121 protein-coding genes, 2 tRNA genes, 1 pseudogene and 1 other annotated feature (2 of these 125 running past the window's edge) are annotated in these 115,343 nt (G+C 41.1%); of the genes and pseudogenes, 29 read left to right on the forward strand and 95 right to left on the reverse strand.

Going from position 1 to position 115,343, the window contains the following annotated elements; genetic code table 11:
• From IGI96_RS04850 to IGI96_RS04890, 9 genes are all read right to left on the reverse strand, one after another.
• Nucleotides 1-183: the start of an MBL fold metallo-hydrolase gene (locus IGI96_RS04850; protein WP_086337850.1), read on the reverse strand. The gene continues 1,110 nt to the left of window position 1, outside the view; only the first 183 of its 1,293 coding nucleotides appear in the window; its start codon is at nucleotides 181-183; its stop codon lies beyond the left edge, outside the window.
• Entirely contained in the window at nucleotides 167-985 is an 819-nt protein-coding gene (locus tag IGI96_RS04855) for a carbohydrate ABC transporter permease (protein WP_438784902.1), read from the reverse strand. The genes IGI96_RS04850 and IGI96_RS04855 overlap by 17 nt, the downstream gene beginning before the upstream one ends.
• A gap of 4 nt (nucleotides 986-989) precedes the next feature.
• Entirely contained in the window at nucleotides 990-1,871 is an 882-nt protein-coding gene (locus IGI96_RS04860) for a carbohydrate ABC transporter permease (protein WP_005228014.1), read from the reverse strand.
• A complete protein-coding gene (locus IGI96_RS04865) occupies nucleotides 1,871-2,944 on the reverse strand; it encodes an ABC transporter ATP-binding protein (RefSeq protein WP_005228012.1) in 1,074 nt (357 codons plus the stop codon). Before IGI96_RS04865 ends, IGI96_RS04860 begins: the two co-directional genes overlap by 1 nt.
• A gap of 474 nt (nucleotides 2,945-3,418) precedes the next feature.
• Nucleotides 3,419-4,912 carry a ribosomal protection-like ABC-F family protein gene (abc-f, locus tag IGI96_RS04870; protein ID WP_086337849.1) on the reverse strand — a complete coding sequence of 498 codons (1,494 nt, stop codon included), beginning with the start codon at nucleotides 4,910-4,912 and terminating at the stop codon, nucleotides 3,419-3,421.
• Nucleotides 4,913-5,407: 495 nt separating this feature from the next.
• Nucleotides 5,408-5,836 carry a hypothetical protein gene (locus tag IGI96_RS04875; protein ID WP_005228008.1) on the reverse strand — a complete coding sequence of 143 codons (429 nt, stop codon included), beginning with the start codon at nucleotides 5,834-5,836 and terminating at the stop codon, nucleotides 5,408-5,410.
• A 170-nt stretch (nucleotides 5,837-6,006) separates the two neighbouring features.
• A complete protein-coding gene (locus tag IGI96_RS04880; protein WP_005228006.1) occupies nucleotides 6,007-8,685 on the reverse strand; it encodes a cation-translocating P-type ATPase in 2,679 nt (892 codons plus the stop codon).
• Nucleotides 8,686-8,947: 262 nt separating this feature from the next.
• Nucleotides 8,948-10,954 carry a methionine--tRNA ligase gene (metG, locus tag IGI96_RS04885; RefSeq protein ID WP_005228005.1) on the reverse strand — a complete coding sequence of 669 codons (2,007 nt, stop codon included), beginning with the start codon at nucleotides 10,952-10,954 and terminating at the stop codon, nucleotides 8,948-8,950.
• Between the two features lie 328 nt (nucleotides 10,955-11,282).
• Entirely contained in the window at nucleotides 11,283-11,771 is a 489-nt protein-coding gene (locus IGI96_RS04890; RefSeq protein WP_086337848.1) for an immunoglobulin-like domain-containing protein, read from the reverse strand.
• Nucleotides 11,772-11,978: 207 nt separating this feature from the next.
• Between IGI96_RS04890 and IGI96_RS04895 the strand changes: the two genes are divergently transcribed.
• Both IGI96_RS04895 and IGI96_RS04900 read left to right on the forward strand, forming a co-directional pair.
• Nucleotides 11,979-12,254: a hypothetical protein gene (locus IGI96_RS04895; RefSeq protein ID WP_005228003.1), complete on the forward strand. Its 276-nt coding sequence runs from the start codon at nucleotides 11,979-11,981 to the stop codon at nucleotides 12,252-12,254.
• A gap of 50 nt (nucleotides 12,255-12,304) precedes the next feature.
• A complete protein-coding gene (locus IGI96_RS04900) occupies nucleotides 12,305-13,135 on the forward strand; it encodes an NUDIX domain-containing protein (RefSeq protein ID WP_005228002.1) in 831 nt (276 codons plus the stop codon).
• 145 nt (nucleotides 13,136-13,280) lie between these two features.
• Here the strand turns inward: IGI96_RS04900 and IGI96_RS04905 are convergent, their stop codons facing one another.
• From IGI96_RS04905 to opp3b, 5 genes are read right to left on the reverse strand one after another with little or no spacing between them, the layout of a single operon-like run.
• Nucleotides 13,281-14,279 carry an RNA-guided endonuclease TnpB family protein gene (locus IGI96_RS04905; protein WP_015510419.1) on the reverse strand — a complete coding sequence of 333 codons (999 nt, stop codon included), beginning with the start codon at nucleotides 14,277-14,279 and terminating at the stop codon, nucleotides 13,281-13,283.
• A gap of 30 nt (nucleotides 14,280-14,309) precedes the next feature.
• On the reverse strand, nucleotides 14,310-15,248 hold the full coding sequence (locus tag IGI96_RS04910; protein WP_005227998.1) for an ABC transporter ATP-binding protein: 939 nt from the start codon (nucleotides 15,246-15,248) through the stop codon (nucleotides 14,310-14,312).
• A 14-nt stretch (nucleotides 15,249-15,262) separates the two neighbouring features.
• Nucleotides 15,263-16,315, reverse strand: a complete 1,053-nt coding sequence (locus IGI96_RS04915; RefSeq protein ID WP_216593164.1) for an ABC transporter ATP-binding protein — start codon at nucleotides 16,313-16,315, stop codon at nucleotides 15,263-15,265.
• Nucleotides 16,315-17,358 carry an ABC transporter permease gene (locus tag IGI96_RS04920; RefSeq protein ID WP_005227994.1) on the reverse strand — a complete coding sequence of 348 codons (1,044 nt, stop codon included), beginning with the start codon at nucleotides 17,356-17,358 and terminating at the stop codon, nucleotides 16,315-16,317. Before IGI96_RS04920 ends, IGI96_RS04915 begins: the two co-directional genes overlap by 1 nt.
• On the reverse strand, nucleotides 17,358-18,299 hold the full coding sequence (gene opp3b / locus IGI96_RS04925) for an oligopeptide ABC transporter permease (RefSeq protein WP_005227991.1): 942 nt from the start codon (nucleotides 18,297-18,299) through the stop codon (nucleotides 17,358-17,360). The genes IGI96_RS04920 and opp3b overlap by 1 nt, the downstream gene beginning before the upstream one ends.
• A gap of 84 nt (nucleotides 18,300-18,383) precedes the next feature.
• On the opposite strand from opp3b, the gene IGI96_RS04930 reads away from it, so the two are divergent.
• Nucleotides 18,384-18,719 carry a DUF3899 domain-containing protein gene (locus IGI96_RS04930; RefSeq protein ID WP_005227990.1) on the forward strand — a complete coding sequence of 112 codons (336 nt, stop codon included), beginning with the start codon at nucleotides 18,384-18,386 and terminating at the stop codon, nucleotides 18,717-18,719.
• A 100-nt stretch (nucleotides 18,720-18,819) separates the two neighbouring features.
• Here the strand turns inward: IGI96_RS04930 and IGI96_RS04935 are convergent, their stop codons facing one another.
• The 12 genes from IGI96_RS04935 to IGI96_RS04990 form a co-directional block, all read right to left on the reverse strand.
• Entirely contained in the window at nucleotides 18,820-20,481 is a 1,662-nt protein-coding gene (locus IGI96_RS04935) for a peptide ABC transporter substrate-binding protein (protein ID WP_005227982.1), read from the reverse strand.
• Between the two features lie 442 nt (nucleotides 20,482-20,923).
• The gene (pcp, locus tag IGI96_RS04940) at nucleotides 20,924-21,571 is read right to left on the reverse strand and encodes a pyroglutamyl-peptidase I (protein ID WP_005227979.1); all 648 of its coding nucleotides are present in this window, start codon (nucleotides 21,569-21,571) and stop codon (nucleotides 20,924-20,926) included.
• A 30-nt stretch (nucleotides 21,572-21,601) separates the two neighbouring features.
• Nucleotides 21,602-22,522, reverse strand: coding sequence for a DUF979 domain-containing protein (locus IGI96_RS04945; protein WP_438784903.1), 921 nt, complete (start codon nucleotides 22,520-22,522; stop codon nucleotides 21,602-21,604).
• Nucleotides 22,523-23,206 (reverse strand): DUF969 domain-containing protein, encoded by a 684-nt coding sequence (locus IGI96_RS04950; RefSeq protein ID WP_010749105.1) that lies wholly within the window; start codon nucleotides 23,204-23,206, stop codon nucleotides 22,523-22,525.
• A gap of 195 nt (nucleotides 23,207-23,401) precedes the next feature.
• The gene (gene rlmN / locus IGI96_RS04955; RefSeq protein WP_015510422.1) at nucleotides 23,402-24,469 is read right to left on the reverse strand and encodes a 23S rRNA (adenine(2503)-C(2))-methyltransferase RlmN; all 1,068 of its coding nucleotides are present in this window, start codon (nucleotides 24,467-24,469) and stop codon (nucleotides 23,402-23,404) included.
• Between the two features lie 300 nt (nucleotides 24,470-24,769).
• Nucleotides 24,770-25,066, reverse strand: a complete 297-nt coding sequence (locus IGI96_RS04960) for a hypothetical protein (RefSeq protein ID WP_074934078.1) — start codon at nucleotides 25,064-25,066, stop codon at nucleotides 24,770-24,772.
• Between the two features lie 8 nt (nucleotides 25,067-25,074).
• A complete protein-coding gene (locus IGI96_RS04965; RefSeq protein ID WP_005227961.1) occupies nucleotides 25,075-25,446 on the reverse strand; it encodes a type II toxin-antitoxin system PemK/MazF family toxin in 372 nt (123 codons plus the stop codon).
• Between the two features lie 9 nt (nucleotides 25,447-25,455).
• The gene (gene alr, locus IGI96_RS04970) at nucleotides 25,456-26,577 is read right to left on the reverse strand and encodes an alanine racemase (RefSeq protein WP_086337846.1); all 1,122 of its coding nucleotides are present in this window, start codon (nucleotides 26,575-26,577) and stop codon (nucleotides 25,456-25,458) included.
• Between the two features lie 122 nt (nucleotides 26,578-26,699).
• Nucleotides 26,700-27,065, reverse strand: coding sequence for a holo-ACP synthase (acpS, locus tag IGI96_RS04975; protein WP_015510424.1), 366 nt, complete (start codon nucleotides 27,063-27,065; stop codon nucleotides 26,700-26,702).
• Between the two features lie 203 nt (nucleotides 27,066-27,268).
• Nucleotides 27,269-28,792, reverse strand: a complete 1,524-nt coding sequence (gene cshA, locus IGI96_RS04980) for a degradosome RNA helicase CshA (RefSeq protein ID WP_074934076.1) — start codon at nucleotides 28,790-28,792, stop codon at nucleotides 27,269-27,271.
• Between the two features lie 290 nt (nucleotides 28,793-29,082).
• Nucleotides 29,083-30,432, reverse strand: coding sequence for a UDP-N-acetylmuramoyl-tripeptide--D-alanyl-D-alanine ligase (locus IGI96_RS04985; RefSeq protein WP_074934075.1), 1,350 nt, complete (start codon nucleotides 30,430-30,432; stop codon nucleotides 29,083-29,085).
• Nucleotides 30,433-30,518: 86 nt separating this feature from the next.
• A complete protein-coding gene (locus tag IGI96_RS04990; protein ID WP_015510426.1) occupies nucleotides 30,519-31,607 on the reverse strand; it encodes a D-alanine--D-alanine ligase in 1,089 nt (362 codons plus the stop codon).
• Between the two features lie 182 nt (nucleotides 31,608-31,789).
• Here IGI96_RS04990 and IGI96_RS04995 point away from each other — a divergent pair, with 182 nt between their 5' ends.
• The gene (locus IGI96_RS04995; protein WP_086337800.1) at nucleotides 31,790-33,532 is read left to right on the forward strand and encodes an ABC1 kinase family protein; all 1,743 of its coding nucleotides are present in this window, start codon (nucleotides 31,790-31,792) and stop codon (nucleotides 33,530-33,532) included.
• A 52-nt stretch (nucleotides 33,533-33,584) separates the two neighbouring features.
• Here the strand turns inward: IGI96_RS04995 and IGI96_RS05000 are convergent, their stop codons facing one another.
• From IGI96_RS05000 to IGI96_RS05025, 6 genes are all read right to left on the reverse strand, one after another.
• Complete coding sequence (locus tag IGI96_RS05000; RefSeq protein WP_015510428.1) at nucleotides 33,585-34,037, reverse strand: YaiI/YqxD family protein; 453 nt, start codon at nucleotides 34,035-34,037, stop codon at nucleotides 33,585-33,587.
• 167 nt (nucleotides 34,038-34,204) lie between these two features.
• Entirely contained in the window at nucleotides 34,205-34,870 is a 666-nt protein-coding gene (locus IGI96_RS05005; protein WP_086337799.1) for an ABC transporter ATP-binding protein, read from the reverse strand.
• A gap of 10 nt (nucleotides 34,871-34,880) precedes the next feature.
• Entirely contained in the window at nucleotides 34,881-36,365 is a 1,485-nt protein-coding gene (locus tag IGI96_RS05010) for an ABC transporter permease (RefSeq protein WP_086337798.1), read from the reverse strand.
• 170 nt (nucleotides 36,366-36,535) lie between these two features.
• Nucleotides 36,536-38,392 (reverse strand): carbohydrate-binding domain-containing protein, encoded by a 1,857-nt coding sequence (locus tag IGI96_RS05015; RefSeq protein ID WP_016621916.1) that lies wholly within the window; start codon nucleotides 38,390-38,392, stop codon nucleotides 36,536-36,538.
• Between the two features lie 15 nt (nucleotides 38,393-38,407).
• Entirely contained in the window at nucleotides 38,408-39,082 is a 675-nt protein-coding gene (locus IGI96_RS05020; protein ID WP_438784904.1) for a DUF4956 domain-containing protein, read from the reverse strand.
• A complete protein-coding gene (locus IGI96_RS05025) occupies nucleotides 39,072-39,794 on the reverse strand; it encodes a polyphosphate polymerase domain-containing protein (protein WP_015510432.1) in 723 nt (240 codons plus the stop codon). Before IGI96_RS05025 ends, IGI96_RS05020 begins: the two co-directional genes overlap by 11 nt.
• Nucleotides 39,795-39,926: 132 nt before the next feature.
• Here IGI96_RS05025 and IGI96_RS05030 point away from each other — a divergent pair, with 132 nt between their 5' ends.
• From IGI96_RS05030 to IGI96_RS05040, 3 genes are read left to right on the forward strand one after another with little or no spacing between them, the layout of a single operon-like run.
• Nucleotides 39,927-40,601, forward strand: coding sequence for a response regulator transcription factor (locus tag IGI96_RS05030; protein WP_005227933.1), 675 nt, complete (start codon nucleotides 39,927-39,929; stop codon nucleotides 40,599-40,601).
• A 3-nt stretch (nucleotides 40,602-40,604) separates the two neighbouring features.
• Entirely contained in the window at nucleotides 40,605-41,921 is a 1,317-nt protein-coding gene (locus IGI96_RS05035) for a sensor histidine kinase (RefSeq protein ID WP_005227932.1), read from the forward strand.
• A gap of 13 nt (nucleotides 41,922-41,934) precedes the next feature.
• Nucleotides 41,935-42,408: a GNAT family N-acetyltransferase gene (locus tag IGI96_RS05040; RefSeq protein WP_005227930.1), complete on the forward strand. Its 474-nt coding sequence runs from the start codon at nucleotides 41,935-41,937 to the stop codon at nucleotides 42,406-42,408.
• Nucleotides 42,409-42,756: 348 nt separating this feature from the next.
• On the opposite strand, the gene udk is transcribed toward IGI96_RS05040, so the two are convergent.
• The 3 genes from udk to IGI96_RS05055 all read right to left on the reverse strand — a co-directional run bounded on the left by udk (nucleotide 42,757) and on the right by IGI96_RS05055 (nucleotide 44,878).
• Nucleotides 42,757-43,380 (reverse strand): uridine kinase, encoded by a 624-nt coding sequence (gene udk / locus IGI96_RS05045; protein WP_005227927.1) that lies wholly within the window; start codon nucleotides 43,378-43,380, stop codon nucleotides 42,757-42,759.
• 83 nt (nucleotides 43,381-43,463) lie between these two features.
• Nucleotides 43,464-44,147, reverse strand: a complete 684-nt coding sequence (locus tag IGI96_RS05050; RefSeq protein WP_016609901.1) for a YjjG family noncanonical pyrimidine nucleotidase — start codon at nucleotides 44,145-44,147, stop codon at nucleotides 43,464-43,466.
• Nucleotides 44,148-44,161: 14 nt separating this feature from the next.
• Nucleotides 44,162-44,878 (reverse strand): 16S rRNA pseudouridine(516) synthase, encoded by a 717-nt coding sequence (locus IGI96_RS05055; protein WP_005227924.1) that lies wholly within the window; start codon nucleotides 44,876-44,878, stop codon nucleotides 44,162-44,164.
• 300 nt (nucleotides 44,879-45,178) lie between these two features.
• On the opposite strand from IGI96_RS05055, the gene IGI96_RS05060 reads away from it, so the two are divergent.
• From IGI96_RS05060 to IGI96_RS05070, 3 genes are all read left to right on the forward strand, one after another.
• Nucleotides 45,179-45,793, forward strand: coding sequence for a 50S ribosomal protein L25/general stress protein Ctc (locus IGI96_RS05060; RefSeq protein ID WP_005227923.1), 615 nt, complete (start codon nucleotides 45,179-45,181; stop codon nucleotides 45,791-45,793).
• Between the two features lie 316 nt (nucleotides 45,794-46,109).
• Nucleotides 46,110-46,427 (forward strand): DUF960 domain-containing protein, encoded by a 318-nt coding sequence (locus IGI96_RS05065; protein WP_086337796.1) that lies wholly within the window; start codon nucleotides 46,110-46,112, stop codon nucleotides 46,425-46,427.
• A 248-nt stretch (nucleotides 46,428-46,675) separates the two neighbouring features.
• Nucleotides 46,676-47,737 carry a helix-turn-helix domain-containing protein gene (locus IGI96_RS05070; protein ID WP_438784905.1) on the forward strand — a complete coding sequence of 354 codons (1,062 nt, stop codon included), beginning with the start codon at nucleotides 46,676-46,678 and terminating at the stop codon, nucleotides 47,735-47,737.
• 22 nt (nucleotides 47,738-47,759) lie between these two features.
• On the opposite strand, the gene IGI96_RS05075 is transcribed toward IGI96_RS05070, so the two are convergent.
• The 6 genes from IGI96_RS05075 to IGI96_RS05100 form a co-directional block, all read right to left on the reverse strand.
• Nucleotides 47,760-48,614, reverse strand: coding sequence for a MetQ/NlpA family ABC transporter substrate-binding protein (locus IGI96_RS05075; RefSeq protein WP_086337795.1), 855 nt, complete (start codon nucleotides 48,612-48,614; stop codon nucleotides 47,760-47,762).
• A gap of 44 nt (nucleotides 48,615-48,658) precedes the next feature.
• Nucleotides 48,659-49,345: a methionine ABC transporter permease gene (locus tag IGI96_RS05080; protein WP_005227919.1), complete on the reverse strand. Its 687-nt coding sequence runs from the start codon at nucleotides 49,343-49,345 to the stop codon at nucleotides 48,659-48,661.
• Nucleotides 49,338-50,372 (reverse strand): methionine ABC transporter ATP-binding protein, encoded by a 1,035-nt coding sequence (locus IGI96_RS05085; protein ID WP_005227918.1) that lies wholly within the window; start codon nucleotides 50,370-50,372, stop codon nucleotides 49,338-49,340. Before IGI96_RS05085 ends, IGI96_RS05080 begins: the two co-directional genes overlap by 8 nt.
• Nucleotides 50,373-50,443: 71 nt before the next feature.
• Nucleotides 50,444-50,693 (reverse strand) — a binding site (T-box leader).
• Nucleotides 50,694-50,770: 77 nt separating this feature from the next.
• Nucleotides 50,771-51,109: a glycine cleavage system protein H gene (locus IGI96_RS05090; RefSeq protein ID WP_010749086.1), complete on the reverse strand. Its 339-nt coding sequence runs from the start codon at nucleotides 51,107-51,109 to the stop codon at nucleotides 50,771-50,773.
• Nucleotides 51,091-51,468, reverse strand: coding sequence for an arsenate reductase family protein (locus tag IGI96_RS05095; RefSeq protein WP_010749085.1), 378 nt, complete (start codon nucleotides 51,466-51,468; stop codon nucleotides 51,091-51,093). Before IGI96_RS05095 ends, IGI96_RS05090 begins: the two co-directional genes overlap by 19 nt.
• 9 nt (nucleotides 51,469-51,477) lie before the next feature.
• Nucleotides 51,478-52,662 carry an FtsW/RodA/SpoVE family cell cycle protein gene (locus IGI96_RS05100; protein ID WP_086337794.1) on the reverse strand — a complete coding sequence of 395 codons (1,185 nt, stop codon included), beginning with the start codon at nucleotides 52,660-52,662 and terminating at the stop codon, nucleotides 51,478-51,480.
• Nucleotides 52,663-53,115: 453 nt separating this feature from the next.
• Between IGI96_RS05100 and IGI96_RS05105 the strand changes: the two genes are divergently transcribed.
• From IGI96_RS05105 to IGI96_RS05140, 8 genes are all read left to right on the forward strand, one after another.
• Entirely contained in the window at nucleotides 53,116-55,059 is a 1,944-nt protein-coding gene (locus IGI96_RS05105; protein WP_086337793.1) for a BglG family transcription antiterminator, read from the forward strand.
• A 2-nt stretch (nucleotides 55,060-55,061) separates the two neighbouring features.
• Nucleotides 55,062-55,517: a PTS sugar transporter subunit IIA gene (locus tag IGI96_RS05110; protein ID WP_086337792.1), complete on the forward strand. Its 456-nt coding sequence runs from the start codon at nucleotides 55,062-55,064 to the stop codon at nucleotides 55,515-55,517.
• Between the two features lie 15 nt (nucleotides 55,518-55,532).
• Complete coding sequence (locus IGI96_RS05115) at nucleotides 55,533-56,870, forward strand: PTS galactitol transporter subunit IIC (RefSeq protein WP_438784907.1); 1,338 nt, start codon at nucleotides 55,533-55,535, stop codon at nucleotides 56,868-56,870.
• 15 nt (nucleotides 56,871-56,885) lie between these two features.
• Nucleotides 56,886-57,170 (forward strand): PTS sugar transporter subunit IIB, encoded by a 285-nt coding sequence (locus IGI96_RS05120; protein ID WP_015510443.1) that lies wholly within the window; start codon nucleotides 56,886-56,888, stop codon nucleotides 57,168-57,170.
• Nucleotides 57,171-57,182: 12 nt separating this feature from the next.
• Nucleotides 57,183-58,031, forward strand: a complete 849-nt coding sequence (locus tag IGI96_RS05125) for a class II fructose-bisphosphate aldolase (RefSeq protein WP_005227902.1) — start codon at nucleotides 57,183-57,185, stop codon at nucleotides 58,029-58,031.
• Nucleotides 58,031-58,723 carry a triose-phosphate isomerase gene (locus tag IGI96_RS05130; RefSeq protein WP_015510444.1) on the forward strand — a complete coding sequence of 231 codons (693 nt, stop codon included), beginning with the start codon at nucleotides 58,031-58,033 and terminating at the stop codon, nucleotides 58,721-58,723. Before IGI96_RS05125 ends, IGI96_RS05130 begins: the two co-directional genes overlap by 1 nt.
• Nucleotides 58,724-58,727: 4 nt before the next feature.
• The gene (locus tag IGI96_RS05135) at nucleotides 58,728-59,243 is read left to right on the forward strand and encodes a YjbQ family protein (protein WP_005227898.1); all 516 of its coding nucleotides are present in this window, start codon (nucleotides 58,728-58,730) and stop codon (nucleotides 59,241-59,243) included.
• A 332-nt stretch (nucleotides 59,244-59,575) separates the two neighbouring features.
• On the forward strand, nucleotides 59,576-59,956 hold the full coding sequence (locus IGI96_RS05140) for a PH domain-containing protein (RefSeq protein ID WP_438784908.1): 381 nt from the start codon (nucleotides 59,576-59,578) through the stop codon (nucleotides 59,954-59,956).
• 95 nt (nucleotides 59,957-60,051) lie between these two features.
• Here the strand turns inward: IGI96_RS05140 and IGI96_RS05145 are convergent.
• The 43 genes and pseudogenes from IGI96_RS05145 to IGI96_RS05355 form a co-directional block, all read right to left on the reverse strand.
• Nucleotides 60,052-60,125: transfer RNA gene (locus IGI96_RS05145), tRNA-Ile, on the reverse strand.
• A gap of 251 nt (nucleotides 60,126-60,376) precedes the next feature.
• On the reverse strand, nucleotides 60,377-60,781 hold the full coding sequence (locus tag IGI96_RS05150; protein ID WP_438784909.1) for a hypothetical protein: 405 nt from the start codon (nucleotides 60,779-60,781) through the stop codon (nucleotides 60,377-60,379).
• 13 nt (nucleotides 60,782-60,794) lie between these two features.
• Nucleotides 60,795-61,292, reverse strand: a complete 498-nt coding sequence (locus tag IGI96_RS05155) for a toxin-antitoxin system HicB family antitoxin (RefSeq protein WP_438784910.1) — start codon at nucleotides 61,290-61,292, stop codon at nucleotides 60,795-60,797.
• A gap of 713 nt (nucleotides 61,293-62,005) precedes the next feature.
• Entirely contained in the window at nucleotides 62,006-63,034 is a 1,029-nt protein-coding gene (locus IGI96_RS05160) for an N-acetylmuramoyl-L-alanine amidase (protein ID WP_438784911.1), read from the reverse strand.
• Between the two features lie 67 nt (nucleotides 63,035-63,101).
• Nucleotides 63,102-63,398: a phage holin gene (locus IGI96_RS05165; RefSeq protein ID WP_438784912.1), complete on the reverse strand. Its 297-nt coding sequence runs from the start codon at nucleotides 63,396-63,398 to the stop codon at nucleotides 63,102-63,104.
• Nucleotides 63,385-63,633, reverse strand: a complete 249-nt coding sequence (locus IGI96_RS05170) for a hypothetical protein (RefSeq protein ID WP_438784913.1) — start codon at nucleotides 63,631-63,633, stop codon at nucleotides 63,385-63,387. Before IGI96_RS05170 ends, IGI96_RS05165 begins: the two co-directional genes overlap by 14 nt.
• 29 nt (nucleotides 63,634-63,662) lie before the next feature.
• Nucleotides 63,663-63,896, reverse strand: a complete 234-nt coding sequence (locus tag IGI96_RS05175; protein ID WP_077452176.1) for a hypothetical protein — start codon at nucleotides 63,894-63,896, stop codon at nucleotides 63,663-63,665.
• Nucleotides 63,886-64,218 carry a hypothetical protein gene (locus IGI96_RS05180; RefSeq protein WP_438784914.1) on the reverse strand — a complete coding sequence of 111 codons (333 nt, stop codon included), beginning with the start codon at nucleotides 64,216-64,218 and terminating at the stop codon, nucleotides 63,886-63,888. The genes IGI96_RS05175 and IGI96_RS05180 overlap by 11 nt, the downstream gene beginning before the upstream one ends.
• 14 nt (nucleotides 64,219-64,232) lie before the next feature.
• Nucleotides 64,233-67,526, reverse strand: coding sequence for a phage tail spike protein (locus IGI96_RS05185; protein ID WP_438784915.1), 3,294 nt, complete (start codon nucleotides 67,524-67,526; stop codon nucleotides 64,233-64,235).
• Nucleotides 67,523-68,239 carry a hypothetical protein gene (locus IGI96_RS05190; RefSeq protein WP_438784916.1) on the reverse strand — a complete coding sequence of 239 codons (717 nt, stop codon included), beginning with the start codon at nucleotides 68,237-68,239 and terminating at the stop codon, nucleotides 67,523-67,525. Before IGI96_RS05190 ends, IGI96_RS05185 begins: the two co-directional genes overlap by 4 nt.
• Before the next feature lies 1 nt (nucleotide 68,240).
• Nucleotides 68,241-72,311: a phage tail tape measure protein gene (locus IGI96_RS05195; protein ID WP_438784917.1), complete on the reverse strand. Its 4,071-nt coding sequence runs from the start codon at nucleotides 72,309-72,311 to the stop codon at nucleotides 68,241-68,243.
• A complete protein-coding gene (locus tag IGI96_RS05200) occupies nucleotides 72,311-72,541 on the reverse strand; it encodes a hypothetical protein (RefSeq protein ID WP_438784918.1) in 231 nt (76 codons plus the stop codon). Before IGI96_RS05200 ends, IGI96_RS05195 begins: the two co-directional genes overlap by 1 nt.
• Nucleotides 72,542-72,621: 80 nt before the next feature.
• On the reverse strand, nucleotides 72,622-72,909 hold the full coding sequence (locus IGI96_RS05205; RefSeq protein ID WP_438784919.1) for a hypothetical protein: 288 nt from the start codon (nucleotides 72,907-72,909) through the stop codon (nucleotides 72,622-72,624).
• A gap of 85 nt (nucleotides 72,910-72,994) precedes the next feature.
• Nucleotides 72,995-73,576 (reverse strand): hypothetical protein, encoded by a 582-nt coding sequence (locus tag IGI96_RS05210; RefSeq protein ID WP_438784920.1) that lies wholly within the window; start codon nucleotides 73,574-73,576, stop codon nucleotides 72,995-72,997.
• Nucleotides 73,577-73,948 carry a hypothetical protein gene (locus tag IGI96_RS05215; RefSeq protein WP_438784922.1) on the reverse strand — a complete coding sequence of 124 codons (372 nt, stop codon included), beginning with the start codon at nucleotides 73,946-73,948 and terminating at the stop codon, nucleotides 73,577-73,579.
• Nucleotides 73,949-74,359, reverse strand: a complete 411-nt coding sequence (locus IGI96_RS05220) for a hypothetical protein (RefSeq protein ID WP_438784923.1) — start codon at nucleotides 74,357-74,359, stop codon at nucleotides 73,949-73,951.
• Nucleotides 74,352-74,678: a hypothetical protein gene (locus IGI96_RS05225; protein WP_438784924.1), complete on the reverse strand. Its 327-nt coding sequence runs from the start codon at nucleotides 74,676-74,678 to the stop codon at nucleotides 74,352-74,354. The genes IGI96_RS05220 and IGI96_RS05225 overlap by 8 nt, the downstream gene beginning before the upstream one ends.
• On the reverse strand, nucleotides 74,665-75,018 hold the full coding sequence (locus IGI96_RS05230; RefSeq protein ID WP_438784925.1) for a phage head-tail connector protein: 354 nt from the start codon (nucleotides 75,016-75,018) through the stop codon (nucleotides 74,665-74,667). Before IGI96_RS05230 ends, IGI96_RS05225 begins: the two co-directional genes overlap by 14 nt.
• A 4-nt stretch (nucleotides 75,019-75,022) precedes the next feature.
• Nucleotides 75,023-75,499 (reverse strand): hypothetical protein, encoded by a 477-nt coding sequence (locus IGI96_RS05235; protein WP_438784926.1) that lies wholly within the window; start codon nucleotides 75,497-75,499, stop codon nucleotides 75,023-75,025.
• A 16-nt stretch (nucleotides 75,500-75,515) separates the two neighbouring features.
• Nucleotides 75,516-76,328 (reverse strand): SGNH/GDSL hydrolase family protein, encoded by an 813-nt coding sequence (locus IGI96_RS05240; protein WP_438784927.1) that lies wholly within the window; start codon nucleotides 76,326-76,328, stop codon nucleotides 75,516-75,518.
• A 12-nt stretch (nucleotides 76,329-76,340) separates the two neighbouring features.
• Nucleotides 76,341-77,303 carry a capsid protein gene (locus tag IGI96_RS05245; protein WP_438784928.1) on the reverse strand — a complete coding sequence of 321 codons (963 nt, stop codon included), beginning with the start codon at nucleotides 77,301-77,303 and terminating at the stop codon, nucleotides 76,341-76,343.
• Between the two features lies 1 nt (nucleotide 77,304).
• The gene (locus IGI96_RS05250; protein ID WP_438784929.1) at nucleotides 77,305-77,892 is read right to left on the reverse strand and encodes a capsid assembly scaffolding protein Gp46 family protein; all 588 of its coding nucleotides are present in this window, start codon (nucleotides 77,890-77,892) and stop codon (nucleotides 77,305-77,307) included.
• A gap of 93 nt (nucleotides 77,893-77,985) precedes the next feature.
• A complete protein-coding gene (locus IGI96_RS05255; RefSeq protein ID WP_438784930.1) occupies nucleotides 77,986-78,819 on the reverse strand; it encodes a minor capsid protein in 834 nt (277 codons plus the stop codon).
• A complete protein-coding gene (locus tag IGI96_RS05260) occupies nucleotides 78,758-80,146 on the reverse strand; it encodes a phage portal protein (RefSeq protein WP_438784931.1) in 1,389 nt (462 codons plus the stop codon). The genes IGI96_RS05255 and IGI96_RS05260 overlap by 62 nt, the downstream gene beginning before the upstream one ends.
• A gap of 12 nt (nucleotides 80,147-80,158) precedes the next feature.
• On the reverse strand, nucleotides 80,159-81,610 hold the full coding sequence (gene terL, locus IGI96_RS05265; protein ID WP_438784932.1) for a phage terminase large subunit: 1,452 nt from the start codon (nucleotides 81,608-81,610) through the stop codon (nucleotides 80,159-80,161).
• Nucleotides 81,597-82,055, reverse strand: coding sequence for a terminase small subunit (locus IGI96_RS05270; protein ID WP_349701936.1), 459 nt, complete (start codon nucleotides 82,053-82,055; stop codon nucleotides 81,597-81,599). Before IGI96_RS05270 ends, terL begins: the two co-directional genes overlap by 14 nt.
• Before the next feature lie 45 nt (nucleotides 82,056-82,100).
• Nucleotides 82,101-82,961, reverse strand: coding sequence for a hypothetical protein (locus IGI96_RS05275; RefSeq protein ID WP_438784933.1), 861 nt, complete (start codon nucleotides 82,959-82,961; stop codon nucleotides 82,101-82,103).
• A 202-nt stretch (nucleotides 82,962-83,163) separates the two neighbouring features.
• Nucleotides 83,164-83,538, reverse strand: coding sequence for a hypothetical protein (locus IGI96_RS05280; RefSeq protein WP_438784934.1), 375 nt, complete (start codon nucleotides 83,536-83,538; stop codon nucleotides 83,164-83,166).
• 106 nt (nucleotides 83,539-83,644) lie between these two features.
• Nucleotides 83,645-83,824 (reverse strand): hypothetical protein, encoded by a 180-nt coding sequence (locus tag IGI96_RS05285; RefSeq protein ID WP_438784935.1) that lies wholly within the window; start codon nucleotides 83,822-83,824, stop codon nucleotides 83,645-83,647.
• 64 nt (nucleotides 83,825-83,888) lie between these two features.
• Nucleotides 83,889-84,233: a sigma-70 family RNA polymerase sigma factor gene (locus IGI96_RS05290; protein ID WP_438784936.1), complete on the reverse strand. Its 345-nt coding sequence runs from the start codon at nucleotides 84,231-84,233 to the stop codon at nucleotides 83,889-83,891.
• Between the two features lie 388 nt (nucleotides 84,234-84,621).
• Nucleotides 84,622-86,475, reverse strand: coding sequence for a DNA primase family protein (locus IGI96_RS05295; RefSeq protein ID WP_438784937.1), 1,854 nt, complete (start codon nucleotides 86,473-86,475; stop codon nucleotides 84,622-84,624).
• A 28-nt stretch (nucleotides 86,476-86,503) separates the two neighbouring features.
• Nucleotides 86,504-88,072, reverse strand: coding sequence for a hypothetical protein (locus IGI96_RS05300; protein ID WP_438784938.1), 1,569 nt, complete (start codon nucleotides 88,070-88,072; stop codon nucleotides 86,504-86,506).
• A gap of 19 nt (nucleotides 88,073-88,091) precedes the next feature.
• Nucleotides 88,092-88,616 (reverse strand): hypothetical protein, encoded by a 525-nt coding sequence (locus IGI96_RS05305; protein WP_144771868.1) that lies wholly within the window; start codon nucleotides 88,614-88,616, stop codon nucleotides 88,092-88,094.
• 26 nt (nucleotides 88,617-88,642) lie between these two features.
• Complete coding sequence (locus IGI96_RS05310) at nucleotides 88,643-89,560, reverse strand: AAA family ATPase (RefSeq protein ID WP_438784939.1); 918 nt, start codon at nucleotides 89,558-89,560, stop codon at nucleotides 88,643-88,645.
• Nucleotides 89,557-89,775: a hypothetical protein gene (locus tag IGI96_RS05315; RefSeq protein ID WP_438784940.1), complete on the reverse strand. Its 219-nt coding sequence runs from the start codon at nucleotides 89,773-89,775 to the stop codon at nucleotides 89,557-89,559. The genes IGI96_RS05310 and IGI96_RS05315 overlap by 4 nt, the downstream gene beginning before the upstream one ends.
• A pseudogene (locus IGI96_RS05320) lies at nucleotides 89,772-90,682 on the reverse strand (YqaJ viral recombinase family protein). Before IGI96_RS05320 ends, IGI96_RS05315 begins: the two are co-directional and overlap by 4 nt.
• On the reverse strand, nucleotides 90,660-91,877 hold the full coding sequence (locus IGI96_RS05325) for an SNF2-related protein (protein ID WP_438785129.1): 1,218 nt from the start codon (nucleotides 91,875-91,877) through the stop codon (nucleotides 90,660-90,662). Before IGI96_RS05325 ends, IGI96_RS05320 begins: the two are co-directional and overlap by 23 nt.
• Nucleotides 91,867-92,160 carry a VRR-NUC domain-containing protein gene (locus tag IGI96_RS05330; RefSeq protein ID WP_144771875.1) on the reverse strand — a complete coding sequence of 98 codons (294 nt, stop codon included), beginning with the start codon at nucleotides 92,158-92,160 and terminating at the stop codon, nucleotides 91,867-91,869. The genes IGI96_RS05325 and IGI96_RS05330 overlap by 11 nt, the downstream gene beginning before the upstream one ends.
• 24 nt (nucleotides 92,161-92,184) lie before the next feature.
• Nucleotides 92,185-93,009, reverse strand: coding sequence for a helix-turn-helix domain containing protein (locus IGI96_RS05335; protein ID WP_438784941.1), 825 nt, complete (start codon nucleotides 93,007-93,009; stop codon nucleotides 92,185-92,187).
• Nucleotides 93,010-93,234: 225 nt separating this feature from the next.
• Nucleotides 93,235-93,378 (reverse strand): hypothetical protein, encoded by a 144-nt coding sequence (locus IGI96_RS05340; RefSeq protein WP_438784942.1) that lies wholly within the window; start codon nucleotides 93,376-93,378, stop codon nucleotides 93,235-93,237.
• Entirely contained in the window at nucleotides 93,375-93,707 is a 333-nt protein-coding gene (locus IGI96_RS05345; RefSeq protein ID WP_438784943.1) for a DUF771 domain-containing protein, read from the reverse strand. The genes IGI96_RS05340 and IGI96_RS05345 overlap by 4 nt, the downstream gene beginning before the upstream one ends.
• A 20-nt stretch (nucleotides 93,708-93,727) precedes the next feature.
• Entirely contained in the window at nucleotides 93,728-94,489 is a 762-nt protein-coding gene (locus IGI96_RS05350; protein WP_438784944.1) for an antA/AntB antirepressor family protein, read from the reverse strand.
• Between the two features lie 11 nt (nucleotides 94,490-94,500).
• Complete coding sequence (locus IGI96_RS05355) at nucleotides 94,501-94,692, reverse strand: hypothetical protein (protein WP_438784945.1); 192 nt, start codon at nucleotides 94,690-94,692, stop codon at nucleotides 94,501-94,503.
• 293 nt (nucleotides 94,693-94,985) lie between these two features.
• On the opposite strand from IGI96_RS05355, the gene IGI96_RS05360 reads away from it, so the two are divergent.
• The 3 genes from IGI96_RS05360 to IGI96_RS05370 all read left to right on the forward strand — a co-directional run bounded on the left by IGI96_RS05360 (nucleotide 94,986) and on the right by IGI96_RS05370 (nucleotide 97,784).
• A complete protein-coding gene (locus IGI96_RS05360; RefSeq protein WP_438784946.1) occupies nucleotides 94,986-95,399 on the forward strand; it encodes a helix-turn-helix domain-containing protein in 414 nt (137 codons plus the stop codon).
• Complete coding sequence (locus tag IGI96_RS05365; RefSeq protein WP_438784948.1) at nucleotides 95,380-96,543, forward strand: ImmA/IrrE family metallo-endopeptidase; 1,164 nt, start codon at nucleotides 95,380-95,382, stop codon at nucleotides 96,541-96,543. The genes IGI96_RS05360 and IGI96_RS05365 overlap by 20 nt, the downstream gene beginning before the upstream one ends.
• A gap of 104 nt (nucleotides 96,544-96,647) precedes the next feature.
• Entirely contained in the window at nucleotides 96,648-97,784 is a 1,137-nt protein-coding gene (locus IGI96_RS05370; protein ID WP_438784949.1) for a tyrosine-type recombinase/integrase, read from the forward strand.
• A 74-nt stretch (nucleotides 97,785-97,858) separates the two neighbouring features.
• Here IGI96_RS05370 and IGI96_RS05375 read toward each other — a convergent pair.
• Nucleotides 97,859-97,931: transfer RNA gene (locus IGI96_RS05375), tRNA-Thr, on the reverse strand.
• Between the two features lie 126 nt (nucleotides 97,932-98,057).
• Here IGI96_RS05375 and IGI96_RS05380 point away from each other — a divergent pair.
• Nucleotides 98,058-98,294: a hypothetical protein gene (locus IGI96_RS05380; protein WP_005227896.1), complete on the forward strand. Its 237-nt coding sequence runs from the start codon at nucleotides 98,058-98,060 to the stop codon at nucleotides 98,292-98,294.
• Between the two features lie 174 nt (nucleotides 98,295-98,468).
• Here IGI96_RS05380 and upp read toward each other — a convergent pair whose 3' ends face one another.
• The 9 genes from upp to IGI96_RS05425 all read right to left on the reverse strand — a co-directional run bounded on the left by upp (nucleotide 98,469) and on the right by IGI96_RS05425 (nucleotide 106,119).
• On the reverse strand, nucleotides 98,469-99,098 hold the full coding sequence (gene upp / locus IGI96_RS05385; protein ID WP_005227894.1) for a uracil phosphoribosyltransferase: 630 nt from the start codon (nucleotides 99,096-99,098) through the stop codon (nucleotides 98,469-98,471).
• 248 nt (nucleotides 99,099-99,346) lie between these two features.
• Nucleotides 99,347-100,591, reverse strand: coding sequence for a serine hydroxymethyltransferase (gene glyA, locus IGI96_RS05390; protein ID WP_005227890.1), 1,245 nt, complete (start codon nucleotides 100,589-100,591; stop codon nucleotides 99,347-99,349).
• An 81-nt stretch (nucleotides 100,592-100,672) separates the two neighbouring features.
• Nucleotides 100,673-101,701 (reverse strand): L-threonylcarbamoyladenylate synthase, encoded by a 1,029-nt coding sequence (locus tag IGI96_RS05395; protein WP_086337790.1) that lies wholly within the window; start codon nucleotides 101,699-101,701, stop codon nucleotides 100,673-100,675.
• Between the two features lie 176 nt (nucleotides 101,702-101,877).
• Nucleotides 101,878-102,735 (reverse strand): peptide chain release factor N(5)-glutamine methyltransferase, encoded by an 858-nt coding sequence (gene prmC, locus IGI96_RS05400; protein WP_086337789.1) that lies wholly within the window; start codon nucleotides 102,733-102,735, stop codon nucleotides 101,878-101,880.
• Nucleotides 102,728-103,801: a peptide chain release factor 1 gene (gene prfA / locus IGI96_RS05405; protein ID WP_005227884.1), complete on the reverse strand. Its 1,074-nt coding sequence runs from the start codon at nucleotides 103,799-103,801 to the stop codon at nucleotides 102,728-102,730. Before prfA ends, prmC begins: the two co-directional genes overlap by 8 nt.
• Nucleotides 103,802-103,804: 3 nt before the next feature.
• A complete protein-coding gene (locus IGI96_RS05410; RefSeq protein WP_005227882.1) occupies nucleotides 103,805-104,389 on the reverse strand; it encodes a thymidine kinase in 585 nt (194 codons plus the stop codon).
• A 135-nt stretch (nucleotides 104,390-104,524) separates the two neighbouring features.
• Nucleotides 104,525-105,106, reverse strand: a complete 582-nt coding sequence (locus tag IGI96_RS05415; protein WP_074934063.1) for a GNAT family N-acetyltransferase — start codon at nucleotides 105,104-105,106, stop codon at nucleotides 104,525-104,527.
• Nucleotides 105,107-105,206: 100 nt separating this feature from the next.
• Nucleotides 105,207-105,596, reverse strand: a complete 390-nt coding sequence (locus IGI96_RS05420; RefSeq protein ID WP_254907807.1) for a GNAT family N-acetyltransferase — start codon at nucleotides 105,594-105,596, stop codon at nucleotides 105,207-105,209.
• A gap of 91 nt (nucleotides 105,597-105,687) precedes the next feature.
• Entirely contained in the window at nucleotides 105,688-106,119 is a 432-nt protein-coding gene (locus IGI96_RS05425) for an AAA family ATPase (protein ID WP_254907806.1), read from the reverse strand.
• Nucleotides 106,120-106,211: 92 nt separating this feature from the next.
• Between IGI96_RS05425 and msrA the strand changes: the two genes are divergently transcribed.
• Together msrA and IGI96_RS05435 are read left to right on the forward strand one after the other, a co-directional pair.
• Nucleotides 106,212-106,730: a peptide-methionine (S)-S-oxide reductase MsrA gene (msrA, locus tag IGI96_RS05430; protein ID WP_016609916.1), complete on the forward strand. Its 519-nt coding sequence runs from the start codon at nucleotides 106,212-106,214 to the stop codon at nucleotides 106,728-106,730.
• A 162-nt stretch (nucleotides 106,731-106,892) separates the two neighbouring features.
• Nucleotides 106,893-107,957, forward strand: coding sequence for an iron-containing alcohol dehydrogenase family protein (locus IGI96_RS05435; protein ID WP_086337788.1), 1,065 nt, complete (start codon nucleotides 106,893-106,895; stop codon nucleotides 107,955-107,957).
• 150 nt (nucleotides 107,958-108,107) lie between these two features.
• Here the strand turns inward: IGI96_RS05435 and IGI96_RS05440 are convergent, their stop codons facing one another.
• On the reverse strand, nucleotides 108,108-108,902 hold the full coding sequence (locus IGI96_RS05440; RefSeq protein WP_333493769.1) for an HAD family hydrolase: 795 nt from the start codon (nucleotides 108,900-108,902) through the stop codon (nucleotides 108,108-108,110).
• Nucleotides 108,903-109,210: 308 nt separating this feature from the next.
• On the opposite strand from IGI96_RS05440, the gene IGI96_RS05445 reads away from it, so the two are divergent.
• From IGI96_RS05445 to IGI96_RS05465, 5 genes are all read left to right on the forward strand, one after another.
• Nucleotides 109,211-110,674: a TrkH family potassium uptake protein gene (locus IGI96_RS05445; protein ID WP_428211599.1), complete on the forward strand. Its 1,464-nt coding sequence runs from the start codon at nucleotides 109,211-109,213 to the stop codon at nucleotides 110,672-110,674.
• Nucleotides 110,675-110,872: 198 nt separating this feature from the next.
• The gene (locus IGI96_RS05450) at nucleotides 110,873-112,222 is read left to right on the forward strand and encodes a Mur ligase family protein (protein WP_005227862.1); all 1,350 of its coding nucleotides are present in this window, start codon (nucleotides 110,873-110,875) and stop codon (nucleotides 112,220-112,222) included.
• Nucleotides 112,215-112,886: a type 1 glutamine amidotransferase gene (locus IGI96_RS05455; RefSeq protein ID WP_005227859.1), complete on the forward strand. Its 672-nt coding sequence runs from the start codon at nucleotides 112,215-112,217 to the stop codon at nucleotides 112,884-112,886. Before IGI96_RS05450 ends, IGI96_RS05455 begins: the two co-directional genes overlap by 8 nt.
• 187 nt (nucleotides 112,887-113,073) lie before the next feature.
• Complete coding sequence (locus IGI96_RS05460) at nucleotides 113,074-114,666, forward strand: alpha-glucoside-specific PTS transporter subunit IIBC (protein ID WP_016609922.1); 1,593 nt, start codon at nucleotides 113,074-113,076, stop codon at nucleotides 114,664-114,666.
• A gap of 13 nt (nucleotides 114,667-114,679) precedes the next feature.
• Nucleotides 114,680-115,343 carry the 5' portion of a 6-phospho-alpha-glucosidase gene (locus tag IGI96_RS05465; protein ID WP_008379332.1) on the forward strand. Its footprint extends 668 nt past the window's final position, so 664 of the gene's 1,332 nt are visible here — the first part of the coding sequence; its start codon is at nucleotides 114,680-114,682; the stop codon falls past the right edge of the window.

Here is a 115,343-nt window from a genome sequence, read left to right on the forward strand (position 1 = left end):
TGGTATCCAGCGATGCGCAACTAACGTTTGTAATTCTTCATCTGGTAAGGGTGTTTCTGGATGATACTCCGAACCGAAGTCAAAAAAGATATGGGCATCTTTGTACGCAACTTCGATGACGGTCCCTCCAATCGTTAAGATCCCGCTATGAAAGGTAATCGTCGTTTTATCCTTTGATGCCATCTTTAGCCACTCCTTTGATAATTTCTTTTCTAAAGATCAAGTAAATGATCAGAATTGGAATGACGGTCAAGGTCGCTGCCGCCATTTGTAAATGAACGTCACTGCCGCTTTCTGTGGTAAAGGCAGCCAATCCATTATTTAAGAGACGGTATTTTTTCTCATTCGTCACTAACAACGGCCATAAGAAGGAATTCCAGCTAGAGATGAAAGTCAAGATCCCGACTGTCACCAAGGCTGGTTTTGACATGGGGATCAAAATCCGCCGAATGTAAGCCAAATCGCTAGCACCGTCGATTTTGGCCGCTTTGTAAAAGGTATTGGAAATACTTTGCAAATAACCGTTTAAATAATAGATGTAAAAAATACTGGTCAGAAAGGGAATGATCAACGCACTATACGTATTCAATAAGCCCATTCGCGCAATCGTATTGTAATTGGTAAAGATGATGGATTCATATGGAACCATCAGTAAGGAGATCATCAAACCAATCACGAGACGCTTGTATTTGAATTCAAGACTCGTTAATGCAAAAGCAGCTAAAATTGCCGTGATCAGCGTCGCTATGGTAGTGACCGCTGAAACAAAGACCGTATTGAAGAAGTAGCGTAAAAACGGTGCTCGGGTAAAGACTTCCCCGTAGTTGCTCCATTGGAAAGACTCTGACATGATCGTCGGTGGAATACTGGTTGCTTCACTGTAGGTCATTAGACCAGCTAAAATCATATAGACAAAGGGAAACAGCGTGATCACTGCTAAAATTGCTAAAAACAGCATCGAAACAATCGTGACAATTTTTTTCATTCGTTTATTCGCCCACTTTCTTCAAAAGTTTATTTTGGATAAAGGTGACGAGCAAAATAATGATAAACAAGATCACGGTTGCCGCCATTGCAATCCCCGGACGTCCGGCGATATGGAATTTGTCATAAATATAAAAGACTGCCGTGGTTGCACTGCGGGCGATCCCTGGCTGTCCGCCAAACAAGGCATATACTTGAGTATAGACTTTAAAGGCACTGATCAGATTGACCGTTAACAAGAAGGCAAAAGTCGGGATCAACTGCGGAAAGGTGATTTTCCGAAAAATCTCGCCATCGGTGGCGCCAAACATTTTTGCGATTTTGTAGTGTTCTTTGTCGATGTTGCGCATTCCTGCCAACAAGATAATAATGTTGAAGGCGAGGCTCGTCCAAACGCCAAAGATGATCAAGGTCGTCATACTCATATTGACATTATCCAGCCAGTTGACTGGTGGAATGCCGACAAGACTCAACAAATAGTTGATGATCCCGTAAGAGCCATTGAAAAAGTAGCGAAACACGATCCCGATGGCAATCGTACTCGTGACATAAGGCATAAAAAAGATCGTTTCAAAAAAACTTTTGTATTTGACTTTTTCAAAAATGATCCACGCAATCGCTAAAGAAAGGATCAACGCGATCGGTACGACCGCAAAAGCAAAGAGCGCCGTATTTTGCAGTGCTCGAAAGAAGACTGGGTCCGTTAAAACCCTTTGATAGTTCTCAAGCCCAGCATACTGTTGGTTAATCAAGGTTCCTTTTTGGAAACTCATGATGAAGGAACGAAACAGCGGATATACACTGAATAAGAAAATAATGACCAATGAAGGCAGTAAAAACAGCCATGCTTTCGGTTGGTTCTCAGGGTTATAATTTTTTTTGAACATTAGTAGACCCGCTCTCCTTTTTCATCAAAGATAAAGGCTTTTTTGTAATGAAAATCAAATGACACTTGCGCGCCTTCTTCAATGATTTCTTCAATACTAACGATCGATTTCATATGTTTGTCAGCCAGATCAAAGTTCAAGATTCGTTCTCGTCCGATCAGCTCCACACTCTTGACTTCCGTTTGGAACAAACCTGCTTGCAAGGTGGTCAGCACATCTTCTGGACGAATGCCTAACGTGTATTGGCCGTCTGTTAATGGTTTCTTGAAGCGAAGGTCAGTAAAACGGTCAACTGGTACAGTGAAGGCAGGATGGATCATTTGGCCATCTTTGACTTCTACTGGCAAGATGTTGATGATTGGATTACCGATGAATTTCGCTACAAAAAGATTGTTTGGTTCTAAGTAAAGGTTTTGCGGATCATCATTTTGTTGAATGATCCCCTCGTTCATCAAGATGATCTTATCACTGATAGAAAGAGCTTCTTCTTGGTCATGGGTCACGAAGATCGTGGTGATGCCCACTTCTTTGACTAACCGACGGATCTCTTCACGGATCTTCAAGCGCAAACGGGCATCTAAGTTACTTAATGGTTCATCCAGTAGTAAGACTTCTGGACTTTGCACCAAGGCACGCGTGATCGCTACCCGTTGCTGCTGTCCGCCCGAAAGGGTTCCTGGTTTTTTCTGACTTAACTCTTCAATATTGGTCAGTTTCATGAACTTTTCAGCAATTTTCTGCGCTTCGTTTTTCTTGATCTTTTTCTCTCCGACTGTCAGTGGAAACATGACATTTTCTAAAACAGTCATATGGGGATAAAGGGCATAATTCTGAAAAACAAACCCGATATTGCGGTCTTTTGGCTCGGTCTTAACAACGGAAGAACCATTAAAGCGGATATCGCCATCGGTGGGACTCAACAACCCCGCGATCAAATTCAATATCGTCGATTTCCCACAACCACTTGGTCCCAACAAACAAACCAAATCGCCTTTTTCTATTGTAAAATCTACTGCTTTCAAGGCTTCAAACTTATTATCGAAAACCTTCTTCAACCCGACTACTTCTATCAAAACTGCCCCTCCATTTTCTCTTTTTCCTCCGAATAGTTGACTGGCATTTCAAGTCACAAAAAAAACGAACTCTTGATGTTTCGGTCAAACGCTCAAAGAAATTCGGTTTTAATCATAACAAACGAATGTTTTTATTCGATACCATTATTGTAAATGTTTTGTAAAAATCATTGGGAATTATGAAAGAATTTTTAATTAATTTACCTTTTAATGAGAAAACAATGAGCCAAACAACGCAGTTTCTAGCCAGTAAACACGAACATTTTAACGTTTTTAGAAAATTTTCATGAAAAACGGGTAAAAATTATCAATCCTTTAGTATCCATTGATGTTAACACTATTTTTACGCGACTTTTTGTCCAAAAGCACCTTTAGTAATTGTTTACTAAGACCATCAGTATTTCTTCTTTTAAAATAACAAAAAAAGGATGATTATTAAAAAAACAATCATCCTTTTTCATTCTATCCTTCGCCTCAGTCACCCGTCAGCGTCAGCAATTTCGTTGAAACTTGCTCAAGAAAATAACGGTCGTGTTCAATGATTAGCATAGAAGGCTCCACCAAATGGATCACTTCCTCTAATTGCTTCTGATTGAAGACGTCCAAATAATTTAGCGGTTCATCCCAGATAAACAATTCTGCTGGTGTCGCTAATGATTTGGCTAGTTCCACGCGTTTACGCTGCCCCATGCTCATTTGCTGGATCGGCGTTTGAAAGACAGCTCTTTCCAAGCCAAGCTTTTTTAAGTTATTTAGCAGATCTTGATAATTCAAGCCATGCTCTTGGGCAAATTCTGTCAGCATCCCACAGTTGTCCTCGTAGTTTTGTCGGACATAACTGATGGTGATTCCATGGGCTGTTTTGATCGTCCCTGTCTGCTGTCCATCGAAAGTACCTAAAATACTCGCAATCAAACTGGACTTGCCAGATCCGTTGGCCCCTTGAATCCCCAAGCGCTCTTTTTGACGGATCGCAAACGTCAGCGGTTTAAACAAAGGCTTCTCATAGCCGAGCTGAAAATGCTCTGCTTCCAGCAACACATCATGATGGCTAACAAGCGGAGTCATTTTCAGAGGATCAATCCACTCAATGTCTTTTAACAACGCAGACTTGTCTTGAATTTGATCTTCCATCCGTTTAACGATCGCTTTCGAGCGCTTCATGGTCCGTGCCGCTCGGGCACCGATCGCCCCCGTATCATAGATTGCCCCGCTGCCTTTTTTGGTCGGCGACCCTAATTTGTCCCGTTCGCGTCCTCGGGACCACTCCGCTTTCTCGGCTGCCGTCTGCTTCAAACGACCGATTTCTTTTTTCAACTTGCTGTTTTGTTCTTGCTCATACGCATCTTTTTGCTGCTTTTGCAGCTCATAGACTGAATAATTCCCTTTGTACAACACCAAGCGGCTTTTTTCGATCGCCAATACATGATCGACGACTTCATCGACAAACTGTCGATCATGGCTCACAACAATAAACCCGGTTTTTTGCTGCAAATAGCGGGCAACATGTTCGCGAGCAGTCACATCCAAATGGTTGGTTGGTTCATCGATCAAAGGAAAATTCTCTTCATCAACGAACAACCGCGCCAACAGGACTTTCGTTTGCTCTCCGCCAGATAAAGTGGCAAAGGGCCGCCAAAGAACTTCTGGATCAAGCTGCAGCAGGTTCAATTCCCGTTCCAAACGCCACTGCTCAAATTCGCCAGATTCCTGTAAAACAAAAAGCGTCAGTTGCTTATCGTCAGCGACAGGTAAGGGAAAATAAACGAATTGCTGCTCATGGGTGATCGAGCCGCTATAAGGCAATTCATTGAGCAGCAGACGCAGCAAGGTCGTTTTGCCGCGACCATTTCTGCCAATCAACCCTAATTTCCATTGTGTATCAAGGTTCAAGTTGGCATCCTCAAAAAGCAACCGTTCTTGGCTGTCAAAGCCAAAAGTTAAATGATTAATACTGATATTCGACATAAATATACCTCGTCTCTATTCACGGAATAGAGTAGACCTAAAGCTATTTTCAGAATCAGTTTTTAGAGGTACACAAAAAGATCCCCCATCGAAAAAGTCAACCAATCCTGAAAATCTGCAGACTATCCCCTTGGAGGAACAGTTTCATGCAGCTTTCAACAAATTGGTTAATTTTTCAATGGAGGATCCCTCATTTCGTTTAATAGTGCCCTAAGTATAGCATTGATCGGCAAAAAAGCGCAAGTTCAGTACCCCCTGTTGCTTTTCCTTTATATTTTATTCACAAACTAAACCCGTTATCGCTGGAAACGTTTCATTAAAAAACACTTGAAACACAAAAAAACCATCAGGTTGGTTAGTCCTGATGGCAAAAGGAGTAAAATGAAAAATAAAAAGGTTGTTGGTTGTGAATTCATTATACCTCCGATAAAAAAACTTTACATGTGAAAAACATAACAGTTAAATTAAATAACTCTTGTTTAACTTGAATGTTTATCATTTTTTTAACAATAAAGCCGTCATCCGTTGAATGGCAAAAGAAATTTCGTCGGTTGCTTCATCTTGCTTGGCTTCTGCCGCATCAAAGGCTTCTTGGTCGATTTTGTTATCGAGACTCAAAATCATCTCATCACAGCCAGCAACATATTTCATATACGCCCGCTCGAATTTTTTATGGATCCCCATCACATTCGCTGGGGGACGTAATTTGCTGATTTTTTCCAGCATCAAACGGTATTTGTCCGTGCCTTCTTTAAAAATTCTAGTAATCTCTGCTAGCCGCTCAGGTGTTACCTCGGCTTCTTTCTTCTCGTCGATCGCTTTGCGGATCTCTTCATAATTGGGATTCATTTTCTCCCCGATCGCTTCTGTTTCTTTGACAAGATCGTTGATTGTTTGTACATAAAAACCTAAGTTTGGTCGCACAGTGGGTCCCCTACTTTCTTTGTTATTATCTCCTATTTTACCGTTTCTTACTGCAAATGAAAAGGTCAAGTAACAGCCGCAGGGTTTATCGAAAATAAGCCAGCAAAAAAGGCCTGCTGCCCAGGGAGAAGGACAGCAGACCATTGATTGTTTTTCCGTTTATTTTTGGCTTATTTGCGTCCCATTGCTCGTTGGATCGCTTTGACGATCTCAACGACTGGAATGATCGCAAAGGAGGCGCCTAAAACGATGCCCCATTGATACAAGTCAAGGTGTGCAACACGGAAGATATCATTTAATCCTGGCACGATGAAGATCACCAGCATCAACGCAAAGGACAACAGGATCGCCCAGTTGAAGGCTTTGTTTCTAAATGCCCCTACTTTAAAGAGCGACTGATGGATCGATTTGACGTTGAAGGCATGGAACAACTGCATCAATCCTAACGTGGCAAAGGCCATCGTTAAGGCATCGGCATGGATCGCATCGTACGTATTGTGAACGGGCCATTGGATCGCTGACCAATAAACGAACAGCACGGTTGCCGCTTCTAAGATCCCTTGGTAGATGATACTGCTCATCACACCACCAGAGAAGAAGTTGGAACTGCGTCCCCGCGGTGCATGTTTCATTAGATCTTTTTCAGCAGGCTCCATTCCTAAAGCAATTGCTGGGAATGTATCCGTTACTAGGTTGATCCAAAGCAAGTGGATCGGCAATAGCGAGTCCCAACCCCACAAGGTTGCTAAGAACAAGGTCAAAACTTCTCCTAGGTTAGCGGCTAGCAAGTATTGAATCGCTTTTTGAATATTGGAGAAGACTTTTCGTCCTTCTTCCACTGCTACGACGATCGTAGCAAAGTTGTCATCTGCTAGGACCATATCGGAAGCACCTTTAGAAACTTCGGTACCTGTGATCCCCATGCCGACACCAATATCGGCTTGCTTCAGTGATGGTGCATCGTTGACCCCGTCACCAGTCATGGCAACGACTTTGCCTTCTTGTTGCCAAGCTTTGACGATGCGAACTTTATGTTCAGGTGATACCCGTGCATAGACTGAGTAGTTCGCTACCTTTTGGGCAAACTCTTCTTCGCTCATTTTATTGAGTTCAGCGCCAGTCAAGACGGCATCATCATCGCCCGGTTTGATGATCCCTAAACGTCCCGCAATGGCTTCAGCTGTATCGCGGTGGTCTCCGGTGATCATGATTGGACGAATCCCAGCTTCTTTGGCTAAACGTACCGCATCGGCTGCTTCTGCCCGTTCTGGGTCGATCATTCCGACTAAGCCAGCAAAGACCAAATCATTTTCGACGATTTCTGATTCTAAGTTTTCTGGTACTTGGTCTACATATTTGTAGGCCATCCCCAATACCCGCAGTGCTTGTTTTGCCATATCGGTATTGTTGAATAAGATTTTTTCTTTTTCTTCATTGGTCATCGGCAGCTCTTGGCCGTCCAATAGTACTTTTGAGGTTCTGCCTAGCAAGACATCTGGTGCGCCTTTGACAGCAACTAAATAGCGGCCGTCTTCTTGTTGGTGGATCGTACTCATAAGTTTTCGGTCAGAATCAAATGGCAGATCTGCTACCCGTGGTTCTTGATTGACAAGATCTCGCACATGGAATCCTTGATCCATCCCGAATTGCACCAATGCGGTCTCAGTCGGATCACCGATCAAGTTGCCTTCTTCACCAAATTTTGTATCATTGGCAAAGTTCATGACTTTTAATGCCATGTTGTCTAACGGAATATCTTCTGAAGCAGCATGTTGCTTGTCATTGACATACAATTTTTCCACGGTCATTTGATTCAACGTCAACGTACCAGTTTTATCAGAAGCGATAATATCGGTTGCCCCAAGGGTTTCAACCGCTGGCAATTTACGGATCACTGCATTTCGTTTCGCCATTACTTGCGTACCTAAGGCTAAGATGATCGTTACGATCGCTGGCAGCCCTTCTGGGATCGCCGCTACTGCTAATGAGATCGAAGTCAATAGCATGTCGACCCATGACGTATTGTTAAAGATCGTTCCAACAAAGAACATGATCACTGCAATGATAATGATGGCGATCGTCAGGAATTTTCCTAGTTCATTTAAGTTACGCTTCAATGGTGTTTCGGTTTCTTGGGCGCTAGCCAGCATGCCAGCGATTTTCCCAACTTCAGTTCCCATCCCTGTATTGACCACGACCCCTTTGCCGCGGCCATAGGTCACATTACTGTTTGAATATGCCATATTGACGCGATCGCCGATACCGACATCCGTCCCTTCGATGACGGTCAATTCTTTTTCGACTGGTACGGACTCACCGGTCAAAGCAGCTTCTTCAATTTTTAAAGAACTTGCTTCTAAAAGGCGTAAATCTGCCGGTACGACATCTCCAGCTTCTAATAGGACAATATCCCCCGGCACCAATTCATCGCTCTTGATGGTGACGGTATGACCATTACGCAACACATTGGCATTTGGTGTAGACATTTCTCTTAGTGCTTCGATCGCCTGCTCCGCCTTCGCCTCTTGAACGACACCCATGATCGCGTTGATAATGACAACTGCTAAAATAATAATTGAGTCCACGACTTCATGGGAAACGACTGCTGAGATAATCGCCGCCGCTAGCAAAACAATGATCATTAAATCTTTGAATTGTTCAAAGAATTTTTGTACCATCGATTTCTTTTTGCCTTCTTCTAATTCGTTGGGACCGTACTCAGATAAGCGTTTTTGTGCTTCATCGTTCGTTAATCCATTGGCATCTGTTTGCATTTCTTCCAGAACATGCTGCGCTTCTTGCGCATAAAACGCCTGCGATAGCTGTTCCTTTTTGTTTTCTTCTGACATGTTTCTCCTCCTTTTATATTTACTCTTCCTTTATTGTACATGATATGAAAAAAAATAGACTTATGTATGCACTGTCTAAGCATACATAAGTCTCACTGTTTAAGACAGCACCAGAAATTTCTTTCAGGATGGTGATACTGCCGCAGATAAAATCCGCCAATTACTCCCTCATGTTCATGTCAATAACCTACATTATACAAAAACTTTTCAGGTCTGGCAATTTTAATTTTGCTGAAACTAGCAGAAGGATTTCTCCTAAGAATCAGGCGATGATCGAACCGTTTGGCATGCCTTTTGGTGCTTCCACGATTTGCAGACGACCGTCATTGTCTTCTGCTGAAAGGATCATTCCTTGGCTGACTTGTCCCCGCATTTTCCGCGGTTTCAAGTTAGCAACGATCACGACTTTTTTACCGATCAAATCTTGCGGTTCTGGATAAAATTCAGCGATCCCCGATAAAATTTGACGATCTTGATCATCTCCCGCAGCTAAGCGGAATTGCAGCAACTTGTCGGCGCCTTTGACTTTTTGACAGTCAACGACTTCTGCCACTTTTAATTCGATCTTGTCGAAGTCTTCGTATTTGATCTCGGCTTTTTCGGATTGCAATGTGGTTTCTTCTGGATTCCATTTGACTGTTTCTTCTGGACTTTGCGTCCCTTCAGCCATTTTCTTTTGGATGTAGGCTACTTCTGTTTCAAGTTCCAAACGAGGGAAAATCGGTGTGCCTTTGGCAACGACTTTCGTACCGCTTGGAAATTCACCAAAGCGTAAATCTTTCAGATCCATGGCAACAGAAGCCAATCCTAATTGTTGGAAAATATTGGCTGGTGTTTCTGTCATCACCGGTTGCAATAAGATCGCAACGATGCGTAAGCTTTCCGCTAAATGAACCATTACACTGTTTAATTCAGCACGCTTTTCTTCTTCTTTGGCTAATACCCATGGTTGAGTTTCGTCAATGTATTTGTTGGCACGGGAGATCAATGTCCAAACTTCTGACAATGCCGTACTGAATTCCATTTTATCCATGGCTTCATGGTAACGACCAACCACATTGGCCGCAGTCGTTGACAGCTCGCTATCAAAAGGCGTCACTTTTGAGGCATAATCTGGGACTAAGCCATCACAATATTTATTGATCATAGCGATCGTCCGATTCAACAGGTTGCCTAAGTCATTGGCTAGATCGTAGTTCAAACGAGAAACGAAATCTTCTGGTGTAAATACACCATCGCTACCAAAAGGAACCGCCCGTAAGAGGTAATAACGCAACGCATCTAAACTGTAGCGCTCCACTAACATTTCTGGATAAACGACATTGCCTTTAGATTTCGACATCTTGCCGTCTTTCATCATCAACCAGCCATGACCAAAGATTTTTTTCGGCAATGGCAAGTCTAATGCCATCAGCATGATTGGCCAATAGATTGTATGGAAACGCACGATTTCTTTCCCAACCATATGCACGTCAGCTGGCCAATATTTTTGGAACAAGGAATCGTCGTCTGAGCCATAGCCCAATGCCGTAATATAGTTGGATAACGCATCGATCCACACATACACCACGTGTTCAGGGCTAGCAGTGACTGGAATGCCCCATTTAAAGGTCGTTCTGGAAACAGCCAGGTCTTCTAACCCTGGTTTGATGAAATTATTCAGCATTTCATTTTTACGTGATTCTGGTTGAATGAACTCGGGGTGCTCATCATAGTATTCAACCAAACGATCGGCATATTTGCTCATGCGGAAGAAATAAGAAGATTCCTTCACCAATTCTACCTCATGACCGCTTGGCGCTTTACCGCCGATGACTTTGCCTTCTTCATCTCGGTAAACTTCTGCTAATTGCGTTTCAGTAAAGTATTCTTCATCAGAAACGGAATACCACCCTTCATATTCACCAAGATAGATATCTCCTTGATCAAGCAATTGCTGGAAGATTTTTTGAACAGCTTTTTTATGGTAATCATCCGTTGTGCGGATAAATTTATCGTAACTGATGTCTAGTGTGTTCCATAGTTTCTTGACGTCAGCTGCCATTTTGTCGACGTATTCTTGCGGATCTACGCCAAGTTCTTCTGCTTTTTTCTCAATTTTTTGACCGTGCTCATCGACACCCGTCAAATAAAAGACATCAAAGCCCATCAATCGTTTGTATCGTGCTACCGCATCACAAGCGATCGTCGTGTAAGAATTCCCGATATGCAGCTTGCCGCTTGGATAATAAATTGGCGTCGTAATATAGAATGTTTCTTTTTCAGCCATGGACGCAAGTCCTCCTTTTCACTAGTAAAGTGTATACTTAGGTAGTATACAGTTCGCAACCCAAAAATGCTATAATTTTAATCAAAAAAGCGGATAACCTAAGACCTTTTTCCATGGTCTACAAGGAACAAAGGAATCGTTTTGGTCCTTAACACGCAGCAAATAAACCAGCAGATTTGAGCATTTCTCTTCTACTAGTTATCATAGCGCAGATAGCCGTTCACTTCAATGTTCTAGGGGAAGAATCTTGCTTAGATACAAAGGGTGCTAGTGAGGGAGTTGCTTCTTTTTTCTGATCGTTTTGTGTCTTCCAAGCGGCAACTAGCGATTATTCGATCATAAATTCTATCATCAGCGTTTGTGGTCCCTCTTCTTCAATGGTCACTTCTTTGATCAAGCGATAGGTTCCTTTCGACAAGGTGCCAAAATACTCCGACCAATTGATTAATAAAGTTGTTTGACTGTGGGCAGAGGCATAAAGACCGATGTCTTGAAAAACCACGTCTTCTTTAAAAAGGAGTTCCCGCCATTCATCCCCCTCGAAAACATCCACTGCAAAATAGTTGTCGTAGATCACCCTCTGATCGGAATGATTGTACAGTTTGAAGCGTCCGGATGTTGCTGTGCTGATTTCCACTTCCAGACGAAGGGTTGCTTGTTGAGGGAATGGGGGCCCCATAAACGTATCGGCAGGGATTCGATTGACACTTTGCCCAACCATCAAATCCGTCGGCTGCTCTTGCAGCTGACGGAAACGGGTACAGCCACTAATGATCAACAACAGCAATAGAAAAACGAGAAACTTGATTGTCTTCACCTCTTTGTCCCCCCTCTCGAAAGAATTCTCTGCGGCTCACCTTCTTTCCTCTAGTATACCTATTTCGTGCCTTTTCAGCAGCATTTCTAGTCATTTATTGCTTTTTTTGAGAAAAAGGATCTGAAAAAGCTTCTTGCAGACGGTCTTTGATTAACAGGTGCTTCTTTTGCTATAATGAGGAAGACTTCACTTATAGAAAGGAACGCTATGACTCGAAAAAACAAACAGCATTTTTTGCTTTTAACTGTGCTTTCTGTGGGACACTTGCTTTTTTCAACCACAAGTTACCCCTTTTTGTTTGCGTACTTCAATAGCCATGATTATGCTGCGCTCTTTGCAACAGCGATGGCAGTCCTCCGTGTGCTTTTTTTGCTCTGGATCGCTCTTTGGGGCTATTCAGCACTCAAAGAACACCCGCCGTCTTCTTGGCTTTATCTCGCATTATTTTTCCTTAATTTGATCGTTCCTTATTTTTTCCGTTAAGGAAAACCGTCGCGTTCAGCTACTTACTTTATCTAAGGCAGGAGAAACCAATGAAAGAATTTACCTCAAAATCAGCTGAAAAACACTACTATGAAAAAGAAGCGTCAGAAGCAGAGTTTCTTACATGGTATCAGGCGCAAGATCAGCCGAAATACGAGAAACCTTCCGTAACCGTCGATATGGTTTTGATGTGTTACAACAAAGAAGAAGAACAATTAAAAATTGCGCTGATCCAAAGAAAAGGCCACCCTTTCCGTAATTCTTGGGCATTGCCGGGAGGCTTCGTCAATCCCAATGAATCGACGGGGCAAAGTGTGATCCGTGAGACGCAAGAAGAGATCGGGGTCACCATCTCCAAGCAAAACATCGAACAGCTGCATACCTTCAGCACCCCAGATCGCGATCCTCGCGGTTGGGTGATCACCGTCAGCTATTTGGCTTTTATCGGTGAAGAACCCTTAAGTGCCGGTGACGATGCGAACCAAGTACGCTGGTTCTCTTTAGAAAGAAAAGCCAATCAAATTTATTTGACCAGCGGCGAGATCGAGATCATTCTTGACCTAGTGACTGGCGCCTCTGTTGGAAAAGATACGTTGGCTTTTGACCACAGCGCGATCATCCTCAAAGCTTTCAAACGGGTTGCCAACAAGATGGAACACGAGCCACAAGTGCTGCTCGTGTTAGGCAAAGACTTTACGATCACGGAAGCCCGTAAAGTATTCGCCAAGTTTTTAGGGATCGATTTTAAAATGATCGATCATTCCAACTTTAAAAAATCCATGCTCCAATATTTTACGGAAGTTGGCGAAAAGCCCGTCGGCATCGGGCGTCCCTCAAAGATCTATCGCTTAAATGACGCATTTTTAGGTGACAAAATGTAAAAAAATACAACCCCCTGTCAGACCGTAGTTTGGCAGGGGGTTGCTGGTTAATCATAATTAGTGAACGTGGTTCCTAGAAACAAAAATCAGAAAGATTTTTTCTATACCCAAGGCGATCCCTGGCGTTCCTTCCAGTTCAAGCGGCTCAGCTGCTCATTTCGCCTGAGAGCCGTTCTAGCTTCTGTTGGTCCTGCGTATCCAACGTAACAAAACGCAGTTCTTTGCCGTACCACTGCGCTTTGTACTGGATTTTACGAACGAATTGATGCCAATCACTGATGCTGTAATGACCAGCTTTTAAAACCGTATCTTCTGCGATTTGTTCCAAATAGATCGTATCGTACTGTTTTACGAGATGGTAGCTGACTTGATCGATGAATTCCCGCTTTTGACAGCAGTGAAAACGATAAAGGCGAGCGACCTTTCCTTTTAGCTTCTGATAATTTCGCGCCTGGGTCAAAAGGATTTTTTTCCGTTTGACCGCCGTCGCTTTCACCTGAAGCTTGCGTTCTGCTCGCGTCAGCTTTTGCTTCGTTTGGATGGCATGTTCACAGGTGATGGGTATCGGCTGGTTGGCTTTGACCAACTGCTGCGGATCATAAACAACAGCGACAGAGGCTTGCTGCTTCGGCAATGGCGAGATCTCTTCCAAACAAAGGATCGAGATGTAAAACTCTTCGTTGTTTTTTGCTGAGATCGTTGCCGATTTGATCTTCCCTTTGATCGCCCGATGCTTTTTTACGGGAACCAATGTTTTAAGCTTTGGCAGCTTGATTTGATCGTCTTCAAAATAAATGGTGTGCTGCTGATTATTGGTGGTATACGATTGCCAGATACTTTTTTTGGTTTTCATTTTTGGAAAGCCAGCCCGCTTTTGAAAGTAATTTCGAAACGCTCGGTCCAGATTCCGTTGTGCATTCGCCAATGCCAAACTATCGGTCTCCTTCAAAAAAGGATACTCCTTTTTTAGTTTGGCTGGCGTCAACCCTTGCTTTGCTTCATTGTTGGCCAGCTCCTCCATCTTTGCCTCTAGCAGTTGATTGTACGTAAAACGTACACAGCCGAAGGTTTCGATGAAAAACTGTTTTTGCTGTCCATTAGGATAGATCCGAAATTTGTATGCTTTTAAAACACCCAGTTTCATCTCCTCCTAACACTCCCTATACCTTTGACGCTAGTTCCCCTTTTTTTGTGCTAACTTTTCTTGATAGATCTTGGCTTCTTTTTTCGTGGCATAAACGAAATGTCCTGGTGCGATCTCTTCCATTGCTCGTTCTTGGTTATCGTTTGGTTCGCTGACGTATTTGATCCGTTTGCGTTGACGCTCATGGTCAGGATCTGGCAGCGGAATCGCTGATAAAAGACTTTCAGTATACGGATGGACCCCGTAATGATAGATTTCATCGCTGGTGCCTACTTCTAGCAGTTTGCCGTTGTGCATCACGCCGATCCGATCGCTGATGTGTTTGACCATCGATAAATCATGGGCGATAAACAAGTACGTCAATTTATGTTCTTCTTGCAGATCTTGCAGCAAGTTGACGACTTGGGCTTGGATCGAAACATCCAATGCCGAGATCGGTTCATCACAGATGATGAATTTTGGATCGACGGCTAACGCGCGGGCGATCCCGATCCGCTGACGTTGTCCACCTGAAAATTCATGAGGATAACGGGTCCCGTGACTTGGGTTTAGTCCGACGGTTCGCAAAAGTTCATCCACCCGATCATTGCGTTCTTTTTCATTTTTGGCTAGTCCGTTAATATCGATCCCTTCGGCAATAATGTCCCGAACTTTCATCCGTGGATTCAAGGAAGCATAAGGATCTTGGAAGACCATTTGAACTTCTCGACGAAAATCAGCCAGCGGTTTCTTGCCTTTGATTTTCATAACATCTTGTCCATCAAAAAGAACTTCGCCTCCGGTAGGGTTATTCAAACGAATCACCGTCCGTCCAGTCGTCGATTTTCCGCTTCCGGATTCACCGACTAGACCAAAGGTTTCTCCTTCATAGATTTGGAAGGAGATATCATCGACGGCTTTGACTTCGTCTTTGCGGCCAACGTTAAAATATTGTTTGAGATTCTTTACTTCAAGTAAAACTTTTTCCAACCGTTTCTCCTCCTTTAGACAGATGCCTGAGTATTTTTTTCTTGGAATTTTTTCCAGCGAATCAAGATCTCATCCGGCGGAGTCACTTTCGGTGCTTGCGGCGCTAATAGCCAAGTGGCCGCTTTGTGCGTCGGTGAGACGTCAAAGAATGGCGGTTGCTGTTCAGCATCGATCTGCAAGGCAAACTCGTTCCGTGGATAAAAAGCATCGCCTGTTGGCGGATCTAACAAATCTGGAGGTGAACCAGGAATCGCGTACAAGCGATCGCCTGTTCCTTCTAACGTCGGCATCGAACCTAACAAGCCCCAAGTGTATGGATGTTGCGGATTGTAGAAGATCTCTTCTGCGGTCCCCACTTCGACGATTTTCCCACCGTACATCACGGCCACCCGATCCGCCACATTGGCAACGACCCCTAAGTCATGGGTAATGAAGACGATGGACGAATTGATTTTCTTCTGGATATCTTTTAATAACTCTAAGATTTGTGCTTGGATCGTTACATCCAATGCAGTCGTTGGTTCATCTGCAATCAAGATCTGCGGGTAACAGATCAACGCAATCGCAATGACGATCCGCTGCCGCTGACCACCAGAAAATTGATGCGGATAATTTTTCAAGCGTTTCTCAGCATTCGGGATGCCGACAAGGTTCAATAGTTCCAACGCTTGTCGCAAGCCTTCTTTTTTACTGATTTTGTTGTGCTTCATCAATGATTCTGCCACTTGCTTGCCAATCGGCATCGTTGGGTCCAATGAAGTCATTGGATCTTGGAAAATCATGGCGATTTCCTTGCCACGGATTTTTTGCAGTTCTTTTTCGGATTTTTTCAAAATGTCCGTCCCATTGAAGAGGATCTGGCCATTATCGACATTGGCATTGCTGGCTAACAACCCCATGATACTGCGGGTCGTCACGGACTTGCCGCTCCCAGATTCGCCCACGATCGCCAAGGTTTCTCCTTTGTATAGATCGAAACTGACATCGCGGATCGCTTGGACTTTCCCAGCAAAGGTGTCAAAAGAAATTTCTAAGTTTTTCACTTCTAAGACTTTTTTCATAGCAATCACTCTTTCATTTTCGGATCAAAGGCATCACGCAAACCGTCTGCCAGCAAGTTGAACCCAATCATAATCACAGACAAGGTCACAGCTGGTACCCACATTTGGTAAGGCAGGAACAAGAAGGTTTTGTAGCCATCGCTTAGTAACATCCCTAAAGATGCTGAAGGTGGTTTTAATCCTAGCCCAATAAAGCTTAGGAAGGCCTCGAAGAAAATCGCCGAGGGAATACTGAACATCATTTGTACGATGATCACGCTGGAAATATTCGGTAATACGTGTTTCATCGCAATCTTGAGGCGACTTTCCCCCAGCGTCGTTGCGGCTAAAACGAATTCTTGATCTTTTAGTTTCATCGTTTGGGCCCGTACGATCCGCGCCATTGGAATCCAGTTAGTGATCGCCATTGCTGCCACGATCGAGAAGATCCCAGGTTCAAAAACCACCAACATCAAGATCATTACCACCAAGTTGGGAATACCAGATAAGATTTCTAGAAAACGTTGCATCACATTATCGATCCGTCCACCTAAAAGACCAGAGATCAGGCCATAGGTTACACCAAAGATGATGTCAAGCATTGCCGCGATAAACGCGATCAACAAGGAAATACGTGTCCCTACGAATAGACGACTCAATAGGTCACGACCCAAGCCATCCGTTCCTAAAAGGAAATACGTCCCGTCAGGAACATTGGCAGCTGCATACTTATCTACTAGCTCGCCTCCCACCATCGCATAGCCGTTTAAGCCATTGATGTTGATACCAGGAATTTTCGGCGGCAGATTTGTAAAGGTTACATTTTGCGCGGTTGGATCATGCGGCGAGACAAAAATCGTAATGATTGAGATCGCGATAATGATCAGCAACAAAATGATTGAGAAGACCGCGGCTTTGTTCTTTTTCAGACGACGCCATGAATCTTGGAAAAACGTTAATGAAGGGGTTGCGATCGCTTCACGCTCTTCATTGGTATTTTTTTGTAACGGTTGAAATTTGGCTGCATCGATGGCAGCAACATCATTTGCTGTGTAAGGTTTCTCTGCCATTAGCCACGACTCCCTTCTGAAACTCGGATCCGCGGATCAACGATTCCATATAAAATATCAACAACAAGAATAACAAAGACCAACATCGCGGAATAAAGAATTGTTACCGCCATGATCGTTGGATAGTCATTGGTCATGATTGATTTTACGAACTGTTCACCGATACCTGGGATCGCAAAAATATTTTCTACGACAAGAGAACCCGTCATCAAACCGACAGCTAGCGGTCCTAACAGCGTCAATAATGGAATCAAACTATTCCGCAAACCATGCTTGAAGGCAATTTCCCAGCGGCTTAACCCTTTTGCTCGTGCCAACTCGACATAATCACTATGCAGCACTTCCACCATCTCGGTTCGAATAAACCTGGCGGAATCCGCTAACGGCGACATCGCCAAGGCGACGGTCGGTAGGATCGTGCTGGCAAAAGTCTCCCACTTAGCAATCGGTAAGATCCCTAGTTTGATGGCAAAAATGTATTGCAGCAACACGGCAAAGACAAAGTTAGGGATCGAACGTCCTAAGATCGCCACTAAGGTAGACGTTGTATCGATCCAAGTATTTTGCTTCATCGCAGAGATCGTTCCTAAAATGATCCCAAAGAACGTACCAAAGATGATCGCTTGTAGCCCTAGTTGCAGTGAAGGTCCGATTCTTCCTGATAATAAATTCGCTACTGGCTGGTTTTTAAATTGGAAAGAGATCCCAAAGTCACCTTTTAGTAAATTGGTCAAATAAAGCCAATATTGGGTAATGATCGGTTTGTCCAATCCTGCTTGCTCATTTAGCAAGGCAATTTGTTCTGGACTTAATTTTTCAGCATTCGTATATGGTGTTCCTGGCAAAAATTGCATCAAGAAAAAGGTGATCGTGGCAATCAGCCATAATGTTAAGACCATGTAGAACACTCGTTTCAATAAATATTTCAAAAAGCTGTTCACGCAGTTTCCCCCTTAAGTATTTTGACTTCTATTCAATAATTATGTAAATTAACATAGTACGAATCATTAAAAAGGAGTCAGATCATGAAAATAAAAAAAAGTAGTGGGCTCATACCCCTCCTATGCCTCGCAATTTCTGGCGGATGGTTAGCCATAAAAAATGAATTTTCCATAGCAGCTCTTTCAGATGCCCTTTTCTTGTGGGCGCTGTTCTTTTTGATCATTGGCGGTTTTTTATGGGTATTTGCTTCTGGTTTCTTTGACCATTTTCAATACTCCATGAAGAAAGCTTTTTCCAAAAATAAAACAGATTATCTGAAATTATCCCAAGTCGGCAAACAGAGCTACGCCTTTTGGTTATGGCCTGGTGTCTTCTTGTTATTCCTTTCATTGCTCTTTTTAATGATTGCTACTAGTTAATTTCATTCTTATAGTTTTACTCATTGAAATGAGAAGCAAAAGGCTGAGACAAGAAATTGTCCCAGCCTTTTCTTCGGCATTTCAAGTCAACTACTCGTGATTATTCGATTGATGTCCACTTGTAGTCGTATTGTGCGCCCGCTGCGTGAGCAACAACACCTTTGACTTTTGTTGCACGTAAGTGTGCTTCCGCTTTTTGATAAACTGGAATGACACCTTGTTCATTCATAATGATTTTTTCTGCATTGACTAGATCTTCCCAACGTTTGTCAGGGTCATTGGCATTGGTTGTACCCGCTGCTTCAACGGCTGCATCATATTCTTCGTTGCTCCATTGCCCACGGTTGTATGAGTTGCCTGTCGTAAACAAGTCAGTAAAACTACTTGCATCGGCATAGTCAGCACCCCAACCACCCATTACTGTATCAAAATCACCAGCGTTTGAACGATCCAAACGAACAGAGAATGGTACTGGACTTAACGTGACTTTCACACCGTCCAATGTTTTTTCGATCGTATCTTGCAAGTACTCAATGATTTTCTTCGTTGAGTCTGTATCAGAAGCTAAGATATCAAATTCTAATGAATCGATCCCTAATTCTTCTTTGGCTTTTTCCCAATGTTCTTTGGCTTGTTCTTCATTGTATTCAATGACGCTGCCAGCTGCTTCCGTGAAGTCTGTATGATCACCAGGGCTGAAGGTCATGCCTTCTGGTACCAACCCAGTTGAAGCAATCGAACCATCCCCTAAGATCGATGTCACTAAGGCATCACGGTCGATCGCATAAGAGATCGCTTTACGTAAGTTTTCGTTACGGAAAGGTGAATCTTCATCACGTTGGTTCAATTCTAGGTAAGAAGTCGTTGCTTCTGGTTGAGAAACGAAGGCTTCATCGTTAGCCATTTGTTGCGCTAATTCACCTGTTAGGATGACATCATCTGCTTGTCCATCTTGGAAAAGGTTCAAGGCAGTTGAGGATTCCTTCACGACGCTTACGTTGATCGTTTGTAATTTAACAGTATCTTTGTCCCAATATTGGTCGTTCTTTTCATAAGCCCATTCCGTATCCGTTCCTGGTCCATCAAACCCAGTCAAGACAAACGGTCCATTATAGACAGCATTGTCGCTAGTTGACGCATATTGATCGCCATTTTCTTCTACCACTTTTTGATTTTGTGGGAAGAAGGATGGGAATGCTAATAAGTAGTCAAAGTAAGGTGTTGCTTTTGCTAGGGTGATTTCTAATTCATAATCCCCCACTGCTTTGATGCCTAGCTCTGATGGATCCGTATCACCTGCTGTGATGGCATCTGCGTTCTTAACTGGTGAAAATAGATACGCGTATTCTGATGCTGTTTCAGGTTTGACTGTCCGTTGCCAACCATAGACATAATCCGCTGCTGTAACAGGGTCACCATTTGACCATTTCGCATCTTCACGTAATTTGATCTTGTAAGTCAGTCCATCCTCGCTGACTTCAGCTGCTTCAGCTGCACCAGCAGGTTGTGGTGTACTGTCAGCATCCAAACGATACAGTCCTTCATATACATTGTTCAATGCACTGAAGCTGATCGTATCGGTTGCTAATGAGAGATCCGCACTTGGCATTTCTTGTGAAACCACTACGTTAAACACTTGTTCTGCACTGCTGTCGCCGCTTGCTGCTGTGTCATTGCTTGAACTATTTGTTCCGCCCGTTGTACAACCGGCTAACGCCACGCCACACACAGCCACTAAACCATAGGCCCATTTATTCTTCATCCTGTCCTACCCCTTAATTGAATTAATTTTCAGAATAATCATGCGATTTCTGAAGTTAGATAAGATTTTAATTAATAATTATTAAAAAAGCAATCCTTTTTTCGATAAAAAACACCTCTGACAGAAAGTTTTCTTGGTATTTACTTACCTTACTCTCATCAAACATTCGTTAAATGCTATTTTTCCTTTCTTTATTTATAAGAAATAAAGCAAAAAAAATAATAAAAAAACATGGTTAAATGTAACTTACATTCATTTTCTGTCTTTCTTTTTCATTTGATCCGTCAAAATGAGAAATGTCTGATAGAAGGGTAAACATACAGAAATCGCCAATGATTTTTTCAAAATAGTCCAAAAAAAGACCTGATCGCATGCTTGCTGATCAGGTCTTCTCGCCTTAAAGACATTTGTTTCATCCCCGAAAGGATGTACTCTTTAATGATTAATGGATCGCGCCGCCAATTGCTTTTAGATCTTCTTTGTCGGCATAATCAACGATGGCTTCCACCGCTGCAGTCAATCCTTTGGCGATGTCTTCGATGCTCATTGCAGGCTGTCCTGCTTTATCGACGACTTGCTGAGGAATAAACGGCACGTGGATAAAACCACCCTTCATTTCAGGGTATTTTGTATCGATCATGTATTGTACTTGATACATGATGTGGTTGCAGACGAAGGTTCCAGCAGTATTAGAAACGGCTGCCGGTATTCCTGCTTTTTTCATGTTTTCTACCATTGCTTTGATCGGCAGTTGTGTGAAGTAAGCAGGCTTCCCTTCTGTTTGGATCGCTTCATCGACGGGTTGATTGCCTTCGTTATCAGGAATCCGGGCATCATCCACATTGATCGCCACTCGTTCTGGTGAGATGGCAAACCGTCCACCCGCTTGGCCAATGTTTAAAACGACATCTGGGTGGATCTCTTCAATTTTCTCTGCGACGATCGCTGCTGATTTCCCAAATACAGTGGGGATCTCTGCTTTCACGATCTGTGCACCATGAATTGTATCTGGCAGTAATTTCACTGCTTCTAAGGCAGGATTGATTGCTTCTCCGCCAAATGGATCAAATCCAGTAATTAATAGTTTCATTTCCATCATCCTTCCCTCTTTGTTTTACCACTAAAATGCCCAAAAGTACATTAAAGCGATGTGGATCACTAACAACAAGAATGCAATTGGGGCTTGTGCTTTAATGACGCCATTGGGGTCTTTCATCTCTAACAAGGCCACTGGCAGTGCATTGAAATTGGCTGCCATCGGAGTCAGCAATGTGCCACAAAAACCAGCGGTCATTGCCAACGCACCAGCAACGACTGGGTCGCCGCCTTGCTCCATCACAAAAGGTACACCGATGCCTGCAGTAATAACGGTAAATGCCGCAAAACCATTTCCCATAATCATAGTAAAGATCATCATTCCTAAACAGTAAGCCACGACGCCGATAAAACGATTGCCTTCTGGCACGACACCAGAGATTCCTTGAGAAATCACATCACCGACACCAGCAGCGTTAAAAATGACACCTAGTGCTGCTAATAACTGCGGCAAGATACCGGCAGTTCCGACTTGACGAAGCATCCGGTCGGAATCTTCCAGCACTGTTTTCGGTTTAGCGGAAGTTAGCACGACTGCCAACAAGAGCGCTAAGATCGATGCGATCCCGATTCCAACTTGGCCTCCTAATGGTGTATAAGAAATCACCACAGCGATCAATGCTAAGCTGATACATGGCACGAAGATCGTACTACCGATCCGTTTAGCCGATGCTTCTGCTTTTTCATCATCCACGTCCACGATTTTACCAATCTGCACTTGTTTGAAGAAGGTCAAACAGCCCATCAAAACGATCAAAATCCCGTCCACAAGATACGGCAAGAAATTCCCGAAAGCAAAGACGATCCCTAGCAGTAACCAAAAAGCAGAGGTGCCTAATCGGGTGGGATGATCCGCTTCGCGAAAAACCCGTACAGCCGTCATGATCGACAGCAATCCTATCAAGATATAAAAGAATTCCAGTAATCCGTTAACGATTCCTTCCATCTATTTGTCCTCCTTCTTGCCATATTTTTTTGCTAATTTACGATCAAAGAGCAAGTTCGACAACGTAGCAATGACTAAGACGATCAATGCGATCGGCAATGAGGCTTGCGCGATTGAACTAGCTGCCACATCGTAGCCAAGAGATTGCAATGTTCCTACGATCAATAGCACACCAGAAGCAGCCACAAAGGTATTTTGCGCAAAGAAATTCCCGAAGTTTTCGTTAGCGGCAGCCCGAGCTTTGATTTTTTCCTGATCTTTTTCATCCAGTTCCCCAAATTTGTTTTCCCCAGCAGCTTGCGCCATCGGGTTAACGATCGGGCGGATAAATTGTGTATGTCCTTGGATCCGAATAGAGAAAAAGCCAGCAAGTTCTCGAATAAACAAGTACAAGCTCAAGAACTTCCCTGGTGTTAAGCCTTTGATCTTTTCAATCAATATGACTGCCTGCTGCTTCAAGCCAAAACGTTCTGACAAGCCGACCATCGGTAGTGTCAGTAAGAACAGTGTAACGAGTCGATTATTGACAAACGCTTCTCCTAACATTGTTAAAAAATCAACAACAGAAATCCCCGACACAAGCGCGGTGACAAAACCAGCAACGATTACGACAGCAATAGTATCTAGCTTCAGCAAAAAGCCGACTAAAATAACTAGAATACCAATTAATTTAATCCATTCCATCAAATCATCCTTTCACGATATGTTATTTTTAATGGATACCAGCTTTTAGTATAATCTATTTTTTTCTTGTAAAACAATGTTTTTTGAATTTTCTTTCGAGGAATACGCTTTCTTTAATGTGTTTTTTAATTACTTTGATAGTAAATAAAAAAAAGAAGAACTGCGCTTGTGCAGTCCTTCTTTTGCTTTTTACGTTTAAGAAGCGGAGGCTTCTTTTTTCATTTGTTTGCTTCGTAGCTGTCCGCAAGCTGCGTCGATATCTGTCCCGTGTTCTTTACGGATCACGCAATTGATGCCGTTTTTCTTTAAAATGTCATAAAAGGCTAGCACATCGGCTTTTTTACTTCGAGCGTATTGGTCATGCTCACTCACTGGGTTATATGGGATCAAATTGACGTATGACAATTTCTTTTTATCCTTCAATAAAGCAGCCAACTGACGGGCATGTTCTGGCCGGTCATTGACATGATCCAGCATGATGTACTCAAATGTGATCCGACGATTGGTTTTTTCTAAATAATAGTCGACCGCTGCCATCAGCTTTTCAATCGGGAAACTCCGATTGATCCGCATCATGGAGGTTCTGACTTCGTTATTTGGGGCATGCAGCGAAATCGCTAGGTTCACTTGCAAGCCGTTCTCCGCAAACTCTCTAATTTTATGCGCTAAGCCGCTGGTTGACACAGTAATATGCCGCGCGCCGATCGCTAAGCCTTTCGGGTCATTGATGATCTGTAAGAAATGCATCACATTGTCATAGTTATCAAAGGGTTCGCCGATCCCCATGACCACCACGTGAGAGACTCGTTCCCCTTCATTGCGTTCATCAAAATAGTGTTGTACTAACATGATTTGAGCCACGATCTCGCCTGCCGTTAAGTCTCGTTGCTTCTTTAATAACCCACTGGCACAAAACGTACAGCCGATGTTGCAGCCGACTTGGGTCGTCACACAAACGGACATGCCATATTCTTGACGCATCAAGACCGTTTCAATCATGTGATTGTCTGGCAATTGGAATAAATACTTGACGGTTCCGTCACTGGCTTCTTGTACCACCATCTGTTTCAGGGGATTGATCACAAAGGCTGCCGACAGTTTCTCAATCAAAGGTTTCGGTAGATTGGTCATTTCTTCAAAGCTGGTTACTCGTTTTTCATAGAGCCACTCCCACACTTGGTTGGCACGGAATTTCTTTTCATTTTGTTCAGTTATCCACAAAGATAGATCTGATTTGGTAAGTCCATAAATCGATGGGTTCACTTTTTTCCCTCTTTTCAAACTAGTCGCTACATACTATAACTGAATTCTTTGTGAAAAGCAACCGTACATTGCCTGATCTTCAAAGCATTCTAGCCCCACGCTTTTGTGGTATTCCTCTTTTTTGAAGATGCTCTTTCTTCCATTCATTGAATCTTTGGCCATAGGAAACCTCTCACAAAGACCTGCATGAAAAAAACAAGCAGTGACAGAACCTGCTCCGATGTACGAAACAAAGCGGCTCTTTCCTGCTTGTTTTCATGAGGGGGCTGTTTCCTCGTGCGCGTTACTTTCATTACATGATCACATTTCAAAAGAAAGCACTCTGCCTTCTTTGGCGGTCAACATGCCCCGTTGCGGCGGCTGCAGTTGCAAATAAAGTTGTAGCGACATTTCTAGTATCAGCTCTTTGTCTCCCTGCTGAAAAACGCCGTAATAATGTGTCTGTTCCCGCTTTTCTTCATATGTATGACTCACAAGATAATATCCTTGTTCCATGGTTTCGTTGCGCTTTTTTGTTTCTGAAAGAAAACGGCGAATATGTTTATACGTAAAGAAACTCAATAAAATGATAACTGCTATTAATACTACATACCCCATTGACAGATTTACACCTCGATCGTTGATGTGGCAAAAGTCGGCTCAACACCAATACTGATCATCAAGGCAGCATCGACTTCACACATCACTTTATCATCTAAGTGACAAACCTTTTCTTTCAAACGGCTTTTGTCGATCGTGCGAATCTGTTCCATCAAAATGACGGAGTCTTTGCCAATCCCTGTGCAAGAAGCGGAAATCCCAATATGCGTTGGTAATTTCGGCTTCGCCATTTTTGCCGTGATCGCCGCAATGATCACAGTGGGACTGAAGTGATTCCCCAAGTCATTTTGAATGATCAAGACCGGACGTATCCCGCCTTGCTCCGATCCAACCACTGGTGAAAGATCGGCAAAATAAATATCTCCCCTTTTTACCATAGGACCACCCTAACTTTTATATTCTCGCGGAACCCTTGCTGAAAGGGTACACGCTACTTCATAGTGAATCGTTTCTAACTGGTCTGCAACATCCTGCATCGTAATTTGTTCCCCATGATTCTCACCGATCAAGGTGACTGGTGTACCGACAGCAAATGCCCGCGGCAAACGAATCATCAATTGATCCATACACACTCGACCGACGATCTCACAACGCTCGCCTTCTACTAAGATCGAGAAGCCTTGCATTTTTCGTAACCAGCCGTCAGCATAACCGATAGGCACGGTGCCGATCCATTCCTGACGTGGAGTGATATATGTTTCACCATAGCCAATCCCCGCTCCTTTTTCAAGTAATTTCACTTGTATCAGTTCAGAAACGAGCGAAAGCGCAGGTTTTAAGGAAAATGGTTCGCTCAGCGCATGACCTGATGGGTTCAAGCCATACATTGCGATCCCAAAACGGACCATATTTCCCACTGCTTCTTTGTGCCATAAAGAGGTTGCGCTGTTGCCTGTATGTATATATGTCGGCAAATAGGGCAAAACAGTTAAGACTTCTTTAAAACGTTGGTGCTGGGTTTCCCAATAGCTCGTGTCTGCTTGATCCGCTGTGGAGAAATGGGTAAAGATCCCTTCCCACTCAAAAGAGGGGTGATCTTCTAACCAAAGAACGGCTTGGCGCACTTCTTCGGCAGTCAAAAAGCCGATTCTCCCCATACCAGTATCCACCTTGATATGCACTTTAAGCGGCTTATTTAGAGGGTTCTCCTCTAAATAAGCGCCTGCTTCTATCAACCAGTCCATCGAAGCGACTGGAAATGACAAATCATAGGTCGTCAGCAAGGAAATATCACACACGTTCACGACACCTAAGATCAAAATCGGGTCAGTGATCCCTGCTTCTCTCAATTCGATCGCTTCATCGATCGTCGCAACGCAAAAACCATCTGCGCCGCCTTCTTTGGCTGCAAGAGCGGTTTGAACCGCTCCGTGTCCGTAACCATTCGCTTTGACCACCGCAAAAAGAAATGTCTCGCTTGGTAAGTGAGCAATCTCATGTTTGATGTTTTCGGTAATCGCAGTTGTATCAATTATCGCTTTCGTTGGTCTATGGTAAGCAACCACCATTTCCAGTTCCTTCTTTCTACTAGTGCTTGATCAGATGAACAAATTAAGTTGGTTTTATGTAGTCGGCTGTTCGTCCATGAAGTATCAAAGTCTTCTTGACTGACAGACTACTTCAACTTGGTTTATTCACTATCTAGTACTTCTAAAATAATTTGTGCAAAAGCAGTATCATTTGTATGGGTGATACTGACAAACGTTTTTTCTAAAGGATGCGGTGCTTTAGTAACGATCGGTGCACCGAATTCATTGGTCAAGACTTCAATATCATGAAAAGAAACTTTGCCGATCCCTGTCCCCCAAGCTTTCGAGAACGCTTCTTTGCAGGCATAGCGCCCACCAAGGAACTCTACCTGACGTTTCAGAGGCAAACGTGCAAATAATTTTGCTTCCTTCTCTGTTAAAATACGCGTTATAAACTGAGGTTTTTTTTCAATTAATTCTTTCATTCGAGGCAGCTCGACTGCATCGATCCCGATTCCTTTGATCATTCTTTTCTCTACCTTCACCTAAGATAGGGTTTTCCAAATTGGAAATACCCCTTGTTCAGCTAGTTACCATTCTACCAAAAAAATGGCGAATTACCATTCAAATCTGACGAGTTTATACGGAGATTAAGATTTTCAATCGCTCATATTTGTTTTTTATATAAAAAAAGACCTTGCAAGTTTCCTTACAAGGTCCACAAACTTAATTAGTCTTGGTTATTTCTGATTACGAAACCGCGTTTTTTGTCGTTGCTGCGGCGGTTGTTTTTACGGGCACCATCTTTTGAATAGTTGCCACGGGCTTTATTGCCGTTGCCGCCACGGTTCCCACCGTTTTCTTTGCGGTTACGATTGCCGCCATTGCTGTTATTGCTGCGACGTCCGTTTTTATTGAATGATTTTTTTCCTTGAGGTAATGGGCGCTCTGGTGTGATCTTCACTGGTGCTAAATCAGCTGGATCTTTCGCCATTGTTTTTAGAAGCAGTGCTGCTAAATCTTGTGCAGAATAACGTTCCAAAAGATCGTCGGCTGCTTGCAAGTATTTATCCAAACCATTTTCATCCAATTTTGTTTCAACGGCTTCGATTGCGGCACCTAATTGACCTTTAAATGCTTCTTTTTCGGTTGGTGGGCGCATTGGTGTCATCCGTTTTTTCGTTAAGTTTTCAATGACATGCAAGTAGCTCATTTCGTTTGGTGTAACGAAAGTCACTGACATTCCGCCTTTTCCGGCACGACCTGTACGTCCGATCCGGTGAACATAGCTTTCAGGATCTTGAGGGATATCGTAGTTGTAAACGTGTGTAACACCAGAAATATCTAATCCGCGAGCTGCTACGTCTGTGGCAACTAAGATATCTAATTGACCACTCTTAAATGAACGCAAAACGCTCATCCGTTTTTGTTGAGAAAGGTCCCCGTGAATGCCTTCAGCTTTGTAGCCACGGGCTTCTAAACCACGTGCCAATTCATCAACGCGACGTTTCGTACGACCGAAAACGATCGTCAATTCAGGTGATTGCACATCCAACAAACGAGTCATGACATCGAATTTTTCGTAATCTTTTGAGCGAACATAGTATTGATCAATCAAATCAGCGGTCATTTCTTTGGCTTTGATTTGAACATGTTCAGGCTCTTTCATGAATTTCACGCCGATATTTTTGATTGCTGGCGGCATTGTTGCTGAAAATAGCAACGTTTGACGAACATCTGGCACTTGGCTGATGATTTTTTCAATATCTTCCAAGAAGCCCATGTTCAACATTTCGTCTGCTTCATCTAATACAAGCGTTTCAACCGTACCTAATTTTAAGGTGTGGCGGTTGATATGGTCTAACATACGTCCTGGCGTACCAACTACGATATGGGGACGATCTTTTAATTGACGGATTTGACGGCCGATATCGGCTCCACCGTAAACTGCTTGAACGCGAATTTTTTTGTCTTTACCAAGACGATACAATTCTTCTTGGGTTTGGATCGCTAATTCACGGGTTGGGGCAATCACTAATCCTTGTAGTTGATGGTTCGCTGGGTCGATTTTTTCTAACATTGGCAAACCAAATGCGGCGGTTTTACCAGTACCGGTCTGTGCTTGACCGATCACGTCTTTGCCTGCTAAGGCTAATGGAATCGTTGCTTCTTGGATGGGTGTTGCTTCTTCAAAGCCGGCACGCTCAACAGAAGTCAATAATTCGTTGGATAATTCTAGATCTTTAAATTTCAAATGGATCCTCCTAGGCTGGTCATCTTTTCGATGCCTGTTTTTCTATCATCGAAGCGTAGGTTAGTTCTTCAGAAACACAAGAGTAGTCCCATTTACTCTTATCTTTCTCTCGGTACCGAAAAACCGCTTCACGAAGGCATTATAAAAGGCTAAAACAAGTGTTGTTTGTCTCAGCCATCATTTTATCTCAAAACGTCAATGTTTTTTACAGTAATCATTCTGTGCTTCATCTTTCGGCGTTAGATAAGTATAACACGTTTTGAAAGTTTCAGCAAGATTTCAACTCCGCTTTACATTCCTTTTAGTGCATCAACGACTTCGCTCAAGCCCATGCCATTGCTCCCTTTGATTACCAAGCTGTCGGAAGGTTCTAAAGTTTCTATTAAGGAGGCGATCAGTTGTGGTTTTTCATCTGTCGCAAAATAGCGCACCTTCTCAGCCAGTGGTGACTGAGCTAGTCGTTTTTGCAATGCTTGCATTTCTTTGCCATAAAGAAAAACTAGTTGGAACGAGTCATCTAAATGTGCGGCCATCTGCTCGTGCATTTGTGCAGAATCTGGTCCTAATTCAAGCATATCTGCCAATACGGCGATCCGACGTCCTGCTAAGGGCAATTTGCGGAAACTATCCAATACGAGACCCATGGCCGTCGGATTGGCATTGTAAATATCGCTCAAAATCGCTGCTCCATTACCGGCAGTCACCCATTGGGTCCGATTTTTCGTTAATTGAAAATGCGCCAATCCCTCCTTGATGGCTTCATTTGATACACCAAAATGACGTCCTAACCCAATCGCGATCAAGGCATTTTTGACATTATAACCGCCTAATACCGGTAAGGTAAAAGTCGTACTTGCTACCGTAAAAATCGTCTGATCTTGCGATTCCTCCACGATGTCTCCTTGTAGATCTCCCTCAGTTAAACCAAAAGTTTCAATGGTCTGCGTTAAATTGGGAACAAAGGGCTCTAACAATGGTTCATCAGCTGGCATCATAAAGAAGCCGTCTTTTTTCAATCCTGCGGTGATCTCCATTTTGGCTTTGGCGATCCCTTCTCTGGACCCTAAGTTTTCAATGTGGGCTTCGCCTATCAACGTGATAGCGGCAGCGTCAGGTTCTGCTAAGCGCGAAAGGACTTCGATTTCTCCTGCATGATCCATTCCCATTTCTAAAATCAACACTTGGGTATCTTCTGGTGCATGCAAGATAGTCAAAGGCACGCCTAGTTCATTGTTATGGTTACCTTGAGTTTTGTAGGTCTGGTATTTTTGTGCCATAACCGCGTCTACCATATCTTTTGTGGTTGTTTTCCCATTACTTCCGGTAATAGCGATGATTTTTGGCGCAAGTTTTTCTTTGTAGGCTCGTGCTAACTGTTGGAACGCTTTGACAGTATCCGTGACGGGGATCACAAGGATGCCTTGCGGTGGTTGGATGGTGGGATGACTCCACAATGTCGCGATCGCACCATTGTCTTTGGCTTGTTGGGCAAATTCATGTCCGTCACGGGTCCCCGCTAAGGGAACAAAAAGACTGTTTTCTTTGATCAGACGGCTGTCGAATTCCACAGAGGCAAGTGGTGTTTCATTTTTAATTTGCTGACCAAATACGGCAGCGGCTTCTTTTACAGTAAAATTCATCAGGTTCGCTCCTTTTTCCTAAAAAAAGAAAGCACAAGATCGCTTCAAGTATTTTCCTTGAGTTGAGCTGGCTTTCTTCCTGCTATTTATTCTGCTTCGTTTTCTGCTTCTTTTTCTGTTGCTTCTACATTGGTCAAGAACGAACGTCTTTGATTGAAACGATTCATCCCTAATTGGATCAATTCTTCGATCAAATCCCCATAAGGCAAACCGGTCTTCTCCCATAGCAGTGGGTACATGCTGAATTCAGTGAACCCTGGCATCGTGTTCAGCTCATTTAAAAAGAGCTCATTTTTATTGGTCAAAAAGAAATCACAACGGCTCAATCCGCTGCCGCCTAACATCGTATAGGCTTTTTTCGCAAACTCTTGGGCTTTGGCTTGTGTTTCTTCTGGAATTTGTGCAGGAATCTGCATCTCGATTCGGTTGTCAATGTATTTGGAATTGTAATCATAAAAGGCAACATCTTTTACGATTTCTCCCGGCATTGTGGTCCGAACGTCTTCGTTTCCAAGAACGGCTACTTCGATCTCACGGGCTTCGATTCCTTGTTCAACGATCGCTCGGGTATCGTAGCGATACGCTTCTTGTAGCGCATTTTGCAGTTCTTCACGGTTCTCGGCTTTCGAGATACCGACACTTGAGCCCATGTTGGCAGGTTTGACAAACATTGGATAAAGCAGACTGCCTTCACATTGATCGAAAATCTTTTTCGGATTTTCTTTCCACGCATTTTTCAAGACTGGTACATAGGGAACTTGCGGAATCCCCGCAGCTTGCAAGATATACTTGGTCATGATTTTGTCCATCCCACAGGCACTAGTCAAGACACCGGCTCCGACATAAGGCATTCCGATGGTTTCTAAAAACCCTTGGATCGTGCCGTCTTCGCCGTTTGGTCCGTGAAGTAAAGGAAAGACGATCGCGTCTTCTTCGTAGATTGCCCCAGGTGAAATTTCTTCCCCTTTGGTTTCTTCATTGGTCAATGCCAAAGTATCTGGAGACGTTGGCGCCTCAGTCAATAATGGGCCTTTTAACCAGCGTCCTTCTTTGGTGATCATTACTAATTGAACTTGGTAGTAATTATAATATACAGCATTAACAACTGAAAAAGCGGATAACAGTGATACCTCATGTTCTGCACTGCGTCCCCCGTATAATAAAATGATTTTCAAAAGAATTTCCTCCTGTATTCATTGATTCTACCAAACTAAGTCTTCCACATTTTAGCACAAAATCGACCAACCGGCATTAAATCTTGCAGAAATTTCTTTAAGCTTACACAGTCGTTAGTTGAATGTTTTTCATTTTGTCAGTACTATGAATATATCACGGCACGTTTAAAGAGGTGGGACCTATGACAGAACAAACCGCTCCTTCTAGAAAAGGACGATTAAAACAAATCGTTCAAGTCTTTTTGAAATACAAAGTCGTTCAAAATATCAGCAAACAGCAGCACCCCGAAATGGTGCGTCAAGCGTTTGAAGAATTAGGACCAACATTTATCAAAATCGGGCAGATGCTTTCGGTCCGCAATGATCTGCTTTCCAGCACCTTTGTCGATGAATTCAAGCAGCTGCAGGACAATGTCAAAAGCGATCCATTTCCCAAGGTCAAAGCACTGCTGGAAACAGAACTGCAGCAACCGCTAACGGAAGTTTTTTCCGCTTTTGATGAAATTCCAGTCGCCTCAGCTTCCATCGGACAAGCCCATCGAGCAAACTTGATCAGCGGCAAAGAAGTGATCGTCAAAGTGCAGCATCCAGGGATCATTGCGGCAATTCAAGTGGATCTCGATCTTTTTGAAAAAGCCCTGCCGTTGGTTCGCGCAATTCCAGAAGCCAATGTGGTGGATTTAAAAAGCGTGCTAAGCGAAGTCCGACGATCCCTTGCCAATGAAACAAATTTTTTACAAGAGATGAAAAATGCACAGGAATTCTACCGCAACAATCACCAAGACCCGCAGTTGGCATTGCCAAAAGTTTATCCCGAATGGTGTACCCAAAAAGTATTAGTCATGGATTACATGGCAGGTGAAAGCTTGAATTGCTTACTGACCCGCAAAAATCAAGACATCGTTTATGACAATCAGTCCGTTAAAGCAGTGAAAAAACAAGTGGGGACGCTATTAGTCGAAAACTTTATGAAACAAGTCTTTGAAGATGGCTTCTTTCACGCTGATCCACATCCTGGCAATCTTTTCTTGCATGTCTTCACGGATCAAGCCAACCGCCCACAACCATTTCAAGTCAAGCAGCGCGTCGGTGTCCTCGGCGGGGTCGATTATTCGTTGAAATGGCAAGAAGAAGCTGTCATGCCGCCTTACCAAGTGATTTTCTTGGACTTTGGGATGATGGGTCATTTGGATCAGTCTTTACGCAGCCGTTTAGCCGATGCGTTGATTGCTCTTTATACCCAAGACACCCAAGAAGTCGGTAAAGCCGTCTTGCGGTTGTGCAACAGCAGCGGCAGTTCCTTTGACGAAGTCGCCTTCTATCAGGATCTTCAAAAATTTGTTGAAAACTACTATAATATGCCGCTAAAGGATATCGACTTGCAAAAAGTGATGGCGGAAGTCATCACGATCTGCCATGATAACCAACTGCAGATGCATCGAGACATCACCTTGCTGATCAAGGCTTTTGGTACCTTGGAAGGTGTGATCAAAGCCTTAGATCCCGAATTATCAATGATGGAAGTCACTCAGCCTTTTGCACAAAAATATTTCCTACAGCAGCTGAGTATTGAAGACGAGGTGAAAAAAAGCGCCTTGGCAACCGCAAAAAGCTTGCGGGCACTTAGCCATCTTCCCGATCGGACCTTGGCTGTCTTAGACACTTTTGCGACTGGTAAACACCGATTGAATCTAGAGATCCGCGAACAAAAACAGCTATTGGACCGCTTTGATCAGATGGTCAATCGACTGGTGATCGGTATTATTCTAGCTGCGGTCATCCTTGGCTCTTCCTTATTGGTGGTCGCCAGCCCGCAACAAGGAGCCTTCGTCCATCAGATGGGAATCTTCGGATATACCTTAGCATTTTTCGCGATCGTGGCTTTAGTCAGCAAATACTTCTATGATCGTTTTCGCAAGAAATAAATAAGCACCTTCAATTCCCGTGGTTCATGCAGAAGCTGGGTCTTGAGGGTGCTTATTTTGCAAGGGTCTGTCGCAATTCGTTTTCAAAGATTCGTTTGAAGGCTTCCCGATCCTCTTTCGTAAAGGGCTTCGGTCCTTTTGTACGCTTGCCTGCTTTACGCATCTGCGCACCTAAGTAGCGTTGTCCAAGTAAAAAATCGATCGTTTCTGGCAAATACTCTGTGCCGTTATGGTGAAAAACCCGCGCTTTTTTCGGCAAGACCAAAGAGGCTAACCCATAATCTTGGGTAACAAGAAAATCACCGGGCTCTATTTCCTTCACGATTTCATAATCCGCACGATCCGAGCCTTTGTCGACATAGACAAAGTGAACATGGGCAGGATAATCTTTGGTCGTGTAATGATCGACACTGGTGACGATCACCACCGGCAGCTGATATTGCTGAGCCAGCTCAATCACTTCGTTTTTCACTGGCGATCCATCGCCGTCAATAAAAAGTCGCATCTCCACACTCCCCTCACAAGTTTCTTCGTTTACAATTACTTCTATTGTAAGAGGAGCAAGGCGAAGATGCAAGCAGACTTTACAGCCGTTTCCTTGAGGATGTATTTAAAGCCTCAAGAAGAGCAACTGCCTCCGCCCTAATAACTAGCAGTTGCCATAAGTAAAGCTTATCCTTCAATTCTAGAAAATGCTCGTTCTTTTAGCTCATAAACGACATCGCAAGCTTTTGCTACCTCTTGTTCATGGGTCACTAAGATGATACATTTTTTTTGCTCATGGGCAATTTCTTGAAACAGTTTGACGATTTCTTTAGATGTCGTTTCATCCAAATTTCCAGTCGGTTCATCGGCTACGATCAGCTCATGTTCACAGCACAACGCGCGAACGATAGCGACCCGCTGCTGTTGCCCACCCGATAATTGGGTCACTTTTTTCAGTGCCAGCTCTTCCGTGATGCCAACTTTGGCTAAGTTGGCTAAAGCATAGGCCTTTTTATCGGCTTGCTGCGACTTCGCGATCGCCATGGCTGTGATCACATTGTCCAGTGCCGACAGATAAGGCAATAGATTATACGCTTGGAACACGATGGAAACATCTTTGCGGCGGTATTCTCGCAATCCGATTTTTGCTAACGTTTCTTCATTGTAGAAAATTTTTCCTTCTTTCGGTGTATCTAGGCCCGTGATCAGTGACAGGAAAGTTGTTTTCCCCGATCCGCTGGAACCTAAGATCGCATACATCTTGCCAGGTTCAAAGGTCAAATCAACGTCACGAAACAGCGCTTCTGCTTCGCTTTGATACCAATATCCTAATTGTTCTGTTCGTAATGTCATGTCGTTCCTCCTAAGAAACCAAGATTTTTTTCGGATTCAACCGCAAAATGCCCGCGGAAGAGAGTAAGATCGAGCCAAAACTGATCCCTAGACCGAGTAATGCCAATAAACCAATTTGTTGAGGGGAAACGGTGATCTCCAAGGACTCCACTTCTGCTGATTGGGTGAAGGATGGGAAAGAACCACCACGATTTCCGCCCATTTGCGGCATCTCCCCGCCTCCAGGACCAGCGTTTTCAGTGGCTGCTTGATCAGTCGTTGTCTCTGTTTGTTGTGCCAATAATTGCTCTCCGACGGCATTACCGACAAGATTGCCGCTAGCGGCCGCGATCCCTAAAGCAAACACCATACAGACAAAAATCTCTGTGAAAAACTGTAGGATCACTTTAGCCCGTGACTCGCCTAAAGAGAGCAATACACCAATCTCATAGCGACGTTCCCGAATCGACATCATCACGATCAACGTCAAAATAATGATACCGGCAGCAGCAACTAACACAATAATATTTTTTGCAAAGCTAGCGACATTATTCAATGGTGTCAGCATCGACTGATACATTTGATCGTTGGTTTGAATGCTGTAGGTTTCTGTATCGATCAACCCTTCCGCTTCTTCCACGAATGCTGTCATCTCAGACGGATCACTCAAGGTATAGGTTGCTGAATCAATGGTGTCCTCATTGCCGCTCAACGTATTGGCAAGAGTATAAGAGGCAATGATCGTGTTGGCTGGGTTGAGAAAGTTAAACATTTGGCTCATGCTGTTGCCAACTTCACTCGTTTCATAGATTCCCTTGATCGTCACTTCGACTTCATTGTCCTCTGCATCAGTGATCGAAAACGTATCTCCGACCGCCAAATCATTCGCTTCAGCTAGTGAGGATTCGATCAGGACTTGGTTCGTACCTTCATCCTCAGAAGTAATTCCTTCTCCATCCGTGATCGTCGCTGTTCCTTCCGAAAAAGTCGTATACGCCGCACTGCTTGATACACCAGTGATTTGGAAATCACCCGTACTCATATTCCCACCAGGCATTCCTCCTGGCATACCGCCCATTTGCCCCGATTCGCTGCTGTCGGTTGCTTCTGACTCTGTCGATGAGTCACTGCTGGAGATCGGTTCGATCCCGCTGACGGCATCAGCAGAGGTGCTGACTTCAAAACTATATGAGGCAACCCCGTCTAAATCGGCGATCGCTTGGGCATCAGTAATCGCTACTGGTGTCGATTGAAAACTCCCTGGATCTGGTCGGGTGCTTTGGTCATCGCTGTCAGAAGAAGAGCTCCTTTGCTGAAAAGCCTGCTCGCGGTTTGCTTGCAACGTCACAGTTGCGCCAACACTTTTCTGGGCATTTTCAGTCGCTACTAGTGCCGCACTGCGAATCGTCAGACCCGCCAATACAAAAATCAAGATTGCAGAAAATACGGCGATCAGCAACAGGCTCCGGCCTTTTTTCGCCCATAAACTTTGGAGACCTCGTTTCAAAAAATTCATCTTTGTTCCTCCTGAATAGCTATTTATTGTCTTTCGACTATAAGGATCCTAGCTTAAATTGACCTTAAACCGTCTCCTGATTTTTTGAATCATAGAAACAGACCGCAACGGCTGCCTGCGATCTGTTCGATTTATTGATAACCATTTGGTGATGATCGGTGAAACTTCAACTAACGACCAAAACCACCGCCCATCTGATTGGTTGTCGCTGTTGCACCTGATTGGGTCAAGTTAGCGATAGTATCCGTGACGGACAATGTTCCTAACTCTGTCCCATCACTGAGGGTTCCGCCAGCATAATAACCGGAGACTGCTTGTGCATCATTCGTCCCACCACTGACCAACGTATAGCTGCTATCAGTCAAATCTGGGCTGGAAAGAACCACGTGTTGGTAGCTTTTGCTTGGGGCATAGGACAAGATCGTCTGACCTTGACTGTCCTTTAAGGTCACTAGGGTCTCGGCTGATTGGGTTTGATCGAAACTGATTCCGATCGACTGTTGACTACCACCGCTAACGTTCATGGCCATATCGGTCGTGCCTGCCGCTAACAAGACGCCGCCGGTGAGTTCAAATGTGCCGTTATAGTCCAAAGCACCATTGCCACCGGTCGTTGGACCATTTACGATGACGACGCCATCACTCATGGTGACATTGCCATTACTATCCAGGCCATCCCCTTCGGCATCAATGACCAACGTTCCACCAGTGATCGTGATCTGTTTACTGTCATCCGCGGTATCGCCGCCGCCAGGGCCGCCGCCAAAACTGTCTTGACCAAATTGTCCCGTTGTTTCATCCGTATCACTGCCACCACCGGCATTGATCCCATCATCGCTAGCCACGACGTGTGTCGTGCCACCTGCAATCGTGATTACACTTGCTTCTAATCCTTCATAGGATTCTTCGATAGAAATCGTTCCGTCGGAGATCGTCAATTCATTGTCGGCGTGGATCCCATCATCGCCACTGCTGGCAGTGATCGTGCCACCTGCAATGTTGATCGTATCATTGGCATGCAAGCTATCATCCGCACTATCGATCGTAAAGGTGCCGCTGCTGATGGTCATCACACCGCCAGCTTTCAATCCTTTGTAACTTTCATCCGTCACTAGCGACTGACTTTGGGCTCCGTCAGCCGTTTTGATCGTGATATCAGCTGATTGGATGCTTAAATTTGTTTCTGCTTGGATCCCGTCACGACCACTTTGGATCGTAAAGGTACCACCATCAATCGCAACGTAGCCTTTTTCCGCATCTTCCGTATTATTCGCTTGGATGCCATCTCCTTCAGTGGTGTTCAGTGTGTAGTTCCCCGCCAAGATCGACACGGAATCTTTTCCTTTGATGGCATTGTTTTTCGCTGTGATTTCAATCGTCCCCCCTGCTAAAACCAAATCATCTTTGCTGCGCAATCCGTTGCTGTAATTTCCTGTGATCACCAACGTCCCATCGCCGTTGATGGACAAATCTTCTTTACTATAAAAGGCAGCATCTGGTTCTGTCTCGCCTTCAGCCAAGGTGTAGCTGCTGCCATCCGTCAGAGTATTCGTCGTATCACTGGCTAAGGTCGTGATGACTTTTTCTGCTTGTTCGATGACGACGGCCGCCCCGTCTTCATTGGTGATCGTGACACCGGCAAAGATCAGATGGACTTTTTCTTCTTTGTTGACGTTGACAACCAGTTGGCCATTACTTAACGACCCGCTGACGACATAGGTGCCGGCTTGGGTGATCGTCACGGTTTGGTCTTCCACTGAAACGCCATCAACAGCCGTCGTGTCGCTGCCATTCAATTCAAGTTGCGTAGCAGTTGCCTCATCGTAGGAAGCATCAACATCTTCTTCTTCGTAACTACCGTAATAGTCCACAGAATCATCAAGGGTCGTTGAAACGTTGGTCACTGCGGCAGAACCGGAAACTGCTGCTGCGGAACTGGAACTGCTGCTCGTGCTAGTACTATCGGTTTGCCCGCAAGCGCCTAAGAGCAGCGATGAGAGCAAGAGTGGATAAATGAGTTTTTTCATAAAAGGTTCCTCCTTCTACAGCTCATCGCGGTTAGCGGTGAGCTTGCCTAAAACAACGGGTAAATTGCCATTACGAACCCGAACTTCATCAATGATTTGCTTTTCTTGCGCTTGGTCTTTTAACAGCAACTGATAGCGCAATTCATACAAGCTTCCCATCGTCGTTCGAACCGATGTCAGTTTGGCAGAATGCGTATATTTTTCAAAGAGATCATCGAATAATTGCGGATAATCCAAATCTTCCGGAATCGTGACCTTCAGTTCCCGTTCACTCGTGGCTTGTCGATCGCCAAAGGGCATCGTATATAAAAGGGTCAAGAAAAGCGCCACGATAATGGAAAAAATGACAACATAGCCGACATACCCCATCCCAGTTGCCAGACCGATCCCCATCGACCAAAAGACGCTGGTGATCTCTCTAGAACCCCCGGGAACCGAGCGGAAACGAATCAAACTGAAGGCACCTAAGATTGCCACCCCTGTGCCAAGATTGCCGTTGACTAGCATGATCACCGATTGAACGAGAATCGGTAAGACTGCCAAGGTAATGACGAAGTTTTTCGTATAGACATTGCGGATCATATGGATCGCAGCTACCAATATTCCTAAAAGCAATGAGGCGGCAATACAGATCAATAAGCTACGCCATTCAAGGGTGCTCGTATCGCCAGAAAATAGACTAGATAACATGTAACCATTCCTCCTTCTTGAACAAATGCCGTTGATACGTTTGGGCATATTTTGAAAAGCTACCTTTGCGCACGCTGTATTTGTTCAACAGCTCCACAAACCATAATGGATAAGCGCCGAGGGCTTTCACTTCCATCAACACCCCGATTTCAGGTGCTACCAGCGCCCCCTCACTGCCAGAACCGAACATAAGATCATAGGTGCGAAAGCGAATGTTTTGGTCGAATGTCACGCGAAATTCACTATCATCATCAATAAACAGCGACAAGCGATCATAGGCAATCAACACTTTCGGCAGCAAGTCTGGGTTTTGCTTAAATAGCCAGTGAATCTCTGCAGCGATTTGCGGTGCTTCTGCCATTGACGGCAAGACCCCTGTTTGCAACCAGCCGCAATAGTCAGCATAGGGCATCGGGACTCGGCGTTTGTAGACCACGCCATTGACTTTCTTTTTGATCTCTAAAAAAATTAACTGCTGCTCTGTCGGTATGCCATAGCTGCGGACCCGAAATTTTTCTTTGTATTTCGGTTTGTCCATCGAATGACGAATAAAGCGGTAATCGTGGGTATCGTAATACAAGGACATAATCGTGTGCTGCCCATATTCATCGATCGCCATTCTTTGCTGAAGCTCAGCAAGAAATGCAGGAAATTGCTCCTTGGCTATTAAATATTTTGTCTCTTTTCTTTGAAAGACTTTTTTCAATTTCATAAAAATGTTCCTCCCTTGAAATCCATGCACTGAATTTACGGCAGCTATCTTAAATGCAGCTTAAGGCAAAACAGTTTTTTTAAGCATTTTTTATGCTATTCGTGCTATTCTTATCCTTAAAGAGGTGGGAACATGATTAAACTATTAGTGATCGAAGATGACAAAACATTATCTGATAATATGAAAGAAATCGTCAGCGAGATCGGTGACGTCACACAAGCCTATGATGGCAGTGAAGGCTTATACGAGGCAGAAACGGGGATCTATGATTTGATTATTCTCGACTTGATGATGCCAGAGATGAACGGTTATGAGGTGCTTTCTGCCCTAAGAAAAAAAGGACTCCAAACACCCGTCCTGATTTTAACAGCCAAAGACGGCTTAGAAGACAAAGTGACTGGTTTTCAAAAAGGGGCAGATGATTATTTGACCAAGCCTTTTTATCGGGAAGAATTATTGATGCGGATCAAAGCGTTGCTAAAACGCTCCTTAGGTTTGTTCAATGAAAATACACTGGAATATAACGGATTGCTGTGCAACCTTGGCACCAATGAGGTCAGTTACCAAGGGCAGCTTTTGCCGATCCAAGGGAAAGAATTTGAGCTGCTGCTTTATTTTCTACAAAATAGAAACATTATTTTGACCAAGGAACAGATTTTTGATCGCATCTGGGGGTTTGATTCAGAAACGACCTTGACTGTCGTCGAAGTCTATATGAGCAATCTGCGGAAACACTTGCGCCAGACAGGAATCGACAAAGAAATCCGTACGTTGCGAAATGTCGGCTATATTATGCAAGGAGCCTAGTCTATGAATAAAGAACGCTCTAAGAGACAACGGCTGCACTCCTTTCTCCTAAATGTCAGTGCCTTTGCGTTGGTTTTCTTACTTTTAGGAACCATCGTCCTCCAATTGTTCAACCAATCGGCTTATCGGCAAACCGACATTTCTTTGGAACAAGCAGTCAAAGATACCCGCTTGATCCAAGCAGAGATCAGCGCTTCGCAATCCAATCTAGAGGTATTGCCACCAGATAGTGCCATGCCAAAGATCCCTGGGACCAATCGCTTCAATACCCAGTTGATTCTCTGGTCTGAAGACGGTGAGATATTAAACAAGCAGACCTTGGGCGGCCGCTTTTCACAACTGGCGAGTTTATCTTTAGATACAAGCCACTTAGACAGTATCACATCTTTTTCAGTGGTGGATCAGTCCTTGTCAGAGGAAGAAGAGACCCTTTTGTTTCGTTCGATCACCACCAAAGCACCAACAAATGATGCTGGTGTCGGCTATATCCAAGTCTTGGCGAACACTAACCAAATCAAAAATGCCATGAACAATTTCCAAACAATTTTGATTTTATCGATGATCTTTTTCTGGATTCTTTCGATCGGGATCAGCTATTTGCTTTCCAGCTTGAACATGCGCCCCATTTTAGCCTCCTGGAAAAAACAGCAGGAATTTGTCGAAAATGCATCCCATGAGCTGCGCACACCATTGACGATCATTCAAAACAGTCTGGAACGCCTATTTACCAAGCCCAATCATACGATCATTGAAGAATCTGAAAGCATCGCCCAAGCGTTAGCGGAAACTCGGCGGCTGACTGGATTAACTGCGGATTTGCTGACGATCGCCCGCAGTGATTCCAATCAATTGCTTTTGACAAAAGAAACCATCGAGCTAGCTCCTTTTATCGATGACTTAGTCAAACCTTTCAAAGAAATTGCCGAATTGGATCAAAAACACTTTGTTGTCGAAAACTTTGCCAAAACGACCGCTTGCTTTGACCAAAAGAAAATCCATCAAGTCCTCGTGATCCTCCTAGATAATGCCTTAAAATATACCAGCAGTGGTGATAAAATCACCCTCTTATCGGAGATTTCTAACAAGCAATGGCTGATCGAGGTCAAAAACACAGGACCAGCCATTTCCGATGAAGAAAAAGCCCGTATCTTTGACCGCTTCTACCGCGAGGATCGTTCCCGCTCCAAAGAGACCGGCGGCTATGGTTTAGGCTTAGCGATCGCCAAGCAAATCGTTGAAGAGCACAAGGGACAAATCCAGGTCAAAGATTTGCAGCCACGAGGGGTTATTTTTCAGATTCGTTTACCTAAAGAAGGATAAAGGAGAAAAACAAATGCAGGTCATCACCCTTAAAGAACACCCTGACTACTTAGCAGAAGCCATTCGTTACTTCCAAAAACAGTGGGCTGGTCCCGACTCCCTCATGGTTTATGAGGATAGCCTGACCCATAGTTTTTCAGCAAATCCTTTGCCGCAATGGCTGCTGCTGGTCAACGAAGAAATCGCAGCAGACGGACGTTATCAAATCATCGGCTGCGGTGGCTTGATCCCCAACGACTTCATCAGTCGGATGGATTTGACCCCTTGGCTTTGCGCCTTGTATGTGGACCCTTTGTGGCGTGGCCAAGGCGGTGCCCGCCTTTTGATCGAAACAGCCAAGCAACGTGCTGCTGGAGCTGGTTTTGATTCTCTGTATCTATGTACGGATCTTTCTACTTTTTATGAGAAATTTGCTTTTGAACCGATTGGAACAGGCTACCATCCTTGGGGAGAGTCTTCCACCATCTATCGCTGTTCTCTCACCTAAATGAACAAAAAAAAAGCTGTGAACAAAAATGTTCACAGCTTTCTTCACTCACAGTACTATTGCTAGTAGAATACCCTATCTCCACAAAAGGAATATTCCGACACCCTACAAATCCGGTAGGTTGCTTACGCGGTGTGCCTCTGCTATCAATCTGGTCAGCTAATGCTAGACCTTCTCGACTCGTCGCATGAGGATTACTTTACCATAAAACTAGTCGGAATACTACTGTTTTTTATAAAATTAAAACTGCTGATAAGCATTTCTCAAGAAAGAGTGCCTATCAGCAGTTTTCCATGAATCAATTGTTACTTTTCAAATAGAAACATTCCAATTGATGGATAAAAAAACTTAGGATAAGAAGGTCGCTACTTTGGTCGTAATCAAATCGATGGCTACGTGGTTTTCGCCGCCTTCTGGTACGATGACATCGGCATACCGTTTGGTCGGTTCGATGAATTGATGATACATCGGTTTTACCACCGTCAAGTATTGTTCGATCACAGAATCCAATGTCCGGCCACGTTCTTCCATGTCACGTTTGATTCGGCGAATGATTCGAATATCATCGTCTGTATCAACATAAAGTTTAATATCCATTAAATTACGCAATCGCTCATCTTCTAGAATCAAGATCCCTTCCAAGATAATGACTTCTTTGGGTTCTTGAATGATCGTTGCTTCGCTGCGGGTATGCGCGACATAATCATAGACGGGTTTTTCGATCGTTTGATATGCAAGCAGCTGTTGCAAGTGATCGATCAACAAATCAGTATCAAATGCAAAAGGATGGTCATAGTTGGTGTTCAACCGTTCTTCAAAGCTCAGATCACTTTGGTCTTTATAGTAGGAGTCTTGTTCAAGCATCATAATAGAATGATTGGGGAAATGATTAAAGATCGCCCGACTCACGCTTGTTTTTCCACTACCTGATCCACCTGTCACACCAATAATAATGGGCTTGCCATTCGTCATTCAATTAACCTCTTTCATCTTAAAAAATTCACACTGGTTCTATTATAGCGAAAATTCGGCAAATTACTACTGTTTCTGTAGAATCAGTGCTGCAATAAAGGAAGTAATTGCTGCAAACGTTCGATCTCATAAGTAGGCTGAATCTCACCACTGTTTTTTTTCTTTGGATTGAACCAAATCGTATCGATCCCTGCCAGTTGTCCGCCTAAGATATCTGAAGTCAGTGAATCGCCAATGATGACTGTCTCTTGTTTTTTAACGTTTGGTATGCGAGCAAACACATAGTCAAAATATTCTTTCATTGGTTTTTGATACCCTGTATCTTCTGAAACAAAAATATCACGGAAATACGGCTTTAATTTGGCATCTTCCAAGCGGCGATATTGGGTTTCAGAAACCCCGTTCGTCACCACGTATAGGTCAAAATGCTGCGCCAACTCCGCTAAGATCTCATCACTGTTGTCTAACAGTTTATGTCCTTCATTTAGAAATTCCCGATAGGCCAATTCAACTGCTGGACTATCGACCTGAATGCCTTGCGTTTCAAAAAACAAACCGAAACGCTCATTGATGACTTGGTCTCTCGTGATTTTCCCTTGCTCAAACTGCTGCCACAAATCATGATTGATCGTTTGATAGCTTTGTTTGCGCTCTGGGGTCATTTCCAAGCCATGAGCTTCAAATAGTGCTTTTAAGGCTTGATCTTCGGTATCTTGAAAATCGAGGATCGTGTCATCGACATCAAATAATAATGTTTTATACTTCATTTTCTCCCTCTTTCTCAGCGGAAATGCGCCGCCAGTCCTTTTAATTCTTCTTGCGTCAGCGAGCGATAGCTGCCCACTGCTAAATCATCTGGTAGAACTAGCGACCCCATCGCTGTTCGTTTCAGCTGAATGACTTTTTTCCCTCGGGCTAAAAACATCTTTTTCACTTGATGGAACTTGCCTTCAGCAATTTCTAACGAAACAAAGGAACGAGCCGCTCGGGCATCGATGATCGTTAGGGCAGCTGGTTTGCAAGTGACACCACCATGAAAGGTGATCCCTGTGGCAAATGCCGCCACATCTTCAGGAGTCACCAAGTCATTGACCACCACTTCATATCGCTTGGTCACCTTTTTCGTGGGATGCAGCAAGTCATAGCCTAACTGACCATTCGTCGTAACTAATACCAACCCTTCCGTGTCCCGATCCAATCGACCGACGGCATAAAGATCTGGGTGCTGGTCCTTTGGTGCAATCAAATCGATCACTGTCTGGTGCTGTTGATCAACATTCGCTGTAACAACACCATTGGGCTTGTTGACGATATAATAGCGTTCCTGCGTCTCCAACTGCCGACCCGCAACGATGATTTGATGGATGGCGCTATCGACATTGCGCTCAGGTCGCCCTTCAATCCTTTGATCCACGAGGACTTTTCCTTGCTGAAACAACCGTTTCATCTCTTTACGAGAAGTATTCAATTGTTGCTCGATCACTTTATCTAAACGCATAAATTTTTCTCCATAGTGGCTATTATAGCTCAGGATCTAGTGAAAGGAAACTGCCAGGATTTCAAATGATTTGACTTTCTTTGTCTTTTTGCGTAAGGTTAAAGAGTAAAGTAAATATAGTTTCTCATACACAGCGTTATGACCTGGTGGAGAAAAGTTGAACCAAAACTTTCTGGGGCAGTTGTGTACACAACTGCCCTTTTGCGTGTTTTCACTCACGTACCACTTAATGTGCAGAGTTAACAAAATTTGCTTAAAAAATCTCGTTATTAACGAGAAAATTTTAGGAGGAATTGAGTTATGTCAGTATCATTAGAAGTTACGAAAAGAGAAGTTCGCCCACGTTCTTTACGGAACAAGTTGCGCCACGAAGGAAAAGTACCTGCAATTGTCAATGGGTACAAAGTAGAAAGCACACCGATTGCTGTCAATGCAGCAGAATTAGAAAAAATCTTGCGTGAAAATGGATTGAATACCGTAATCACGATCAGTTTAGAAGGCAAAAAAGTCAATACTCTGATCAAAGAGTATCAATCAGATACCTTCACACGCAATTTAACCCACGTTGAATTCCTATCTGTCGATATGAATGAAGAAACAGAAGTAGAAGCAGAAGTAACCTTAATTGGCGAATCTGCTGGTGTCAAAGCTGGTGGTGTTCTAGCACAAAACTTGTATACAGTCGTTGTATCAGCAACACCAGACAAATTGCCTGAACGTGTTGAGATCGATGTAACGTCATTAGAGATCGGCGATTCATTAACAGTGGCTGATCTGCCTAAGAACGACGAGTACACGATCGTGACCGATCCAGAAGAACAAATCGTTGCGGTTACTGAACCACAAGAAATCTCTGAAGATGAAGAAGCTGGCGAAGCTGCTGAACCAGCAGTTATCGGTGAAGACGAAGAATAATCATAGAACATCGTTCTTAAGATCGCGTCTTCAATCAACAGACACTTCTAAGAAATGCAAGACTCTTGAAGGGCTTTTCCTTTAAGAGTCTTTTTCATTCTTACGAAGAGCTAGTGAGCTGCAACTGACTATTTTCCACTGAAAGACGCCATGGGAAAGCTTGGTCCAGCCAACCCAACAAATTTTTAAAAAAATAGTTAAAATGCGTCGCTGACCAAAAAGAAAAGCAGAAGTAGTTGCATTTTTGACGGTTCTTCATTATGATAAATAGACAAATTTGATGTTATTGGCAAGCCTACTTGAAGGAGGGGTTTTTATGTTTGAAACATTTGATGATCACCGCAGCCGCTACGCTTCTGGCGGGATTGTTCAAACACTGCCTGGCGAACTGATCGATAGTATTTGGTTAATCATCGATCTCGATTTAAAAGGGTTTATTCCGTTGACAAATCTGCTCACCTTTGAAGTCCAAAACAATCACGGTCGTGTCACACTGCTTTTTTCTCAAGCACAAAGTCAAATCGAACTCGGCGTTGATCTGCCTTGCCGTTATTCCGACCTCTATCCCCAAAAAGTCTATGTGTATGACGATGGGCAACGGCAAACGATTTTATTGCCTAGCGAGACTCGTTAACAGCGCTTCGTGTTTCTCTTTTTATAACGTTACTTACATAAAAAACCACCCTTTTTATTTTAAAAGGTGGTTTTTTTTGATTCCTTCCTCTCATTTAATTTCATATTATAAAGGGTTCGAGGAAGCAACCAATGAATCCCCCGTTTTTTATTACGTTTTATTGACTATTTTTTGTATGTGAAAATAACGTGTGAAGTTCCCTTATAATAAGGACAGTTGCAAAATTCAGCTGAAAGAGGTGCCTGGTTTTGAAAAATATCCTTGAAAAAGATATTATGCAAATGCTGCGTCTGTCCACGATGCTCTTGAGCGAAAATCCCCTTCCTTTGAATAAAGCTGCTGCCGACCAAAATCTTTCCGTCAAAACGATCCGTCGGCTACTGTCCAGTTGTTTAAACGAGGACCCTTCCTTCCATTATGATGTGCAGCAAGGACACATTCGTGCCTTTCATGATTTGCAGCAGCCCCTAGCCAGCAAAAACTTCCCCCATACAGAAATGCTTGCTGCATTGTTTAATAAAAGTACAAACTATCAGTTGCTCTTGTTACTGTTAAAAATGCCGACCATTTCCTTTGCAGACCTCCACAAGCGGTATTACCTGAGCCCCTCCAGTTTGCATCGGCGCTTTTTGTCCTTTTCCTTTTTTTTGGCACCTTATCGTCTAAGGATCGACCGTCGCAGTTTTCCTTTGATTACTGGCAATGAACGGCAACTGCGCTATGTGATTTTTCGACTCACCCTCTTAGCAAGCCCAACGCTTTCTTCTAATCAAGCGTTTCAAGAACTGAAGCAGATTCATCAGTTGCGCGCAAACGCTTTTTATCCCAACACCCCCGCCACGTTTACTCAGCAAGTTTATCCAACATGTTTTGTGCCGCGTTTTTATTTAGTTGGTGAACGCAGCTATTTATTTTTGTGGCAACAACTGCTAGCACTGGAGCCTTTTTATGTGCCAACAGAAGAAGCCTTCCTTTTGCGACGAATCATCACGCCGATTTTGTCGGAGCATCCGCTCCAGCAGCCATTAGAAGTGCTTTTGTCGAAAATTTTCCAAGCCCATCTTTTGGGCGCCTTACTGGAAGGCAATTTATTTGTCTATCCGCCACTAAATCCTTGTCTATCTGAACGTTCCCAACGCTTGGTCCAGGCTTTTTTGACTCAGCTTCCCCATTACGAAAAACTCTTAAAAAAGCATCCCGAGTTGCCCTTACTCTATGAATGCATTTGGCAAGAGCTCTCTTTTTTCCAACCGATCATTGCCTTTCCGCAAAAAAAGAGCGTCCGCTTAAGTAGCGACACGCTCTTTTGAGGTTCATTTAGTTGGCAGTGAATTATTTTGCGTCAGCATCAACGATTTTCACTGAACCTTGCCATTGTTCTTCCACAAAGTCTTTGATTTCGTCTGAATGCAGCACTTCGATCAATTTCTTGATTTTGTCGCTATCTTCGTCACCACTGCGGACAGCGATCACGTTGACATAAGGCGAATTATCCGCTTCTAATAAAACAGAATCATCCGCTGGGTTCAAATCGATCCCGAATGCGAAGTTCGCATTGATGGCGATTAGGTCTGCTTCGTCGTTTTGATAAGCAGTCGCCAAAAGAGATGGATCGACGTCATGTTTAAATTCTAAGTTTTTCGGATTTTCAGCAATATCATCAAAGGTTGCCGTTTCTGTATCAACGCCGTCTTTTAAAGTGATCAAGTTAGCATCTTGTAAAATCGTTAGGATACGACCCCAGTCAGATTCAGAAGTGGAAGTAAGAACCGTTGCACCATCTTCTAGTTCTGAAATATCAGAGATTCGTTTTGAGTAAAGCCCCATTGGCTCGATATGGATCGCACCAGCATTGACAAAATCATAGCCATTGTCGGCGATTTGTTTGTTCAAGTAAGGAATGTGTTGGAAGTAATTGGCATCGATATCGCCATTTTCCAATGCTTTGTTTGGCAACACATAATCATCGAAGGTTTTGATTTCAAGATCAATGCCTTCTTCTGCTAGTAAAGGTTTGGCTTGTTCTAAAATTTCCGCATGAGGCGTAACTGATGCACCAATCACTAATTTTGTTGATTCTCCCTCAGCCGCAGATGAGTCAGAGCTTCCTGAATTTGAGCCTGTGCCACAAGCAGCTAAAGCGGCAGTTAACAATAAGGTTGTTGCAATACCAAAAATCTTTTTCATATCCATTTCCTCCCATATTTTCCACTTTTTGTTCTTCGTTTCATTTACCGTTTATCGGTGGCTTTCGCAAGGAAATCGCCGATTCCTTGGATAATGAAAACGATAATTAAAATAATCACTGTTGCAACAAGCGTAACAGTGTAATTTCCACGTTGAAATCCTTCTTGCCAAGCCAAAGCGCCTAGCCCGCCGGCACCGATCGCGCCTGCCATGGCAGTATAACCAATCATTGAAATCGTTGTGACCGTCAGTCCTGAAATCAATGCTGGAACACTTTCGGGAATCACGATCTTGTAGATGATCTCCCAGTAACTAGCACCCATCGCTTCCGCTGCTTCAATCACACCAGGATTGACTTCACGAAAAGCAATTTCCACCATCCGAGCATAAAACGGTGCCGCCGATAAAACTAATGCTGGGATCGCTGCTTTTGCCCCTAGGAATGAACCGACTAATAATGTTGTAAACGGAATGATCAAGACCATCAAAATCATGAATGGCGTTGAACGAAAGGCGTTACTGATGATGGAAACCACGTTATAGAAAATGTTGGCTCCCGCTGTTTGTTTACGCCCTAGTGAATAAAGCGCCAATCCTAGAAGTAAACCGATCACAACCACTAAAACCATGGAGAAGAAAGTCATAAACAAGGTGTCTAGGGTTGCTTGCTGCATATTGGCCCAGTCGACCTTTTCAAAATTAAAATAGGTTTCTACAAATGACTTATCCACGTTCAATCACCTCCACGCCTACTTGCTGCTCTTTGAAAAAGGCGATCGCTTTTTCGATCTCACTTGCTTCACCTGTCAATAAAACCGTCAAGCCGCCAAAGGATCCCTCATTGGTTTGTTGGATCTTTCCGTAAACGACATTGACATCGATCTGGAAGCGACGGATCGCTTGTGAAATCACTGGTTCATTGGCGTTGTCTTGTGTGAAAGTCAAAGTCACTAAATGCCCTTGCGGATTTTCTCGTAAGAAGGCTTGCCGTAATTCTTCAGCATCTTCTTCTGGCTCCAAATCTTGCTGAACAAAACGTTTGGTCACTTCCTGCTGTGGGTTACGGAAAACCGATTGCACTGACCCTTCTTCCACGATCTGCCCATGCTCCATCACCGCGACCTTATTGCAGATTTTGCGAATGACGTTCATTTCATGGGTAATCAGGACGATCGTCAAATGCAATTTTTTATTGATGGAAAGCAAGAGATCCAACACTTCTTCTGTTGTTTGTGGATCTAACGCACTCGTTGCTTCATCACACAGCAAAATTTCTGGTTCATTCGCTAGTGCACGAGCAATCCCGACTCTTTGCTTTTGTCCGCCAGACAATTGTGCCGGATAGGCATTCTCCCGTCCTTCCAACCCAACTAATTTAATCAGCTCTTGCGCTCGTTGACGGCGTTTTGCTTTTTCAACGCCAGCCAACTCCAATGGCAATTCAATGTTTTCCGCCACCGTTCGAGACCATAAAAGATTAAAGTGCTGAAAAATCATGCCGATTTTTTTGCGGAAGTTTCTCAATTCTTTGTTTTTCAATGCCAAAATGTTTTGACCGTTAATGACTACATCTCCTGCTGTCGGCAATTCTAAGCCGTTCAACAAACGTACTAATGTACTTTTCCCAGCACCAGAGTAACCGACGATTCCGTAGATATCGCCTTTTTCCACTTGCAGTGAAACATCATTGACGGCGTGGACAGCCGTTTGCTTTTTGCCGAATGACTTTTTTACATGCGACAATTCGATTAATGCCATGTTATTCCCATCTTTCCTCTTTGGTTGGTTAAACACAAAAAAAGCTTTCATCCTCTGTACATTATACTGTTACAAAGGACGAAAGCACAACTTCCGCGTTACCACCTTGATTTACTGTCGATTCGCATCAACAGCCTCGCTCAGTACTTGAATTGCTTCGCATACTGCTGCACTGTAACGGGTGCCTCCCGTGATAGGCTTGTTTCCACTCACCTATCATGCTCAAAGACCATCTTCCATCCTCTCTCCGTTGCCCATTTGCACCAAACAGGGCTCTCTGTGTACGTTAAGAACATGTACTCTTCTTTTCAAAGCATTCATTTATTGAGCAAATTATAGCAACGTCTTATCCGACTGTCAATTCTTTTTGAAAAAATAGTCGTTTTTACAGCTTTGACTTACAAGGCTTCAAATTGACTTGGGTCAACCTCTTTGAAGCTGACCAGCCAAGCGTTCATTTCGTCTTCATCATTTAAGGTATCAATCGATTGATCGATTTTTTCATTTACGGAAGAAATCACGCCCGTCAATGGACTTGGAAATTCACTGACTGCTTTTTCCGCTTCCAGCTCAACAAGGGTCTCTCCTTGTTTTAAAGCAGTTCCTGCTTTTTGAATCGAAGCAAACGTGACCGCACCAAGTTCTTCTTGCGCTTCTTTTGTTAAACCGACACAATATTCTTTCCCGTTAAACAAAACCCACAAATTATCTTTTTTTCTTAAGCATTTCTTTTCCATGATTCTAGTAAGACTCCTTCATATTCATTTTCTTTAAATCCATTAATCAAAAAGCGGTCGCCGCTAACCAGCAGTGGGCGCTTGATCAACATACCATCGGTTGCCAGCACATCGGCTGCGTCTTGGGCAGTCATGGTCGGCACTTTTTCTTTTAATTGCAATTCACGGTATTTCATGCCGCTTGTGTTAAAGAAACGGGTTAACGGTGCTTCGCTTGATTGGATCCAAGCCAGCAATTGTTCCGGTTGAGGCGGTGTAGCTACCATATCGATCGCTTCAAAGGGAATCTCGTGCTCTTCTAACCAACGCTTCGCATTTCGGCATGTACTGCATTTTGGGTACCAATAAAATGTAATCATGTGAACTCCTTAAAGTGTTTTTGGTGCGGTCTCAGCTTGATAGCGCATCGATAAAATCAAACCGATCCCAATCATATTGCTTAATAGGGCAGATCCTCCTTGGCTGATAAACGGCAGTGGAATCCCCGTCAACGGTAAGAGACCGATGTTTGCGCCAATGTTTTCAAACACATGGAAGAGAATCATCATAATGATCCCAGTTGCCAAGTAGGCATAAAATTCATTGTTGGTATCGAAACATACGCGGATCATTCGATAGATCAAAATAAAATACAATAAAATGACAAACGCGCTGCCAATAAACCCAAAATTCTCACCGATCACCGAAAAAATCATATCGGATTCTCGGACTGGTACATACACATCGCTGACATTAAATCCTTTCCCGAACATCCCGCCAGAGGCGATCGCCATCAGAGCATACGCCAATTGGAAGGATTGCCCTTGGGTATCATGAAAAGGATCTAGCCACGAATCGATACGGGCGAATTGGTATTCTTTAAAGATTCCTGTATTGTACAGAAACTCGCGACCAATATCGGTGGTCACTAAGAAAATCGTTCCACCGCCGAGAATCACAAATGCCGCAATCACTGGCACGATGATTCGCCATGAGATTCCTGACATCAAGAAGACCCCACCGAAAATCGCTAGAAAGACCAACATCGTACCAAAGTCGTTTTGTAAGGTGATCAGGATCAGGACTGGGATCGTGACAGCTAACATTTTTGCAATCAGTAACCCATCTGTTTTCAGATCCCGTTCCCGATGCTTGACATTGTGCTGCGTGACGACTAACGCCAACATCATAATATAGGCGATCTTCATCAATTCTGAAGGCTGCAAGGTAAAGGGACCAAAACGGAACCAGTTTTTCGACCCTGTCGATGCTTCCATCGTCCGATCATAAAATTTCAGTAGCGCCAACATAACGGCTAACCCAGCTCCATAAATATAGGGCGTCAATTTCCAGAGCCATTTTGATTTGATCTGCATGATAACGATCACGGCAACAACGCCTAACACATACCATAAAGCTTGAAACCCTAACGTTCGCAGCATACTCGGGTTATTCGGATCGTGTGTCAGCGCCACATACAGGGACGCCAAACCAATCAGACATAATAAAAATACGGGTAGAATCACACCGTAGTCAATTCGATTATCGTTCGTTTTTATTCGTGAATTTTCCATGTCCACACTCTCTTCTGTAGAATCTTTATCCATTATAGTGATAATTGAGGAGAAAAGAAAGGATTGTCCATGAGCATTCACAAAAAATTTAGAAACTTTAATGATTTTCGGGAAAAGAGGGTTAAAAACAATCCAAAATTGTTTAGAATTACAACGAAATAATCGCTGAATTCGTCCATTCTTCTTATTAATCAAATACCTTATTCTATGTATTCTTCTTTATTTTTGATAAATCTTTGCTCTATGTAACAGAATAAAGCAACTTTAACTCCATGATAGATCCCCGCCTAGTTTCCGTTTCAAATAAATAGCAACAAATGACTACTTTTTACAAAATATAAATTGATATACGACAATCGTATTTACCACATTAATGTGGTAATGAAATGTTATTTACGCCACCATATAATTTCACTAGAATACAATTAAGGAAGCGCTTCCGGAGGTGAACCAATGATTTTAAGTAATCGAGAACAGCTACTGTTGCAATTGCTATTAGAACAAAAGGAGTTTCGCCCTGCCTCTTTTTTTCAAAAGCAGTTAAATGTATCCCAAAAAACAGTTTATAACAATTTAACGACTTTAGAAAAGAAACTAAAAGATTCGGGACTAGCTATCAAAAAAGTACCAAGAAAAGGAATCTTTTTATCTGGTTCTGAATCAGCGAAACAGAATGGATATCGATTGTTAGCAAAAAAAGAGACTAAACTCGAACTATTTTCACCTAATTATCGTAAAATCTTTATTTTCGCTAACTATCTGTTTTCAGCAAAGCCAATGCACTATCAGGAATTCTCTGAATATTTTTATATTAGCAACCAGTCAATAAAGAAAGATGTTGATGAAATCGTTGCTTTCTGTCGATTCCATCACGTATCTACAAAAATGACTACAAGCGGACTCAAACTAACCTCAGTTGAATCTGCTACTCAAAACGTATTCAAATCTTTTTTAGAGAAGTATACCGACGCCAAAGCCAGTGAAAATCTTTTGGTCAACAATCTCTTTGACTCTAAGGTACTCGATTTAACGAAGAAATTTGTCTCAGATATGACTCAAACAATCGGCCATCCAGTCAATAATTATTCTATTGAATCCTTGAAGCTTTCATTGCGAATTTTTCTTTCAAGACTTCTTATAGATAAACACATTGAAAAACAAGAGCAGCTAGTATTTGACGAACTTAGACGAATGAAATTCTATATGATCGCGGTTGATTTTTCTGAAATGATCCAACAGCAACTACCTGTTCAATTTAGTGATACAGATATTCAATATGTATGTTCCCTGTTATTAGCACACGGTATCGAACCTTTTGGACAAATGGATGAGCCTCACGAATCTACTATCACAAATTGTACGAAACAAATTATTCAAAAAATGTCACATATGTTAAACGCAGATCTGACACAAGATAAATTATTACTGCAAACATTATTGGCTCATATCGTTCCCATGATCCATCGATCAAAGACAGGCATTTTATTGAAAAACCCACTGATAAAAAGTATCAAAAAACAATACTCAACAATGTATACATTGACCAAATATGCAATTGGAGATTTAGAGGAGCGATTTCAAATCTTATTAACAGAAGACGAAGTTTCTTTTCTGACGATCCATTTTCAGTTAGCCTTTGAAAAGATAAAAATTACTAACCATATACTAATTGTTTGCCAATCAGGTTTTGCTACATCGGAGTTGATTTTTAACCGTATCAAACAGACGATCGCGGCTGATACCGTATTGGAGATCATTCCTTTAAGTAAACTGGCCAGTACATCTCTTGAGACTGTTGATCTGATCATATCAACTATTCCATTGGACATTACAGCACCGCCAGTTATTTATATTTCGCCGCTTCCTACTACCGAAGAAATAGGAAGAATCTCAGCAAAGATATCTAATCTTAATGAGAATGAGAAAAATTTTTACTCAAAAAAATACCAGAAAACGACTTTATTACAAAAATATTTAGATCCTACTTTCCTTTTTGTCAAAAAAAAGTTTCGAACAAAAAAAGATGTACTGGATTTTTTAGCAGATGATTATCTGAAAAAAAAGCTTGTTACAACAAAATTTAAGCATTCTCTATTTGAACGAGAGGAACTAGGAAGCACTGGATTAAAGACGGGAGTAGCCATTCCACATGCTGATCCACATACAGTGAAAGAAACAAAACTTGCTTTTCTCACCCTCGATGCGCCAATTACTTGGGGAGACACAAAAATCCAACTAATTGTTTTGCTTGCGATTGCTGAAGAAAACATGATAGAGGCAAAAGAGTTGATCGCTTCGATTTACGGATTGTTTAACTCAGCCGAAGAAATTCAATGGATCGTTAATAGTCAAACGCAAGAAGAACTGTATCAAAGATTGTTAAGAGGAGGAAATTGATCATGTTTTTTGATCACCAAATCGTGTTACTTGAAAAAGATTCTAAAACAAAAGAGGAAGCTTTTCGACTATTAGCAGACGAACTCATCAAAACTCATTGTGTAAATGATCAGTTCTATCAAAATATCGTACGGCGAGAAGAAACCTTTCCTACAGGTTTAAAAATTAACGGCATTGGGGTAGCGATCCCACACACGGACAGCAAATTTGTTTTACGATCCCAAGTCGCTTTTATGTCACTTGCCTCTCCCCTTTCATTTATTGAAATGGGTTCACAAGAAAAGAAAATCGATGTATCCCTGTTGTTCATGCTTGCACTGAAGGAACCACATGAGCAATTGGGTATGCTGCAAAATCTTATCTCTATGTTTCAAACACCCGGGGTTTTGGAAGCCCTATCCTCAGTAACGACTAAAGAAGCGTATCTTTCGATTATTGAAAAAAATGGACTGCAATAAAAAGGAGGAACAATTATGTTAAATGCATTACAGTGGTTCGTTGATCTAGGTTCAATCGTTGTTTTGCCGATTTTAATTTTTATTTTTGGAATAATTTTGGGGACAAAACCTAGCAAAGCCTTTACTTCAGCCTTAACTGTTGGTGTTGGGTTTGTTGGATTGAATTTGGTGATTGACCTTCTAAGCAGCAGTTTGGGTCCCGCAGCACAGCATATGGTTGAACGTTTAGGATTAAATTTGACAACGATTGATGTCGGATGGCCTGCCGCAGCGGCAATTTCTTACGGGACGATTTTAGGAAGTCTTGCGATTCCGATTGGTGTGGTCCTAAATGTTCTACTCATCATTTTAGGGTTGACTAAAGTATTGAATGTAGATATTTGGAATATTTGGCACGCAGCCTTCATCTCTTCTCTGATTTATGCCCTCACTGGAGATTTTGCAATGGGAATCGCGGCGACCGTCATCTATTTGATGATGATTCTTTTAATGGGAGATATTTTAGGTCCGATCATTAATAAGTTCTACGGATTTCCTAATATTACTTTTCCTCATGGAACCGCCGCACCAGGATTCATCTTTGCACTACCTATGAATTGGCTCTTTGATCGTATTCCAGGACTAAAAGATTGGAAAGCAGATCCAGAAACCATTCAGAAAAAATTTGGTGTCTTTGGCGACTCTACTGTTATGGGCTTTTTGATTGGTCTCATCATGGGAATACTTGCCGGATATGACACAGCAGGGGTCGGCCAATTAGCCGTCCAAACAGGCGCTGTGATGGTTTTGATGCCCAAAATGGTGGCTTTACTGATGGAAGGTCTAACGCCTATTTCTGAATCTGCAAATGAATTCGTCAAAAAACGGTTTCCTGGAAGAGAGCTTTACATCGGTATGGATGCAGCATTATCGGTTGGTCATCCAGCTGTCCTATCTTCCTCATTGCTTTTAGTTCCGATCACTATTTTGTTAGCCGTAGTTCTACCAGGCAATACGACCTTGCCTTTTGGTGATTTAGCAACTATTCCCTTTCTGATTTGCTTGATGGCTGCTGTTTTTGGAGGAAACATTATTCGAACAGTAATTGCTGGAACGATTTATATGGTAAGCATTCTATATATTACTTCGTGGGCAGCACCGCTTGTCACTACTGCTACTCGATCCGCAAACTTTGATCTACAAGGAAACTCTATGATCACTGCTATGGCTGAAGGTGGTTTATGGACCACATTCCTTTATGTCGGCTTAACCAAAATATTAAGCTGGGGCGGTTTAGCCATAATTGGCGTCTCTGTTTTGTTTGGATTGATTTATGTAAATAAAATTCGTCCCAAGAAACAAACATCGAAATAATAGGAGGAAATGATAATGAAAAAATTACTGATTATGTGTGGCACAGGTGTTGCAACTTCAACGATTGTAACAAATAAGGTAAAAGAATGGTTGAAAGAAAAAGGATTAACTGATCAAGTGAAACTGTATCAATCCAAAGTGGCAGATGAGATGAATAAAATTGATAACTATGACATCGTGGTGAGTACAACGGTTGTTCCAGACTCAATCAAAGATCGTGTAATTATGGGGCTACCGCTCTTAACAGGGATTGGTACAGAAGAGATGTACGCGGAAATCGAAAAGAAAATCAAAGAGTAAGGAGAATGCCCTATGTTGGTCACAACAAAAGAACTATTCGCACATGCAGAAAAACACAACTATGCATTACCCGCAGCAAATTTTTTCGACTTAACTAGTGCAAGAACATACGCGGAAACTGCTGAAAGTTTGAACAAACCTTTGATATTGGCCTTCGCTCAATCCCATATGAACATGTTGACTTTAGAAGAGGCTGCCATGATTGGAAAATTTTTAGCAAAAAAAAGCACTACACCTATCGCTCTGCACCTAGATCACGGTACCGATGAAGAGGTCATCAAAAGAGCCATTCATTTAGGTTTTACTTCCGTAATGATCGACGCTTCTGAGGAGTCATTCGAAGAAAATGTCCGTCGGTCAAAGGAGATCGCCGATTACGCTCATAAAAATGGTGTCGTTGTTGAAGCGGAAATCGGGCACGTTGGGTCGGAAAACAGTCTGGAATCAGCCCTAAATAGTCAATCTATTTACACAGAACCTTCTGAGGCTGTTGCATTTGCCAAATTAACCGGTGTTGATTCGTTGGCAGTTTCTATTGGCACCTCTCACGGACATTATCAAGGGATACCCAAAATAAATTTTGACGTTTTAAATGAAATACACCATGCCGTCAATGTTCCTCTTGTTCTGCATGGCGGATCCTCTTCTGGCGATGAAAACCTTGAAAAATGTGCCTTAGAAGGTATCCGTAAAATAAATATTTTTACGGACTTCGTCACTGCTGCTATGAATGAAATTCATAAAAATCAACCAAATGACTATTTCGATCTACTTCACTCAGCAAGCAATGGAATGTCCAAGACACTCGAGCACTATTTTAAAGTCTTTCATACCAAATCTTATCGTGAAGGAGAAAGCTAATGAAAAAAAGAACTTTAAGAACGCCATTCTTTGTCGTCAATCCCAAAGCCTATCTTTATGGAAAACAAGCATTGGCATTGGCAAAAGCTGCTGATGAGTTGTCGTCTTTATATGACATCGACATTCTATTTACTGTGCAGCAAGCAGACGTTTCTCTAATTAAACAAGCAACAACACATTTATTCATCACTGTTCAACATTTAGACGGAATCGAAATCGGTCGAGGAATGGGTTATGTTTTACCCGAAGCAGTGGCAGAAGCCGGTGCTGAAGCTACCTTTTTAAACCATGCTGAACACCCCATGACATTGCAAGAACTGACTAAAGCGATGCAACGCTCAAATGAATTGGGAATTTTAACAATTGTTTGTGCGAATTCATTGACTGAAGCAAGAGCCGCAGCTTCCCTAAAACCCGATGTGATGGTTTGCGAGCCAACAGAACTAATTGGAACAGGACAAACCAGTGATCTTCAATACATGACGGAAACAAATCGTGTTGTTCGTGAAATTGATCCAGAAATCCTAATTCTGCAGGCAGCTGGTATATCTAGTGCTGTCGATGTTGAAAAAGCTTTGTCGTCAGGGGCTGATGGCACTGGTGGGACAAGCGGCATTGTGCAAGCAGAAGATCCAGTTCAAACCCTTACAGAAATGATCAAACAAGCGGTGAAGTATAAAAAGGAGGATTAACACTGTGAAATTTTTAAAAGAGCAACTGACGTTAACTTCTAACGGGAATCGAGTGTCTTACCACAACATCACAGAAGAAGTGAAAACGATGGTTGAAAAAAGTGGAATTTCAAATGGAATCTGTCTCGTACAGTCTCCTCATACGACCTGTTCGGTTATCTTTGAAGAATACATGCATGATACAGACTTTAACGGAGATGAATTTCTTCAAGTTGATTTAAACCGAATTCTCGATAAGATTATTCCTCGTGAGTTATCAGAAAATACCGATTACCGTTATCCTGGACCAAAGCATTTAGAATTTTTGATGAGTCTGGACGATCCAAACTACCCAACAGATCCAGCAACGATTTTAAACGGCGATGCACATATTCGCTCGAGTTTTTTCGGTGCAAGCGAAAGCTTTATTTTAAGTAACGGCAAGCTAGAGATCGGTTCCGTAGGCTATATCTATTTTGTTGATTTCGATCAAAATCGTGTGCGAAATAGGACATGCCATGTAATGCTAATGGGCGAATAAAAACAGTTACCGGGTAAACCAGAAAAAATTGAGATTACTTATCGCATGCAAAAGAAAAACCATGAATCCTCTAAAAGAAGATTCATGGTTTTTTATTTCTTATGCCAGCTGCAGGCAATTATATATATAAATTAGTTAGTTTATGCTTAAAAAATCACGATTTAAAAGTAAATCGCATTGAAACATTGACTTATGTCAGAACATGTTTGAAATTTTTTTGGCACATTTTTTGGCACATTTATTCAGGCCATAGAATCTCTAGTTAGAAAAACAGTTCCTTTATATAGTTTTTTTCTGGTATAATAAAACAAAAAATGAAATGAGGGATTATAATGGGATTATTTGATGGATTAATGGGAAATGCAACACAACTTTCAAGTGAATCTGTGTCAAAAGAATTGCAAGATGTACTGACTGCAGATGAAAGGATTGATTTATCATTTAAATTAGTTCGCGATTTGATAGTCTTTACCAACAAACGCTTAATCATAGTTGATAAACAAGGAGTATCCGGTAAAAAAGTAGAATATAAATCAATTCCTTACAAATCGATTTCCAGATTTTCTGTTGAAACTAGTGGACATTTTGATTTAGATGCTGAATTAAAAATATGGATCTCTAGCGCAGAACTCCCAGCAGAAACACTTCAATTCCGCAAAGATAAAAACATTATTTTTGTACAGCAAGCATTAGCCTCCGCTGTGTTACAGTAATTACACAATAAGTTTTATCAGTAAAATATTGTAGGAATACATTGCAACTAAATAGATAACCCTCCTATTCGATTCTGAGTAAGAGGGTTATTCTATGTACCTTGTAGGACTCGAACCTACGACCGGACGGTTATGAGCCGTCTGCTCTGACCAACTGAGCTAAAGGTACAAAAACACCTATCCTTTGATAAGGATAGGATAAGGTTGTTTGAAAAGAAGATTAAAATTGGATGATTTAATTATAAGTTCGGAAATTATGTTAATCAATGGTGTTTAAGCCTAATTGATGAAATTTACAATATTACTCAGTTTTACTGATAATTGGTACCAGTCAAAACGAAAATTATGATTGAATTTGAAGCAATGAAAAAAGGCTCCCTACTCTGAGTAAGAAGCCTTTTTGGAAACCTAGTTGTTTGTCTATGTTAGATCACTATCTTTTTCTACTTCGCTGTTGTTTATATCTATACTAATCCTTGATGGATAAATTGGAATATCGTAAACTTCTTGAGAAAATAAAGACACGTAGAGATTGAATTTATTGTATATTTTTTCTACTATTTCTCTACCTATTTCTTCTTGAAATTCGCTATTTGTCTCGATATTTTCCAATGTCTCGTTTACCAATATAAATTTACCAGAAAAATCAGCACTCATAACGAATTTTTCATCTTTGTAGTAAGCTGTCGTTTCAGCGGAAATAATTAATCTATCTTTTATCTTCCCCGCTTTTATTTTCAAAGTATTGCTATCTTTAAGAATTGCATTACTATTTGCTTCGAAAATTAGATTTGTAACTTTAAGTGTTTCTTTTTCGAAATCCATACATTCTCTCCTATCATTTAATTAAAGAAGTTTTATTAGGGACAGCCTCTATTATTGTGTTCATTCTTAAAGCAATGACCTCTTTAGCTATCGTTTCTTGATGCTCGTTAGTTGTTTCTAGTTTAGTTTCAAATCTATTGATATTAGTCTCTTGTAGACCTCGCTCTATAAGCATTTGCATAGCTTGATTTAGAGAGACACTATCGTAATCAGCATACTCCACTAAACGTCTGTGCAAGGTTTTTCCTAATCTAGCAGTTACTCTTCCGCTGAACTCTGTGCTGACTGCTAAAGTAGGTTTAGGTATAAATCCAGCTGTCCCTTCTTTAATACAAGTCGCAAAATATTCTTCTTTTGCAAGCTTAAGATCTTCCAAGGTTTCTTCCTCAGTAGTTCCATACACCTCTACAGGTAAATCCGTGTATTTGCCAACAAATCCTTTAAAATACTCATCTTCAAATGGTCGAATTGTATAGCCATAGTTACGTTCTAATAAATGTTCTAATGTCATAAATTTCTCATCCTTTCAATATAACTCAAGGCTCTTTTACCATATGGCGGGATTAAATTCTTAGAGTGTTTGACTATCGTTCTATTATCGAAAGGCCCAAAGAAATTAGGGACGTCACAACTGATAGTAAAATGAGTCGCTTTTCCGCTATTTTGTTCTAACCTAAATCCATGCTTAACTAGTGCCTCTTCAACATCCTTAAATTTCGGATTACCCAAATTTCTTTTCAACTTTTCATACAGTTGATCTTGTTCTTCTGACAAATCATCACCACGACTTCCCCCGGCTTTTTAAGACACTACATACAGTGTCATCAATATCTGCAAATTAAATATATCATTCTAAATCTGCTTAATCAATAGTTACGCTTGATCTTGTTTAATAATTTAATATAATCAAATACTAGTAAACGTATGTATTTATAAAATTTTACATCACATAGACCTTGTTTTGATGCAATAAAAATATTTGACATATAGAAAATTAGATGTAACAATTGTCTTACAAGGAGCTTGACTCCAGTTTAAATTAAGCAAGGGTGCCTGACACCCACTATTATCAAAAACACCGACTGATAAAAAGGCCGGTGTTTTTGATTTTGCATTTACTGACAAAATATTTTCTATTTACCAAGGGAGTTTATTGTTGTTAAGCGCTCGTTGCAATGCCTTAACCATATTAGATACAATCTAATTATCAACAGTAAAATATTTTTATACTACCGCTGCATATCTCCGATTACCTGACGCACCAATCCAACTTAGCCAAACATAGCCACCAGCAACCACCTTTGAATCATAATTAACTGTCTCACCTTTAGAATACGATCCTACAATAGCTGATGATGTCGATGCTGCAGCTCGAATATTTGTATTTTCTGTAAACTTGTAAGCACCTCTATTGGGCAGATTAGAACCTTTCAAATTACTCTTACTAGCATTAGAAGATGAAATAGATTCTAAATCTTGTCCCAAAACCCAGCTATTAATTTTATCTAATAAAAATGCATACTGTGAACGTGATTTATTGACAGTTTTTACCTGTTTTACTTTGTACGATGACCCTTTCACAAAATCTGCAATTTTTTCTCCGGTAAAATAGTGTGTCGCACTTTTCTTTACTTTCACAGTAGATCCAACCGCATATTTAGTTTTAACTGTAATCCCAGTATTATTTGCTGATACAGATAGTTTTGAATTAGAAATATTTGTCTGATATCCAAATACTTGTAATGCTGCATTTACTCCTTGTTCCATTTTCGCCATCAATGCTTGCATGTCTTTCTTATTATCAATAAATCCCCATTCAATAAGTAAAACCTTTTTGCCTACACCAGAATTACGAGCGATTCCTAACCAAGTTCCGTCTTTTGCTCCTCGATCGACTAATCCTAATGCCTTAGCAATCGCCGCTGACAATTTTGCAGCAGTAGGTTTGCTATCTAGCGATCCATAAAGAACCTCTACTCCTGTTGCGGATCCAGTGAAGGCATTCAAATGATTGGAGATTTGCCAACCATCCGCACACTTATTAATATTGTTCGCAACGTTATTTACGATCGCATTTGCAGTTATTCCTGCATTGTCAGTGACATCTTTAACGCCTGTTTTCTTTACCATCATAGCTGTGATCGTGCGAGCGACATCTGCTTCTTTGTAACCAGAACCGATTGCTCCTGGATCTGTCCAAGAGCTTCCATTTTTTCGCCCACCATGTCCAGCGTGTACTGATTGAATGCTCATTTGATTTCATCCTCTCATTGTGACTAAATAAAAAAGCAGCCAATTAACTACTCTTTGTCATTATTCATTACGGTTTCTGTAAATTCTCCCCATAATCAATTGTGTCTTTTTTCGGCTTATCATACGTCATGGCTTGATCGCTATCACCGATCCCCGCAGTCGTTGGATCAGAAACAACTCCGAGAATCGCCAAAAAGGCAAACGCCGCATTGACAATTGCCGCCAACTGCTGATTCAAAACAATAAAATCCCATTTATAACCGAATGGCGCACCAATCGTTTGAATGAGTAAAAAAAGAGCCGGCAACATGGCCAGCCAGAACGTTTTACTTTTAATCCGTACTTTCCAATTAATCTTTTTCATGTTTTCTTCCCCCAATACTTTTAAAAATCGTTTTATTTTGTTCTTCCAACCGTGTCAGACGAATCTCATGATTATCAAAACGCTGTTCTAAACTCGCAATCGTTTTATTCAAATCGTCTACGGCTCGTCGCAAATCCATAAACAGATCATAATATTTCATCAAACCAAAAATGCCACCTGCAAAAAAACTCAGAACAGCTAAAAATTCTGTCACCGTCAATCCAAATATATGCATGTGCTTTTCCTCCCAAAAAAGAGGACACGCTATTGCGCATCCTCTTCGTTCACTTCTTTCTCTTCTTTTAGCCATGTAGAAATCTTTGCTTTGGCAGCTTGATCAACCTGAGTACGATTCATTTCATCAAAATTTCCTTCTGTCACAATCACACGCACATTGAATTGTTCGCCTTGTTCGTATGATTGATATTGTACCTCAATGGCTTCGGTAGTTCCTTCTTCGTTAAATACATAATTCATTTCTTTCATTTTAATTTTCATCTGAATTTTCTCCTTCGCTTAGTATTGGTGATAAGTGTCGAAGCACATTTGCTTGAATCGTGATTGCTTCTAACTCGTCTAGTTGGATCATTGGAAGCTCAACGTCCATCTCTTCCTGATACAATTCGTTTAGCTTTTCCTGTTGTTGGGGATGTTCCAACTTCAAGAGAGGCTGTGCGGTTTCACGAATCGTGTGTGTCACTGGCTCCAAACTAGTGATTGCCCGATTAATTTTTAAACTGGTCGCAATCAGTAACTCCTTGTCACCAATCGCAAACAATCCGGACTCTAAATCTAACAGCTGAAGTACGGTTAATTTCATTCCTTTTCCTCCCACTAAAGAGTAATGTTTGTCCATCGAGTGACTGTCCCATCTTTCGCTATATTTGTCGGTATTGATACCTTTCCTAATCCTTTCAGTGCATAAACCACCTTTTTTATCTCCTCTACAGGAATCACTTGATTATTGTGTAGGAAATATAACCAATTGCCTCCCATAAACATGCCGGTTTTTCCACTTTGATTGAGTAATCCCGAATAAGAATAACTGTTGTATTTTACAGTCGCAAATGTTAAAAATTCTCGTGCATCACTAGCATCAGGTTTCACTCTAGAAAGGTACACATCGGCATCTAAATGAATGCCTGATTTCCCTGTAAATTTTCCTTTCGGATCTAACATAAGCATCGTTGTATACGCATCATCATTTCGAGTTTTTCGATAAGACCATGAGATGTAATCCCCCTCATACTCTAAGTCCATAGATACTCCTCGAACATTCTCATTGCCCTTTTTACCATTCTCTCCCATTTGACCGATTTTCCTTGTCCCGTACCAAAATTCCATCCCTTCACTCGTCAGTTTTCCAGCTAACTGTGTGCCATTGTAAAAATTCAATGAATACGGGTCAATTTTTAGATTTTGACTGTAATTATTGAAGCCCACTTGAATCGCATCCGTTGCTAATTTATCGGCAGTAATGGAGCGAGAACGTAGACGTGCATTATTGATATACCCACTGGTAAGATTCGCTGCATCTAGATTGATTGTACGGACTTTTGAGGCATCTAACGTACCGTATATTGTGGCCGCATCCACGCGCAAATCTTTGATCATTGCCATTGGAATGAATGCTTTCCCACTAAACAAAACGGTCTCTGCATCTAAGAAAATTTTCTTGTTTTGAACAAGGGTTTTCCCAGCTTCCATGTTCAACTGGGCAATAATCTCTCCTTTTTGTACGGTGAGATTGAACCGATCAGCGGTTTGGATCAATTGCGTACGTAAGGGCTTCATCGCTACTTGTGCCTTCGTGGATTGAATGATGGATTCCTCAATCGCTTCGATTGGTCGATTTTTTCGTCCTAACACAAATTTGACATACTTCGCACCATCTGGCGGCGCAAAATAGACCCCATCAGTAACACGCTTGATCACACGCCTTCCCGAATCATAAAAGATCGCTGTCGCTTTCTGCGCTTTCCCTAAAGCATCGACTACATAAAAAGGACTTCCAGAGGTATTGGGAATATACGTTTTCGTACGAACCGTTGTGGAAAAATCAAACGACTCACCTGATGTATTGATCGATCCTACTTCCCATCCAGGATTCAAATCAAACGGTCTGCTACTCACACCACCAATCGTTTCAATGACACGCGTATATTGATCGGATAATTGTGTTTGTGTGGAAGTGATCCCTTTCAATTGATCCGTTACTCGTTGTTGAAACCCTTGTGTATTCTGTTCGGATTCCGTTAATCGTGTCACTAACCCATTGACTTGTTCAGAAAGACTGTTTTGAAAACGAGTGACTGTTTGTTCAGAAACACTCAAACGCGTCGTCACTCCTTGGATCTGTTCCAAAACCTCTGTTTTGAAGCCATCCAATCGCTGCTCAGAATTGGTTAAACGTGTCGTCAAACTGGCTGTTTTTTCCGTCAAAAGTTGTTGGAAACGATCCGCCGTTTGTTTCGCTTCTGAAACTTGTTCTGTTAACTGATCTGCTCTTGCGACAACCGTATCGATTCCTTCTGATAAGTAGCTATACTGTGCTCCTAAGTTCGTAATATTCCCTTCGGCATCTACCACTTGTTTACGAAGTGCATCAACATCCTGAAGAATCGATTGTCCTTTTTTATTTGCTGCTTGTGCTTGAGAAAGAGCATCTGTCGCTTTTTCTTCAACCGTGGTCAATCCCTCTTTAGCAAATCCAGCCTCTTCCACTGCTTGTTCAACCTTGGTCTTCATTTCCGCAATGGCTCGTTTCGATGTTTCTAACTCTGTCTTTTGTTTTTCAAACGCACGTCGTAATTCCTCTAGCTTAGCATCACTTAATGCATCCTCCCAAACTGTGCCATTCCATACATACATTTCTAAATCCGTGCCATTTGGTTTAAACCAAATATCTCCCTTTTTAGAAGCTTGTGGTTGTCCTAAACCATCTGTTCCGAATAGACCATGAAAAATAAAATGCTTGTTATCCGCAGATGTAAGCATCGTCCCAACTTGAGTCACTACTTCTTTTAAAGTTGTCTCTTGTTGTTTTAAAATTGTTCCTAAGTCTGAACGCTTCTCACCAATTTCGATTTCATCATAACAATCAGATAGAACATTCCAAACTGTACGTACGACTTTAGCTACTACATTCACACCTAGTTTAGGATAAATAATTGTGACATCATCACAAAGAGAAACTTCTTCTAGCGGTGCAACAGCCTGATAATCTGCTGTTTTCGATAAATCTAAAAAAGACACCCGAATTGCTGTCTTTGGTTTCCCAATCTCGTTGTTTTTGATGTATTCTTTTGCAAATTTCTCTAACTTCTCACTTGTTGGCACTTCCTCTTGTTCAAACTTAGAACTAAAGTCAACGGGTAATACTTTTCTATTCGGAAAGCTATTCCAATTCTCTGCATCGACAATATAACTTGGAATCGTTATAATGCGATCATTTTGATTCTCTTCATGAACAACCGCAAAAGGATAAATCGACGTATACGTATTCGTAATATTTTTTTCTTGTTCAAAATCCGTAATGTTTCGACCATAAGCAAGCATCGTATTCGCTGTTTTTCCTCGTTTCTTCAAAAGCGAGAGATGATAATTATCAAAAAGATACTCTCCACCCCAAACATCTAAAAGAGACCCTTCTACACCTCCTAATGCTTGACGTGCATGTTGCACTTTATCTACACGCCAATTGGTAGAATGTTGTGTTTCGATATCACTAAATACTTCAAATGGATGGTTTCCAATAATACCATTTTTCCATGTTTCTAATGCTTGTTGACCAGTAAGTGTGTGTAATGCCATTTCTGGCTTTAAAGGCAACTCTGATGTAAGATAACTTACATGCTCCGCATAAATTTCTGCTTTCCCAGAATGCTTCGGAACAATCCGTTTGATTCGAAAACGCTGCTCTTTTAACCGATGCCCAGCATCTGCTTTGATTAATTGATTTTCTTTTATCATTGGAAAAATGGTTTCATCAATAAAAACAACGGCTTCTAAAATGAAACAACCATTTCTTTCTTCAGTAACTCTTGCTTGAAGAGTATTGGTCAACGGACCTAATCCTAGATGAAAAAAATCGGTTTCATCTGCTCGATATAAAATTGGATAACTCATCCAACCAATACCTCCCATCTAGGTATAATGTTGACTTCTGAAATCGCTCCTGTAGTAAGCACAGTTTGTTTTCCTGGATGAATAACTGGCAATGGATAACTTGTCACTTTATCCCATGCTGCTTTTGTTCCAGAAAGATTTGTTGCCGTTTGATACAAACAATCAATAATTACTCCTCCATCGACATTCTTAAGAGAAAGTTTTTCACTCCCAATTTGTACAGTAAGATTCCCAGTGCCTTTTATTATCAGTTTAGGTCGTGCTTTTCGATTGGATGGATTTTTGATTGTTTGTCCCAACACCTGTTCAGATAATCCAGTTTTCAGAAACTTGTATGGCTTAATCACAAACGAAATTTCTGCATAACCAAAATTTTTTAATCGCTGTTCCGTCTCGTAAGATTCGTAAATCTTAGCTTCATAAACATACTCAGGTTCTTCTGAATCCGTCAAAAAATGCCAACCTTTCTCCGACTTCAGCCAATTAGAAAGATTGGTCACACTTTCTTGAATATTCTCTTGATCGATATAAACCGAGTATGTCTTTGTTGTATTTTTAAATCGATTCTTTTCAATAATCAGTTCTCCATCTAACCCATCAACTGTTTGAAACTCAATATCTTCTTCTGGGGAAATCGTATGAACAGGACCTGTCATAATCAAACCAAAATCTCGATAAGACTGTTTCTCTTGCCATTCGAAATAACGATCCATTTTACATCGCCCCTCTCGCATCCATATTTAGAAGAAATGCTGCTTCTTCTAATGTTCTTCTTAAATCTTCTTTTCTGTACCAGTGTGGTTCATTAATCGTTATTTGTGGCGTATGATTAATGATTTTTGTTTGTGTCACTGCTTGATTAGAAATTCGTGTGTCCATTGGAATTTTTGAGTAAAGCCCATCCATACCAGAAGCATATCTTGGCAATGTTCTTTTGATTCTTTCTGTTGCTGCAGCCGTATCAATACGTGTCCCTTTAGGTAAAGGCAACACAACATTCCTTCCTTTTGGAATAAATGAAGGACCATTTGGTAAAGTAATCAATTCTTCATATGTTCTTCCAGGCTGATCATTGACCATAGCTACTTGATCTTTTTGTAATCCAGAACTTCCTTTAGCGAATCCCAAAAAGTCTCCTACTACATTTAACGTCTTAGTAATGACATTTGGTAAACTCCAAAAATCACCCACTTCTCTTGAAGCAGCACTTGCTGGTCCTGAAGCATTATCAATCGCTTCCAGTAATTTTGCAGTTGGATTGTTTCGGCTAAAGTCATTCAATGCTCCTTCACCAGTTGATGCAGCTTGTTGTACATTATAAGAATCACCTAATAATTGTTTTAGTGCAGGATTATTTCTATCGTATTCATTTAACTTGATTTCTCCTGAATTTAATTTGTTGACGATGTCTGTGTTATCTCCTAACATCTGTTTCAAATTATCAGGCAACGCACACCATGCGTTATACATGCTTTCAGAAGAAAACACTTTATTTAATAAATCCTGATTATTCGCTAACATCGTCTTTTGATTTACTGGTAGAGTATTCCATTGATTTAATGTTGTTTCAGAACCTGCAATCTTCACCAAGAAATCTTGATTATTTGCTAATAATTTCTTGTCTTCGGTAGAAAGGCTGTTCCAACGATTAATCTTCGCTTCACTATCTAACAATTTCCACACAGCATCTGCATTATCTACCCCTAGAACTTTCCGATCTGTGGCATACAAATTCCATGCATTTAATTGTTGAATCGTATCAAAAAACTTCAACTTTGCTTCATCGTTTTTAACAATTAATTTTTTATCTTCTACACTCAAACTTTGCCATTTGCCAGCTTCACCAACCGCAATAGCAACTTCTTCACGTGCGTTTGTTTTCAAATTTGCATTTTTCAACATAAATTTCATGTTGTTCCAGCCGTCTTCCGTTTTAACCGTTTCCTTTAAAACGTCTGATAGGTTGGTTTTCACTTCGCCTGTTTTGGAATCAAACACAAGGCCATTCCACTGTTCATTTGCCAGAATCATATCATTCGACATATTTTTTGTAGCATCTGCTAAGAGATCACTCTTTTGTGCAGCTTTCGATGTGCTAGAAGCCATGTTTTTAACCACTTCATCATAATCAATGCCAAATTGTTTAAAAGTATATCTTAAATCTTCTGGCTTTTCTCCCATTTTTGACCACAAACGAATCATTTCTTCCGCATACTGTTGTTGTACAGCCGCATTCGTACTTTTCAATTGTTTCATTTCAGAATTATAAACTTCTTCACTTATTAAGCCTTGTTGATGCGCCTCTTTAATTGTGGATACTTGTTCTTTATATTGGTTTTGTGTTTCTCGCAACGCATTTGTCATGCTACCAAAATAGCTTTCAACTTGGCTTTTACTCATTTTAGCAAGATCGCCATTCATTCCTGCAATAATTGATTTCTTGTCTTTGGCGGAAATATCTAATAGATTTAATTCTGCTTGAATCATCGACTGGCGATTATTCAGCACAATCTGTTTTTCTTCATCAGTGAATTTTGTCACATCATTATTGTGCCGTTCATAAATAGCTGCTACTTGTTTTGTCATATCCCCAGTGGTTGTTACTAACGCTTGGTTCGATTCCTTTTGCTTGGCTAAATTCTCTTTTGCTACTTCTTGTAAATGTTCAGGGAGTTTTTTGATTGTCTCTTCCATTTCTTTATCGACATTTCGAGCAGTTTCAGCAATCGTTTGCTGCATTCCCTCAAACGCTTCAGACACTTTCTTAGCACTACCATCCACACCTGCTTCAAATTCTTTCATCGCAGTAACACTATCATCAGAAAATGTTTTAAATTTCGTCAGCGCTTTGTCTGCTTCTTCACCAATATCAGAGCCCCATTGTTTTACTCTCTGAGAAGAATTCCAGGCTTCTTCACCAAATGTTTTCCATGCAACAGCTCCAATTGCTAAAAGACCACCTGTACCAACAATTAATGGTAGAGCACCTGCTAAACCCCCAGTACCTAATGCACCTGTCATCGCTCCAACTCCAGAAGCTCCAGCCGCAGTATTCGCTGCTCCTCCAAATAATCCTAATCCTTTTGTACCGGTACTTAATAGCGGTAAGCCTAATCGTAATGCACCGCCTATAGAAGAAATGCCTTGAGTGACTTTACCAATAGCAGAAACTGTCGGTCCTGCAACCGCAACGAATCCCCCAATTTTTAAAATTCGTTGGATATCTTCGTCACTCATAGATGATAATTTACCCGAGAAAGTCTCTATCGCTTCACTGATTTCCGGCATATATTTTTCTGCTAAATCTAACAATGTTTCCCCTAATGGTAATAAAGCAGTTTGAGCTTCTCTGAATAATGATTTTGCACGTGTACCAAAAGTTTCATTCTGCTGGTCCTTGACCTTTTCCATAGATCCAGAAACATCATCATAGGTATGATTCACATCATTTAAGGATTCGATAATTTTCATAGCATTATCTTCACCTAATGCAGACCAAACAGTTGAGGCTAACGTAAGTTTTTCTTGTTGATTTTTCGTATTTTCCAAATCATGGATAACTGATTGAAACACATCTTGAGCAGTCTTTTTCCCTTCCTTAAATTCATGAAAAATATTTTGTGTTCCTTCGGAAAAACGACTTAAATTTTCTTCAATACGACCATCATTTAAAGAAATAGTAAACTCTTTAACAAAATCATTCACCTTATCTAAATTATAAGCGCCCGATTTTAATCCATTTTCTAACACCGAGAACATATCTTTTGCGCTAAAACCTGCTTGAGACCACAATTGACCATATTCAGCCAAATTATCGCCTAGCTCTCCAGTCTTATCTAATCCTGACTGTACCCCGGTAACATATAGATCCATCGCATCATCTGCGCTCATACCAAAATTGACCATGAGTGAATTGACACCACGCAAAGACTCATTCATATCTTGCCCTAGTGTATCGCGAAGAACCAATGCATTTTCAGTTACCTTCACAATTTGATCATCTGGAATATTAGAAAGCTGTTGTTTCACCTGAACAATTGAATCCGCAACATCTTCCATATTTTCTCCAAAACCATCAGAATAGATTTTTTCCAAAGCAGTTTTTGTTGCACCGCTTTGTTTCTCGGTTAAGCCAAGAGAACTAACAATTTTTGCATTTGCACTTTCAAAATCACTAGCCGTCTTTACAGATGCTGTTGCAAGCCCTACAAGTGGAACTGTTAGTCCTGCTGTTAAAGCTGTACCTATAGTCGAAAGCTTCTCACCCTTTGTTCCTAACTTCTCCCAAGCTTCCGCATTCTGATTTAATCGTTTTTCTACACGATCAAATGCTTCATCAGCTGTAGACCCATATATTCTCATTTCTTGTTTAGCCATTTTCAGCGTACGACTCATTTTGACACCCATTGTATCTCTAAGTTCCAACGCTCGCTTGGTTGCAGTTTCTATACTTTCAGAATCTAGATCTCCTAATGCACGTTTTGTTTGCATTAAGCCACGAACAACATCGTTGACAGACTTTCCAAAGCCTTCTTTATAAATATTTTGTGCAGACTTTGTTAATTCCTTTGTTTCTGCTTCTGTAGTTTTTAATCCTTTTTGAATCTTCTTTGCAGCAAGATCCCATGCATTAGAAACTTGCTTAGATGCTTGCGCAAATTGTTTTTCTACCTCATTTGCGACAGATTTCCCTTGTTTCTTTACTTGTTCCATGCCTTGCTTAAATGCTTTCTGATCTGCAACAACTGGTGCTTTTAACGTCGCTAGTTCAATATAACCTGCCATTAGAACTCACCTCGATTCTGGTATTCTTTAATTCCTTTTTCGTCAGCTGATGTCTGTTTTAATCGCCAACATGTCGCTAAAAATTTTCGACCAGCTTCTGATTGTTTCATTGTAAAAATCCAAGATTCTTTTAAATACAAACGATATTCACTATATGGAAGATTCAATACCTCTGATAATGGAATGTTGGCATAATCAGATACAGCCTTTAATTCACTGGTAAAACTCAAAAATTCCTGTTCCCATGGTTCCTTAGCAAAATATTTCTCGCTAATTGCTTGAAATACATTAGGATCCTGTGGAACAGGAATTATGAGTTTGGGTCATTTTCAACTTTTTGAGCAAATCCCAATACAGCCATTAAAATAGCTGTTAACTGGGCACGATTCAATTCACTAACTTCTTCTTTTGTAAATGTTCGATCTTCTTTATTATTTTGAATAAACTCCAGAACAAGCTCTTGTGCATTTTCTAATGTGTTTTCCGTACGATCTACTTTATTTACAAAACGAGTAGAGGGTTGCCGAACATGTAACTCTTTTCCATCTATCCATTTAAAATCAATTGTTTCTTCAATCAATGCTTGTAAGTCAATCATGTATTATTTCCTCCTTGTAGTTAGTCAACATTCCTAGCGCACAATAAAAAGGCCAGGAGTTATTCTCCTGGTCTCTGGTCTTTTATTAAGCTCCTACCCCGCCTGGTTTAGGTTCTGCAGGCGTTTTTTCTATTTCTGTTTCAATTTCTGCCAAAAAGTTCTTGATATATTCAATAGCTGATAGCTCCGCATCTACTACTGTTTCTTTACCGCCTTGGAAAGTCATGGTAAATCCATTAGTTGCATTTGCGATCATCGTTAAACGTATTTTCTTTCCGTCATCTTTGGTATGCACGAACCGTACTAATACATTTTTTAATGGAGTGTCAGCACCAAATGTAATCTTTACAAATCCTTTTGCCTTATCCTCTGTAATTGTCGCATTTGTTAACAAACCGATCTTTTGTGGATCAAATGTTAAAATGCCAGATTTAAACGTACACTCCGTTTTAGTAATTTTTCGTTTCACTACTTTTCCATAACTATTTTCTACATCATATACAGTTGGTGTATAAGAAAACTCAGCACCACCTGAAGTATGTCCGACATTGTTCGTCTCGGTTTCGATTGTTGCATGTTCTGGTACTTTATCTCCTGTAAATTCGGATAAATATAATTCACCTGCACCTAAAATAATATCATTTGGACTTAATTGTTTTTCAGCCATTTAAATTCGCTCCTTTGTTTTCAAAATATAAAATGTTGTTAACTCCCACATCTGGATATCATCTCGAAAAGAAAAACCCCCACCAGAGACACTACCTGTAAAAGAAATATCCGATAAAACAATCGCTTGGTTTTTCTTTTCCGTGCTAAAACACTCCATTAATTTTCGTTTATATCCTTCCGCTATATCATAGTCTTTATCAATCACTCGTAATTCAAGCATGTCTTGGCCCACGTATCCACCAACAGATGTATTGATGAAATATACAACAGATAGATCATCTACTTTCGTCGTAAATCCAGGATATACTTTATCTGTTAATTCAGGATAATTTTGCTCAATCCAGGATTTTACTTGATATCCTTGTAACATCTATTCGCCTCCCAGAAGTTTACTGATAGTAACTTGTTCCTGCTCAACAGCATCTTTTAAATATGGATTTGGTTTAGAACCTCGGGTAAATATTTTTTTACCTGTTTTTGGGTCCTCATATATCCACGGTGTTTTTCGACCGTTTCCTTCTATAGCATAAATCCCAGTTCCTTGATGGTGATACGGGGCATATTCTAACGTATTCCCTACATGGCCGACGATTTCATCTCCTTGGATTTCTATTCCCAATGAACGGATATCTGCTCGCAACGCACCAGATTGAACCCCAACTTTTGTTTTGGCTGTGTTTGCTACTTGATCAAGTGCTAGCCCCATGTTTCGAATGAGCAACTCTTGTATGTTTTCCACAGCTTTATCCACACTTGCTTCAAAGTCACCGGTATCAGCCATTTCCCAGCACCTCCAGAAACAGTTGCGCCAAACGTCCTTCGTTATTTACGCCTTTGACTGCAAATTTTACAATGTCGTTTCTAAGCTGATAACGAGCCGCTACAAGCGTTTTGTCAGTGGTGAGCCCTAAGTAATCATACTTCTTGATACGAACGCCAGAACTGCCAAATGTTAGCTGATTCTGCGCACTTTGATCATAAAGACTAACAAAAATCGATTTTTCCAACTTTATCCAGTTATCTTTTATAGATCCAGACGGAGATTTCATTGGTTGATTTTCCCACAGCTCAAATGACTGCCGTTTTCTACGAGGATTCATCATCATCCCCCCACGAGCCGATACGACTATTTGAATAAAGAACAGATTGAAGCGTACTAGGTAAATCTTTCAAATAACTTGTAGATACACCTGAATAACTTTCAGAAGCAATCCCTTCTGTTCCTAATCGATGAACTTTCATCACAACAGAAGCTATTACAACTTTCTTCAATGAACGATTGAGTGCCGTTTGTTGTGTAACTGCAAACACTTCTTCGGTTGCTTCCTCAATAAAATCAGATAGTAATTCATCAGATACCGTTACTTCAGAATCCTGTAGACGTATTTTGATTTTAGATAAAATGGATTTATCCACATTTTCCACAACCTTTTTATCCACAACGCTACGCTACAGGAGCACCAGCAGTAAAGGTGGTATCCACTCTCGGACTTGAACCGTTCGCATTCACTGCTTCTACACCAAACGTATATTTCACGCCATTTTCCATCGTTCCAAATCCTCCAGTTAATTCTGTTACTGTTACTGATTTTGCAGCACTCCATGGCTCAGAAGCTTTCTTCGTATAGATTTTATACCCTGTTACACCTTCTTCTGTCGCAGTTGGAGATGGTGTAATCACAAAGTCCATTCCTTTATCTTTAGGCGTTACTTTGACAGTCGGTTTTGTAGGTAATTTTAGTGTTGTAAATCCTTTAAGATCTACTTTTTTCGATTCTTTTTCTCCTCGAACACGTGTTGCTTGATAATCTCCTTCCGCAACCGTTGTTCCAGAAGCAAGCCCTGTGAGTTTCACAGGTGAAACACTTTCTGCTACTTTTGAGCCATCTGCTTTTTTATACACTCGAAATTGATCTGCCATCTTTTTTCCTCCTTGTCTAATTTCCTAATATTCCTTTTACAAAGGTTGTAATTTTTGTACCGATTAGATTGTATCCATAGTTATTGACATGATATTGATTTTGCCCTGCGGCTACATTATCAACAAACAGTGCCGAACGAGTAATCTTATTAATTCCCGATTCGTTATACAAATCAATATAGGGAATCGCATATAATTTAGCGATCTCTTTCGTTACGTTAATGTATGTTTCTGGCATTGGAACACCTGAACGATTCCAAACCTGATAAGGCAAAATAATCCCTATCTTCATTTTTGGAAACCGTGTAACCACATCTTCAATCATCGATTGATAATTTCCAGCCATCGTTTTTAAATCAAACGTTCCACCAACCTCGGCTATTTGGCCGACAGGAATGTTTCCATTGAAATCATTTACACCTGCATAAAATGTCACCATTTCATACCCAGTAAAATCAAATGCTTTACTACGTGCTGCAATCTGTGCAGTTGTATTTCCTGCAATTCCTTGATTCTCAACAGTCCCCCCAAGGGCATTACGTAAATAGGTTTCATATCCTTGCATCACAACTCCTGCCCATTCTTTTAACACAGTGCTAGGCATTGCGTGACTATCATAATACGTAATCGAATCCCCGAAACAAACCATTTTCTTCCCGACTAATGCTGGTAAACTCACTTTTTCCGACTCCTTTGTTCCTCTTACTCGGCTCACGCTCAACGGACCTAAAAAGCCCATTTGATTGCGTAGACTATTTAAAAATGTCAAAGGGGAATCACCCTCTAATAGCAGCTGTTCCCCTTGATAGATTCTGAATTTATCTGCCATATCAATCACCTGTTAAGACAATTCAATCGTTGCTCCATCTCCCGTTGGAGTGATTGTACCAACTACGGGCACAGGTACTTCGTCTGTTACTCCTTGGCTATCAGAATACGAAACATATATCGCTGGACGAGCTTTTTCTAATACAATCAAATCATAATAGTTTGTTCCTTTAATTGTGTCTCGGTTTCCGTCACGGTCTTGAGAAGCTGGAATCAAGGTCACATTATTGTATTTTTCAATAGGTGCTGCAATACGTATAGGAACCAAAATAAAGTTAATGTGCTTCGTATCATCCACTTGTAGGCGATCCTTGGCCACTTTTAGAATTGGAATATCATTATCCAGCTGTGCTACTTTACGATTAATACCACTGATATTTACTTCATTTGTGGTAAAAGTCTTCGATACTTTCTCATTGTTTTTCAATGCTTTGTAGTATGCACTTGAGACAAATAGAATAAATGGTCCCACCACTTCAGCATCGGTCATATATTCTTCTGCATTATCAAATGCGGATAATGAATTCACCGTTGTAATATCTTCTTTCACCGTTTTCCCTTGATAGCCATCCTCGGATGCTTCAGCAAACGCAGCTTCCAACAAACGTTCAATCGCTGTACGATCTTTTTCTGGCGTAGCTACAAGACGTACATGCTCTTCTAAAACGGTAGAAGGATCATAGGAACCATTTTCCTCTTGATCTAATGCATCTAAGTCATAGGCCATCCAACGTTCTTTTTCAAGTTTTACCGTCTCTTTCGTTACATCGATCTTATTTCGAGCATTGTTTTCGTTGCGTTTATAATCTGTTGCAGTAAAGCCCTTCATCTTGTTCACACGTACTTCTTTCGCCCCTACAAAATCTGCTTCACTAATATCCGCAGCTCCTTCTTTTAGTACTTCCCATACTTGAGATTCTGCCGCAAATTCTTTATCTAATTTTGCTAAATCTTTACTGTCTAAAATAACACCCATGTTATTCACTCTCTTTCACTTTTTTATAGTTTTCGCGTACTTGATCACGCCACGATTTTCCATCGTTTTGAGATTCTTTTGGTTTTGGCGGGGTCTTATCTTTCATAATTTCATTTACAATTGATTCTCGATAGGATTGCATATATTTCGTAAATTTATCAATGTTTTCTGCCTGCATTTCTTCATCAATTGAAACAAGTAGCGCAGGGACAAAATCAATAGGCAAGTTCGCTTCACTTAAAGATGTACGAACATCCGCTTCTGCTTTAAATAGTTTCAACTCTTCTTGTGCTTTAAGAACTTTTTTATTTGCCTCATCCAACAGTTCTTGTTCTGACAATTTACTCTGGCGATCCTGTTCTTCTTTTTCTTTGTAACTCTTCAATGTTTCTTGCGCTTTTGAAAGTTCCTCTTCTAATGCCTTTCTACGTGCAGTCTCAGATCCTAAACGCTTTTGAAGCTTTTCGGCCGATTTTTCCTCATTCATTTCAGGATCTTTCTCTTGAGTATTTTGCAAGTTTTCTTCCGTTTCTTCATTTGATGCAAAATACTGTAGGCGCATTGGCATTTTTAGCTCTATATCTCTCATTTAAATTCCTCCTTCTCGCATTTAACGTTTTGGGAAACGATTCTCGCATTTTATGTCTTGGGAGACAAAATAAAAAAGCCTAATTTTTAGACTTTATTTCACTTCCAATAATGTTTTAAGATGCTGCTTTGCTTGTAAAATCTCATCTGCCGCTTCATCTATCATTGCTTGACTGATAACTGGTACCAGCGTACATCGACAATTTGGATGCGCTGGAATGTCTGGCAAATTATCAATTGAATACTCTTTGCCATTTCGCTTACGACAGATATCGCTAGTTTTGTCATCCATTGTGGCGACCCACCGAAGTTTTATGTATCCATTTAACCGGTACGTTTCAATTTGTCCTTGATTTAATGCATGCATGTACTCAGTACGAACAAGACGCTGTGTCTGGCTACGACCAACTTGCAACCTAGCGTCCATCATGTTGGCTACTTGATAGATTGATTTCCCTTGAATGATTCCACTGGTTAACTCTGATTTCATGCTTGCGATCAATTGAGCTTTATTCTTCCAAACTCGATCAGAATAATGTCCTCCTGCCCATGGATATTTAATGAGCTGATCGATAGCAGACTTGTTTAAAACACCGGTCTGAAGTACGCTACTTACCGTTTGAGACCCCAACTTAGCCGCATGTCGTAAGGCTGATTTTGTGAAATCATCTTCTTTGGCACCGAGCTCAAGAATGGATTGTTCGATCTGTTTCTCAATTTTCTGTAGATGATTATAACGGTAAAAATCAGAGATCAATGGTTTGGGCTTATTGATCTTACTATACGCATGAAACAGCTCTGCTTCGATATCTTTCTTGGCCTGCTCGTAAACTGTAAGCCATGCCCTGGTTGCTTGTTCATTTTCGTTATAAGCTTGATGAAGTGGATTCTGTAGTCTTCTCTGCCAATAAGTCAGAGTTTTCATCATTGTTCACATCCTCGATGATAGGTGCAGGAATAAATCCATTTCCTTCGATACTTTCTTTTTCTTCCACAATCCGATTTAGTTCTGTTTGTACATCTGGTACAATATCTTCACCTAATTGTGTCAACATTGTCGCTCTAGAAGTTATCCCCATTAACTGTTGAACAAATTGAGCAATTTCCTGAGAATTCTGTGGCAAGTTTGCTTTAAAAGTAATACCAATCTCTAAAGGATCAAATGACTCTCCATGAATAGATAAAAAAATACTAATCATTTTTAAACGAGTTAATAAAGCTTTACGCATCCATTTTATTTTCTCAAGCCTTAATTGTTCCAATGCTAGTAGCTTATATCTAATTGCAACACCTGAAGCATTATTCGCAAAATTTTCATCAGACATATCCGGAATGAAAGATAATTTATGGATATCTGCATCCAGCCGATTTTTTATATTTTCGGAATACCCATCATTCACATTTTTTATCAGCCATGAAATATCTCCATCTGGTCCAACTTTAAAACCGCCGACCTCTTTCGCCTCTTGGATATCCTTTTTTGTTGTTGCCATTAAATTTTTAAAAATCATCATAGCATCGGTATTATCCGTTAAGTCATTCACACTATTTGATACAGATAAATTATAGGCATCAACTTGTGTAATTACCGGCTCAAAGTCTCCAATCCCCCAGCGATTATTTTTTATTTGAATAACTGGACATCGTCCCATTAAGTGAGCTGTTTCTTCCTCTTCCACTTCAAAAGAACCTATCGAAGCTTCCGATTTGTTTTGATTAAAGGAACGATCTGATTGAATATAGGAATACACTTTCCTAGAAGTCTGATCATAACAAGTCATCGTTACTTTTACTTTATTTCCTTTCTGATCTTCCTCATCAAAAATAATCGCATCTGTCACTGACTCTCTTAATTTTCCATCTGTGATAACCATAACTGTTTGAGGATCTAATGCTTCAAAACAATATTTCCCTTCCTCATCGATCCATTCAATCTCATATGCTTCTCCGAAAATAGATAAAAATAAAAGCAAGTCACTATTAACAGATGACTCACTGTTGTAATCAAATATTTCCTTTAGTTTTTCATGTTCCTCAATCTTCGAGTAATTGACATTGCCTGTATACCCAGTAGCGATTGTTGAAATATATCTAGGATATCCATGAACTACCTTTGCATCTTTTTTTCCTTTACGGTTTTTCCGGTTTAAAATATCATGCTTTCCTTCGTAATACCTCATCAATCTTTTTAATCTCGGTCTTCGATTCATCACATGACTTTCATATAATTGTCGAGCTTCTTTAAACGTCAGCATTCTTTCAACTCCCTATCTAAATCCTAATGTAGAAATATCGACAGCTTCTATTTGATTTCCTGAATTAATCGTTTCAGCAATGCCAGTAATCGAATCTGGTGCATCGTCATGGGCATTTTTCCCCTCGCGCTGATACGTTGTCATAGCTAAATAAAAATCTGGCCAGCGTGTTGACCAATCCGATGGATAATACACATTATTTTCAACCCATGCACTATTGGATAAAATACGTGATTCTTTATTTGCAGATTGATGAAAATCTTCATAAAATGCAGCATAATATCCTCGCTCCTTTACTAATCGCTCAGAGTTACGTCTAAACCCACGCCCACCGTTATTTCCTTCAACTCGTATGTGGTTTACTTTGTTTCTGATAATCATATTTGCATGAGCATTTTCGGTGATTTCCATTGGTTCTTTGGTATATAGAACATCTAACAGGTATGCCTTATGATCAGATGTTTCAGCCCATACAGGAGATGATAAATAGTCTGCACCTTTATCTGCAGTATCTGTATAGTTCCAAATCTTAATGACGTTGTCTGGCAATTTATCATATGTCTGAAACTTTTGATAAAGCCGCCCTTTTTGGTCAATCGGTTCTTGTTGATAATTCGCATTTGCGATTGCCGTTCCCATTGCCGCACGTTTCTTTTTGAAATCTTCATAAGATAAAATGTCTGGGCAAAGCATTTCATGCGTTTCTTCGTTAAGAAGGGCTTTTTTTATAACAACGCGTAACTTATAACCCATCGCAGGCATTTCATCAATGATACGTCCTGCCAGATCTTTCGAATGCCATCTAGTCATAATGACTATGATTTTTCCGCCTTTTTCAACACGAGAAAGCATTTGTTTTGTGAACCAGTCCCAATGCTTTTGTAGTTCATTTTCGTTAGTTGCTTCTACAATCCCTTTGATTACGTCATCAACTATGAGTAAATCAAAGCCTTTACCAGTTGCGGATCCTCCTGGTGATGTCGCCAGATAGGAAAGCTTGCTTCCTTGTAGCGCCCAACGTTTAGCTGCTGCTGATCCTTGTTTCAATTTTGCTTTCGGAAAGATATCCGTATAAACAATTTGATCATCTATTACTCTTTCTTCAGCGATGTTTTCCCTCACGTCTTTTGAAAAATCGGTCGCCATATCTTCGTTATATGAACCAGTAGCAACTCTTAATTTGGGATTTTTTCCAAGTTCCCACTCAACAAAACGGCCAGCAGTCGTTGATTTTGCATGACGTGGCGGGAGATTGAGCAGCATGATGTCGTCATCAGACTTCATGAATTCCTCAAACTCCTGGCAAAGATCTTTCAAATATTTCCTGTCACTCTTATAGAGGTCCGGTATTCGTAATTGACAATAAGAAAAGAAGTCATCACGCGCTTGGCGTAACAACTTCTCTCGTTTTAATTGCTTCAATTCTTTTAAGTAACGGTATTTTTGTATTTTATCCATCGTCATCACTAGCCGATGCTAATTCCTTTTCAAGCTCGGCAATGCGTTCTTCCAGTTCAGAATCGGTCAATCCGTCTGCGTTGATGTTAACAGTAGATTGGATCTCATGGACATCAACTGCTTTGTAGCCAGCACGATCAAGCAAATCTTTCGCTGCATTAATCCGATCTGCATCTTTGCTTTCCGGATTATTGACAATATCAGATAATACTTTTCGAGCATCTATAGCATCAAAGAAAAACTCACGTTTCAATTCCTTTTCCAACTGCTTTTCTCGTTTTTCAAGATATTCTAAAACTATAGGATTTTGAAGGAGTTGATAAGCTTGTGAGCTTGCAGATGCAGGACTATAGCCAGCTTCAATGGCAGCCTGCGTCTGGTTCTTTTTTCGGTTTTTAAGGTAATTATCTACGAAAAGTTTCTGTTGCCTTGTAGGGCCTCTCACAGCCATTTAAAATCACACTCCTTTGCACAATGTCTCTAAGGTAGATAAAAATTATTCATTTGGATTATTAATAATAAAAAATCGAATAAAATCTCTGCCAAATTTAGATATTTTCAATCTATCTTTCGCTTTTAGTCTAACTTTACTTTTATTTGACAAGGTTTTAATTTTAGCATTTCTCGCACCAGATAACGCTTTTATGATACTCTCCGTAGACCCTCTGATTTCATCAATTGCAACTTGAAGATTATTTATATCTTTAACAAGCTTATCATCATACTCATTTTCCATCAGACCTAATCTATTTAAATTCTCCCTTATTGCAACATATTGATCGTAGTTAATATCAAAAGCTTTAAGTAACTCTTCATAATTGCTATACCCGTCAATATCCTCAAGTGTATTAGCTCTATAAGATAATTTAAGAACCGAAATATCTAAAATAGTCAATTTATCTAGGGTATCAAAGTATAAATAAGCCACATCAAAAGATGGATTATCCAAATTTAAGAATTCTGAATAACCATTGATCATAAACTCAATTTTTTCCGATTGACTGGTAGATTCAATTTTTCTCATAACCATTTCAAAAATTTCATCTAAAATTTGTTTATTCTTCAAAGTTTGTTTTTCGAATTTTTCTTTTAGCTCTTCATCTCTTTTGCTAATAGCTTGAACCATTACCTCTAAATTTTTAATTTTTTTATTTGTTCTAAATTCGGTTATAGCTCCACCTATACCTGGTATCAAACTAGCTCCATAATCAATCAAAATATCACCACCTTGTCTTACAAGTTCGTTTGTTATAAGAGTTACGACATTTTCTTTTAAAATATCTTTTCCTTGTTCAGAAACAACAGATAGAACATTTTCAAATAAAAATCCTTTGATTGCATCAATTTTTTCTCCCATAATCATTAATCTCCTTTATAAATTTATACTTAAAGGATAACCGATTATGGAAATAATAAAAAGACAGCACTAGCGAATTTTGAAAAGAGGAATCACCTCCATCAAATAGTGTGCTGTCTTTTTATATTTTTTGACAATATTAGAATATCACGTATCAATCAAGATGTCGGTCCTATCTTGGTAACTTACGTAAGGTACATTTTTACCGAACATCAAGCTCTGGTACCAATGCACTAGGTTTGATCGTAATTTTGAAGTTGTACTTATTCGTTTCTTGCCACTCCATTTGTTCTACAATATATACCGTCGTGGGCGATAAGCCTAAAAAGTGTTTTTGAAATTTATCCTCTCCAGTCTTTGCTGTAATTTCCAGCTGGTTATCGTCTGTGTCTGCTGAAATAGAAAAGTTTCCTTCAACAGTGTATAACACTTCATCTGACACAGTATTAATAAACGTGACCTTTCGTAATCCTTTAAAATTATCCGCATCTTGACTAAGATTATGAGATGCTACATCTGCATCATTACATGCAGCTAACACAAAAATACCCGTACTCAATACTATAACTAATAACATTCTTTTCATAATTCGTCTTCCTTCTCGTCTATTTTTTTCCCAACAATCACCGCAATGGCCATCATAATCACAAATCCAGAAAATCCTAAAACTATTAATGTCATGATCAACCTCCTGCTTGTTTTTCGTCTTCTACTTGTTCAAACAAAATCGCATAATCATCAATATCTAAAATCTCTGCAATTTCTTGTACTTTCTTCAGAGTGACGTTTGCTGTTTTGTTTTTTACCGTAGTTGTATTTCCGCTCATCAGTTCTGTAAGCGTGACACCTTTATTTTTTTGCATGCCACAGAACGTTGGTCCAAAATATTTCAACTACATTCATGAAGTGATTCCTCCTCTTCGGAACTTATTTTCTATTAAACTTAATGATTCGCATCAGTTCGGCATGCTTATTTTTTATATATTGATAGTTATAGCCAGTTTCTGCAGCAATTGCTTCCAATGTCATACCATCCACATACTTCATTTTTAAAATCCGATGATTTAATCCGGTGAATTTATCTATCAATTGAACGATCTCTTCACGATTTTTTTCTAATTCTTCAATACGACGATTCAATTCACTAATCACTTCCTTTAATTGTGCTTGTTTTCGCAAGGCAGTCAAAAATTTCTGATGCTTTGCAAGGTCGCCATCATCACCATCTAAATAATTTTTCCATCGACTAAGCTCATACTTATTGAGTCTCAAAGATACTTTTAAATCAATTAACTCTTGATCGATGTCAATTATTGTTTTGACCCAGTCATAAATGATGAATCACCTTCTTTACCATTATTTTTATATAAAAAGTGGGGACAGCCCCACTTTGTCCCTACTTTGAAAACCAAAGTGTGGACAGCTCTATCTTTACTGCCACAATGGGTTTAGCTCGAAAGCCCTAGAAGCCCTACTTTTTTAGCCCTTATACTATATATATTATTATTAATATATTCTTTCTTTTTTTTATAAGTAAAAGAAAAAAGTAGGGCTAGTAGGGACAGTAATGTATAAAGCCAATAGTACCAATGGTTTGCATGAGCCCCACTTTTAGAAAAAAAGTAGGGACAAAGTAGGGCTTTTCGAAAAAGTAGGGCTTTTATTCTATTTCGGTTAACTTATAGTAATGATATTTTTTCCCCATCATTCTGCGCTGCACTTTCTCATACCCCACAGACTTCAGTCGCTGCGTAAATTTGGTTTGTGAGTAAGGCTTTGCTCCTGACTCTTCGCAAAAACGAAGATATTCTTCGTACACCGCTTTTGTTGTCATGTTTTCATCGATTGATCCTTGATTGATGAACCCTAAGATCGTATCGCTTTCCACAAAATACTCTTCTGTCACCTTCGCGACGGTTTCGGAGGAGGAAAGCTGACCACCATTATTATTGATGCGTTCCATTGCATTGAGTGCAATATTTAATAGATAGGACTTTGCTTGATCCGAAGATAGTTTTTCATCGATTTTAGGATCTGCTTTTGTTACTTTGTTCTCACAAGGAATCACTACTACCCGACGAGCGATCCCACCAGACTTATCTTTAAACGTCGGCATTTCATTTGCTGTAAAAATTAAAGTTGCTTTATTTTTTAACTTGTAAGGCTTTGAATAGATGGGGCGTACCATGATTGTGTTTCCAGAAGCCAAGGTTTTGAAATTCATTGATTTTTCCATATACCCAGCATCGATATCGTCCCCAACGTTCACCAATTTCCCCTCCAATTCCATCACGGATGTTTGATCGTTAAATTGTTCTAATGCAAGGTTAAGACCTAGATCACCAATGAATGAATTTAACATTTCAAGAAACGTTGACTTTCCATTCGCTCCAGAAGAACCAACCAAGAAAAAAACTTTGTGTGGAAAGCCAACAGTCATTAGAATATGACCAAGCATTTCTTCGATGATGTTTCGTAAGTCTTTTTTATTTGAAGATAAAAAATCTAAGAAGTCATCGACTGTTTTGTCATAAGCATCCGGATCATATTCCACATCTAAGAAATAAGGTGTGAATTCTTTGGTTGCCATCGGAATGATATCTGCCCCATCAAGCATAAAATTGTTCCTAAACTGAATGGGAAAATCATGCGTTTCGATGAGTTCGCCCTTCACTTTGAATAAATCTAGCAGCTGCTTCCAATTGTTTGGCTTTAATTTAATTCGCTTATCAATTTGTCTAAGCAATTTGTTTTGATCATTTATCCAGCAATTATTCTCTTTATGGAAAGTTGAACCGTTGAAAAATTTAATACTGAGGTCTTCCGCAAGAGATTCACTAGTCGCGATCATATCTTTGGGATCCAAATACAGTTGCTCTCGAATTTCTTTCTCACTGACTGAGTTCACTAATCCTGAAATATCCGTATCAGGAAGCGGATCGGCATACACTTCTTTATTGATGAAATGAGCAATCTTTGTCAAGGTGTCATAATCAATTTCATACATTTCCCGCACGGTTAAAAGATGTGCGTATAACGAACTGTTTCGTGATCCTTCCTTCATACCTGTTAAAACAGTTTTTAAACGACTAGGCAATAATTCTAACGGTAAAGTTGGTAGATCATCGAACATGTCCAAGTTGCCATACATTTTTCTTAATTTTCCGTTTTGTTTGATCGTACCAGTGGTATTATTTCCTGTTTTATAATCCACGAGTGCGCCAGAAACGGTTAGTTTCTTGGTCCAATTTCGTAAAAGAACTTTCTTACCATTAATCTGAATCGGTCGTTTATAGTAAAGATGCAATCCACGATTTGTTTCAAAAGCTAACGTTGGATATTTTTCTAATAACTTAAACCCAATCTCTGGATACTCATCAAAATCAACAACGACTGTTTCTGGATTCAACAAGATTGCAGCATCATTCAATTTAGAAAGATCTGTGTAGAAGTCTTCTAGGCTTTTTTGATCAGGCTTCTTTTGCCCTGGTTCAAGTTTTATATATTTAAGCACACTGTTTTCCCACCACCTTTTCTACTTTCTAAAATGAGCTTTTTTCAATTTGTTCAATGTACCATGCTGCATCCAAGTCTTTTTTTGTCGCTTTTTCATAACTTAGAAATTTTGGCGGTGATCCTGGCAGCTTAGAATGAAGATCACCCTTCACTTGAAATACGCCGCCATATTTCTCGTTTGTTGTGGCAATACCGCAAATGGTTTGATTCATTGACACATACTTTCCGGAAACCTGTTGTTCAATTCTTTGAAATTCTTTTTGTAATTTCCCAATGAAATAGAATCCTGAAATATCAAGATTTTTAAAAGAATGCACGACAAATTCTTGTGGTTTTACTCCATTCACCACTGATTCAAAGATGCCGCGAGTGATCACTGGTATTTGTGAGGATTCATACGTCGGTTCAGAAAAAATGCCTCGTTTTACCATCGATCCATCTTTTTTTATAAAGACATAATTGTTCACATCTTTTTGAAAAACTTTATGATAGGAATGGACTGAAACAGTTAAATGCAATTGCTGGCACCACAGATCAAGTAATTCCCGGATGATCGGTTCCATGATTGGATTAATTTTGATCAGAATACCATCAGTGTTGGTTTGTATGAGTTCCTCATAAAAATTTTCAAGTACAAGTATTAAATGGGTAATGATCAATTGACCGCTAATTGTTACTGAAAAATATCTTTGAGGATCAAACATGGCTGAAAACGGATTGTTCATTGAGCCGTTAACGGCATTGATCAGTGTTTTATAGGTCAGATTTTCCGTTTCAACTTTCTTTTGATACAAATAATCAAAAGCTTTTGGATTTTTGATGGCCACACTCAAAAAATTATTGTTCCTTATAATAGACGGAAAGAATTGCTTTACATCAATCAGTAAAAAGGTTCCTTCCCCTCTGTATTTCTCTTTTGCCGCATGAAGTCCACCGAATCCATAGACATGGGTCAAGTTGGCCAACGTCATCTTGAACTTTTCTTTTTTTAGCTTTTCTTCCATTGTGTTTTGATATGTGGTGCGGATTTTGTCATAAAAAGAAAGTAATCGTTCAGGAAGTTCAAACTTTGGTACATAGCGATCATAGCTATACATCAGCACATTCGGTCGCTTGGGCGTCTTTTTCGCCTTTAATATTTCAGCAGCAAGATTGGCTCTCGTTTTCATCACAGAACGAGCTGGCAAATTAAATTCTTTGACAATCTCAAACTTGGTTTCTAGATATTCTTCTCTAAAATCAAAAACTCGTTCTAAAACTGCAATTCGCTTTTGGCAAAATTCATCCTTATTCTTAGCATATATATCCATGTTCAAATTAAAAGCAATTTCTTCAATCGTACAATTTCTGGCTTCCTGCATTAGATCAATTGAAAGATACTCTTGAAGGTACGTGCTTTTTCCGTCTGTCAGTACCTTAGCTAAAAATTTATCGCTCTCTTGATAATTGCCATAGCCCACCAGATAATGAACAGCTGAGAGAGCTTTTTTAAGGCTCTCTCGATTGTTTGCTGATTCAATTTTTTTATCCGTTTTAAACACTGCTAGCCAATTATCGCTATTCTTATTCCTATACAGCCAGTAAAAGGTAAACATTGGCATAGCTCCTTAAAATTTAGAATGGAAGGTCTTCATCTGAAATGTCAATCGATTCTGAACGATCGATTGGCTGATCAGCTGGATCATCATACGCAATAAAATCATAATTTTTATATGGTCGGGATGGGTCCTTTTTATTTTGTGTAGACTTCACTTCTAAAATAAATTGACTACCAATGCCGTCTTTAAATGCAGCCGCCATAGTTGTTTCATCTTCCCAGTCGTCATCGGTCAGTTGTAGTCCAATTACAGAAGCCAATTTGGCCACGATCTTGATATTTTTTTGAAGAACGAATTCTGGAACTTTGGCCGTGTCAAATCCTAAGTTGATAAATTCTTTTTGCCCAGCTGCTTCTCCCACAGTTACTTCATTTTCAAAAGATAATGCTTCCCAACCGCTTTGAAAAACTTTGTGTTCGACATTGGCCAATGTTACATCATATTCACCATCAGCAAGACCTTGGTTGCCGCCTGCGTTTGGATCGTCTGTTTTTGGATCGAATCCTGCTAAAATTTCATTTGCTAAATCTTTTAATCCCATGTTAATTTCCTCTTTTCGTTTTTGTTTTAGATTTGTGGTTTAATTCTTCGTTGTGTTATTGCTTCAGTTGCTGGTTTAACTGCAGATGTCGCTTTATTAACCTGAGCTGATGCTTTTGGTTTTCGCTCAACTTTTTTTGGTTCTGCAGTTTTTTCAGTTGTTTCATCACTGGGCGTATCATCTTGAACTTTCAAAACATCTTCTTGTTCTTCAATTTTTTTAACAATTTCATCCTGGACTTTCTTTGAAGTCTTTGGTGATCGACCAAATACACCAGTGATAGTGTCTAATATCGATAAGATGCTTTTGTCATCCACTTGTTCACGCATATAGTCTTTCCGTCTAGCTTTTGCTACTCGAATATAATTTTTTCCAACTTTCTTACATTGGATTGAAAGGTCGCAATTACCATTCACAATGTTCTGATGTTTTTCCTTCAAAGATGGAATATCAATTTCCGTTTGACCTTCCATTTTAGTCGCATTTCGTGAGATATAAATCACATTCATAGGAAGTGACTTTAATTCAATGACCAACGATTGAAAAATATTGGTAAAAGCTGCATACCCTTTTCCATAAGGAATGTCTCCGAGCGTTTCAACGTCTTCCCGATCACAAATGTATTGTTCAATCATGACCACAATGTCATCGATAACGTCTAGAACAACCGTTTCGTAGGTGTGTTTTTCTGTTTGCAAAGCAGTGATCAGCTTGTCTAATTGATCGATTACTGACCGTTTAATCTTACCGTTAGTATCTTTGATGTTTCTCAATTGAACTGAAGGAACAGTATTTGCTTCGGCATTCCCATCTGTGTTAAAGATTACTGGATTTGGAAATTGTGACGCCAGAAACGATTTACCGCCCATGGTCGGTCCCCAGATAAAATAGTTGCGCGGTGTATCTTTAGGTACTTGTGGTTTGTTTGGCGGTAAAATACTCATGCTAGAAATCCTCCTTCAACTATCTCTTTACTTCGAGCAAACTCTTCTGTAACTTGAGCTTCATAATAATCCCCAAAATCTTTATGATTTTTGGAAACAATATTCTGCTTAATAACGGAACCTTTTGATTTCTCAAGCATCTTAGCGATTTCTGCTTCAGCTTCATCTCTAGTAGTTGCATAAAATTTTGTTGTTTTTTGTAATTGTCGAATCATTTTTCCACGCCCTTTTCTTTAATTCTGATAGAACCTTTTATAGTCGATTCTTTCAAGTATTGCTCATAAATATCTGGTTTTTCTTTTTTCAATCTGGTGCTATCAACAGATAATCGAGTAGTAGGAAGAACTCTTGTGATAACTAAATCATCAGTATCAATTTTCTTAATGTCATTTTCTTCCATCTTCTGATACAACAACTCACGATATTTTTTTGTTGCTCTTTCAGAACTTTCGTTTTCTTTTCAAACACGAGCAGCTCAAGTTCAAAGCGTTCGACACGAGCAACCAGTTTATCGACATCATTTCCAATTGAGTAATATTCAGATTCAGTCATATCTGGTTTTTCTTTTAGATATTCAACGCGGATCCAAAAAGTTTCGATGGCATCAAGTATTTTTTCAATATAGCCAGTATCGCGTTCAATTTCTTTGATTACTAATCTTTCTCTATCAAATTCAAGATCAAAATCAGAAGGGCGATGATACATGGCCAACCATCCATATGAACAACCAGTTTGATGAAAATAAAGCTGCATTTGAGCTTCATACACCTTTTCTGTTGGATTCGCTCCATGGGTTTTGATTTCCAATAAAATTTTATTTTCAAGATCAATACCATCGACATTTGACCGGATCATATTTTCCTTGTCAATAAATGTTTCAGTAATAAAGTTCAAGCTGTTCACAGTGTTGATATATTCTCTAATTTGTGGCTCCATCTTATTCCCGAATTGAATGTATGGATTTGAAATGAATTCAGGCTGAACAATGCCTGCTTTTTCTCGTGCCAACTCATATTGAGTTTTGTATTTGGATAATCCCAGTATTGCCGGAACATCTGATCCACCAACGTACTGAGTTCTTTTTTCAGTTACGTTAGGATCACTTTTTTGTAAACCGAACATATTCTTCCCCCATTCTCGTATTCATATACAACTCTTCTGAAAAATCTTGTTTATTTTCCAAAGCCTGATAAACGGCTTGTTCAATCGTTTGCTGTGTGATGAAACGATAAACAGTTACTTTCTTTTCTTGACCATTACGATAGGCACGCCCTAAGGCTTGAGAATAATCTTGATAGGAATAGGTCGGCGTATAGAAAATGACTGTATTTGCATACTGCAGCTCAATTCCAGCGCTTCCTGCCATGTATTGAACAAACGTCACACTATTCTTCAATTCTTTCCAAGTCTCTTTAGAGGGTAAATGAGACGCCTTTCCGCTAACTTCGAAAAAATGTTTGTTTTTGATTTTTTCTTTCAGCGCATCAACTTCTTTTTGGTAGTAGTAAAAAATAATAATGTTGCTTTCCGTCCCCTCACAAATCATTTGGGCATATTCAAGCTTGTCTTTCTTATTAGCATGGTATCGAAGACCATGGGCCAACTTCGATGGTGTATCAAAGTCTTCTCCATCCAGCACACGCTCTTTAGAAACCTTTTGATAATCTTGACTACGGATAAAATTCACATCTTCAAAAATTAATGGTGGTAGATCCAACGCCTCATCTTTAGAAATAGAAATTGTGAAGCTATTGTATTTATCGTGAAGCTGATCTTCATTTACCCAGCCTTCGATTTTTGGGATCCTACGATTGCCCAGGAACATGGTTCCCCATTTTGCATATCGATCATTCATTTCTTTTTTCGATTTGAAGTAACCAAACATGATGAAGTAATTGTAAGTATCTTCCCATCCATTACTTGCAGGTGTTGCTGTCAAAAGTACAAAGTGACTTGATTGCTTAGCCAATTTAGCAGCAGCTTTACCACGCTGACTGGTAGGGTTTTTGACATAGTGTGCTTCATCAAAAATGACAAACCAACCTTTGTACAGCTTGTACATCTCTGCTAATTTTCCGTAACTCATTTCTGAAAACTGGATCTCAATTTTATAAAAGTCACAGACTGCTTGAATATCGCGACGCCATCCACCTTCTTTTAGTTTTTGAGGTGGCGCAACAATTAAAATAGGTTCTCCTTTGCTATATTTTAGGTATTGATGAATGGCTGTAATTGTTTTACCAGTTCCAGTGTCCATCGCTAGTAAATAATTTGGATCAATTGAATCAATCACTTCTTTTTGAAAGTCATATAACATTTCTTTGTTTGAGCATTGTGGATACATCTTCCACACTTCTTGCAACAATCGCTACACCTCCAGCTGCACTAATTTTTCTTAACTTACTCTTTTGCAATTCGCTTACTACGCCCCCGTTAGGTCTCTTGACTTCTATACCAATGAAACATCCGTTAACACATGCTAGAATGTCAGGTGTTCCAGAAGGCTGATACATGGATCCATGAACTTTCAGATAATACGCTCCGATCGAATCCAAATATTTTTTCACTTGGTTCTCAACTTTCTTTTCAGGACCAGACATGCTACACTCTCCTTAGAATAGATTTTACTTTTGGCTTACTTCGTTGGCGGACGAGGTAGCCTCTTTTTGTATCTCTCCAATTTTGATTTCGTCTGCTGAAAAGTACGTATGTGTCTCTAAACCTGCAAAGATTACAATTGTATGAATCACACGTTCTTCTTTAGATTCAATACTAAGCGATCCAGCAGTCACACTTCTTGATTGCATTGGTTGTTCTGTTTGCATGGAGACTTCCTCCTTCTTCGCATATTGGGCAAATCGTGCATCATTGAATTTCTGCATTTGTTGTTTTGATTTAACGCTTGTTGTTCCGGGTTTTACATTAGTAGTGATTTTGCCTTCTTTTCTCAACCTATTTACCTTTTGAAGCACTTGGGAATATTGCTTTCCGGTCACTCTTGCAAGCTCTGAATAATTTGACACATAACCATTAGCGTCAAATTCAACTTTATCTATAATCAATGCAACTTCTTGGTCAGTCCAGTGTGCTAAACGTTTACTTTTAATTTTCCCTATTGATTGCAGCTTAGAAGCTTTCGTTGAACAAGATGACTCAGATCTTCCTAATGCCTCTGCAATATCAGCATAAGAACAGACTTGCTTATACATAGCAATCAACCGTTTCTCTTCCCCTACCGTCCAAGGTCTGCCTTTACTATCAAAAGCAAGTTCTCGTTTGGTCTTAGGTAACGCACCATCACGACGCAACTCATATATCTTTTTTGAAACTGCAGCAACTGATCTTCCTAATTTTTTTGCCATATCCTCGATATTAATGACCTCATTTGTTTCAGCTAACAGAGCGTTTTTTTGAAAATAAGAAACTTCTTTAGTAATCCAATACTTCATTGTTATCACCTCCTCAATCGTCTCCTATAAGCTATCTCGTCGTACTTTATTAGCCACCACATGATTGATACAGGTAATGCAATGAGTGCCCAATCTGGCAATTGTCGACTACTAAACCATACTCCCAGAAAAAATACTGTGATGATAAATGCTGATCTACGTAATCCCTTCACTTGATCACCTCACTTCTATTTGCCTATTCAATCTATTTTGATAAAGTAGTTCTTACTGCTTAAGTTCCCTACAAGTATTTTCTTTCTGTTGATCGCTCAACATACTTTTCTGGGTATGGATAGTCTGCTGTAAATCACGAATCTTTTCTTTGGAAAGATTACTAATTAATAGCTCTTGTTGTAAGGTGTATCTCATCTGGAACCTCCCAAGTACTTACCTAGTTCCTCATCAATAAATTTGATAAGTCCTTTAGCATTAAACAACCAACGATCACTCTGAGAATTTGGATAGTAAACGAAACCGCCGTTTTCTATATTCAATTTCTTTACTAATTGAGGATTGTTCAAGATGTTATCCTTTAACCATTTACTTGATCGATTACTTCGTTCAGCAAAATCCTTCATAGTAAAGATTTTTCCAGAGAACTCATTCTCTTCTAATTCTTTTAAACGTATCTTGTTTATGAGTATCATTTCTTCCGGTATAGGAATTTTTATTGACAATTCTGCTTCTAATTGTTGCATTGTGACTCCCTCCTATCAGTTCAGTTATCCCAAACCCCATACTTAATCGAGAATTCTTTGACGATAGCGAGATAAATTTCTAATAATCGCTTGTCACTCCCAATAACATCTAATTTGTTTTTCTTCTTAATCTTGGATTTGGAAACTCCTTCTCCAGCCATACGATTTTGCAAGTTGGTTAAGCGAATCTTGAGAGATGAGCCAGCACGACGATCGAGCTCTCGATAAATTTCAGATTGAATTTCCTGATACGCACCGTATCCACCTTGTGTTTTTGCCATTTGATTAATCAAGGATCTAGCATCTTTTCGCCAGTCTGTTGAACCGAGAGCGACGATTTCGGAGATATTGTCTACTTTCGTTTCAAGACGTTTAGTCTTTAGCTCCTGTTTAGCCATAGCTTGAAACAGACCGTTGAACATTTGCAATTCTGGACTAAGTTTCGAAGTATCAAGTAGCTGTTGTTGGTACTCTTTTTCGACTTGAATAAAATACTGTCTAGCCTGCTTCCCTTTCTCTGTTCGCTGAATCATTGAAACTTCTTTCGCCATGTCTAATTTCATCGCATGATCAGTAATTTTCCTTGCTCCTCCAAAAGCTGTATCGTCATAGACATTTTTGACTAACACGGTAAAATCAACATTTTCAGTAAATCCGTATCCCTTCATTCGGTCAAACCATTTAGTATACTGAGTATCAATCTCCAAAAATTCATGTAATTCTCTACCACTTACTAACTGCTCATTGCTTTCGTTTGTTGTAACTTTGATTAGCTCATTCATTTTTATACCTCCTATCTGATTTTGTGATCTCTGATGATTTCTAAAATGAAAGCATTCACAGCAGGACCTTTATCTTTTCCAGATAAAACTCGTTGTACCCATGTACGTGAACGACCATATGCAGTTGCCAAATCACGCTCAGAAATGTCATTCTCTTTCATAAATGATTTGACAGCTTCTCGACCATTTTCAATATTGCTCATTTAATTCCCTCCTTTTTTTAACCGGATAAAAAGGAAATTGGATAGAACTTTACATTTCGGTTGACACAAGATGTAAAGTTTTATATTATTAACACATAGTTAAATAAGCCCACAAAACACCTGAAAATTGCATTCGCTCGCAAAAGTTGTGCTATACAGGTTCGTTTTTAGTTTGCTTTTTTTCTATCCAATTAACTTACACGCTCAGTATAATGTAAAACTTTATGTTTGTAAATAATTAAATGTAAATTTTTACATTTAATAACTGAAAGCAGTGTAAAAAGGAGCTTCCTATGACACTATACGAAAGACTTTCTATACTTGCAAAAAAACAAAAAATTTCCATTCCACAATTGTCAGTCAAGTTAGGGTTTAGCGAACAATATCTTTACAAGTGGAAAACTAATACCCCTAAAGCTGACAATCTTGCTAAAGTTGCTGATTATTTTAAAGTTTCAACTGATTATTTATTGGGAAGAACAGATGATCCTAATCCAAAAAGTTCTGGAGTTGAGCTTGACTGGGATGATACGTTGTTTCTTGATGGAGAGACAGAAAAGAATCCTACTCCCGAATATTTTGCTATTCAACGAAAATCTAAAAAATTAAGTCAAAAAGAACAACAACGATTATTAAAAATCATGGAAGCTACTTTTGACGATTTGGATAACGGGGATTTTGAAGAAGATGAAGACGATGATTTATGATGACTTCGCTATAGATTTGAAACCGGATTATGCATTTGCACAATCTAAAGCTTACGAAGTTATTCAAGATAGTAATCAAACTAAATTACCTTTATCGATAAAAAAAATTATTAAGAGTTATCCAAACCTCCATTTACAAAAATATACGGTTTTTGCTAAGAAAAGACATATCAACTTTGACGAAGTATTTGAAGTTACAAACTCAGAAGAAGGTTGTTTATGGATGCGAAATGACGGCACCTACCTTATTCTTTACAATGATACTTTGGATAATCCTGGAAGAATAAGATTTACATTAGCTCATGAATTAGGACACTACATACTTAAACACAATGAGAAGACTGGAAAAACCATTTTATCGAGATACTCCCTAAGTAGTGAAGAGTATGATCTGTTTGAAAAAGAAGCTAATTACTTTGCTAAGAGATTGCTAGCACCAATCCCTTTAGTAGATCTTTATGTAGCAAACTGGAAAAAAATTACTGCTACTTGTATAGAATTTGCATTTAATACCTCTTATACGGTAGCCAATTATGTTTTAAATGATTTAAACAGAAGACATCGAAACACTAACATTTTAAGAGATGGTCATCCCATAGTTGATAAATTTATTGATTTTATTAACATCGATACTAGGTCACAAATTTGCAAGAACTGTTCTTCCTTGCATGTAAGTAATCATACGTTTTGTACAATTTGTGGAAATAATCTATTTATCAAAGCTCAAGTTGACACTTACCCACACTTTTATTTAGAAAGGAAAAAAGTTATGGCCTACAGTAAACTAAAAACAGATGCCGAGGGTCGGCTCGCAGAAGATTGTCCAATATGTGGAAATGATAATGTAAGAGATAATTTTTGCTCGGTCTGTGGAATACCTATAATAAATAAATGTTCAGGAATGAGAAAAACGGATGATAATTGGAATGGTGGTTACGAAGAAGATCAACCCTGTTCCGAAATATTAAATGGGGCTGATAGATACTGTCCAAAATGTGGAGCTGAGTCAACATTTTACTTTCATCATTTGTTAGAAGATTGGAGTGCGCCAAAAAAAGAGAACACTATCAATGTTGACCTAAATATAGACCCATTTGATAATATACCTAACATCGATATTTCAGATGAAGATTTACCATTCTAAACAAAAAAACACGCCCCACCGACCAAAGCGAGAGCGTGTAATGAAATAAACAATGGGTTTATTTGCTATGCCTATTGTATCAAAGAAAGCGAGTTGGTTCAATCATGGCTAGATATATAAAGAGAGGTAACTCATGGCAATATGAGATTTCTTACAAAGATGAAGATGGAAAATACAAGAAACTTAGAAAAAGCGGCTTCCCCAAAAAGTCAGATGCTATTGCAGCAGCTGCAGATATTGAATCAAAACTTGCCAAAGGGCTAAGAGTAACTTCTAAAGATATTTTACTTTCAGACCATTTCGAACAATGGATGAATGTCTATAAAAAAGGAAAAGTTTCTGATGTTACTTTTAGAAAATATAATAATACACTAATGAATATCAAGAAATATTTTTCAGATGACACAATTAAAAAAATATCCAGAACACACTACCAAAAAAAAATAAATGAATTTTCAAAAGAACATGCTGATGCAACAGTCGAACGTTTCCATACTCAAATAAAGGCTAGTCTGCGCAATACTATCGACGAGGGTGTTATCCCATACGATTTCACTAAAGGCGCTGTAATCAAAGGAGAAGCACCTAGTATAAGCGAACAAGACAAGTTCTTGGATTATTCTGAGTTTGAAAGATTAGTTAACTTGGCGAAAAAACGATTAGATCCTCACTTTGCATCTCGTTTTATGATAGTTGTCGCAGCAGCAACAGGATTAAGATTCGGTGAATTACTTGGATTGACTTGGGATCGTGTGGATTTAAAATGCGGAAAAATATTCGTGGATCGTGCGTGGGATTACACAGAGACTCATACCTTCGTGCCACCAAAGAATGAGCAGTCTATTCGAAAAGTACCGTTAGATACAGAAACAAATGAAATCATGAAGACTTTCAAAAAGAATCAAAGAGAACTATTTAAAAAAATGAAAATCAAACCTAAACATGATTTTGTTTTCTACAATGTGAAAGAAGGATTGATTTCAAATAGTGCAGCAAATAAAAAATTAAGAGAACTACTAAGACAATTAAACATTGACACACCTCTCACTATGCACGGTTTAAGGCACACTCACGCCTCTGTTTTGATTTTCAAGGGTGTTAACATTATGGCAGTCTCAAAGCATCTAGGACACAAGAATTTGGCTGTTACGATGGAAGTATATAGCCATGCAGTAAAAGAACTAGAAGAACGAGAAGATGACCGGATTAAGTCAATCTTCGATGACATTTACAAAAGTTAAATACGATTTGGCACACGATTGGCACAAAAAGAGAGACAAACCTTAATATATAAAGGTTTGTCTCTTAGTTTAAATGCCAGCTGCAGGATTCGAACCTGTGACCTACGCGTTACGAGTGCGTTGCTCTACCAACTGAGCTAAGCTGGCGTTGTATGGCACAAAGAAAATTATATGCAAAAACGGTTGTTTTGTAAAGAGGTCTGCTGAAAAAAATCTACTTACTGAAATTTTCCGAAAATTGTGATATAATAGAAGTATCAAGGAGGTTTTTACATGGCAACATTTGGTAAATTCGAAACAACAATTGTCCCGTCACAAGAAGGTTCAACGTTTGAGGTCGCTACTCCTGTCATGTTCACGTTCCATGGGAAGAAACAAACTGGTACCATCACAAAGCAGTTGAAAAACTCTGCGGTGGTCGAGCTGAACGAAACCCCAGAAAACCAGAAATTAGTTTCGCAAAGTAATGGTGTATTGATCATCAATTACAAACAATTAACCAAACTATAACCCGTTTAATGCAAGGAGAAAATCAGTTGATTTTCTCCTTTTTTCATTGTCTGATTTTATGAAAAGCTAAAAAAAGCCATGGATAACCGATCGAACCGTTTTGGCTGTCGATCTTCTTCCATGGCATCATTGACGAGGCAAAACTTCAGTTGCCTTTGTCTTATTTGTATTGATTTATTTTGTACCGAATAGACGGTCACCGGCATCGCCCAAACCAGGAACGATATAGCCGTGTTCATTTAGGCGTTCATCAAGATTTGCAGTATAGATGTCAACATCTGGATGGGCATCTTGCAATGCTTTCACGCCTTCTGGTGCAGCAACTAAGCAGACGAATTTCATGTTTGAAGCGCCGCGTTTTTTCAGTGCGTCGATCGCCATGATCGCTGAACCGCCCGTAGCTAACATTGGGTCAACGATAAATAATTGACGTTCATCGATGTCTTCAGGTAATTTTACGAAGTATTCGTGTGGTTCTAGCGTTTCTTCATCACGGTACATCCCGATATGACCAACTTTTGCGGCTGGGATCAATTCAAGGATACCATCAACCATGCCTAGACCTGCGCGCAGGATCGGAATGATCGCTACCTTTTTACCAGATAGTGTTTTTTGTGTTGATTCTTCAATTGGTGTTTCAATCACTAGATCTTCAAGCGGCATGTCGCGAGACACTTCATACGCCATCAACATTGCGATTTCATTAACAACTTCACGGAAAACCTTTGTTCCACAGTTCTTGTCGCGGATCATTGTTAATTTGTGTTGGATCAGCGGGTGATCGATTACTTGAAATTTACCCATTTAAAAAAATCTCCTTTGGTTTTTCTCTTATTTTAAAGCAAATCGGCTCTTGTTACAACCATCTGCCACAGGCAATACTGCTTTTCCTCAAAAAAAGGATTGTGTTAGAAGGAAGGAGACAAGACGGCATGAAAAGCGCCTCTGCGTTCATTGTAGCCCCTTTTTCACTTTCGGTGATCAAAGAGCTGTAGCGCAGGAAAAACGCGTGAGACGTCTTGTCTGACCTTAACTTCTGTCACAGTCCCCTTTTATTTATTTTTATAAAGTGGATAGTTGTCCGTCAATTCTTTGACTTGCGCCGTGACTTCTGCCAAAACGGCTTCATCATTTGGTTTTTCTAAAACTTTGACGATCAATTTCGCCACTTCGACACAATCTTCTTCTTTAAAGCCGCGACTAGTGATCGCTGGTGTCCCCACGCGAATTCCACTCGTTTTGAAAGGACTTAATGATTCGAAAGGAATCGAGTTTTTATTGACGGTGATATTGACTTGATCCAGCAAAGCTTCTGCTTCTTTGCCGTTCAAATCAAAGCCGCGCACATCGATCAATAATAGGTGATTGTCTGTTGCACCAGAGACCAAGCGGGCTTGTGGTGCTTGGTTGAAGACTTTCGCCATTGCTTGTGCATTGCGGATGACTTGCTCAGAGTACTCTTTGAACGACTCATCTTGTGCTTCTTTAAAAGCAACAGCTTTCGCTGCGATCACGTGCTCTAATGGGCCGCCTTGGATACCAGGGAAAACGGCACTATTGATTTTTTTCGCTAAGTCTTCATCATTTGTTAAAATCAAGCCGCCTCGAGGGCCGCGTAATGTTTTATGGGTCGTAGAAGTCGTGATGTCCGCATAAGGAACTGGGTTTGGATGAAGACCAGCCGCTACTAAACCAGCGATATGCGCCATATCCACCATCAATTTTGCGCCGACTTCATCAGCGATTTCACGGAACTTCGCAAAATCGATCGTACGTGAGTAAGCACTGGCACCAGCAACGATCAGTTTCGGTTGATGCTTACGCGCCAAAATACGAACGACATTGTAGTCGATGACTTCTGTTGCAGGATCAACACCATAACTAACAAAATTATAGGTCTTGCCGCTGAAATTCACTGGTGAGCCATGAGTCAAATGACCGCCTGCGGAAAGATCCATCCCTAATACTGTATCGCCTGTTTCGATCAACGCTAAATAAGCTGCTGTGTTGGCTTGAGAACCAGAATGCGGTTGAACATTGGCATATGCCGCACCGAAAATACTTTTCGCCCGTTCAATTGCTAAGTTTTCTACCACATCAACAAATTCACAACCGCCATAGTAACGACGACCTGGATAACCCTCAGCGTATTTATTTGTCAAAATACTACCTTGCGCAGCCATTACACCTTCTGAAACGATATTTTCAGACGCAATCAATTCCAAATTGTTTTGTTGACGATTCGTTTCTTTTTCGATCGCTTGCCACAATTCGGGATCAAACGTTTGATAATCCATGCTTACAACACCCCTTTACCTTAATGGTAGCATTGTATCACATTTCTTCATAAGCTACCTATAATGAATTCTGGTTTTTTGCTAATTTTCTTGAAAGAAACTTTGATTTGCAGCTTTTTTCAACCGATTCATATAAGCAACCCCTAAGCCGCTTTCTGGAAACGTGGGTGCAAATAAGACATCTAACTCAGCAATCGATTCATCTAACGCCCGTAAACCAGCAAACAGCCCTTTTGTCGCGGCTTCCACACTGTCATCAAAAAATAAATAGATGGCTGCAGCTTCAAAGCGGACTTGCTCGGCGATCGTTGGTCCAGCTAAAACCCCTACCTTAAACTGCTGTTCTTTTGCCCAAGCCATGGCTGCCGGCCAATCTTGGTCATTGACCATCAGGACATTGGTATTCGGTGCATAGTGCTTGTATTTCATGCCCGGCGCTTTGGGTGCTTCACTTTCTGTTACTAAGTGCTGATCGACGAGGACTTTTGTTTGTAAAACTGCTTCAAGCTGTTCTTTAGAGATCGCACCAGGACGTAAGATGATCGGCGGCGCCGTTGGGTCACTCAAATCTAAGACCGTTGATTCGACACCGATCTGCGTCACCCCATCATCCAAGATGCCAGCGATTTTGCCTGCCAGATCATGCTGAACATGCGCAGCTGATGTTGGGCTTGGTTTACCAGAAGTATTCGCGCTAGGGCCAACCAATGGCTGTTGGGCTTGTTTGATCAACGCTAACGTCTTGGTGTTGTTTGGCATCCGAAAAGCCGCTGTGGATAAGCCGCCAGTAACAATGCTAGGTAAACTGTCTTTTTTGATCGAAAAGATCAAGGTTAAAGGCCCAGGCCAGAAAGTTTCCATCAATTTATCAGCAAAAGGATGCTTGTTATCCACAAACGGTTCCAACTGCTCTGGCTCGGCAATATGAACGATCAAAGGGTTGTCACTAGGTCGCCCTTTGACTTGATATACTTGCGCAACAGCCGTGGGCAAAAGCGCGCTAGCCCCTAGTCCATAGACGGTTTCCGTCGGGAACGCCACCAATCCCCCCTCAGCTAAAATAGCTGCTGCTTCGTTCAACTGTGTTTGATCAAAAATTTTTGTTTCCACAATTTATCCACATCCTTTTTTGAGAAGTTTCCACACTTATCAACATTTTCTCGTTTCTTTTCCACATTTTGTGGATAAGTCGTTTGTCAAGTGTGGATAACCCTGTTTATAACTCGGTTTATTTAGAAGTCGTTCATTTCATAAGGTTTTTGCAATTTTTCTGTAGCAAAAAAAATTTATTTATCCACATCTTGTGGATGACTGACGAACACCATCCGGTCTTGACCCGCAAGATCTTTTACTACAGTGACTTCTTTGTTGGGAAAAGCGGCTGCAAAAAGCTGTTGAACAGCTAATCCTTGCTGAAAGCCGATTTCTAGCGCCATTTGCCCGTTAGGCGTCAAACAATTCGGTGCTTGCTGTGCCAATTGCTTATAGATCGCCAATCCTTGTTCTTGTGCAAAAAGCGCCATTTTAGGCTCTTTTTCTCTTACGCTGATATCCATCAGCGGCCACTCTTCAGCGCTGATATACGGTGGGTTGGAAACGATCAGATCCCATTGCTGATCTGCCACGGGCTCTAAGGTATCTCCTTGGAAAAAGCGAATCTTCGCGCCTAAGGCTGCCGCATTTTCTTTAGCAACGGCTAATGCCTCTGCTGAAAGATCTACGGCACTCACGGCCCACTGGGGACGTGCTAATTTCAAGGCAATGGCGATCGCTCCAGTACCTGTGCCGATGTCTACGACTTGCAGCGGCTGATCTGCTGGTAATTTTGTCAGACAGTTTTCCACCAGCTCTTCGGTTTCTGGACGCGGGATCAAGGTTGCAGGAGTTACTTTTAAGCGATGCCCATAAAATTCTTCATATCCTAATAAATATTGCGGTGGTTCATGCTGCAACAGCTGTTCAAGATCTGCTGCGATCTGTGCCTCATCTTCCCTTAAGATGGGTTGGTCCATCTGCAGCAGCCAATCGAGTTGCTGCCAGTTTTTTCGCTGTAAAAACAGGTATTGGATCGCATACCCGTCCAGCCCTTTCGTTTCTAAAAAAGAAGAAGCCCGTGAAAGGACTTCTCGATAGGTTTTAGCCATTTTGCATCTCATCTAATTTTGATGTTTGATCGTAAACGATCAGTGCATCAACAATTTCATCGAGTTTTCCAGCTAAAATTTGATCCAATTTTTGAATAGTCAACCCGATACGGTGATCTGTTACGCGGTTTTGCGGGAAGTTATAGGTGCGAATCCGTTCAGAACGATCGCCGGTACCCACTGCTGATTTACGGTTTGCATCGTATTCACTTTGTGCTTCTTGCTGCATTTGGTCATAGACCCGCGCCCGCAAGACTTTCATCGCTTTCTCACGGTTTTTCAGCTGTGAACGCTCATCTTGCATCGCAACAGCGATCCCTGTTGGCAAGTGCGTCAGACGAACAGCAGAAGCTGTTTTGTTGACGTGCTGACCACCAGCACCAGAGGCATGGTAAATATCGGTCCGAATATCTTTGTCTGCGATATCGATTTCGACTTCTTCAGCTTCGGGCATAACCACGACCGTTGCCGTAGACGTATGGATTCGGCCTTGTGATTCGGTAGACGGTACCCGCTGCACTCGGTGGGCGCCGCTCTCATATTTCAATTTTGAAAAGACGTTGTCGCCAGTGATCATCATGATGACTTCTTTGTACCCACCGATCCCAGTGACGTTGGCATCCATGACTTCGACTTTCCAGCCTTGGTTTTCCGCATATTTTTGATACATATTGAAAAGATCGCCAGCAAATAAGGCTGCTTCATCGCCGCCTGCTGCACCACGGATCTCCATGATGATGTTTTTGTCATCATTCGGATCTTTTGGCAATAACAAGATTTTGATGCGTTCTTCTAAAACATCTTTTTCTTTTTTCAAGTCAGAGAGTTCTTCTTTGGCCATCTCTGCCATTTCCGCATCAAGGTTTTCCCCAAGCATTTCTTCGGTATCCTTGATTCCCTCAACGACTTCTTTGTAACGACGGTAGACTTCCACCGTTTCCCGTGTATTGGCTTCTTCTTTTGAAAGCTGCATGAAGCGTTTGGTGTCAGAGATCACGGCTGGATCACTAAGTAATTCGCCTAATTCTTCGTAACGGTCTTCGATTGCTTGTAACTGATCGTACATTGATTATTCTCCTTCTTTTTTCATTCCCGGGTGAAAGTAATGTTTGCGGCAAACAGGATAATACGCTTCGTTACCGCCGATTTGTACTTGGTCGCCCTCGTAAACGGGTTTTCCGTCGATATAGTGCAAGTTCATGGTTGCTTTTTTATGACAGAACCAGCAGATGGTTTTCATCTCTTCGATTTTATCTGCGTAAAGCAGCAAGTATTTTGAGCCTTCAAATAATTCATTGCGGAAATCATTTTTCAAACCAAAGGCCATCACAGGGATACCTAGCTCGTCCACGATTTTGGTGAAAGCCAACACGTGATGCTTCTTTAGGAACTGTGCTTCGTCGATCAAAATACAATAAGGTTTGTAACCGAGGTCTTTGATCAAATGGAACAGATCCGTTTCATCAAAAATCGGGATCGCGTCTCGTTCTAAGCCGATGCGGCTCGAAACATTTCCCACACCGCTTCTCGTGTCCAATCCACTTGTCATGATCACGACTGGTTTGTCTTGTTCTTCATAGTTGTGAGCAACTTTCAGTATCTCGATCGTTTTCCCACTATTCATTGCGCCATATTTAAAAAAAAGCTGTGCCATCTCGCCCATCCTTCCTCATACTCCTTTGGTATTATACTTGAAAAAGGAGAATTTTTACAGACTTAAATTCGACACCTGCCGCCTTTTACGCAAGAGTTTTACGAAAAATTAACGGATTTTTGCCGCCGCCATCTCTTACTCGTTTCTGGCTTTTTGAGCAACTTCTGCCAATACTTGACAAGCCAGCGGATATTCTGGATTTTCATTCCCATTGATATCCGTTGCAATGATCACAAATCCGAGCTGCTGATACAGCGTGATTGCTGCATGGCTCCAGGTTTGCGTATGAAGATACATCGGCTCGTTGGCTGCCTCCAACACAGAAACGACTTGCGTGACCAAGCCGCGAGCGATTCCTTGACGTTGAGCTTGCGGCATTACTGCTACCCAATGGACTAGTGGAACCGGTGTGCCGTCTTGCTTGGCTTTTTTCCAAGCGGTAGCCGTACCGACCGGTGTACCTGATTGATCAAGGGCAAAAAACATTCGCTGTCCTAGCTGTGCTTGCTCGGGCATAAATTCCTTTTCAAAATACGCCAATGCCTCGGCCTCATTGTCAAACTCTCCGACGGATGTTTCAATCCGTGCCCAGTGCCTTTCGTCTCCTATTTGGTAGCTGCGTAGCGAATAGTTATCGGATTGAATGGGCTGGATCGGTGTGCTTTTGTGCGCTCGTTTCATCCAGATTTCTGCATATGGAATTGATTTATCTAACATTGGTTGTGCCTCTCTTTCATTGGTTTTTTCCTTGTTCAAAGGTTTATTTGAGAATCAATTTGGAATCAATCATGTAATTTCTTTACTAGAAAAATTTCTGTTAGCTGATTTTGCGTATGGGCGATTCTCCCAATTTCATCATAGCCCATTCGCTGATAAAAATCTGGCGCTTGAAAATCAAAGGTTGCCGTCTGACAATTTTCACAGCTAATGCTTTCAACTGCTGTTCAAGAGCAGTAAGAATCTGCTTACCATACCCTTTCCCCCGCTCGGATGCTTTGACCCACAGAGTGTCAAGATAACCGATGTGATACATCGAGGCATAGGCAATGCCACCAGCAATCACCATCCCCTCTTTTTTGATTACACAACTGAAGCTCTGATAGGTTTCTGTTTGCGTAAATGGTTTTTGGTGCTTTGTATACGCTGTTAACGCTGATTCTAAAGCAGCCAATTCTTGCTCGTTTCCTTGTTCAATGACTAGCGCCACAGTCAATCCCGCCTTCTTATTTCTTCATAGTCAGCCATGATCTGATTAACCGTTTCTGCTATCGTTTGCCCTTCTTTAATCAGCCTTTCCTTTAAGGACTCCTGCGGGAAAAGCAAATCACGCGCAAGCCACCATTCGCGCATGTTCTCCTCGGAAAAATGGTCTCGCTGCATTCGGGTCTGATGCCTTTGACCGTTTCCTCAAAAGAAAGATCAAAATAATAAACGAGATTACTTTCGGGAAAGAGTTGAATCAGAAAGTCGAGAAAGTCTTGGTATTTTTCACGAGAATAAATTCCTTCAACAAGTACCAATGGCACTTTCCCCTTCGCATACAAGACGGCTTCTTTCATCAAACCGATTGCTAAATTATTGGGGCTATCTTTGACACAAAAAATTTCTCTGCGAAAAACATCTTGTGAAATCAACACTGCTTTCTCACCGAAAATATGTTGAACAGCTCTGGCAATAGTGGTTTTGCCGCTGCCAGAATTACCTCGAAGTAAAATCAAAATACTTTCCATGCAAACTTCCTTTCTTCATTGCCCTGTTTTCTAAGCATATCTCTTGTTTTTCTCTACTAGAAGCATACCATAGAAGCAAAGGAGGAATACCTATGAAAGATACGGCAATTTTTGCTGGCGGTTGTTTTTGGTGCATGGTGAAACCTTTTGACTCGCAGCCAGGCATCCTCAAAGTGGTTTCTGGCTTTACTGGCGGCCATGTGCCTAACCCAACCTACCAACAAGTAACGACAGGAACCACCGGTCACACCGAAGCAGTTGAGATCACCTTTGATCCTGAGGTCATCTCTTATGAAGAATTGGTTGCCATCTATTGGCAGCAGACAGACCCCACGGATGCGTTTGGTCAGTTTGCTGACCGTGGTGATTCCTATCGTCCAGTGATTTTTTACAATAGTGAAGAACAAAAAGCGATTGCGGAAAAATCAAAGGCGCAGTTGCAAGCTAGCGGCCGCTTTGACCGTCCGATCGTAACGAAGATCGAACCAGCAGAACCTTTTTATCCTGCAGAAGACTACCATCAAGATTTTTACAAGAAAAATGCAGCCCATTACAATGCTTATAGCGAAGGCTCCGGTCGAGCTGGCTTTATTCGCCAAAACTGGGCCTAACATTTTTGGAGCATGCCTCCCGATTCATCATTAACAGCCGATTTGCTCTCAAGGCAGATCGGCTGTTTTCTGTTTCTTTTGCCAAAAGGAAATTGACAGTCAGGGCATTTTCGCGATACACTGATTAGAAAATTCTGACGATTATAAAGGAGTGTTTGTTTGATGTTAGCCAATGAAGTCCGTCCAGGTCCTAATCGGTATATTACTGGCGATGGGGTCTTAGCTGATTTGCCAGAGTATTTAAGTGAGTTCCAAGAAGTTGCCGTGATCACTGGGGAGCAGTCATTCGATGTGTTTTCAGCCTATTACCCCCATTCATTTGACTACCCGATCTACCGCTACGATGGATCATCGAGTTATGAAAATGCGCAAGCCTTAGCTGAAGCGATCCAGCAAGCGGATGCCGTGGTGGCAATCGGCGGCGGCAAGGTCGCTGATACAGCAAAAATCACCGCCCAAACCCTTGACGCAGAATTGATCGTGATCCCTACATTGGTTTCCAACTGTGCACCCTTCACCCCGGTGATCGTCGCCTATTACCCCGATCACACGATTTGTAAAATCGACTATGCCAAAAAAGGCGCCTACATGACGATCGTCGACACCCGTTTTTTACTAGCTACACCCGTTGATTACTTTATCGCTGGGATCGCTGATACGTTAGCCAAATATTATGAAATGGAAGCCATCGTCCGCAACATGGCAGAAGACGACAAGACTGCCTTAGTACGGCTAGGTTTCCAAAGCGCTCTTTTGATCAAAAACTTGCTGATTGCCGATGCGATCCAAGCCGTCAAAGACCTAGAAGTCGGGCAGCTGACCCCCGCCTTTGCCCGTATCACCGATGCGATCATTGCTTTGGCAGGCGAAGTTGGCGGTTTTGCAGTCGAATTTGGCCGCACGTCTGGTGCGCATGCGCTGCATGACGGCTTGTCTTATTTGAGTGAGACTCATAGCGTCTTGCATGGCAACAAAGTCGCCTACTGCATTTGGGTCCAGCTTGCCTATACCAATGATTTTGATGTGATTGAAGAATTACGGCCATTTTACGAAGCTTTGCACTTGCCAATGAAGCTGAAGGATCTCCACGTGACACGCCTTGATCGAGATTACTTCGCCTCGGTTCTGACCTATGCTGTCAAAGAAGAAGAAACCTTTATTTTGATCGATCCTGCGATCACACCCGAAAAAGTCTATCAGGCGATCGAAGCGGTGGAGGTGCTGTAAACCGTACTCATTGCTAAACAACTTTCTATCAAAAAAACTGTTTCCCTAATACATTTCGGAAACAGTTTTTTTATTTGATCAAACAGACACGCAGTAGCGATCCTGGCTGCGCATATTCTTAGCGGGCGACAGCAACTGGCGCATTGTCCATCACTGCACGACTTCACCCAGCAGCCCGTTTTCTAAGCAGTAATGATAAATGCCTTCCTCGGCTACGTGACCGATCACTTCATCGGCGATTGCTTTTAACTCATCCGAAGCATTATTCATTGCGAGACCCCAGCCGACTGCCTCTAGCATCTCAATGTCATTGTTGCCATCGCCAAAGGCAATGGCTTCAGATTTATCCAAGCCATAGTAAGCCAGCATTTTGGCAATGCCGCTTCCTTTCCCACTGCTGGCTGGAATAATATCGACTGCGCGATCCCACCAGGCGGTGATTTTCGCCTCCGTGGTATTTGCCATCACTTTGGCGTAGTCTTCTTTCCCTGAGCCTAGCATCACTTGAAAAATGTCTTGCTGTTGGATCACCTCATCAAAATCTTCTGCCACGATCACTTCTTGGTGGGCAAAGGAAAAATACTCAACTAAATCAGCATCTTTGCCATTGGCAACCGTTCGGTCCTTCGTAGCGATCGCTACTGGACGCTTGAGTGCCGTCGCATTTTCAATGATTTGCTGAACATCTTTTTTAGGAATGGGGTTTTGGTGGATCCCCTCGGCTTGATTAAAACAATACGATCCGTTAAAGGTCAAAAACGCATCGAAGGTCACGCCTTCAAATTGCGGCAACGCGATGGGACTTCTGCCAGTCGCAATGCACAACAGGATCCCTTGCTTCTTCAAGGCTTTTAATGTGGCTAACATTCTTTCAGAGATTTGCTTTTTGCTCATATCGATCAGTGTGCCATCAACATCGAAAAAAATAATTTTCACGTTCTTCATGATACTCCCCATTTCCGTCTCGATTTTCAAAAAATTTGATGCGCTTTTTTTTGTCCGCTTTCTCGCTATTGTTCCGTGCGGATCGTCGCTGCTATCTTTTTCTTCTTTTATCTTCTCATAAATTGCCAGCGTTTTCTTCTGAAATCGCGAAATCCTTACTGATTTGCTTCGAGTTTTTAAGTTTCTTAAGCAATCAAGCTGCCGCAAGAACCACAGCCTGATCGTTTCCTTTATCCCAACGGCCCTTTCCAAAAGCTTTTCCTTACACAATTTCTGCTGCTCATGAATTCTGTCCTGCTTTCTTTCAAATCTACTTAGTTCTTTGGTATACTGGGGATAGTTTATTTAGTGAGGGGTTTTTTGTAATGAACTTTACCCGCTTTGCCCGCTTGACGCAGCGCAGGAGCAAGACGTTTATTTCCCAGAATGTGTCTTCAATCCAAGTGATTGTTTTTTATTATATCGTGATGACGGTGGTCTCTTTGGGGCTTTTTTCACTCCCCTTCTTTCGAGAACCCGGCTCTCATGTCGCGTTTATCGATCTGTTCTTTATGGCGGTCAGCACGGTCAGTGTCACTGGGCTGACTACTTTTCCGATCAATGACGTGTTTAACGACCACGGGGTCATCTTATTGGAAGTCCTCTTTCAAGTCGGCGGTTTAGGGATCATGATGATCTCGACCTTTTTTGCGATCGTCTCACGGCGCAAAATCAGTTTAAAGCAGCGCCAGTTGATCATGACGGATATGAATCAGCCAAAGCTTAGTGGGATCGTTCGGATGATTCGAACGACGTTTACAATCATCTTGCTTTGTCAGGTGGTAGCAGGCACGATCTTTGCTGTTTATTTTCATCTTTACGGCTATTATGACAATTGGCGAGATGCGATCTTTTATGGATTTTATCAAGCGATCTCTGCTGTGACCAACTCAGGGTTTGATGTGACGGGCAATTCCATCTTGCCGTTTTCTCATGATTATTTCTTCCTGACGTGTATCATGATTTTGATTTTTATCGGGGGGATCGGATTTCCAGTAATTATGGACTTTCGGGAATGGGTCCTTTTTAAAATGAAAAAACAACGCCGCCGCTTGCCGTTTCGCTTTTCATTATTCACAAAAATTGCTGTTTTGGCTTTCGTGATCCTCTTTGTCGGCGGTACATTAGCGATCTTTTTCCTTGAGAAAGATTATTTGTTCAAAGATTACAGCTTTAGCGGTATGTGGATGAACAGCATGTTTTATTCCATGACAACGCGGAATGCTGGCCTACAGATCCATGACTTAGGCAACTTCCAAACCACGACGTTGATCGTTTTCTCCTTGCTGATGTTTATTGGTTGTAGTCCCAGCTCTGTTGGTGGGGGGATTCGGACGACGACCATTGCCATCATTGGGCTGTACCTCTATGCCTTCTTGAAAAGTGAGGACAATATCAATATCTTCGGTCGCCGGATCGATCAAGATGACGTCCGCAAATCAGTGGTGGTCTTCATGCTTTCGATGGGCATGTGCTTCTTTTGTGTCTTATTCTTGACCGCCATCGAGGATATCCCTTTGATCGCCATCATTGTTGAAGTTTCCTCGGCCTTTGGAACCACAGGGCTTTCTTTAGGAATCACGGGCGATTTATCAACCATCGGCAAACTCGTGATTGCTCTTTTGATGTTTATCGGCCGTGTCGGTATGCTGTACACCTTGATGTTATTCGTACCAAAAGAAACACGTGACTTAGGCTACGAGTACCCAACGGAAAAAATCATTATCGGTTAAAGCAGCAGCAAACCTTCTGCCAGGTTTGCTGTTTTGCTTTTCAAGCCTTTGATCATCGCAAGTAAAAGAGCCATTTATCAGAATGGTCTTTGCAGAAATTTAAAGAATCGCAAAAGCAATTTAACCTTTTTCTTGGTATATGGTATGATAAATTGAATTTGCACAATGAAAGCATTCGCTCTAATGGAGGGTTACATTATGGGAATACGAAGTCATCTGGCTGTTTCAGTCGGTAAGACCTCTCAATGGGTATTAAAGAACTTTTTCAAAGGCGGCTCAAGCCTGCCTGGTAAATTAGCATTAAAAGTTGATCCACATATATTAGATCATTTGGCGAAAGATTACCAAGTCGTCGTGATCACAGGCACCAACGGCAAAACATTGACGACTGCCTTGACTGTCAATATTTTGCGCCAAGAATTTGATGAAGTATTGACGAACCCCACCGGCGCCAATATGGTCCAAGGGATCGTTTCAACCTTTCTATCGGCACGCCCTAAAAAAGGTAAAAAATTTGCGGTTTTAGAAATCGATGAAGCCAGTCTCAGCAAAGTAACGAAGTACATCAAACCGGAATTATTCGTTTTCACCAATATTTTCCGCGATCAAATGGACCGTTATGGCGAGATCTATACGACCTATAAAATGATCGTTGAAGGTGCCGCAAACTCACCAGAAGCTACGATCCTCTGCAATGGGGATTCGCCACTGTTCAATTCGGTAGCAACTGTCAATCCGCGGAAATACTATGGATTTGATCATTTGCCAGATGAAGAGCAGATGGCCCATTACAATACGGATGGCGTGTTGTGTCCTGAGTGTCATCACATTTTACACTATAAAATGATCACCTATGCCAATCTTGGAAAATACTACTGCCCAAATTGCGGTTTCCATCGACCAGAATTGGATTATAAACTGACGGAAATGACCGCAATGGACAACACCTCTGCTGACTTTGTGATCGATGGCAACGACTATCGCATCGAAGTTGGTGGGATGTACAATGTCTACAATGCGCTGGCGGCAACTGCGGTTGCGGAATATTATGGCGTAGCACCTGCAAAAATCAAATCTGGTTTGGCCTATGACGAAAAAGTCTTTGGTCGCCAAGAAGTGATCCGCATCGGGGACAAAGAATGTACGTTAGTCTTAGTTAAAAACCCTGTTGGTTTGAACCAAGTCATCGATATGATCGGCCTGTCGCCCTATCCTTTCTCGCTAGTCAGCTTGTTGAATGCCAACTACGCAGATGGGATCGACGTCAGCTGGATTTGGGATGGAGACCATGAAGCGTTTGCCGATATGGGGATTCCTCAAGTGATCGCTGGTGGTGATCGTCACAAAGATATGGCGTTGCGGCTAAAAGTTGCGGGGATCCCTGAAGAAAAAATCATTGAAACCCCTGAACTTGATGACGTCATCAAGCAAATCGCAGACTTACCAACAGAAAAAGTCTATATTTTAGCGACTTACACTGCAGTCTTGCAGCTACGCAAAAAGCTTGCGGAAAAAGGCTATATCAAAGGAGGAATGAGTCGTGACTAAGTATCAACTGAATGTTGCCCACTTGTATGGAAATCTTTTGAATACTTATGGCGACAACGGCAATCTCTTGATGCTGCGCTACGTGGCCGAAAAACTAGGCGTGACCTTCAACGCAGAGGTCGTCAGCATTCACGAGCCCTTCGATCCTGAAAAATATGATCTCGTCTTCTTCGGTGGCGGACAAGATTTTGAACAAGTGATCGTTTCACAAGATATCCAATCAAAAAAAGAAGCTCTGACCAGCTATATCGAAAATGATGGCGTCATGCTGGCGATCTGCGGCGGCTATCAATTGCTGGGTCATTACTACATCGGTGCCAACGGTGAGAAAATCAATGGGATCGGCGCCTTGGATCATTACACCTTAAGCCAAGAAAACAACCGATTCATCGGTGACATCGTGATCCACAATGAAGAATTCGATGAGACCTATTATGGCTTTGAAAACCATAATGGCCGTACTTTTTTAGGTAAAGGGGAAAAACCATTGGGGAAAGTCATCCAAGGACAAGGGAACAATGGCGAAGACCAAACCGAAGGCGTGGTTTACCGCAATGTGTTCGGCTCTTACTTCCACGGACCGCTCCTTGCAAGAAATGAGCATTTGGCAGAGCGCTTGATCCGCACCGCCCTTGCCAATCGTTATGGCAACGTCGAAATTTAAATACACGTACGTAGCAAACAAACCTGTTTTTCGCAGGTTTGTTTTTTTATGGGAAATTTCCCCGCAGTTGCCACTTTTTCTCTTTGTTTGCTTCTACGTTCCTATGCTGCCTCGCTTTATTGTAACCGCTATCTTTCTTTTCTATACTGAGGTTGTAGTAAAAATTGAAAGGAGATGTTAAGAAATTATGATGGAAAAAGTTCAGCGGTTTGGCGGTGCGATGTTTACCCCGGTCCTCTTGTTTTCCTTTTCAGGGATCATGGTCGCGCTGTGTATTATCTTTAAAAATCCGATGCTTGTGGGGAGCATCGCCACTGAAGGCTCTACTTGGTACAACATTTGGACGATCATTGAAAACGGAGCGTGGACGGTCTTCAACCAAATGGAATTATTATTTGTCATTGGATTACCGATCGGTCTCGCAAAAAAAGCCAATGCACGAGCGGCAATGGAAGCCTTTGTCGTCTATATTACTTGTAATTATTTTATTTCTGGCATGATCGAGTACTTTGGTAACTTCTTCGGTGTCAACTTTGCAGCTGATCCCGGCGGTGAGAGTGGTTTGAAAATGATCGCTGGCATCAAAACATTAGATACTGGTATTATCGGAGCAATTTTTATTTCGGCGATCGTCGTCTATCTTCACAACAAGTTTTTCGATACGAAGCTGCCTGATTTTCTCGGAATCTTCCAAGGCTCTTCCTTTGTCGTGATCCTCGGTTTCTTTTTAATGCTGCCAGTTGCTTTCTTGATCGCATTGATTTGGCCGAAAGTCCAAGCTGGCATTGGGTCCATGCAAGGGTTTCTAGCAAGTGCTGGGGTCTTTGGGGTCTGGCTCTATACTTTCTTAGAGCGAATATTGATTCCCACAGGTCTCCATCATTTCGTGTATACCCCCTTTGTTTTTGGTCCCGCTGTCGTCGAAGAAGGAATCTCCAAATACTGGATGGCACATTTACAAGAATTTGCCCAATCCACCAGACCATTGAAAGAGCTTTTCCCTGAAGGGGGCTTTGCTTTACATGGCAATTCTAAGATCTTTGCTGCACCAGGGATCGCTGCTGCTTTTTATTTCACAGCCAAGCCTGAGAACAAAAAGAAGGTCTTAGCGATTTTGATCCCTGCCACTTTAACTGCCGTTTTAGCTGGTATCACTGAGCCATTGGAATTCACCTTCCTCTTTATCTCACCACCCCTCTTTGCGGTGCACGCTGTTTTAGCAGCGACCATGGCGGCAACGATGTTTGCCTTCGGGGTCGTTGGAGATATGGGGGGCGGCTTGATCGATCTGTTGGCGAAGGTCTGGATTCCGCTATTTCAAAATCATCGCAGTATGATCTTCACGCAGCTGGTGATCGGGTTAGCCTTTACTGCCCTTTATTTCCTTGTTTTCCGCTTCTTGATCCTCAAATTTAAGTTAGCCACACCAGGACGGGAAGAAAACAATAGCGAAGTCAAACTATACACCAAAAAAGATTACAAAGAAAAACAAGCCAACACTGGAACGCCAGTGATTGCTGGTGCCAATCGCTACACCGAACAAGCCGCAGTCTACTTAGAAGGGTTTGGCGGTCGCGACAACATTGATAAAGTCACTAATTGTGCCACTCGCCTAAGAATCACCGTCAAAGATCAAGACCAAGTGCTGCCAGATGACATCTTTAAAGGCGCTGGTGCCCATGGTGTCGTTCGCAACGGCAACGCCTTCCAAGTGATCGTTGGCCTGGATGTGCCACAAGTGAGAGAACAATTCGAAAAATTATTAGCTGTATCAGACTAAGGAGGAAACAAAAATGAAAAAATTTTCAATCGTGATCGCCGGAGGCGGCAGTACCTTTACCCCAGGAATCGTCTTGATGCTTTTGGAACACTTGGATCGTTTCCCGATTCGCCAAATCAAGTTTTACGACAATTTGGAAGAACGACAAGAAAAAGTTGCACAAGCTTGCGAGATTTTATTGAAAGAACGCGCACCGGAAATCAGCTTTTTAGCAACCACTGATCCCGAAACCGCATTTCAGGATGTCGATTTTGTGATGGCGCATATCCGAGTTGGCTTGTATGCGATGCGCGAAAAGGATGAAAAAATCCCTTTGAAATATGGTGTGGTCGGCCAAGAAACTTGTGGTCCTGGCGGGATCGCTTATGGGATGCGTTCTATCGGCGGTGTCTTGGAGTTAGTCGATTACATGGAAAAATATTCCCCTGATGCATGGATGTTGAATTATTCCAATCCTGCAGCGATTGTCGCAGAAGCGACTCGTAAATTGCGCCCTGATGCCAAGATCATTAATATTTGTGATATGCCAGTGGGAATCGAAGAACGGATGGCGCAAGCGATCGGTTTAGCTTCTCGCAAAGAGTTGGTGGTTCGCTATTATGGCTTGAATCACTTTGGCTGGTGGACAGATATACGAGACAAAGCTGGCAATGATTTGCTGCCGCAGATCCAGGCGC

This window comes from Enterococcus sp. DIV0421 (assembly GCF_051713745.1).
GTDB lineage: Bacteria > Bacillota > Bacilli > Lactobacillales > Enterococcaceae > Enterococcus_D > Enterococcus_D casseliflavus.

Excerpts from the sequence above, each read along its gene's own strand:
- IGI96_RS05240 (WP_438784927.1), bottom strand. The coding sequence starts at position 76,328 with ATGGCAGATAAATTCAGAATCTATCAAGGGGAACAGCTGCTATTAGAG.
- IGI96_RS05325 (WP_438785129.1), bottom strand. The coding sequence starts at position 91,877 with ATGTTATATGACTTTCAAAAAGAAGTGATTGATTCAATTGATCCAAAT.
- IGI96_RS04985 (WP_074934075.1), bottom strand. The coding sequence starts at position 30,432 with ATGAATTTTACTGTAAAAGAAGCCGCTGCCGTATTTGGTCAGCAAATT.
- IGI96_RS05300 (WP_438784938.1), bottom strand. The coding sequence starts at position 88,072 with ATGTTTACCTTTTACTGGCTGTATAGGAATAAGAATAGCGATAATTGG.
- IGI96_RS05380 (WP_005227896.1), top strand. The coding sequence starts at position 98,058 with ATGGCAACATTTGGTAAATTCGAAACAACAATTGTCCCGTCACAAGAA.
- IGI96_RS05130 (WP_015510444.1), top strand. The coding sequence starts at position 58,031 with ATGAAAAAAAGAACTTTAAGAACGCCATTCTTTGTCGTCAATCCCAAA.
- IGI96_RS05255 (WP_438784930.1), bottom strand. The coding sequence starts at position 78,819 with ATGATGAAAACTCTGACTTATTGGCAGAGAAGACTACAGAATCCACTT.
- IGI96_RS05030 (WP_005227933.1), top strand. The coding sequence starts at position 39,927 with ATGATTAAACTATTAGTGATCGAAGATGACAAAACATTATCTGATAAT.
- IGI96_RS04945 (WP_438784903.1), bottom strand. The coding sequence starts at position 22,522 with ATGGAAGGAATCGTTAACGGATTACTGGAATTCTTTTATATCTTGATA.
- udk (WP_005227927.1), bottom strand. The coding sequence starts at position 43,380 with ATGACGAATGGCAAGCCCATTATTATTGGTGTGACAGGTGGATCAGGT.
- acpS (WP_015510424.1), bottom strand. The coding sequence starts at position 27,065 with ATGATCAAAGGAATCGGGATCGATGCAGTCGAGCTGCCTCGAATGAAA.
- IGI96_RS04935 (WP_005227982.1), bottom strand. The coding sequence starts at position 20,481 with ATGAAGAATAAATGGGCCTATGGTTTAGTGGCTGTGTGTGGCGTGGCG.
- IGI96_RS05185 (WP_438784915.1), bottom strand. The coding sequence starts at position 67,526 with ATGAGTTATCCAATTTTATATCGAGCAGATGAAACCGATTTTTTTCAT.
- IGI96_RS05415 (WP_074934063.1), bottom strand. The coding sequence starts at position 105,106 with ATGTTAGATAAATCAATTCCATATGCAGAAATCTGGATGAAACGAGCG.
- IGI96_RS05410 (WP_005227882.1), bottom strand. The coding sequence starts at position 104,389 with ATGGCACAGCTTTTTTTTAAATATGGCGCAATGAATAGTGGGAAAACG.
- IGI96_RS05355 (WP_438784945.1), bottom strand. The coding sequence starts at position 94,692 with ATGAGCAATATTGAAAATGGTCGAGAAGCTGTCAAATCATTTATGAAA.
- IGI96_RS05440 (WP_333493769.1), bottom strand. The coding sequence starts at position 108,902 with ATGAAGAACGTGAAAATTATTTTTTTCGATGTTGATGGCACACTGATC.
- IGI96_RS05425 (WP_254907806.1), bottom strand. The coding sequence starts at position 106,119 with ATGGAAAGTATTTTGATTTTACTTCGAGGTAATTCTGGCAGCGGCAAA.
- IGI96_RS05195 (WP_438784917.1), bottom strand. The coding sequence starts at position 72,311 with ATGGCAGGTTATATTGAACTAGCGACGTTAAAAGCACCAGTTGTTGCA.
- IGI96_RS05370 (WP_438784949.1), top strand. The coding sequence starts at position 96,648 with ATGGCTAGATATATAAAGAGAGGTAACTCATGGCAATATGAGATTTCT.
- IGI96_RS05010 (WP_086337798.1), bottom strand. The coding sequence starts at position 36,365 with ATGAATTTTTTGAAACGAGGTCTCCAAAGTTTATGGGCGAAAAAAGGC.
- IGI96_RS05215 (WP_438784922.1), bottom strand. The coding sequence starts at position 73,948 with ATGTTACAAGGATATCAAGTAAAATCCTGGATTGAGCAAAATTATCCT.
- IGI96_RS05175 (WP_077452176.1), bottom strand. The coding sequence starts at position 63,896 with ATGAAAATTAAAATGAAAGAAATGAATTATGTATTTAACGAAGAAGGA.
- terL (WP_438784932.1), bottom strand. The coding sequence starts at position 81,610 with ATGACGATGGATAAAATACAAAAATACCGTTACTTAAAAGAATTGAAG.
- prfA (WP_005227884.1), bottom strand. The coding sequence starts at position 103,801 with ATGTACGATCAGTTACAAGCAATCGAAGACCGTTACGAAGAATTAGGC.
- IGI96_RS05140 (WP_438784908.1), top strand. The coding sequence starts at position 59,576 with ATGGGATTATTTGATGGATTAATGGGAAATGCAACACAACTTTCAAGT.
- IGI96_RS04880 (WP_005228006.1), bottom strand. The coding sequence starts at position 8,685 with ATGTCAGAAGAAAACAAAAAGGAACAGCTATCGCAGGCGTTTTATGCG.
- IGI96_RS05250 (WP_438784929.1), bottom strand. The coding sequence starts at position 77,892 with ATGAGAGATATAGAGCTAAAAATGCCAATGCGCCTACAGTATTTTGCA.
- IGI96_RS05330 (WP_144771875.1), bottom strand. The coding sequence starts at position 92,160 with ATGTCTGGTCCTGAAAAGAAAGTTGAGAACCAAGTGAAAAAATATTTG.
- IGI96_RS05160 (WP_438784911.1), bottom strand. The coding sequence starts at position 63,034 with ATGAGCATTCAATCAGTACACGCTGGACATGGTGGGCGAAAAAATGGA.
- IGI96_RS04960 (WP_074934078.1), bottom strand. The coding sequence starts at position 25,066 with ATGGGGTATGTAGTATTAATAGCAGTTATCATTTTATTGAGTTTCTTT.
- IGI96_RS05020 (WP_438784904.1), bottom strand. The coding sequence starts at position 39,082 with ATGTTATCTAGTCTATTTTCTGGCGATACGAGCACCCTTGAATGGCGT.
- IGI96_RS05120 (WP_015510443.1), top strand. The coding sequence starts at position 56,886 with ATGAAAAAATTACTGATTATGTGTGGCACAGGTGTTGCAACTTCAACG.
- IGI96_RS04930 (WP_005227990.1), top strand. The coding sequence starts at position 18,384 with ATGAAAATAAAAAAAAGTAGTGGGCTCATACCCCTCCTATGCCTCGCA.
- IGI96_RS04950 (WP_010749105.1), bottom strand. The coding sequence starts at position 23,206 with ATGGAATGGATTAAATTAATTGGTATTCTAGTTATTTTAGTCGGCTTT.
- IGI96_RS05260 (WP_438784931.1), bottom strand. The coding sequence starts at position 80,146 with ATGCTGACGTTTAAAGAAGCTCGACAATTATATGAAAGTCATGTGATG.
- IGI96_RS05205 (WP_438784919.1), bottom strand. The coding sequence starts at position 72,909 with ATGATTGACTTACAAGCATTGATTGAAGAAACAATTGATTTTAAATGG.
- IGI96_RS05115 (WP_438784907.1), top strand. The coding sequence starts at position 55,533 with ATGTTAAATGCATTACAGTGGTTCGTTGATCTAGGTTCAATCGTTGTT.
- IGI96_RS05100 (WP_086337794.1), bottom strand. The coding sequence starts at position 52,662 with ATGGAAAATTCACGAATAAAAACGAACGATAATCGAATTGACTACGGT.
- IGI96_RS05125 (WP_005227902.1), top strand. The coding sequence starts at position 57,183 with ATGTTGGTCACAACAAAAGAACTATTCGCACATGCAGAAAAACACAAC.
- upp (WP_005227894.1), bottom strand. The coding sequence starts at position 99,098 with ATGGGTAAATTTCAAGTAATCGATCACCCGCTGATCCAACACAAATTA.
- IGI96_RS05005 (WP_086337799.1), bottom strand. The coding sequence starts at position 34,870 with ATGACATTACGAACAGAACAATTAGGATATTGGTATCAAAGCGAAGCA.
- IGI96_RS05345 (WP_438784943.1), bottom strand. The coding sequence starts at position 93,707 with ATGCAACAATTAGAAGCAGAATTGTCAATAAAAATTCCTATACCGGAA.
- IGI96_RS05025 (WP_015510432.1), bottom strand. The coding sequence starts at position 39,794 with ATGAAATTGAAAAAAGTCTTTCAAAGAAAAGAGACAAAATATTTAATA.
- IGI96_RS04905 (WP_015510419.1), bottom strand. The coding sequence starts at position 14,279 with ATGAAACTGGGTGTTTTAAAAGCATACAAATTTCGGATCTATCCTAAT.
- IGI96_RS05310 (WP_438784939.1), bottom strand. The coding sequence starts at position 89,560 with ATGAGTATTTTACCGCCAAACAAACCACAAGTACCTAAAGATACACCG.
- IGI96_RS05050 (WP_016609901.1), bottom strand. The coding sequence starts at position 44,147 with ATGAAGTATAAAACATTATTATTTGATGTCGATGACACGATCCTCGAT.
- IGI96_RS05270 (WP_349701936.1), bottom strand. The coding sequence starts at position 82,055 with ATGGCTGTGAGAGGCCCTACAAGGCAACAGAAACTTTTCGTAGATAAT.
- abc-f (WP_086337849.1), bottom strand. The coding sequence starts at position 4,912 with ATGTCGAATATCAGTATTAATCATTTAACTTTTGGCTTTGACAGCCAA.
- IGI96_RS05435 (WP_086337788.1), top strand. The coding sequence starts at position 106,893 with ATGTTAGCCAATGAAGTCCGTCCAGGTCCTAATCGGTATATTACTGGC.
- IGI96_RS04920 (WP_005227994.1), bottom strand. The coding sequence starts at position 17,358 with ATGGCAGAGAAACCTTACACAGCAAATGATGTTGCTGCCATCGATGCA.
- IGI96_RS04855 (WP_438784902.1), bottom strand. The coding sequence starts at position 985 with ATGAAAAAAATTGTCACGATTGTTTCGATGCTGTTTTTAGCAATTTTA.
- IGI96_RS05235 (WP_438784926.1), bottom strand. The coding sequence starts at position 75,499 with ATGGCAGATCAATTTCGAGTGTATAAAAAAGCAGATGGCTCAAAAGTA.
- IGI96_RS05335 (WP_438784941.1), bottom strand. The coding sequence starts at position 93,009 with ATGAAGTATTGGATTACTAAAGAAGTTTCTTATTTTCAAAAAAACGCT.
- IGI96_RS05210 (WP_438784920.1), bottom strand. The coding sequence starts at position 73,576 with ATGGCTGAAAAACAATTAAGTCCAAATGATATTATTTTAGGTGCAGGT.
- IGI96_RS04900 (WP_005228002.1), top strand. The coding sequence starts at position 12,305 with ATGAAAGAATTTACCTCAAAATCAGCTGAAAAACACTACTATGAAAAA.
- pcp (WP_005227979.1), bottom strand. The coding sequence starts at position 21,571 with ATGAAACTATTAATTACTGGATTTGATCCATTTGGCGGAGAAGCAATC.
- IGI96_RS05040 (WP_005227930.1), top strand. The coding sequence starts at position 41,935 with ATGCAGGTCATCACCCTTAAAGAACACCCTGACTACTTAGCAGAAGCC.
- IGI96_RS05065 (WP_086337796.1), top strand. The coding sequence starts at position 46,110 with ATGTTTGAAACATTTGATGATCACCGCAGCCGCTACGCTTCTGGCGGG.
- IGI96_RS05275 (WP_438784933.1), bottom strand. The coding sequence starts at position 82,961 with ATGGGAGAAAAAATTGATGCAATCAAAGGATTTTTATTTGAAAATGTT.
- IGI96_RS05105 (WP_086337793.1), top strand. The coding sequence starts at position 53,116 with ATGATTTTAAGTAATCGAGAACAGCTACTGTTGCAATTGCTATTAGAA.
- IGI96_RS05055 (WP_005227924.1), bottom strand. The coding sequence starts at position 44,878 with ATGCGTTTAGATAAAGTGATCGAGCAACAATTGAATACTTCTCGTAAA.
- IGI96_RS05305 (WP_144771868.1), bottom strand. The coding sequence starts at position 88,616 with ATGGGATTAAAAGATTTAGCAAATGAAATTTTAGCAGGATTCGATCCA.
- IGI96_RS05000 (WP_015510428.1), bottom strand. The coding sequence starts at position 34,037 with ATGCGACTTTTTATTGACGGCGATGGATCGCCAGTGAAAAACGAAGTG.
- glyA (WP_005227890.1), bottom strand. The coding sequence starts at position 100,591 with ATGGATTATCAAACGTTTGATCCCGAATTGTGGCAAGCGATCGAAAAA.
- IGI96_RS05450 (WP_005227862.1), top strand. The coding sequence starts at position 110,873 with ATGGGAATACGAAGTCATCTGGCTGTTTCAGTCGGTAAGACCTCTCAA.
- IGI96_RS05220 (WP_438784923.1), bottom strand. The coding sequence starts at position 74,359 with ATGGCTGATACCGGTGACTTTGAAGCAAGTGTGGATAAAGCTGTGGAA.
- IGI96_RS05180 (WP_438784914.1), bottom strand. The coding sequence starts at position 64,218 with ATGAAATTAACCGTACTTCAGCTGTTAGATTTAGAGTCCGGATTGTTT.
- IGI96_RS05315 (WP_438784940.1), bottom strand. The coding sequence starts at position 89,775 with ATGATTCGACAATTACAAAAAACAACAAAATTTTATGCAACTACTAGA.
- IGI96_RS05165 (WP_438784912.1), bottom strand. The coding sequence starts at position 63,398 with ATGAAAAAGATTAATTGGAAAGTACGGATTAAAAGTAAAACGTTCTGG.
- IGI96_RS05350 (WP_438784944.1), bottom strand. The coding sequence starts at position 94,489 with ATGAATGAGCTAATCAAAGTTACAACAAACGAAAGCAATGAGCAGTTA.
- IGI96_RS05015 (WP_016621916.1), bottom strand. The coding sequence starts at position 38,392 with ATGAAAAAACTCATTTATCCACTCTTGCTCTCATCGCTGCTCTTAGGC.
- IGI96_RS05085 (WP_005227918.1), bottom strand. The coding sequence starts at position 50,372 with ATGGCATTAATCGAATTGTCGCATGTAAAAAAGTCATTCGGCAAAAAG.
- IGI96_RS05155 (WP_438784910.1), bottom strand. The coding sequence starts at position 61,292 with ATGACATTAGAACATTTATTAGAACGTAACTATGGCTATACAATTCGA.
- IGI96_RS05075 (WP_086337795.1), bottom strand. The coding sequence starts at position 48,614 with ATGAAAAAGATTTTTGGTATTGCAACAACCTTATTGTTAACTGCCGCT.
- IGI96_RS05110 (WP_086337792.1), top strand. The coding sequence starts at position 55,062 with ATGTTTTTTGATCACCAAATCGTGTTACTTGAAAAAGATTCTAAAACA.
- IGI96_RS04895 (WP_005228003.1), top strand. The coding sequence starts at position 11,979 with ATGACTCGAAAAAACAAACAGCATTTTTTGCTTTTAACTGTGCTTTCT.
- IGI96_RS05365 (WP_438784948.1), top strand. The coding sequence starts at position 95,380 with ATGAAGACGATGATTTATGATGACTTCGCTATAGATTTGAAACCGGAT.
- IGI96_RS05460 (WP_016609922.1), top strand. The coding sequence starts at position 113,074 with ATGATGGAAAAAGTTCAGCGGTTTGGCGGTGCGATGTTTACCCCGGTC.
- IGI96_RS05150 (WP_438784909.1), bottom strand. The coding sequence starts at position 60,781 with ATGGATTTCGAAAAAGAAACACTTAAAGTTACAAATCTAATTTTCGAA.
- IGI96_RS05060 (WP_005227923.1), top strand. The coding sequence starts at position 45,179 with ATGTCAGTATCATTAGAAGTTACGAAAAGAGAAGTTCGCCCACGTTCT.
- IGI96_RS04860 (WP_005228014.1), bottom strand. The coding sequence starts at position 1,871 with ATGTTCAAAAAAAATTATAACCCTGAGAACCAACCGAAAGCATGGCTG.
- IGI96_RS05245 (WP_438784928.1), bottom strand. The coding sequence starts at position 77,303 with ATGGGTGTTATTTTAGACAGTAAAGATTTAGCAAAATTAGATAAAGAA.
- prmC (WP_086337789.1), bottom strand. The coding sequence starts at position 102,735 with ATGGCTAAAACCTATCGAGAAGTCCTTTCACGGGCTTCTTCTTTTTTA.
- IGI96_RS05285 (WP_438784935.1), bottom strand. The coding sequence starts at position 83,824 with ATGCAAAAAAATAAAGGTGTCACGCTTACAGAACTGATGAGCGGAAAT.
- alr (WP_086337846.1), bottom strand. The coding sequence starts at position 26,577 with ATGGTGGTTGCTTACCATAGACCAACGAAAGCGATAATTGATACAACT.
- IGI96_RS05280 (WP_438784934.1), bottom strand. The coding sequence starts at position 83,538 with ATGTTATTAGTTATAGTATTGAGTACGGGTATTTTTGTGTTAGCTGCA.
- IGI96_RS05090 (WP_010749086.1), bottom strand. The coding sequence starts at position 51,109 with ATGGAAAAGAAATGCTTAAGAAAAAAAGATAATTTGTGGGTTTTGTTT.
- IGI96_RS05225 (WP_438784924.1), bottom strand. The coding sequence starts at position 74,678 with ATGAATCCTCGTAGAAAACGGCAGTCATTTGAGCTGTGGGAAAATCAA.
- IGI96_RS04965 (WP_005227961.1), bottom strand. The coding sequence starts at position 25,446 with ATGGTAAAAAGGGGAGATATTTATTTTGCCGATCTTTCACCAGTGGTT.
- IGI96_RS05360 (WP_438784946.1), top strand. The coding sequence starts at position 94,986 with ATGACACTATACGAAAGACTTTCTATACTTGCAAAAAAACAAAAAATT.
- IGI96_RS05190 (WP_438784916.1), bottom strand. The coding sequence starts at position 68,239 with ATGGATCGTTATTTCGAATGGCAAGAGAAACAGTCTTATCGAGATTTT.
- IGI96_RS05035 (WP_005227932.1), top strand. The coding sequence starts at position 40,605 with ATGAATAAAGAACGCTCTAAGAGACAACGGCTGCACTCCTTTCTCCTA.
- IGI96_RS05095 (WP_010749085.1), bottom strand. The coding sequence starts at position 51,468 with ATGATTACATTTTATTGGTACCCAAAATGCAGTACATGCCGAAATGCG.
- msrA (WP_016609916.1), top strand. The coding sequence starts at position 106,212 with ATGAAAGATACGGCAATTTTTGCTGGCGGTTGTTTTTGGTGCATGGTG.
- metG (WP_005228005.1), bottom strand. The coding sequence starts at position 10,954 with ATGGCTGAAAAAGAAACATTCTATATTACGACGCCAATTTATTATCCA.
- IGI96_RS05340 (WP_438784942.1), bottom strand. The coding sequence starts at position 93,378 with ATGAGATACACCTTACAACAAGAGCTATTAATTAGTAATCTTTCCAAA.
- IGI96_RS05170 (WP_438784913.1), bottom strand. The coding sequence starts at position 63,633 with ATGCATATATTTGGATTGACGGTGACAGAATTTTTAGCTGTTCTGAGT.
- IGI96_RS04995 (WP_086337800.1), top strand. The coding sequence starts at position 31,790 with ATGACAGAACAAACCGCTCCTTCTAGAAAAGGACGATTAAAACAAATC.